Annotated in this window: 104 protein-coding genes, 3 tRNA genes and 1 pseudogene (1 of these 108 cut by a window edge); 54 read left to right on the top strand and 54 right to left on the bottom strand. The window is 65.4% G+C overall.

Annotated elements, in window-relative coordinates; all coding sequences use genetic code 11:
• Positions 1-364 carry the 3' end of a DUF418 domain-containing protein gene (locus AC4FIJ_RS06295; protein WP_490335858.1) on the top strand. It extends 926 nt beyond the left edge of the window, so the window shows 364 of its 1,290 coding nt (coding positions 927-1,290); its start codon lies beyond the left edge, outside the window; it ends in the stop codon at positions 362-364.
• A 71-nt stretch (positions 365-435) separates the two neighbouring features.
• Entirely contained in the window at positions 436-2,181 is a 1,746-nt protein-coding gene (locus tag AC4FIJ_RS06290) for a M28 family metallopeptidase (RefSeq protein ID WP_490335857.1), read from the top strand.
• 4 nt (positions 2,182-2,185) lie between these two features.
• On the opposite strand, the gene AC4FIJ_RS06285 is transcribed toward AC4FIJ_RS06290, so the two are convergent.
• Entirely contained in the window at positions 2,186-3,610 is a 1,425-nt protein-coding gene (locus tag AC4FIJ_RS06285; RefSeq protein WP_490335856.1) for a glutamate ligase domain-containing protein, read from the bottom strand.
• Positions 3,611-3,677: 67 nt separating this feature from the next.
• Between AC4FIJ_RS06285 and AC4FIJ_RS06280 the strand changes: the two genes are divergently transcribed.
• The 6 genes from AC4FIJ_RS06280 to AC4FIJ_RS06255 all read left to right on the top strand — a co-directional run bounded on the left by AC4FIJ_RS06280 (position 3,678) and on the right by AC4FIJ_RS06255 (position 9,315).
• On the top strand, positions 3,678-4,547 hold the full coding sequence (locus tag AC4FIJ_RS06280; protein ID WP_490335855.1) for an LD-carboxypeptidase: 870 nt from the start codon (positions 3,678-3,680) through the stop codon (positions 4,545-4,547).
• Positions 4,548-4,589: 42 nt separating this feature from the next.
• Positions 4,590-5,543: an ACP S-malonyltransferase gene (gene fabD / locus AC4FIJ_RS06275; protein WP_490335854.1), complete on the top strand. Its 954-nt coding sequence runs from the start codon at positions 4,590-4,592 to the stop codon at positions 5,541-5,543.
• Between the two features lie 37 nt (positions 5,544-5,580).
• Positions 5,581-6,330, top strand: coding sequence for a 3-oxoacyl-[acyl-carrier-protein] reductase (gene fabG / locus AC4FIJ_RS06270; protein ID WP_490335853.1), 750 nt, complete (start codon positions 5,581-5,583; stop codon positions 6,328-6,330).
• Between the two features lie 218 nt (positions 6,331-6,548).
• On the top strand, positions 6,549-6,986 hold the full coding sequence (locus AC4FIJ_RS06265) for an FKBP-type peptidyl-prolyl cis-trans isomerase (protein ID WP_490335852.1): 438 nt from the start codon (positions 6,549-6,551) through the stop codon (positions 6,984-6,986).
• A 669-nt stretch (positions 6,987-7,655) separates the two neighbouring features.
• On the top strand, positions 7,656-8,792 hold the full coding sequence (gene dnaN, locus AC4FIJ_RS06260) for a DNA polymerase III subunit beta (protein ID WP_490335851.1): 1,137 nt from the start codon (positions 7,656-7,658) through the stop codon (positions 8,790-8,792).
• A gap of 139 nt (positions 8,793-8,931) precedes the next feature.
• Entirely contained in the window at positions 8,932-9,315 is a 384-nt protein-coding gene (locus tag AC4FIJ_RS06255) for a hypothetical protein (protein ID WP_490335850.1), read from the top strand.
• 20 nt (positions 9,316-9,335) lie between these two features.
• Here the strand turns inward: AC4FIJ_RS06255 and AC4FIJ_RS06250 are convergent, their stop codons facing one another.
• Both AC4FIJ_RS06250 and AC4FIJ_RS06245 read right to left on the bottom strand, forming a co-directional pair.
• Positions 9,336-10,655, bottom strand: coding sequence for an FAD-dependent oxidoreductase (locus AC4FIJ_RS06250; RefSeq protein WP_490335849.1), 1,320 nt, complete (start codon positions 10,653-10,655; stop codon positions 9,336-9,338).
• Between the two features lie 118 nt (positions 10,656-10,773).
• Positions 10,774-11,691, bottom strand: coding sequence for an alpha/beta fold hydrolase (locus AC4FIJ_RS06245; RefSeq protein WP_490335848.1), 918 nt, complete (start codon positions 11,689-11,691; stop codon positions 10,774-10,776).
• Positions 11,692-11,742: 51 nt separating this feature from the next.
• Here AC4FIJ_RS06245 and lepA point away from each other — a divergent pair, with 51 nt between their 5' ends.
• Positions 11,743-13,563 (top strand): translation elongation factor 4, encoded by a 1,821-nt coding sequence (gene lepA, locus AC4FIJ_RS06240; RefSeq protein ID WP_490335847.1) that lies wholly within the window; start codon positions 11,743-11,745, stop codon positions 13,561-13,563.
• Between the two features lie 140 nt (positions 13,564-13,703).
• On the opposite strand, the gene AC4FIJ_RS06235 is transcribed toward lepA, so the two are convergent.
• The 5 genes from AC4FIJ_RS06235 to AC4FIJ_RS06215 all read right to left on the bottom strand — a co-directional run bounded on the left by AC4FIJ_RS06235 (position 13,704) and on the right by AC4FIJ_RS06215 (position 18,461).
• Entirely contained in the window at positions 13,704-14,531 is an 828-nt protein-coding gene (locus tag AC4FIJ_RS06235; RefSeq protein WP_490335846.1) for a DUF3800 domain-containing protein, read from the bottom strand.
• Between the two features lie 164 nt (positions 14,532-14,695).
• Positions 14,696-15,307, bottom strand: coding sequence for a hypothetical protein (locus AC4FIJ_RS06230; protein WP_490335845.1), 612 nt, complete (start codon positions 15,305-15,307; stop codon positions 14,696-14,698).
• A 208-nt stretch (positions 15,308-15,515) separates the two neighbouring features.
• The gene (locus AC4FIJ_RS06225) at positions 15,516-16,043 is read right to left on the bottom strand and encodes a hypothetical protein (RefSeq protein WP_490335844.1); all 528 of its coding nucleotides are present in this window, start codon (positions 16,041-16,043) and stop codon (positions 15,516-15,518) included.
• The gene (locus tag AC4FIJ_RS06220) at positions 16,040-17,560 is read right to left on the bottom strand and encodes a PhoX family protein (protein WP_490335843.1); all 1,521 of its coding nucleotides are present in this window, start codon (positions 17,558-17,560) and stop codon (positions 16,040-16,042) included. The genes AC4FIJ_RS06225 and AC4FIJ_RS06220 overlap by 4 nt, the downstream gene beginning before the upstream one ends.
• Positions 17,561-17,750: 190 nt before the next feature.
• Positions 17,751-18,461: a murein L,D-transpeptidase catalytic domain family protein gene (locus AC4FIJ_RS06215; RefSeq protein WP_490335842.1), complete on the bottom strand. Its 711-nt coding sequence runs from the start codon at positions 18,459-18,461 to the stop codon at positions 17,751-17,753.
• A gap of 105 nt (positions 18,462-18,566) precedes the next feature.
• Here AC4FIJ_RS06215 and AC4FIJ_RS06210 point away from each other — a divergent pair, with 105 nt between their 5' ends.
• Entirely contained in the window at positions 18,567-19,058 is a 492-nt protein-coding gene (locus tag AC4FIJ_RS06210; RefSeq protein WP_490335841.1) for a helix-turn-helix domain-containing protein, read from the top strand.
• On the opposite strand, the gene AC4FIJ_RS06205 is transcribed toward AC4FIJ_RS06210, so the two are convergent.
• Entirely contained in the window at positions 19,055-19,360 is a 306-nt protein-coding gene (locus tag AC4FIJ_RS06205; RefSeq protein ID WP_490335840.1) for a hypothetical protein, read from the bottom strand. The two genes, AC4FIJ_RS06210 and AC4FIJ_RS06205, sit on opposite strands and share 4 nt — an antisense overlap.
• 60 nt (positions 19,361-19,420) lie before the next feature.
• Complete coding sequence (locus tag AC4FIJ_RS06200) at positions 19,421-20,275, bottom strand: metallophosphoesterase family protein (RefSeq protein ID WP_490335839.1); 855 nt, start codon at positions 20,273-20,275, stop codon at positions 19,421-19,423.
• Between the two features lie 289 nt (positions 20,276-20,564).
• On the opposite strand from AC4FIJ_RS06200, the gene AC4FIJ_RS06195 reads away from it, so the two are divergent.
• The 3 genes from AC4FIJ_RS06195 (at position 20,565) to AC4FIJ_RS06185 (ending at position 22,499) form a co-directional block, all read left to right on the top strand.
• Complete coding sequence (locus AC4FIJ_RS06195) at positions 20,565-21,356, top strand: outer membrane protein assembly factor BamD (RefSeq protein ID WP_490335877.1); 792 nt, start codon at positions 20,565-20,567, stop codon at positions 21,354-21,356.
• A 171-nt stretch (positions 21,357-21,527) separates the two neighbouring features.
• Entirely contained in the window at positions 21,528-22,007 is a 480-nt protein-coding gene (locus tag AC4FIJ_RS06190; RefSeq protein ID WP_490335838.1) for a glutathione peroxidase, read from the top strand.
• A 60-nt stretch (positions 22,008-22,067) separates the two neighbouring features.
• Positions 22,068-22,499 carry an energy transducer TonB gene (locus AC4FIJ_RS06185; RefSeq protein ID WP_490335837.1) on the top strand — a complete coding sequence of 144 codons (432 nt, stop codon included), beginning with the start codon at positions 22,068-22,070 and terminating at the stop codon, positions 22,497-22,499.
• 7 nt (positions 22,500-22,506) lie between these two features.
• On the opposite strand, the gene AC4FIJ_RS06180 is transcribed toward AC4FIJ_RS06185, so the two are convergent.
• Positions 22,507-24,207, bottom strand: coding sequence for a mechanosensitive ion channel family protein (locus AC4FIJ_RS06180; protein WP_490335836.1), 1,701 nt, complete (start codon positions 24,205-24,207; stop codon positions 22,507-22,509).
• Between the two features lie 750 nt (positions 24,208-24,957).
• Here AC4FIJ_RS06180 and AC4FIJ_RS06175 point away from each other — a divergent pair.
• Positions 24,958-26,943, top strand: coding sequence for a ribonucleoside-diphosphate reductase subunit alpha (locus AC4FIJ_RS06175; RefSeq protein ID WP_490335835.1), 1,986 nt, complete (start codon positions 24,958-24,960; stop codon positions 26,941-26,943).
• Between the two features lie 100 nt (positions 26,944-27,043).
• Here AC4FIJ_RS06175 and AC4FIJ_RS06170 read toward each other — a convergent pair whose 3' ends face one another.
• A complete protein-coding gene (locus tag AC4FIJ_RS06170; RefSeq protein ID WP_490335834.1) occupies positions 27,044-28,006 on the bottom strand; it encodes an AraC family transcriptional regulator in 963 nt (320 codons plus the stop codon).
• A 282-nt stretch (positions 28,007-28,288) separates the two neighbouring features.
• Between AC4FIJ_RS06170 and AC4FIJ_RS06165 the strand changes: the two genes are divergently transcribed.
• Positions 28,289-28,954, top strand: a complete 666-nt coding sequence (locus AC4FIJ_RS06165; protein ID WP_490335833.1) for a response regulator — start codon at positions 28,289-28,291, stop codon at positions 28,952-28,954.
• A 67-nt stretch (positions 28,955-29,021) separates the two neighbouring features.
• On the opposite strand, the gene AC4FIJ_RS06160 is transcribed toward AC4FIJ_RS06165, so the two are convergent.
• From AC4FIJ_RS06160 to AC4FIJ_RS06125, 8 genes are all read right to left on the bottom strand, one after another.
• Positions 29,022-29,312 carry a hypothetical protein gene (locus AC4FIJ_RS06160; protein WP_490335832.1) on the bottom strand — a complete coding sequence of 97 codons (291 nt, stop codon included), beginning with the start codon at positions 29,310-29,312 and terminating at the stop codon, positions 29,022-29,024.
• A gap of 220 nt (positions 29,313-29,532) precedes the next feature.
• Complete coding sequence (locus AC4FIJ_RS06155) at positions 29,533-31,356, bottom strand: hypothetical protein (RefSeq protein ID WP_490335831.1); 1,824 nt, start codon at positions 31,354-31,356, stop codon at positions 29,533-29,535.
• 228 nt (positions 31,357-31,584) lie between these two features.
• Positions 31,585-32,361 carry an anti-sigma factor gene (locus AC4FIJ_RS06150; RefSeq protein WP_490335830.1) on the bottom strand — a complete coding sequence of 259 codons (777 nt, stop codon included), beginning with the start codon at positions 32,359-32,361 and terminating at the stop codon, positions 31,585-31,587.
• Positions 32,354-32,935: a sigma-70 family RNA polymerase sigma factor gene (locus AC4FIJ_RS06145; protein ID WP_490335829.1), complete on the bottom strand. Its 582-nt coding sequence runs from the start codon at positions 32,933-32,935 to the stop codon at positions 32,354-32,356. The genes AC4FIJ_RS06150 and AC4FIJ_RS06145 overlap by 8 nt, the downstream gene beginning before the upstream one ends.
• Before the next feature lie 45 nt (positions 32,936-32,980).
• Positions 32,981-34,123 (bottom strand): HupE/UreJ family protein, encoded by a 1,143-nt coding sequence (locus tag AC4FIJ_RS06140; RefSeq protein ID WP_490335828.1) that lies wholly within the window; start codon positions 34,121-34,123, stop codon positions 32,981-32,983.
• Positions 34,105-35,451 (bottom strand): tetratricopeptide repeat protein, encoded by a 1,347-nt coding sequence (locus AC4FIJ_RS06135; RefSeq protein ID WP_490335827.1) that lies wholly within the window; start codon positions 35,449-35,451, stop codon positions 34,105-34,107. The genes AC4FIJ_RS06140 and AC4FIJ_RS06135 overlap by 19 nt, the downstream gene beginning before the upstream one ends.
• A 94-nt stretch (positions 35,452-35,545) precedes the next feature.
• Positions 35,546-36,268 carry a DUF4331 family protein gene (locus AC4FIJ_RS06130; protein ID WP_490335826.1) on the bottom strand — a complete coding sequence of 241 codons (723 nt, stop codon included), beginning with the start codon at positions 36,266-36,268 and terminating at the stop codon, positions 35,546-35,548.
• Positions 36,268-36,933: a DUF4331 family protein gene (locus AC4FIJ_RS06125; RefSeq protein WP_490335825.1), complete on the bottom strand. Its 666-nt coding sequence runs from the start codon at positions 36,931-36,933 to the stop codon at positions 36,268-36,270. Before AC4FIJ_RS06125 ends, AC4FIJ_RS06130 begins: the two co-directional genes overlap by 1 nt.
• 186 nt (positions 36,934-37,119) lie before the next feature.
• Between AC4FIJ_RS06125 and AC4FIJ_RS06120 the strand changes: the two genes are divergently transcribed.
• From AC4FIJ_RS06120 to AC4FIJ_RS06100, 5 genes are all read left to right on the top strand, one after another.
• Positions 37,120-37,764 (top strand): TetR/AcrR family transcriptional regulator, encoded by a 645-nt coding sequence (locus AC4FIJ_RS06120; protein WP_490335824.1) that lies wholly within the window; start codon positions 37,120-37,122, stop codon positions 37,762-37,764.
• 367 nt (positions 37,765-38,131) lie between these two features.
• Entirely contained in the window at positions 38,132-38,569 is a 438-nt protein-coding gene (locus tag AC4FIJ_RS06115; protein WP_490335823.1) for a hypothetical protein, read from the top strand.
• Positions 38,566-39,846: an efflux RND transporter periplasmic adaptor subunit gene (locus AC4FIJ_RS06110; RefSeq protein ID WP_490335822.1), complete on the top strand. Its 1,281-nt coding sequence runs from the start codon at positions 38,566-38,568 to the stop codon at positions 39,844-39,846. Before AC4FIJ_RS06115 ends, AC4FIJ_RS06110 begins: the two co-directional genes overlap by 4 nt.
• A 71-nt stretch (positions 39,847-39,917) precedes the next feature.
• Entirely contained in the window at positions 39,918-43,142 is a 3,225-nt protein-coding gene (locus AC4FIJ_RS06105; protein ID WP_490335821.1) for an efflux RND transporter permease subunit, read from the top strand.
• Between the two features lie 23 nt (positions 43,143-43,165).
• Complete coding sequence (locus tag AC4FIJ_RS06100; protein WP_490335876.1) at positions 43,166-44,569, top strand: efflux transporter outer membrane subunit; 1,404 nt, start codon at positions 43,166-43,168, stop codon at positions 44,567-44,569.
• A 33-nt stretch (positions 44,570-44,602) separates the two neighbouring features.
• Here AC4FIJ_RS06100 and AC4FIJ_RS06095 read toward each other — a convergent pair whose 3' ends face one another.
• Entirely contained in the window at positions 44,603-45,748 is a 1,146-nt protein-coding gene (locus AC4FIJ_RS06095; protein WP_490335820.1) for a GNAT family N-acetyltransferase, read from the bottom strand.
• A gap of 299 nt (positions 45,749-46,047) precedes the next feature.
• Here AC4FIJ_RS06095 and AC4FIJ_RS06090 point away from each other — a divergent pair, with 299 nt between their 5' ends.
• The 7 genes from AC4FIJ_RS06090 to AC4FIJ_RS06060 all read left to right on the top strand — a co-directional run bounded on the left by AC4FIJ_RS06090 (position 46,048) and on the right by AC4FIJ_RS06060 (position 52,025).
• Positions 46,048-46,650, top strand: coding sequence for a DUF421 domain-containing protein (locus AC4FIJ_RS06090; RefSeq protein ID WP_490335819.1), 603 nt, complete (start codon positions 46,048-46,050; stop codon positions 46,648-46,650).
• A gap of 42 nt (positions 46,651-46,692) precedes the next feature.
• Positions 46,693-47,304, top strand: coding sequence for a DUF1989 domain-containing protein (locus tag AC4FIJ_RS06085; protein WP_490335818.1), 612 nt, complete (start codon positions 46,693-46,695; stop codon positions 47,302-47,304).
• Between the two features lie 27 nt (positions 47,305-47,331).
• Complete coding sequence (locus AC4FIJ_RS06080) at positions 47,332-47,523, top strand: hypothetical protein (RefSeq protein WP_490335817.1); 192 nt, start codon at positions 47,332-47,334, stop codon at positions 47,521-47,523.
• Between the two features lie 22 nt (positions 47,524-47,545).
• On the top strand, positions 47,546-48,637 hold the full coding sequence (locus AC4FIJ_RS06075) for a glycosyltransferase (RefSeq protein WP_490335816.1): 1,092 nt from the start codon (positions 47,546-47,548) through the stop codon (positions 48,635-48,637).
• A complete protein-coding gene (locus tag AC4FIJ_RS06070) occupies positions 48,619-49,488 on the top strand; it encodes a sulfotransferase family protein (RefSeq protein WP_490335815.1) in 870 nt (289 codons plus the stop codon). The genes AC4FIJ_RS06075 and AC4FIJ_RS06070 overlap by 19 nt, the downstream gene beginning before the upstream one ends.
• A gap of 46 nt (positions 49,489-49,534) precedes the next feature.
• The gene (locus AC4FIJ_RS06065) at positions 49,535-51,631 is read left to right on the top strand and encodes a catalase (protein ID WP_490335814.1); all 2,097 of its coding nucleotides are present in this window, start codon (positions 49,535-49,537) and stop codon (positions 51,629-51,631) included.
• 121 nt (positions 51,632-51,752) lie between these two features.
• Positions 51,753-52,025 (top strand): hypothetical protein, encoded by a 273-nt coding sequence (locus AC4FIJ_RS06060; protein ID WP_490335813.1) that lies wholly within the window; start codon positions 51,753-51,755, stop codon positions 52,023-52,025.
• Between the two features lie 44 nt (positions 52,026-52,069).
• Here the strand turns inward: AC4FIJ_RS06060 and AC4FIJ_RS06055 are convergent, their stop codons facing one another.
• From AC4FIJ_RS06055 to AC4FIJ_RS06030, 6 genes are all read right to left on the bottom strand, one after another.
• Positions 52,070-52,825, bottom strand: a complete 756-nt coding sequence (locus tag AC4FIJ_RS06055; RefSeq protein ID WP_490335812.1) for a Crp/Fnr family transcriptional regulator — start codon at positions 52,823-52,825, stop codon at positions 52,070-52,072.
• Positions 52,826-52,929: 104 nt separating this feature from the next.
• Positions 52,930-53,871: a glycosyltransferase family 2 protein gene (locus AC4FIJ_RS06050; RefSeq protein ID WP_490335811.1), complete on the bottom strand. Its 942-nt coding sequence runs from the start codon at positions 53,869-53,871 to the stop codon at positions 52,930-52,932.
• Positions 53,868-55,013, bottom strand: a complete 1,146-nt coding sequence (locus tag AC4FIJ_RS06045; protein WP_490335810.1) for a hypothetical protein — start codon at positions 55,011-55,013, stop codon at positions 53,868-53,870. Before AC4FIJ_RS06045 ends, AC4FIJ_RS06050 begins: the two co-directional genes overlap by 4 nt.
• Complete coding sequence (locus AC4FIJ_RS06040) at positions 55,000-57,093, bottom strand: HAD-IIB family hydrolase (protein ID WP_490335809.1); 2,094 nt, start codon at positions 57,091-57,093, stop codon at positions 55,000-55,002. The genes AC4FIJ_RS06045 and AC4FIJ_RS06040 overlap by 14 nt, the downstream gene beginning before the upstream one ends.
• Positions 57,094-57,212: 119 nt before the next feature.
• Positions 57,213-58,583 carry a PQQ-dependent sugar dehydrogenase gene (locus tag AC4FIJ_RS06035; RefSeq protein ID WP_490335808.1) on the bottom strand — a complete coding sequence of 457 codons (1,371 nt, stop codon included), beginning with the start codon at positions 58,581-58,583 and terminating at the stop codon, positions 57,213-57,215.
• A complete protein-coding gene (locus AC4FIJ_RS06030) occupies positions 58,580-59,062 on the bottom strand; it encodes a DUF2231 domain-containing protein (RefSeq protein ID WP_490335807.1) in 483 nt (160 codons plus the stop codon). The genes AC4FIJ_RS06035 and AC4FIJ_RS06030 overlap by 4 nt, the downstream gene beginning before the upstream one ends.
• Before the next feature lie 184 nt (positions 59,063-59,246).
• On the opposite strand from AC4FIJ_RS06030, the gene AC4FIJ_RS06025 reads away from it, so the two are divergent.
• Complete coding sequence (locus AC4FIJ_RS06025; RefSeq protein WP_490335806.1) at positions 59,247-60,491, top strand: DUF2279 domain-containing protein; 1,245 nt, start codon at positions 59,247-59,249, stop codon at positions 60,489-60,491.
• A gap of 15 nt (positions 60,492-60,506) precedes the next feature.
• On the opposite strand, the gene AC4FIJ_RS06020 is transcribed toward AC4FIJ_RS06025, so the two are convergent.
• The 5 genes from AC4FIJ_RS06020 to AC4FIJ_RS06000 all read right to left on the bottom strand — a co-directional run bounded on the left by AC4FIJ_RS06020 (position 60,507) and on the right by AC4FIJ_RS06000 (position 65,557).
• The gene (locus AC4FIJ_RS06020) at positions 60,507-61,328 is read right to left on the bottom strand and encodes a hypothetical protein (protein WP_490335805.1); all 822 of its coding nucleotides are present in this window, start codon (positions 61,326-61,328) and stop codon (positions 60,507-60,509) included.
• A gap of 147 nt (positions 61,329-61,475) precedes the next feature.
• Positions 61,476-61,835 (bottom strand): MerR family transcriptional regulator, encoded by a 360-nt coding sequence (locus tag AC4FIJ_RS06015; protein WP_490335875.1) that lies wholly within the window; start codon positions 61,833-61,835, stop codon positions 61,476-61,478.
• 214 nt (positions 61,836-62,049) lie between these two features.
• The gene (locus tag AC4FIJ_RS06010; protein ID WP_490335804.1) at positions 62,050-63,732 is read right to left on the bottom strand and encodes a long-chain-fatty-acid--CoA ligase; all 1,683 of its coding nucleotides are present in this window, start codon (positions 63,730-63,732) and stop codon (positions 62,050-62,052) included.
• A 35-nt stretch (positions 63,733-63,767) separates the two neighbouring features.
• Positions 63,768-65,066: an OmpP1/FadL family transporter gene (locus AC4FIJ_RS06005; protein ID WP_490335803.1), complete on the bottom strand. Its 1,299-nt coding sequence runs from the start codon at positions 65,064-65,066 to the stop codon at positions 63,768-63,770.
• Positions 65,067-65,146: 80 nt separating this feature from the next.
• Complete coding sequence (locus AC4FIJ_RS06000) at positions 65,147-65,557, bottom strand: DUF2147 domain-containing protein (RefSeq protein ID WP_490335802.1); 411 nt, start codon at positions 65,555-65,557, stop codon at positions 65,147-65,149.
• 377 nt (positions 65,558-65,934) lie between these two features.
• Here AC4FIJ_RS06000 and AC4FIJ_RS05995 point away from each other — a divergent pair, with 377 nt between their 5' ends.
• The 5 genes from AC4FIJ_RS05995 to AC4FIJ_RS05975 are packed head-to-tail and all read left to right on the top strand — an operon-like array spanning position 65,935 to position 71,951.
• Positions 65,935-67,068: a thiolase family protein gene (locus tag AC4FIJ_RS05995; protein ID WP_490335801.1), complete on the top strand. Its 1,134-nt coding sequence runs from the start codon at positions 65,935-65,937 to the stop codon at positions 67,066-67,068.
• Positions 67,068-69,389 carry a 3-hydroxyacyl-CoA dehydrogenase/enoyl-CoA hydratase family protein gene (locus AC4FIJ_RS05990; RefSeq protein WP_490335800.1) on the top strand — a complete coding sequence of 774 codons (2,322 nt, stop codon included), beginning with the start codon at positions 67,068-67,070 and terminating at the stop codon, positions 69,387-69,389. Before AC4FIJ_RS05995 ends, AC4FIJ_RS05990 begins: the two co-directional genes overlap by 1 nt.
• Positions 69,390-69,402: 13 nt before the next feature.
• Positions 69,403-71,193 carry an acyl-CoA dehydrogenase C-terminal domain-containing protein gene (locus AC4FIJ_RS05985; RefSeq protein ID WP_490335799.1) on the top strand — a complete coding sequence of 597 codons (1,791 nt, stop codon included), beginning with the start codon at positions 69,403-69,405 and terminating at the stop codon, positions 71,191-71,193.
• Positions 71,183-71,647: a PaaI family thioesterase gene (locus tag AC4FIJ_RS05980; protein ID WP_490335798.1), complete on the top strand. Its 465-nt coding sequence runs from the start codon at positions 71,183-71,185 to the stop codon at positions 71,645-71,647. The genes AC4FIJ_RS05985 and AC4FIJ_RS05980 overlap by 11 nt, the downstream gene beginning before the upstream one ends.
• A gap of 4 nt (positions 71,648-71,651) precedes the next feature.
• On the top strand, positions 71,652-71,951 hold the full coding sequence (locus tag AC4FIJ_RS05975; RefSeq protein WP_490335797.1) for a polyhydroxyalkanoic acid system family protein: 300 nt from the start codon (positions 71,652-71,654) through the stop codon (positions 71,949-71,951).
• A gap of 80 nt (positions 71,952-72,031) precedes the next feature.
• On the opposite strand, the gene AC4FIJ_RS05970 is transcribed toward AC4FIJ_RS05975, so the two are convergent.
• Positions 72,032-72,250, bottom strand: a complete 219-nt coding sequence (locus AC4FIJ_RS05970) for a DUF2171 domain-containing protein (RefSeq protein ID WP_490335796.1) — start codon at positions 72,248-72,250, stop codon at positions 72,032-72,034.
• Positions 72,251-72,428: 178 nt separating this feature from the next.
• Between AC4FIJ_RS05970 and AC4FIJ_RS05965 the strand changes: the two genes are divergently transcribed.
• Positions 72,429-72,875 carry a PepSY-associated TM helix domain-containing protein gene (locus tag AC4FIJ_RS05965; RefSeq protein ID WP_490335795.1) on the top strand — a complete coding sequence of 149 codons (447 nt, stop codon included), beginning with the start codon at positions 72,429-72,431 and terminating at the stop codon, positions 72,873-72,875.
• Positions 72,876-73,047: 172 nt separating this feature from the next.
• On the opposite strand, the gene AC4FIJ_RS05960 is transcribed toward AC4FIJ_RS05965, so the two are convergent.
• Entirely contained in the window at positions 73,048-73,317 is a 270-nt protein-coding gene (locus AC4FIJ_RS05960; protein ID WP_490335794.1) for a hypothetical protein, read from the bottom strand.
• A gap of 104 nt (positions 73,318-73,421) precedes the next feature.
• Here AC4FIJ_RS05960 and AC4FIJ_RS05955 point away from each other — a divergent pair, with 104 nt between their 5' ends.
• The 4 genes from AC4FIJ_RS05955 (at position 73,422) to socB (ending at position 76,153) form a co-directional block, all read left to right on the top strand.
• Positions 73,422-73,598 carry a hypothetical protein gene (locus AC4FIJ_RS05955; protein WP_490335793.1) on the top strand — a complete coding sequence of 59 codons (177 nt, stop codon included), beginning with the start codon at positions 73,422-73,424 and terminating at the stop codon, positions 73,596-73,598.
• 242 nt (positions 73,599-73,840) lie between these two features.
• Entirely contained in the window at positions 73,841-74,896 is a 1,056-nt protein-coding gene (locus tag AC4FIJ_RS05950; RefSeq protein WP_490335792.1) for a ribonucleotide-diphosphate reductase subunit beta, read from the top strand.
• A gap of 17 nt (positions 74,897-74,913) precedes the next feature.
• Positions 74,914-75,477: a type VI toxin-antitoxin system SocA family antitoxin gene (gene socA / locus AC4FIJ_RS05945; protein WP_490335791.1), complete on the top strand. Its 564-nt coding sequence runs from the start codon at positions 74,914-74,916 to the stop codon at positions 75,475-75,477.
• Positions 75,437-76,153: a type VI toxin-antitoxin system SocB family DNA replication inhibitor toxin gene (gene socB / locus AC4FIJ_RS05940; RefSeq protein WP_490335790.1), complete on the top strand. Its 717-nt coding sequence runs from the start codon at positions 75,437-75,439 to the stop codon at positions 76,151-76,153. Before socA ends, socB begins: the two co-directional genes overlap by 41 nt.
• Positions 76,154-76,349: 196 nt before the next feature.
• Here the strand turns inward: socB and AC4FIJ_RS05935 are convergent, their stop codons facing one another.
• Complete coding sequence (locus AC4FIJ_RS05935) at positions 76,350-76,760, bottom strand: hypothetical protein (protein ID WP_490335789.1); 411 nt, start codon at positions 76,758-76,760, stop codon at positions 76,350-76,352.
• A 16-nt stretch (positions 76,761-76,776) separates the two neighbouring features.
• The gene (ppk2, locus tag AC4FIJ_RS05930) at positions 76,777-77,559 is read right to left on the bottom strand and encodes a polyphosphate kinase 2 (protein ID WP_490335788.1); all 783 of its coding nucleotides are present in this window, start codon (positions 77,557-77,559) and stop codon (positions 76,777-76,779) included.
• Between the two features lie 397 nt (positions 77,560-77,956).
• Between ppk2 and AC4FIJ_RS05925 the strand changes: the two genes are divergently transcribed.
• Together AC4FIJ_RS05925 and AC4FIJ_RS05920 are read left to right on the top strand one after the other, a co-directional pair.
• Complete coding sequence (locus AC4FIJ_RS05925) at positions 77,957-79,585, top strand: lysine--tRNA ligase (protein WP_490335874.1); 1,629 nt, start codon at positions 77,957-77,959, stop codon at positions 79,583-79,585.
• Complete coding sequence (locus AC4FIJ_RS05920) at positions 79,582-79,992, top strand: metallopeptidase family protein (protein ID WP_490335787.1); 411 nt, start codon at positions 79,582-79,584, stop codon at positions 79,990-79,992. The genes AC4FIJ_RS05925 and AC4FIJ_RS05920 overlap by 4 nt, the downstream gene beginning before the upstream one ends.
• 587 nt (positions 79,993-80,579) lie before the next feature.
• Here AC4FIJ_RS05920 and AC4FIJ_RS05915 read toward each other — a convergent pair.
• Both AC4FIJ_RS05915 and AC4FIJ_RS05910 read right to left on the bottom strand, forming a co-directional pair.
• The gene (locus tag AC4FIJ_RS05915) at positions 80,580-81,254 is read right to left on the bottom strand and encodes a prolyl hydroxylase family protein (RefSeq protein WP_490335786.1); all 675 of its coding nucleotides are present in this window, start codon (positions 81,252-81,254) and stop codon (positions 80,580-80,582) included.
• A gap of 151 nt (positions 81,255-81,405) precedes the next feature.
• Positions 81,406-82,476 (bottom strand): RcnB family protein, encoded by a 1,071-nt coding sequence (locus AC4FIJ_RS05910; protein WP_490335785.1) that lies wholly within the window; start codon positions 82,474-82,476, stop codon positions 81,406-81,408.
• 220 nt (positions 82,477-82,696) lie between these two features.
• Here AC4FIJ_RS05910 and AC4FIJ_RS05905 point away from each other — a divergent pair, with 220 nt between their 5' ends.
• Complete coding sequence (locus AC4FIJ_RS05905; protein WP_490335784.1) at positions 82,697-84,046, top strand: chloride channel protein; 1,350 nt, start codon at positions 82,697-82,699, stop codon at positions 84,044-84,046.
• Here the strand turns inward: AC4FIJ_RS05905 and AC4FIJ_RS05900 are convergent.
• Together AC4FIJ_RS05900 and ettA are read right to left on the bottom strand one after the other, a co-directional pair.
• Positions 84,043-84,309 (bottom strand): acylphosphatase, encoded by a 267-nt coding sequence (locus AC4FIJ_RS05900; RefSeq protein WP_490335783.1) that lies wholly within the window; start codon positions 84,307-84,309, stop codon positions 84,043-84,045. The two genes, AC4FIJ_RS05905 and AC4FIJ_RS05900, sit on opposite strands and share 4 nt — an antisense overlap.
• 7 nt (positions 84,310-84,316) lie before the next feature.
• Positions 84,317-85,990: an energy-dependent translational throttle protein EttA gene (gene ettA, locus AC4FIJ_RS05895; protein ID WP_490335782.1), complete on the bottom strand. Its 1,674-nt coding sequence runs from the start codon at positions 85,988-85,990 to the stop codon at positions 84,317-84,319.
• A 149-nt stretch (positions 85,991-86,139) separates the two neighbouring features.
• Here ettA and AC4FIJ_RS05890 point away from each other — a divergent pair, with 149 nt between their 5' ends.
• Positions 86,140-87,534, top strand: coding sequence for a M28 family peptidase (locus tag AC4FIJ_RS05890; protein WP_490335781.1), 1,395 nt, complete (start codon positions 86,140-86,142; stop codon positions 87,532-87,534).
• A 64-nt stretch (positions 87,535-87,598) separates the two neighbouring features.
• Here AC4FIJ_RS05890 and AC4FIJ_RS05885 read toward each other — a convergent pair whose 3' ends face one another.
• From AC4FIJ_RS05885 to AC4FIJ_RS05875, 3 genes are all read right to left on the bottom strand, one after another.
• Positions 87,599-88,177 carry a superoxide dismutase family protein gene (locus tag AC4FIJ_RS05885; RefSeq protein WP_490335780.1) on the bottom strand — a complete coding sequence of 193 codons (579 nt, stop codon included), beginning with the start codon at positions 88,175-88,177 and terminating at the stop codon, positions 87,599-87,601.
• Positions 88,178-88,320: 143 nt separating this feature from the next.
• On the bottom strand, positions 88,321-89,190 hold the full coding sequence (locus tag AC4FIJ_RS05880) for an NTP transferase domain-containing protein (RefSeq protein WP_490335779.1): 870 nt from the start codon (positions 89,188-89,190) through the stop codon (positions 88,321-88,323).
• Positions 89,187-90,227 (bottom strand): D-alanine--D-alanine ligase family protein, encoded by a 1,041-nt coding sequence (locus tag AC4FIJ_RS05875; protein ID WP_490335778.1) that lies wholly within the window; start codon positions 90,225-90,227, stop codon positions 89,187-89,189. The genes AC4FIJ_RS05880 and AC4FIJ_RS05875 overlap by 4 nt, the downstream gene beginning before the upstream one ends.
• A gap of 167 nt (positions 90,228-90,394) precedes the next feature.
• Between AC4FIJ_RS05875 and AC4FIJ_RS05870 the strand changes: the two genes are divergently transcribed.
• From AC4FIJ_RS05870 to AC4FIJ_RS05860, 3 genes are all read left to right on the top strand, one after another.
• Entirely contained in the window at positions 90,395-91,807 is a 1,413-nt protein-coding gene (locus AC4FIJ_RS05870) for a hypothetical protein (RefSeq protein ID WP_490335777.1), read from the top strand.
• 15 nt (positions 91,808-91,822) lie between these two features.
• Positions 91,823-93,079: a lipopolysaccharide biosynthesis protein gene (locus AC4FIJ_RS05865; protein ID WP_490335776.1), complete on the top strand. Its 1,257-nt coding sequence runs from the start codon at positions 91,823-91,825 to the stop codon at positions 93,077-93,079.
• Between the two features lie 187 nt (positions 93,080-93,266).
• Complete coding sequence (locus tag AC4FIJ_RS05860) at positions 93,267-94,868, top strand: inorganic phosphate transporter (RefSeq protein WP_490335775.1); 1,602 nt, start codon at positions 93,267-93,269, stop codon at positions 94,866-94,868.
• 26 nt (positions 94,869-94,894) lie between these two features.
• On the opposite strand, the gene AC4FIJ_RS05855 is transcribed toward AC4FIJ_RS05860, so the two are convergent.
• From AC4FIJ_RS05855 to AC4FIJ_RS05840, 4 genes are all read right to left on the bottom strand, one after another.
• Positions 94,895-95,749, bottom strand: coding sequence for an oxygenase MpaB family protein (locus AC4FIJ_RS05855; RefSeq protein WP_490335774.1), 855 nt, complete (start codon positions 95,747-95,749; stop codon positions 94,895-94,897).
• A gap of 147 nt (positions 95,750-95,896) precedes the next feature.
• A tRNA-Pro gene (locus AC4FIJ_RS05850) sits at positions 95,897-95,973 on the bottom strand.
• A gap of 26 nt (positions 95,974-95,999) precedes the next feature.
• Positions 96,000-96,075 (bottom strand) — tRNA-Ile (locus tag AC4FIJ_RS05845).
• Between the two features lie 73 nt (positions 96,076-96,148).
• The gene (locus tag AC4FIJ_RS05840; protein WP_490335773.1) at positions 96,149-97,912 is read right to left on the bottom strand and encodes a histidine kinase dimerization/phospho-acceptor domain-containing protein; all 1,764 of its coding nucleotides are present in this window, start codon (positions 97,910-97,912) and stop codon (positions 96,149-96,151) included.
• Positions 97,913-98,212: 300 nt separating this feature from the next.
• Here AC4FIJ_RS05840 and AC4FIJ_RS05835 point away from each other — a divergent pair, with 300 nt between their 5' ends.
• Positions 98,213-98,680, top strand: coding sequence for an Lrp/AsnC family transcriptional regulator (locus AC4FIJ_RS05835; protein WP_490335772.1), 468 nt, complete (start codon positions 98,213-98,215; stop codon positions 98,678-98,680).
• Positions 98,681-98,957: 277 nt separating this feature from the next.
• On the opposite strand, the gene AC4FIJ_RS05830 is transcribed toward AC4FIJ_RS05835, so the two are convergent.
• From AC4FIJ_RS05830 to AC4FIJ_RS05820, 3 genes are read right to left on the bottom strand one after another with little or no spacing between them, the layout of a single operon-like run.
• The gene (locus AC4FIJ_RS05830; protein WP_490335873.1) at positions 98,958-100,514 is read right to left on the bottom strand and encodes an MFS transporter; all 1,557 of its coding nucleotides are present in this window, start codon (positions 100,512-100,514) and stop codon (positions 98,958-98,960) included.
• Between the two features lie 60 nt (positions 100,515-100,574).
• Entirely contained in the window at positions 100,575-101,687 is a 1,113-nt protein-coding gene (gene aroB, locus AC4FIJ_RS05825) for a 3-dehydroquinate synthase (RefSeq protein WP_490335771.1), read from the bottom strand.
• A complete protein-coding gene (locus AC4FIJ_RS05820) occupies positions 101,684-102,379 on the bottom strand; it encodes a shikimate kinase (RefSeq protein ID WP_490335770.1) in 696 nt (231 codons plus the stop codon). The genes aroB and AC4FIJ_RS05820 overlap by 4 nt, the downstream gene beginning before the upstream one ends.
• 100 nt (positions 102,380-102,479) lie before the next feature.
• On the opposite strand from AC4FIJ_RS05820, the gene AC4FIJ_RS05815 reads away from it, so the two are divergent.
• The 5 genes from AC4FIJ_RS05815 to AC4FIJ_RS05795 all read left to right on the top strand — a co-directional run bounded on the left by AC4FIJ_RS05815 (position 102,480) and on the right by AC4FIJ_RS05795 (position 108,204).
• Entirely contained in the window at positions 102,480-102,689 is a 210-nt protein-coding gene (locus AC4FIJ_RS05815; RefSeq protein ID WP_490335769.1) for a hypothetical protein, read from the top strand.
• Complete coding sequence (locus AC4FIJ_RS05810) at positions 102,686-104,569, top strand: hypothetical protein (RefSeq protein WP_490335768.1); 1,884 nt, start codon at positions 102,686-102,688, stop codon at positions 104,567-104,569. Before AC4FIJ_RS05815 ends, AC4FIJ_RS05810 begins: the two co-directional genes overlap by 4 nt.
• 15 nt (positions 104,570-104,584) lie before the next feature.
• Complete coding sequence (locus tag AC4FIJ_RS05805) at positions 104,585-105,490, top strand: tyrosine recombinase (RefSeq protein ID WP_490335767.1); 906 nt, start codon at positions 104,585-104,587, stop codon at positions 105,488-105,490.
• Positions 105,491-105,537: 47 nt separating this feature from the next.
• Positions 105,538-106,494, top strand: coding sequence for an acetyl-CoA carboxylase carboxyltransferase subunit alpha (locus AC4FIJ_RS05800; RefSeq protein ID WP_490335766.1), 957 nt, complete (start codon positions 105,538-105,540; stop codon positions 106,492-106,494).
• Between the two features lie 195 nt (positions 106,495-106,689).
• Positions 106,690-108,204: a M48 family metalloprotease gene (locus AC4FIJ_RS05795; RefSeq protein WP_490335765.1), complete on the top strand. Its 1,515-nt coding sequence runs from the start codon at positions 106,690-106,692 to the stop codon at positions 108,202-108,204.
• 94 nt (positions 108,205-108,298) lie between these two features.
• Here the strand turns inward: AC4FIJ_RS05795 and AC4FIJ_RS05790 are convergent, their stop codons facing one another.
• Both AC4FIJ_RS05790 and AC4FIJ_RS05785 read right to left on the bottom strand, forming a co-directional pair.
• Positions 108,299-108,484 (bottom strand): Flp family type IVb pilin, encoded by a 186-nt coding sequence (locus tag AC4FIJ_RS05790; protein ID WP_490335764.1) that lies wholly within the window; start codon positions 108,482-108,484, stop codon positions 108,299-108,301.
• A 140-nt stretch (positions 108,485-108,624) separates the two neighbouring features.
• A complete protein-coding gene (locus AC4FIJ_RS05785; RefSeq protein ID WP_490335763.1) occupies positions 108,625-108,816 on the bottom strand; it encodes a Flp family type IVb pilin in 192 nt (63 codons plus the stop codon).
• Positions 108,817-108,896: 80 nt separating this feature from the next.
• Between AC4FIJ_RS05785 and AC4FIJ_RS05780 the strand changes: the two genes are divergently transcribed.
• The gene (locus AC4FIJ_RS05780; RefSeq protein WP_490335762.1) at positions 108,897-109,370 is read left to right on the top strand and encodes a (deoxy)nucleoside triphosphate pyrophosphohydrolase; all 474 of its coding nucleotides are present in this window, start codon (positions 108,897-108,899) and stop codon (positions 109,368-109,370) included.
• A gap of 184 nt (positions 109,371-109,554) precedes the next feature.
• On the opposite strand, the gene AC4FIJ_RS05775 is transcribed toward AC4FIJ_RS05780, so the two are convergent.
• Positions 109,555-109,631 (bottom strand) — tRNA-Arg (locus AC4FIJ_RS05775).
• 175 nt (positions 109,632-109,806) lie between these two features.
• On the opposite strand from AC4FIJ_RS05775, the gene AC4FIJ_RS05770 reads away from it, so the two are divergent.
• Positions 109,807-110,526: a cytochrome b/b6 domain-containing protein gene (locus tag AC4FIJ_RS05770; protein ID WP_490335761.1), complete on the top strand. Its 720-nt coding sequence runs from the start codon at positions 109,807-109,809 to the stop codon at positions 110,524-110,526.
• Positions 110,523-111,308 (top strand): molybdopterin-dependent oxidoreductase, encoded by a 786-nt coding sequence (locus tag AC4FIJ_RS05765; RefSeq protein ID WP_490335760.1) that lies wholly within the window; start codon positions 110,523-110,525, stop codon positions 111,306-111,308. Before AC4FIJ_RS05770 ends, AC4FIJ_RS05765 begins: the two co-directional genes overlap by 4 nt.
• Before the next feature lie 15 nt (positions 111,309-111,323).
• Here AC4FIJ_RS05765 and AC4FIJ_RS05760 read toward each other — a convergent pair.
• A pseudogene (locus AC4FIJ_RS05760) lies at positions 111,324-111,607 on the bottom strand (L-aspartate oxidase); the annotation flags it as partial.

Here is a 111,607-nt window from a genome sequence, read left to right as displayed (position 1 = left end):
TTGGGTGCAGTTCGGCCCGACCTCGCTGCTGCGCCTGCCGATGATTGTGGGCTATGCGGCGCTGCTGATCGCGTTCACGCCCATGCTCGCGCGCAGCGGGTTCGGGCAGAGGCTGGCCGCGGCGGGGCGCATGGCGTTCAGCAATTACATCCTCAGCTCGGTCATGATGGGGATCGTGTTTCTCGGCTGGGGGCTGGGTCTTTACGGCGACTGGCACCGGCTGTCGCTGTGGGCATGGTCGGCGGGCGGCATGGGCCTGATGCTGCTGTGGTCGCGCCCGTGGCTGGACCGGTTCCGCTTCGGCCCGCTCGAATGGCTGTGGCGCTGCCTGACCTATATGCGGCTGTTCCCGATCCGCCGGTAAGTTCATTTGCCAGCCACGGTTCGCCTGCTAAATGGTGCGGATAGTCTCATCCGAAAGGAAATTCCGTCCCGATGCGCAAGCTGATCCTTGCCGCCGCCCTTGCCGGCTGTGCCATCCATGTCGTTCCAGCCAGCGCCCAGGAAGGGGCGGCCCAGGAGGGCGCCGCCCAGACGCGCGTCCTGTCGCCCGCCGAACGCGCCGATCCCGCCGCCGCGGCGATCGACGCCGACCAGATCGCCGCCACCGTCACCTTCCTCGCCGACGATCTGCTGCAGGGCCGCGACACGGGCAGCGAATATTACGACATCGCCGCCGCCTATGTCGCCTCGCGCTACATGGCCATGGGACTACAGCCTGCGAACGACGGCAGCTTCATGCAGGACATCACTTTCCGCACCGCCAGCAACGAAACGGCCGCGCTGTCCTTTATCGCGCCCGATGGCGTGGTCACGCTGGAACCGGGCACGGATTTCGTCGCGGGCGGCAGCTTTACCGAGCAGCAGGTGGAGCTGACCGCGCCGATGGTGTTCGTGGGGCAGGGCATCCATAGCCCCGAAAACGGCATCGACGATTACGCGGGCGTCGATATCGCGGGCAAGATCGTGGTCGCCGTGTCGGGGACGCCCAAGACAGTTCCGGGCGAGATCGCCTCGACCCTCGCCAATACCAAGACGAAATATGCCAGCGAAAACGGCGCGGTCGGATTGATCTCGATCCGCAGCCGCGAATCGCTCAAGAGCATGTCGTTCGACAAGCTCGTCACCTATCTGAAGGAGCCGAGCGAGACCTGGGTCGGCCCTGACGGCAAGGCGAATGTGCAGGACCCCAATCTGCGGTTCCAGGCCTATATATCGCCCGAAACCGCTAAGCGCCTGCTGGCGGCGTCCGGCAAGGATCTGGACGAATTGCTGGCGGTCTATGACGATCCCAAGGCGAAAAGCCGCCCCGCCGCCTTCGACATGACGGGCGAGGCGACCGCCAGGGTCACGACCAAATGGGACGACAAGACCAGCGCCAATGTCGTCGCCATGCTGCCCGGATCGGATCCCGATCTGGCGGACGAATATGTGGTGATGAGCGCGCATCTGGACCATGTCGGCAACCATCTGACCGATGCGCCCGGCGAAGGGGGCGAGGGCGAAGACACCGACACGATCTATAATGGCGCGATGGACAATGCGACCGGCGTCGCCACCATGCTGGAGGTCGCCCGCGTCATCGCGATGGGCCCGAACCGTCCCCGCCGACCGATCCTGTTCGCCGCGGTCACCGCGGAGGAAAAGGGCCTGCTGGGTTCCGAATATCTCGCCCGCAATTTCGTGCGCGATGACGGCAAGCCGGTCGGCGTCGTCAATTTCGACATGCCGGTGCTGCTATACGATCTAGCCGATGTGGTCGGGTTCGGAGCGGAGAATTCGACGATGGGGCAGACGCTGATCCGGGCGGGCGCGGCGACCGGCATCGGCGTATCGCCCGATTTCCTGCCGGAAGAGAACCTGTTCGTCCGCTCGGACCATTACAGCTTCGTCAAGGAAGGCGTGCCCGCGTTGTTCCTGATGACGGGTGTGCAGAACGGCGGCAAGCAGGCCTTCACCGACTTCCTCGGCACCCATTACCACAAGCCGAGCGACGATCTGAACCTGCCGCTCAACTGGGAATCGGCGCGCAAGTTCGCGCTGCTCAATTACGAGATCGTGAAGATGACCGCCAATGCCGACCAGCCGCCGATGTGGTACGAGGGCAATTATTTCGGCGAAACCTTCGCGCCGGACGCGCCCCGCGCACCGGCGCTGGCTGCATCCGAACCGGCGGAGTGATCATCTAGTCCAGCCGGTCCAGAATGGCGCGCGCGAAAGTGCTGAGCGTATCGTCGCGCGCGCCCATCACCACGATGCGGTCGCCGGCCTGCGCGATCTCGACAATGCGGTCGCCGCAATCCTCGCGCGATGCGAAATGCTCCGCATCCTTGCCCGCGTCGCAGATCCATTGCGCAAGATCGGCCCCGCCGATGCTGCGGTCCACGGTGCCGCCGAAATAGGCCGGGTCGCACAGGATCACCCGGTCGTCGCCGTCCAGTTCCTCGGCAAAGACCTCTGCCAGTTCGCGCCCCATCTGTCGGATCGGACCGAAGCCGTGCGGCTGGAAAAAGGCGATCACGCGGCCCGGATGCGCCCTTAAAGTGCGCAAGGTTGCGCGCACCTTGTCGGGGTTATGACCGAAATCGTCGATCACGGTGATACCCGATGCGCTCGTCCCGACGATGTCGAACCGCCGCGCCAGACCGGTGAAGCCGCCCAGCGCCTTCACCGCGACATCGAAATCGACCCCCACCGCCATCGCCGCCCCCAGGGCCGCCAGCGCATTGGACAGATTGTGCCGTCCGGGCACCTGCAACGACAGTTCCGCCTCGCGCCCCTCGGCGCGGTCGAGCACAATAGCGCCGATCCCGCGCGCTTCCTCGCGGATCGAACCCGCCGCCACGCCGATCCGCGCATCCGCCGCGTCGATCCCATAGGTGATCGCCGATCTCGCCCGTCCGGCCAACGCCAATGCTTCCGCATCGTCGGCGTTGATCACGGCCATGTCCGACACGGCAAGGTAATCACCAAACAGCACGCGCAATTCGTCCATGCCCTTGTGGTCCAGCGTCACGTTCAGCAGCACCGCCACGCTGGGCCGGTAGAGCGCGATCGACCCGTCGCTTTCGTCCACCTCGGACACGAAGGAGCGCCCGTCGCCGACCCGCGCACTGGCGAACAGCGCGTCATCCGACCGGAAGTTCTTCATCACCGCGCCGTTCATGATGGTCGGATCGCGGCCCGCCTGCGTCAGCACCCAGCCGGTCATGCCCGTCACGGTCGACTTGCCGCTGGTCCCGCCGATGGCGATGCTGCGCTCCGCACCGTTGAACAGGGCGGACAGCAATTCGGCGCGGCTCATCCGGTCGCAGCCCAGTTCAATGGCGCGGCGTACTTCGGGCACGGTGTCCTCGATCGCGGCACTGGCGACAAGGATCTGGTCGCCGCTGGTGATGCCGCTGCCGTCCTGCGGGTACAGGTCGATGCCCTGATTCGCGATCCATGCGAATTTCTCGGGGCTTCGACCCTGGTCGAAACTGCGGTCCGATCCGGCAATCGCAGCGCCGCGCCCGCGCAGGATGCAGGCCAGCGGCAACATCCCCGACCCGCCGATGCCACAGAAGAAGAACGGGCGCTTCAGCAGCGCGGAAAGATCGCTATCGCTCATGCCGTTCGTCGCTATTGAAGCAGGCCGCGCTTGGCAATGCGCGCCGGCCGCCCTAGCACTGCTTTTCATGATCCGCGTCGCCATCTGTGCACCGTCCGCCTCGCTTCCACGCGAACTCGCAACGCAGGTCACGGCGGTCGCCGCGGGCTTCGGCGACGTCGAACTCCATTTTCACGAGCAATGCTTTGCCGAACAAGGGCATTTCGCCGGACCGGACGAGCAGCGACTGGCCGCGCTGGTCGAATGCGCGAACGATCCGAACTATGACGCGGTCTGGTTCGCGCGCGGCGGTTACGGATCGAATCGCATCGCGGGCGATGCCATCGCGCGCATGGGGCCCGTCGCCAACGGCAAGATCTGGCTGGGCAGTTCGGACGGCGGTTACCTGCTGGGCGCGCTCTACCGGGCGGGGATCGGCAGGCCGGTCCATGCGCCCATGCCGCTCGACATCAAGCGCGAGCACGGCGCGGATGCCATCGGTTCGGTGCTGTCGTGGCTGTCGGGCGATCTGGGCGGGCTGGAGCCGCATCTGGACGGCAGGCCGACGGCGGCCTTCAACCTTATGACGCTGGCCATGCTGTCGGGCACGCCGCTGATGCCGGACCTGTCGGGCCATGTCGTAATGGTCGAGGAGGTGAGCGAATATCTCTATTCGGTCGACCGCCTGTTCTTCCACGTGACCGAGGCGCTGCCGAAATCGGTGCTCGGCCTGCGGCTGGGGCGGGTCAGCGACGTGCCCGAAAACGACCGCGAATTTGGCATGACGGCGGAAGAGATCGCCCGTCACTGGTGCGCGCGTTCGGGCATCGCCTTTCTGGGCGAGGCCGATATCGGCCATGACGCGGCCAATCGCATCGTCCCCTTTGGCATCACCGACCGCGAGGCGCCGCTGGGTCTTTCCGGTTTCTCCCTTGGCAAGCCGCGCTCTTGGCAATAACGCGCCCCTTTCGATAAGCCCGCTCGAGAGGAGAAACAAAATATGCGCGCATTCGTGTTCCCGGGACAGGGCAGCCAGAAAATCGGCATGGGCATGGAACTCGCCGCCGCCAGCAGCGCCGCGCGCGAAGTGTTCGAGGAAGTGGACGACGCGCTGGGCCAGAAACTGGCCGCGATCATGGCCGAAGGGCCCGAAGAAACGCTGACCCTGACCGAAAACGCCCAGCCCGCGATCATGGCGAACGCCATCGCCACGCTGCGCGTGCTGGAACGGGATTTCGGCATCGTGCTGGCGGACAAGGCCGATTATGTCGCGGGCCACAGCCTTGGCGAATATACCGCCCTGTGCGCGGTCGGCGCGTTCTCGCTCTCCGACACGGCGCGGCTGCTGAAGCTGCGCGGACGCGCGATGCAGGCGGCGGTGCCGGTCGGCATGGGCGCGATGTGCGCCCTGCTGGGCGGCAGCGTCGCAGATGCCGAGAAACTGGCCGAGGAAGCCGCGACCGATCCCGCCACCGGCGTGAAGGAAGTCTGCACGCTGGCGAACGACAACGATCCCACGCAGGTCGTGCTGTCGGGCCATGCGGGCGCGATCGAGCGGGCGATCGTGCTGGCCAAGGAGCTTGGCTTTCGCCGCGCGGTGCCGCTGCCCGTATCGGCCCCGTTCCACTGCCCGCTGATGGAACCCGCCGCGGCCGAGATGGACAAGGCGTTCGAGACGACCATGCCCCATCCCCCGCGCCTGCCGGTATTCGCCAATGTCACCGCAAAGCCGGTCGCCGACCCGGAAGAGATCCGCAAGCTGCTGGTCGCGCAGGTCATGGACCGCGTCCGCTGGCGCGAAAGCATGGGCGCGATGGCCGATGTCGGCGTCATCCGCTTTGTCGAGCTGGGCGGCAAGGTGCTGGCCCCGATGATCAAGCGCTCGACCACCGATACCGACGTCGTCAGCGTCGTCACCATGGAAGATTGCGAGGCGCTGGCGAAGACCCTGTAAGGGCCGCCGCGCTTTCCCGAAACGAGAGGATACCAAGATGTTCGACCTTACCGGCATGACCGCCCTTGTCACCGGCGCCAGCGGCGGCATCGGTTCCGCCATCGCGCGCAGCCTTGCCAGCCAGGGCGCGCGGCTGGCGCTGTCGGGCACCAACGCGGCCAAGCTGCGCAGCTTTCGCGAGCAGCTGAACGACGAAATTGGCGGCGATCACGTCGAAATCACCTGCGACCTGTCGAACCCGACGCAGGTCGAGGAACTCGTTCCCGCCGCCATCGACACGCTGGGCAAGCTCGACATCCTCGTCAACAATGCCGGCATCACCCGCGACGGGCTGATGATGCGCATGAAGGACGAGGACTGGGATCAGGTCATGCAGGTGAACCTCAATTCCGCGTTCCGCCTGATGCGCGCCGCGACCCGCCCGATGATGAAGGCGCGGTTCGGGCGCATGATCTCGATCACCAGCGTCGTCGGTACCACCGGCAATCCGGGCCAGATGAACTATTCCGCGGCCAAGGCGGGCCTGACCGGCCTGACCAAGAGCCTTGCGCAGGAACTGGCCAGCCGCAACATCACGGTGAATTGCGTCGCCCCCGGCTTCATCCGCACCGCGATGACCGACGTGCTGCCCGACGACCAGAAGGCCGCATTGAACGGCCGCATCCCGATGGGCCGCATGGGCGAGGGCGACGATATCGGCGCGGCGGTCGCCTATCTGGCGTCGAAGGAGGCAGGCTATGTCACCGGCCAGACGCTGCACGTGAATGGCGGCATGGTCATGATCTGAGCCTTATCGGGGACCTGTCGTTCTTACGGGGCGTTTGTCCTCCCTTCGGGGCGTTTGTCTTCCCTGCGGGGCAGGGTAGCCGACTTGGTTTGACTTCGCGGCTCTTGCTTGCGACGATAGAGGTCAAAGCGGTGCGTGCGCTGGCCCGATGGCCGCGCGGCGCCTGTCGAGCGGCGCTTCCCTCAGCGCCGGAACCCTGAAGATCCAAGGAAGACCTCATGGCCACTCCCAAGACCGGCGACATCGTCGTCATCGATTTTTCCGTAAAGACCGCAGACGGCAGCGTCGTCGGCGGCACCGACCAGAACGGCCCGCAGACCGTCACCATGGGCAAGGGCGAGATCATGCCCCAGATCGAGGCCGCTCTTGAAAACATGGAAGAAGGCGCGCAGCAGGACGTCACCATCGTGTCCGAGCAGGCCTTCGGCCCGCGCCGCGAAGAGCTGATCATAGAGATCCCGCGCTCCACCCTGCCGCCCGAACCCGCGCCGCAGCCCGGCATGACGCTGGCCGCCAAGCAGCAGGACGGCAGCGAAATGAATCTCACCATCACCAAGGTCGGCGATGAGACGGTGACCGCCGACGGCAACCACCCGCTGGCAGGCGAAGACCTGACCTTCGGCCTCAAGCTGGTCGAGATCAAGCAGGCCGCCTGACCCGGCCTCGTCCTGCAACAGGATGCCTGGCGAAAAGATACTGGCGAAAAGCTATTGGCGCCCCGCAAGGTCACGGCCTTGCGGGGCGTTTTCGTGACTGCTGCGCATCGGGGCATTCCGGACGCGCGGCACCCGTTCCGCGTGGGCATTTTCGATCTTCGCCCGGTAACCGGAGTTGAGTCCGATCCCGCCCCGATCCGGTTTCAGAACCGGAATGTCGCGCCGATGATCGGTCCGGTTCGCGCGATATTCCGCCCGGCGGGCCGCGACCATCGGGGTTATGCTGATGTGCCGGTACAGGCAGCGTGCGCTGTCCTACACCGGGCGGGGGCGCTACGACGGCGTCATGCAAGGCCGTCATCCCGCAGCACACGAAGATTTTCCCCGGCACCCCATGGTGTCACCTTTGGCCGCCAGGCCCAGCGATTGTGCGGTGCGAAGCCGGGTTACAGCACCTGTAGGATGTGTCACCTTTGTCACTTTTCGCGGGGCTTATCGGGAAGCGCCCGCGCAGCGCACCGCCGCTATCACCGGCTTTTATCCCCAGAATCGACTTGTTCGCGTTCCGTTCGCCTTGTTCGCAAATGCCCATCCGCTAGGAAAGTTCGACCGAAATTCTCGTCCGGTCGGGTTTCCATTCGCCGCCGGGCTTAGGGGGATCTGATTGAAATGAAGGCGACGATCGAACGGGCAACCCTGCTGCACAGCCTGTCCCACGTGCAGTCGGTGGTGGAACGCCGCAACACGATCCCCATTCTCTCGAACGTGCTGATCGAGGCTTCGGCCGACGGCAATGTCCGGCTGATGGCGACCGACCTCGACCTGCAGGTGGTAGAGGTGATGCCCGCCGCCTCGGTTGAAGGCGCGGGCGCAATCACCGTATCGGCGCATCTGCTGTTCGACATCGCGCGCAAGCTGCCCGACGGCTCACAGGTCAGCCTTGAGACGAGCGAGAACCGCATGATCGTCAAGGCGGGGCGAAGCCGGTTCCAGCTGCCGACCCTGCCGCGCGACGATTTCCCCGTCATTGTCGAGGGCGACCTGCCGACCAGCTTCGAGCTTCCCGCCGCCACGCTGGCGCAGATGATCGACCGCACGCGCTTTGCCATCAGCACCGAGGAAACGCGTTATTACCTCAACGGCATCTTCCTGCATGTCGCGGATGACGGCCCGAACGGCTCGGCGCAGCTGAAGGCGGCGGCCACCGATGGCCACCGCCTCGCGCGCTTTACCATCGTGCGCCCCGACGGGGCAGAGGGCATGCCCGACGTGATCGTGCCGCGCAAATGCGTCGCCGAACTGCGCAAGCTGCTGGAGGAATCGCTCGACACCAATGTCGCGATCGACTTGTCGGCATCGAAGATCCGCTTCACGCTGGGCGGCGAGAGCGGCATCGTGCTGACCAGCAAGCTGATCGACGGCACCTTCCCCGACTACAGCCGCGTGATCCCGACCGGCAACGACAAGCTGCTGAAGGTCGATCCCAAGAGCTTTTTCGCAGGCGTCGACCGCGTGGCGACCATCGCCACCGAAAAGACCCGCGCGGTGAAGATGGCGCTCGACACCGACCGGGTGACGCTGTCGGTCACCAGCCCCGACAACGGCACCGCGGCCGAGGAACTGGCCGCCGATTACGGGGCCGAGGGTCTGGAGATCGGCTTCAACGCCAACTATCTGAAAGACATCCTCGCACAGATAGAGGGCGACAATGTCGAACTGCACCTCGCCGATGCGGGCGCGCCCACGCTGATCCGCCAGAACGCGCAGAGCCCGGCGCTTTACGTGCTGATGCCGATGCGGGTGTAGCCTTCGCGGCTTTCTTCATCCCGGAGAAAGCCCGCTTCGTCCAGATGACGATCCCGCAGAACTTGCGCGCCCCGTGCCCGACCGGCATGGGCCGGCAAATGGACGGAGACACCGAATGAAACGCCCAATGAAGCGCCCCATGAAGCGCCCAATAAAGCACGGGGCCATGGCCGCGGCCATGACCGCCAGCGTCGCCCTTGCCGCCCCCGCGGCCCACGCACAGGGCGCGACCAATCCCGATCTTCGTTGCGCGGCATGGGCCATGCTGGCCAGCGCGCAGGAGCAGGACGAGGGGCGCAAGAACGCGCTTGGCTTCATGATGGCCTATTTCATCGGCCGCTATGAACAGGCGTCCGGCGGCAAGATCGAGGCGCAGATCACGCCGCAGACGATGGAAGACCTGCTGGGCGACGTGGACGAGGCGAACAAGGTCTGCGCGCCGCGCGCGACCGATTTTGGCCAGCGCCTGCAAAGGACGCTGCAAGGCATGCAGGCCCCCAACGAGGCAGCGCAGGGCCGATAGGGCAATGATGATCGCGCCGGTCAGCGGCCGGCGCGGATCATTTCCTCGATCAGCGTGAACTTCTCGCGCGGAGCGCCCGAACGGGCGGCGGCAATCTCGGCTTCCTCGATCTTCTGCCAGTCGCGGAAGGTCACAATATCCAGCTGCCGCTCTGCCGCCAATGCATCAAAGCCGGGCCGACCGGCCTTGCTCTCGGGTCCGATCGCCCCGCTGTCAATATCCTCCGCCAGCTTGGCGATGATCGCGAAACCGTCGGGCTTGTTGGTGCCGATGGTCCCCGTCGGTCCGCGCCGCGCCCAGCCGACGCAATACAGCCCGCCGGTTTCGGGCGAGACCGATATGCGCCCCTCGTCACTGGCGAAGCGGCCAGCTTTCTCGTCGAAGGGAACGCCGGGGATCGCCGCGCTGCGATAGCCGATCGCCGAAATGACAAGGTGGCACGGCACCATATAGGTCTGGCCCGTGCCCGACAGCGTGCCGTCGATGATCTGGGTGCGCTCGACCTCCACTCCTTCGACCCGTTCGCTGCCGATGATGCGGACGGGGCGGGCATAGAAGTCGAAAGTGATCCGCAGCGGCTTGTCAGACGGTTTCGCCGCAAATTGCCGCAACCATTGAACCGATTTGCGCTGCCCCGGCTCCAGCGGCTCGTCCTCGGATAGCGGGGGCAAATCGTCCGGATCGACATAAGGCGCCGCCCGATCAAGCTCTGCCAGTTCGCCCAGTTCCTTGGGCGTCATGGCGATCTGGTGCGGGCCGCGACGGCCCAGGATGACGATCTCGTCCAGCCTCGAAGCCGCGATGGCGTCGAGCGCGTGGGCGACGATGTCCGATCCCTCGAACTCGCGCCGCGTCTTTGACAGGATGCGCGCGATGTCGAGCGCCACATTGCCATTGCCGATCACCACGGCGCGGCGTCCCGACAGATCGGGGTGAAGTTCGGTGAAATTCGGGTGACCATTGTACCACCCCACGAAGGCCGCGCTGCCGATGACGCCCGGCAAATCCGCCCCCGGAATGCCAAGATCGCGGTCATGCGGCGCGCCGGTGGCGATGATTACGGCATCATACAACGCCTGCAGTTCGGCCAGCGAAATATCGTCGCCGATCGCGATATTGCCGACGAAGCGCACATTCTCGGTCAGCGCGGTCTTCTCATAGCGGAGCGACACGGCCTTGATCGTCTGGTGATCAGGGGCGACGCCGGTGCGGATCAGGCCATAGGGCACGGGCAGGCGGTCGAACACGTCGACTCGTATGTCATCGCCCCACTGCTTGGTCGCCGCCTCGGCCGTATAATAGCCGGCGGGGCCAGATCCTATTATCGCGATATGGCGCATATGTGCACTCTCCCATCCGGCTGCCCTTGTAAATAGGGGTGCCACTCGGCCGTGTCAGCCCTTTCGCCGACGCTATCGCATGGGCGGCAAATGAAAAAGGGCTTGCGACAAACCGTCGCTATCCAGCCAGAAAGGCGCGCAGGGCAGGCGACACATTCGCAGGCCGCGCCAGCGACGCCAGATGACCGCCCGAGGCAAGTTCAATCTTGGTCGCCTGCGGCAACAGGCAGCCGAGCATCTTGTGATGCAAGTAAGGCACGATCGCATCGTCGGCGACCCCGACAAGCGCCACGGGGACCCGCACGAAAGGCAGCAGAGGCGCCGCAGTCCATCCGGTCAGCGCCAGAAGCTGGCTGCCCAGACCCTGCGGCGATGGCGTGCGGAAACGCCGCAGCAGGGTAGCGTTCGCGCCCCCTTCGGCCAAGAGGGCATGGAAGTTCGAGGACAGGCGCAGCGGATCGACATATTCCTTGGGATCGATCAGCCGCCGGAGCACGTTGGGATTGGCAGGCGCCAGCGGCATGCCCGATGTCGTCGAGATCAGCGCCAGCCGCGTCAGCCGCCGCGCCGACTGAACCGCGATCTGCTGCGCCAGCGCGCCGCCCCATGAAAAGCCGACGCAATCGAAAGCGCGGCCCGGATGCAGCGCCTCCATCAATTCTGTCACTACACTCGACAGACTGCACATGAGCAGGGTTTGCTCAGGGTCGGGCGATCCGCCGCAGCCCGGCATCTCGGGTATCACGACCGCGCGGCCCTTGGGCGCGTCCGGCCCCGGCTCGGCCAGTGCCATCGCGAGCGGCTCCATCAGCTCGGCATTGAATCCGATGCCGTTCAGCATCAGCAGCGGCGGGCCATCCGGTTCCTGTTCCCGGCAATCGAGGACTGCCGCGCGCATGATCATCCCGCCGGCCCGGATTTCACGATAGTCGAATTGCATGGCCGTTACGCTAGCACGCAGCCGCAGCGCAGGACAGCATCCATTCGGGTGCGGCGGGTTCCATTCCGGCGCATCGCCCATTCCGGTGCGCGCCATGCCCGTCAATGCCTGCTGACAGGGGCGTAACACGCTGCTAACGGCGCTGGCATGAGCACCGATCTCTCCACCATTCGCAATTTCAGCATTATCGCCCACATCGACCATGGCAAATCGACCCTGGCCGACCGGCTGATCCAGGTCACCGGCGGGCTGACCGACCGTGAGATGAGCGAGCAAGTCCTTGATAACATGGACATTGAGCGCGAACGCGGCATCACCATCAAAGCGCAGACCGTGCGCCTGAACTACACCGCGCAGGACGGCGTCACCTATCAGCTCAACCTGATGGACACGCCCGGCCACGTCGACTTTGCCTATGAGGTCAGCCGCAGCCTTGCCGCGTGCGAGGGCGCGCTGCTGGTCGTGGATGCGGCGCAGGGCGTGGAAGCGCAGACGCTGGCCAATGTCTATCAGTCGATCGAGCATGACCATGAAATCGTGCCCGTCATCAACAAGATAGACCTTCCCGCCGCCGAGCCGGAGAAGGTCAAGACCGAGATCGAGGACATCATCGGCATCGATGCGCAGGACGCGGTGCTGACCAGCGCCAAGTCCGGCATCGGGATCGAGGAAGTGCTGGAAGCCGTGGTCAGGCGCATCCCCGCGCCCACCGGCGACCGCACCAAGCCGCTGCAGGCGCTGCTGGTCGACAGCTGGTATGACCCTTACCTTGGCGTCGTCATCCTTGTCCGCGTCATGGACGGCGTCATGAAGAAGGGCGACCAGATCCGCTTCATGCAGGGCGGCACGCAGCATCTGATCGACCGCGTCGGTTGCATGCGGCCCAAGATCGAGCAGCTGCCCGAGCTTGGCCCCGGCGAGATCGGCTTCATCACCGCGCAGATCAAGGAAGTCGAGCAGGCCAAGGTCGGCGACACCATCACCACGGTGAAGGGCGGGGCGGACAAGGCGCTGCCCGGATACAAGGAAGTGCAGCCGGTGGTGTTCTGCGGGCTGTTCCCCGTCGACGCCGCCGATTTCGAGAAATTGCGCGAAAGCATCGGCAAGCTGCGTTTGAACGATGCCAGCTTCTCGTTCGAGATGGAATCGAGCGCGGCGCTGGGCTTCGGTTTCCGCTGCGGGTTTTTGGGCCTGCTGCACCTGGAGATCATTCAGGAACGGCTGAGCCGCGAATACGACCTCGACCTCATCACCACGGCGCCGTCGGTGGTGTACCGGTTGCAGCTATCCGCCTCGCGCACCGACGATGCGCGCGAGCTTTATCTACATAATCCGGCGGATTATCCCGACGTCAACCGGATCGAGAGCATCGAGGAGCCGTGGATCAAGGCGGTGATCTACACGCCCGACGAATATCTGGGGCCGATCCTGAAACTGTGCCAGGACCGGCGCGGCATCCAGCGCGACCTGACCTATGTCGGCGGGCGGGCGCAGGTGACCTATGAACTGCCGCTCAACGAGGTGGTGTTCGATTTCTACGACCGGCTGAAGAGCATCAGCCGCGGCTATGCCAGCTTTGACTATGAGCAGATCGGCCTGCGCGAGGGCGATCTCGTCAAGATGAACATCCTCGTCAACAACGAGCCGGTCGATGCGCTGTCGCTGATCGTCCACCGCAGCGTCGCCGAGGCCCGCGGCCGCGGCATGTGCGAGCGGCTGAAGGATCTGATCCCGCGCCATCTGTTCAAGATCCCGATCCAGGCGGCCATCGGCGGCAAGGTGATCGCCCGCGAAACCATCGCCGCGCTGCGCAAGGACGTGACCGCCAAGTGCTATGGCGGCGACATCACGCGCAAGAAGAAGCTGCTGGAGAAGCAGAAGAAGGGCAAGGCGCGGATGCGGGAATACGGCAATGTCAGCATTCCGCAGGAAGCTTTCATCGCCGCGCTGCGGATGGGTGAGGAGTGACGGCCCGCGCCTAGCGCGAAGCGCTAGAAGCGAGAGCCGGTAACTCCGGCCGGCGGCCGCGCGGGCGAAACGCCCGCCGCGAGCCGTTCGACGTCATGGCCGCGGCTTTGCCGCGGCTGAATCAAGGCCGTCTGAAAACTTCATGTTGCAGAAGGCTTGCTTTGAGATGAAAAACTTGCAGCAGACATCTTAATCAGTTCAGCTTCGACATCGGCATCCAGTTGCACATCACGCAACGAATGGACGCAATGCAAGCCAGCTCCTACAATAAGACCAGTCTCCGGATGCCCAAAGAAATGTGACGATAGTTCCCGTAAATATCGCGGTTCAGGTATTCCGAAATTTTTGTCAGTTTTGTCTACGCACTTATATAGTGCGTGCGCTACAAGATCCGCGATTTGAATAATTGGCTCTTCGTTTTTCGTCATGATCTTGATATTATCAACATCAATAAATCGGAGCTTTCTTGTTAATTGATGTTTTGGGTTTTTCTGACAAGCTCTCAAGAGATTTTTCATCTTATCGTAATCGACATTTGCTTTTTCAAAAATAATTTGGACGTTGCTGCTAGAAATTTTTCGACTCTCGAGGAACCATCCGATGCGTTCGAGAAGATACTGAGCGCATTTATTATAATACATGCTACTATTATCAGATATTTTTTGTTTATAAGAGCCAAGGGTGTTTTTATGAGAAATAACGCCAAAAATACGAGTATCTAATTCTTTGATTTTGCGTATATAATATAAAATTTGATAATGTTTTAATTGCGAGCAATGAAGATATTTTTTTGAAATTCTATTTTGTATTTCATTAAGATTATCTTCTACTAATTTACGGTCTTTGTTCCTTATTAAACACGCGCCCAATGTCATATATGGGGAAGCGCCACCTCCCTCCTGCGACCGGACCTTCTCAATGCCCGCCTCTCCACTCTCGTCAATAAATACTGTGAACTGCTCTTGCATAAAGGTTGGACTGCGCAATCTAGGTGGATTACGCAAGTGACTATAGATTTTAATGCATAGTTAGGCTTCAGGGAGCGGGCTAATTTTGATCGCCCACTGACAAGACCTATTTCTTGCCGCACACTCACCCGCCCGCTTCGCCAGCACGATGCCGCCCCCGCATATCATTCAGCTTCCGGTTGATGCTCGCATAAATCTCTGCCTCGCTGCGCTCTTCCGTCTCCGCCCGTTCGGCTTCCCATTCGGCTCCATTCGCGTTTCAGCCGTGCCAGCAGGGCCTGATCCACCGCCGACAGAGCTTTCGCGCCATCCGCCGCGAAGCGTTCGGGGGCTCGGTTGCGCAACAGGAACATCAGCAGCCGGTCGTTGTAGACGCGGCGCGTGCCGACGATCTGGCCGAAGTGGTAGACGGGCACTTCGACGCCGTGGATGGCGCGTTCCATGGCGACATCCTCTAGCCGCTGGACGCCCAGCGCCAGCGCGGCTTCCCATGCGGCGCGAAATTCGTGGCCCTTGGGGTGGCGGCGCAGGAGATAGGCGCCCTCGGGCGTCATGTTGACCGCGTGGGCGGCGCGCTTGACGCTGCCGCTGTCGGCCAGCGCCTCGATAAAGCGGCGCTGGCGGTCGGGGGTCCAGCCGTCGTGGCGGTTGTACTTGCGCGGCACGGGGGTGAAGTCGGGCAGGGTGCCGCTCGGGTTGCCGGGCGGATCGCCTGCCAGAACGGCGGGAAGGGCCGGGGAGGCGGCCGGGTGGCGGCGGGATTTGTCGATGGTCATCGCGAACGCTCCGGAAGAAGGGCGCGATGGCATGGGGCATGACGAGGAAGTAGGACAATAAAATTGACCCCGCCGCGCCCAAGGCTCCGCCTTGGAAGCGAGTCGTGGTCAATCCGGCCGGCGGCACGCGCGGGCCGAAGTCCGCGCGGAGCCGTTCGACGTCACAGCCGCGGCTTTGCCGTGGCTGCGCGCACCGACCGGAGCCCCATCAACGTTCGAAAACCAGCAATTCGCTGCGCATCTGGCCATCGCGCATGAAGCTGATCTCGACCGCGTCGAGCAGGCCAAGCTCGCCGCCCAGAGCCTCAATGCGCTGCGGGGTCAGCGGCTGCTGGTCCATGTCGAGGATGACGTCGCCCACGCGAAGATCATGCTGCGCGAGCATGTCGGCATCGCTGTCAGGCATGATCGCATAGCCCTGCGCCGCGGGGCCGATCCTGGCGGGCGCAAGCGCCAGCCCCTCGGCCAGCAGCAGGCCCGAGGTCATCATGTTGGGATCGGTGGTGGCGGCGCCGGGCAGCGTGCCCTCTGCCGTCGCCGTCTGGCCGGTGGAGCGCACCAGCACGTAATCATCGGATCCGGCCAGCGAATGGTCCGAACCCACCGCGCCGATCAGCCGGTAGGCGGCGAACAGCGCCAGCGCGATCAGCAGGGCCAGCCCGGCCAGGAGCAGGGGGGATACCCCCTGTCCCGACCGGACCGGTTTGCTTTGCTGGTGAGAGCGGGACGCGGTCAAAGGTTGCCCTTTGCCCACGGTCCGCGGATCGCGAAGGTGATGCCGGGCGACTGCACGTTCACGAACAGCGTGTCGCCAGCGGGATCGAAGCACGCGCCGCAGAACTCGGACCCGCGATAGTCGTCGGCCGGGAACTGGCCGGTGCGGCCCATGCGGGCAATGTCCGAATTCTCGATGATGACATTGCTTTTGGCGAGGATATAGGCGGCGCCGTCGGCATTATAGCCCATCAGGCGCTGGCCCGCGCCATAGGCGTCCTCGACATCGTCGCCGTCGTCGCAGGTCACGATACCGCCGCGGGGCGAGATCGTGATGTTGTCGGGGTTGTTGCCCGCAACGCGCGCCGCCGCCGCATAGAGCAGCGTCATCGTGCCGCGTTCGGGGTTCGACTTGCTAGGCGTATAGACCCACACCGCGCCCAGGCCGCGACCGTCCGAACCGTTGCTGTCGCGTCCGAAGCTGGTGTCGACCACCGCGATGCTGTCGCCGTGATGCCAGATACCTTCGCCGCGGCTCATGGTCAGGCAGCCCTTGCTCAGCGCTTCGGCGAACGGGCCCGAGCCCACGCCGCCGACGGGCGCCGCATCGGGTTCGTCGAGGTCGATCCATTCGATGTCGAGCGTCTGGCCCACGTGGTCGACCGCGTTCGCGCCGCCCAGTGCGAGCAGCTTGGCACCCGCGACGCCGGTGACCTTGGCCGCCTGCAGCTGACCGCCCTGCGCCAGCGAGCCATAGCGGCCGGAGGTGTTGGTCGGCTTGTAGCGGTAGAAGCCCGAACGATTGCGCGAATCCTCGGTCTCGTAGACATAGCCCGTCACCGGATCGACCGCGACGGCTTCATGCGCAAAGCGGCCCATGCCGACGATCGGCTGGCCCGTCGTCTCGTTCGGGTTCACCGAACATTCGAACGCATAGCCATGCTTCTTGCCGCCGGCCGAGGTACCGTCATAGGTGGTTTCCTCGCAGGTGATCCACGTGCCCCACGGGGTCACGCCGCCCGCGCAGTTCGTGCTGGTGCCGCCCAGCGTCTGGTAATGCTCGACCAGCTTGCCGTTGCGCACGCGCAGCACGTCGCAGCCGCCGCCGACATAGCCGCCCGATTGCAGATTGCCGTCGTAGATGCCCTTTGCAGGCAGAAGTTCGGCCGCGATGCCGCGCAGTTCGTGGTTGCGGATCAGGAACGCGTCCTGTCCGCCCTTGCCGCCGGCCATCACGACGCCCATGCCGTCATGCACGCCGCGCACGCGGCTGCCGTCGGTCATCAGGTCGCCCTGCCAGCTATAGCTGCGATAGGTGAAGCCGCGCGGCAGCTTCAGCAGTTCGAGGCCGGTTTCCTGGTCCTTTGCCGCGAATAGCGGGCCATAGGGGCTGGCCGCCGGTTCCAGCTGACCCATCGAGCTTGCCGCCATCGCCTGACGCGACATCAGCCCGCCCAGCACGCCGCCAAGGGCCGTGATTGCGCCCACTTGCGCGCCGCCGCGCAGGATCGCGCGCCTGTTGATCGATTCGATAGCCACTTAATTCCTCCATCCATCGGGACCGGAACCGGGACCCGATCCCGATTCGCCGAGGCGGAAGCTAGGTTAGAAAGATGACAGCTTCCGATGAGACGGATGATCGTCTTGTGACTGTTAAATGATCATTCAGCATGTTCCGGTCGCAAAGCAGGCAGCCGCTTGGCCCAACAGCTTGTCCAAGCCGATCCGGTCAGCCGATGAGGTTCGATCCCGCGTTCGCATCGACCTTGCAGGCATAGATCAGGCGGCCTTCGCCCAGATGGTCGAACACCTGGTCCAGCCCGCGGCGCGAGAAGGCGAAGCAGCCCTGGCTGCGGCCCAGCTTGCCGTGCTGCTGAACCATTTCGGGTTCGGCATACCATGCGCTGTGCACCACGATGGCGCGCTGCATCGCATTGTCGTTGGTGGGGTCCAGCCCGACAAGGCGCTGCGAACTGCCGTGCTTGCCGGTGTAATAATTCGCGGTCAGATAGGCGCCTTCGGAGGTGGCGTTGGAGCCGGGACGATTGGAAAAGCGCTGCAACCAGCCGCTATAGGCCGGGTCCGATCCGCTGCCGTGCGAGACCAGCAGCGACCGGCTCTCCCCCTTGTCGAGATCGACGAGGTGAAAGCGGGGCTGCGCGGAATGGGCAGCGAAATCGATGATGGCGATGCGGTCGCGCCGGACTTTCGCACCGTGCCGGTTCAGCGCTTCCATCGCGGACATGAACAGGTCCGGCCGGATGCCGGTCGCGCGGATCAGGTCGAGCGAGGCGTCGGTCGGCGCGGCGGCGGGGATGGCCGCACCCAGCGGCTGCACCACCGGGCGCGCGACGACCGGCGGCGCTGCCCTTGCGGCGGCGGCGGAGGTTGCGAGCAGGGTCGAGGCAGAAGCGATAAAGTTGCGGCGGCTGAATTTCATGGGTTTTGCAGATAGGCCAGGAATGCAATCAAGGTCTTGGGGAATTATTGTCGGAAACAAACATCATCTTGCGTCATGCAGGATAAGTCAAAGGCGAGATATTGCATGGCCACCGCCCGTGAAAAGCCGGTTACGACCGAAAGGTATCGCGCTGCGGTAGAACGGATCATCGCGGCGCTGCGCAAGGCACATGGCCTGTCTGACCGGCAGCTTGCGGCGCGGCTCGACTGCTCGCCCGGCACGATTCGCAATGCGCGCACGGGGGCGACCTCGCTCGATCCGGCAGTGCTGATGCGGATCGAACAGGCGTTCGGTCCGGGCGCGATCGATCCGCTGCTGGCGATGGCGCAGGTGCGCTGCCTGCCGGTGCACAGGCCGAAAGCGGGCAGCGGCGAGAACCCGACGCTTGCCATCGTCGAGGCGCTGCACGGCATCGTCGAGATGCAGTCCGCGCGCAGCGAGGGCGGGCGGCGCATCACCGATCACGAATTGCGCCACATCCTGCCCGAATTGCGCGCGGGGCGGGCGGCGCTCGACGTGCTGATCGCGCGTGCTGGACAGGAAGCGGGGGCCGGCGGCGGGTCGGGAGAAACCTAGAACCCCAAAATGTTGGCCAGCGTGCCGAAATCCTCGGCCAGCGAACCGTCGCGCAGGATCAGCGACAGCGCCAGCACCACCTGCAGCACGATGATCGCCAGCAGGTAATATTTCAGATCGTCGCGCCAGCTGGGCGGGGGCTGCCAGATATGCTCGACCTCGGGCCGGTGCCACCAGTCGTTCAGCCATTGCAGCGGAGAGGAAGGTTCGTCGCGGTCGAGCAGGATCGAGGCGAGATCGGCGTCGAGCGAATCGTCGCCGAACGCCTCTATCGGGCGTCGCCGCATCGGCGTCAGTTCCATCGCGTCGCGTCCATCACATCGCGTCCATCGCGGACCCGGGGCCGCGGTCGCTGCCGGTTTCTAGTCCCCGACTTTCGCGAGATCGACCGCCGGGTCGTAATCGTTCGCCCGCCCCGGTGCATGGTCGGGGTCGCTGGTGGAAAACACCCACCCTTCGCCCTGTTCCAGCCCCACGGCGGTCAACTGTCCCGTGTAATAGGCGCCGGTATCGATGCCGATACGGTTTCCGGTGATCCCCGGCTTGCCTTCGAACACGGTATGTCCGTGTACCACGATCAGCCCGCCGAAGTCCTCCTTCCAATCGAGGAATTCGTCGCGGATCCAAAGCAGGTCGTCTTCTTCCTGATCTTTCAGGGCGATGCCGGGGCGGATTCCGGCGTGCACGAACAGATAATCCATCGCGCGCAGCGAAACCGGCAGCGAATCGATCCAGTCCAGCATGTCCTCGCCGATGCGGCGGCGCGCGTCGGCGGCCATGTCGAACGGCTCGGGCTCGTCGATCTCGGCATCGGTCATGCCGAAACTGTGCAGCGTCTCGCGCCCGCCATAGCGCAGCCACGGGCCGAGGAAGCTGTAATCGTGGCGCAGCGCGGTGATCATCATCGCCTCGTGATTGCCCTTCAGCATGACGAAGCGATTGGAACTGCGCGTCAGTTCGCGGCAGGCGCGCAGCAATTCGGCCGATTGCGGCCCGCGGTCGATGACGTCGCCCAGCAGGACGATGCCCGTCAGCTTGGGATCGCGCAGCCGGTTGTCGATCGCCACGTCCGAGATCAGCCGCCGGAACAGGTCGAGCCGCCCGTGGATGTCGCCGATCGCATAGACCCGTTCGAAACGGGGCGATTCGGCCCTGTGCCCACCCGTCGGCCGCGCGCCTGTCAGCGAGGCGGGAAAGAGGTTCTTCATCAGGACCATGGCGCCATCTTTGCACGCGGCGGGATGAACGCAAATAGACCGGGGGGATTAGGTATCCTGCCCCAAGGTCCAAGTACGGGCCGGGCGGTGGGTCATTCGGGCGGCGCATCATTACGGGACGGAAACGGGTGGAGGCAGCGCTGGGCGATCGGCACGAAGCCGGGGGATGGAGGGCGCAACTTCACTTGGCGTTCAGCAGCGGCAGGGTTATAGGCCTCGCATGACTGCCCTCGACCGCGATGCAGCGCCCTTTGGCGCGTCTGTCCCTTCCCGCCGCCCCCGCCGCCTGATGCGCGCGTTGCGCCCGTTGCGCCTTGCCGCACTGGCGCTTCCGGCCCTTGCGGTCACGGCCTGCGGCGGCAACGGCGGCGGCGCGGACACGCCCGACACCGCCTATGTCGCGCGCGATGTGGAAACGCTGTATTTCGCGGCCAAGGACCGGCTGGACCGCGGACAGGTGCAGGCCGCCGCCGCGCTGTTCGACGAGGTGGAGCGCCAGCACCCCTATTCCGAATGGGCCCGCCGCGCCCAGCTGATGAGCGCGTTTTCCTATTATGTCGCACGCGATTACACCTCGGCGATCCGGGCGGCGCAGCGCTTCCTGTCGATCCACCCGGGCAACAAGGACGCGCCCTATGCGCAGTACCTGATCGCGCTGTGCTATTACGAGCAGATCAGCGACGTGCAGCGCGACCAGGCGATCACGCTGCAGGCCAAGCAGGCGCTGACCGAAGTGATCCGCCGCTATCCCAGCAGCGGCTATGCCGCCGATGCGCAGCTCAAGCTCGACCTTGTCAACGATCACCTTGCGGGCAAGGAAATGACGATCGGGCGCTTTTACCAGAAGAGCGGGCGCTGGCTCGCCTCGACCCTGCGCTTCCGCGAGGTGGTCGACGAATACCAGACCACCAGCCACACGGCCGAGGCGCTCTACCGGCTGACCGAAAGCTATCTCGCCATCGGCCTGCCCGAGGAAGCGAAGAAGAGCGCCGCCGTGCTGGGCGCGAACTATCCGGGCAGCGAATGGTACGAAAAGGCCTATGAGCTGATGGAAGACAAGGCCGGCGATTACGTGAGCTGATCGGGCGCGCGCTTTTTAGGCGCTTGCATCGGGCTGCCGCCGAGGCCAGTCGTTTATCGGTAACGGACATTCGGTTCGGCCTGACGGCCCGAGGATGTGCATGTGCCCGAGGCGCAGATGGGCATGCATGCCGCAGCCGCCGGTCTTGAACGGGCAGGGAAGGGGCCAGCCATGACCAGCATCTACGACTTCAGCGCCGCAAGGCCCGACGGCAGCGCGGTGCCGCTCTCCGACTATCGCGGCAAGGTCATGCTGATCGTCAATACCGCCAGCCGGTGCGGTTTCACCCCGCAATATGAAGGGCTGGAGCGGCTTTATCGCGACTTGCAGGATCGCGGACTGGTGGTGCTGGGATTTCCCTGCAACCAGTTCGGCAAGCAGGAGCCGGGCTCGGCGGACGAGATCGCCAGCTTCTGTTCGCTGAACTATGGCGTCACCTTTCCGCTGTTCGCGAAGATCGACGTCAACGGGCCCGGTGCCGCGCCGCTCTACGAATGGCTCAAGGCCGAGGCGCCCGGCCTGCTGGGGAGCGAGGCGATCAAGTGGAACTTCACCAAGTTCCTGGTCGGGCGCGACGGGCAGGTGGCCGACCGCTTTGCCCCCACGACCAAGCCCGAGGCCTTGCGCGGCGCGATCGAGGCGCTGCTTTGATTTAAATCGTTCTGGCGCAAATCATATTGTGCTTTGCCGATTTGGCGGCATGTTCGGCCCATGGGTTCGCAGGAAAAATTCCTGATCGCGCTTGCGCTGATCGGCGTGGCGGGCGGCGTGCTGCTGGCCGGTGAGATGAACGGATCGGGCTTCGGCGGCGCGCAGGCCGCGCTTTCGGTCGATCCCGCCGAGCTGAACAGGCATCCGCGCGGACCGCTCCCCAAGACGAAACCGGCGAGCTGGATCACCGAATATCCCAGCGGCGCGCTGCAGGCGGAATTGCAGGGCAGGCTGGTCACTCGGCTGGAGGTGGACGCGTTCGGCGAAGTCTCCACCTGCGAGGTGGTGGAGTCGAGCGGCGTGAAGGCGTTCGACCGGCGCAGCTGCGCCGCGCTGGTCAATAATGCGCGCTTCTACCCGGCGCTGAACGAGGACCAGCAGCCAGTGAAGTCGGACTATGTCCAGACGGTCCGCTACGTGATTCCGGAATGACGCGTTTTCACCCCTCGTTCCCGGCTAGATCCATGCGCACTTCGCGCTCGCGCGGCAGATAGGCGGGCGCCGGTTCGTTGCCGGCCGCGGCATCGCGCGCGGCGGCGGCCTTCAGCATATATTCGCGCATCCGGCAGTGCATCGCCCATCCGCGTTTCGGATCGGGTGAGTTCGCCACCATGCGCAGCACCATGGCCGAGGCATTGTGGTCGACGACCTGCAGCTTTGCCTCGTCCTTGTCGATCACGTCCTCGTCACCCTCGACGAATTCGCCGAAATCCTCGCGCAGCGCGTCGATGTCGGCGCGGTGGTCGAGGTGGAGATGCGCGATCATGGTGAGGCTGGCATCCTCCTTGGTCCAGTTCTCGAAGCTCGACTGCACGAATTCGCCCACGGGGACCATGATGCGCCGCCCGTCCCATGTGCGCAGGCGCAGATGGGTGAAGCCGATCTTCTCGACATAGCACCAGCGGCCTTCGAACTCGACGGCGTCGCCGATCCGCGCGGTCTTGGCAAAGGCGATCTGGAGCGAGGCCATGATGTCGCTGAGCAGCGTGCGCGCGGCAAAGGCGAGGACGAGGGTGAACAGCCCCGCCGATGCCAGCAGCGAGAAGCCCAGCGTCTCGGTCAGGTCGGTCTGGACCAGCACGATGCCGATGCCCAGCAGCAGCACGATGACGATCGCCATGCGCCGCACCGCCGAGAGCGTGGTGTAGTAATTGCGGTCGCGTTCGTGGTCGGGCTGCGAGATATCGTCGATCTGGCTGTCGGCCACCCGGTCGAGGATCGCTTCGAGCACGGAAAGCACCACCGCCGCGATGGCTGCGACGATCAGCAGGGTCTGCAGCGGATCGAGGATGGTGTTCACAAGCCCTGAGAAGGTGAACACCATGCCGCGCACCAGCGCGAAGGTCCCGGCAAAGGCGAACAGCGCCGCCGGGGTGCGGATCGCGTTCAATATGCGCGCCGCGATGGTGCCGCTGTAATGCGAGCGGAAATCGCCGATCGCCCGCCACGTCAACGCCGCCGCGCCGAATGCGATCAGCATCACCAGCGGCAGCGCGATCACTTCCCACCACGCCAGCGTCCAGAACGCCTGTTCGCGCAGCGCGGGCGGCAGCGCGCGTTCAAGCTGCGTCGGCCCGTATTGCCGGTAGAGCGCGGGCACGTTCTGCACCGTCTGGCTGGCGAACAGCCACACCGGGTCCTGCCCGTCCTGCTGCAGCCGCGCGATGCGGATCGATGTGCCGCGATCGTTGGTCTCGATCCGGCCAAGGCGGATATTGCGCCGCGCGGTGCCCGCCATCGGGTCCTTGTCGCTGCTGGTCGTGTCGACCGCGTCGGGACGGTCGGGCAGGGCGGCCCAGTTCACCATCACCGATCCGCGCACCACGTCGTACAACATGGCGGCGAGCTTTGGCCCCTGCTCGCGCTGCTGCGCCGGGGTCAGATGCGTCATGTCGAGCGCATAGCCGGCGCGCACCCAGTCTCCCTCGGCCCCGGCATCCATGAAGCTTTCCATCAGCGCCTGCGGGGTGTCGCGGTAGAAATCGTCGGGAGGGGGCGCGATGCCGCCGTTCAGCGTGTCGATCTTGTAGACATAGGGATCGCTGGAGATCGCCGCATTGCCCTGCGCCTGCGCGCTGCCTGCGAACGCGATCAGGGCGAGCGCCGCGAGGAGCAGCGCCACAAGTCGCGCGAAAGCCATATGCGCGGCAGGCTGGGCCCTATGCGCGCCAGGCCGGCGGGGGGCACTGCGCCCAGCGGAAAGATCGGTCACAAGTTCACCCATGCGGTTTCAGGCCTCCCCCGAACCCGGCCGCAGACAGGCTGCTTGCGAAAAAAGCGCCGGCGTTCTGTCCTTTCAATCGGCTCGCCGCCATTTTGTGCCCGTATCCGCCACGCTGCCCGCCACGCTGTCCCGCCGTGGGCCGAGGATGCGGCCGGGGATGAGGCAGGCGCGATGCGGCTGGGGGGCAGGCGCGGGCGGTTGCCATGGCCGCGCTCGATTCGCGCGTGGCGGGGCGGCGCGGCGTGCGGTGCGCCTATGGAAATCGGTCCCGCCGCACCCCATATTTCGGAAGCGGCCGGGCGATCACATAGCGGTGGAAAAGTTTTTTTAACGCCCACGCGGCTCTTGCAACGCTCTTGCCGCAAGGCGCTGCGCTTTGGGGCAAGCCCCTGCGGCTCGCTTCGGTGGAAAACTTGCGCTTGCTTGGCCGGGCGGTTGAGGCACTATCCCTAGCGGTCGGCTGATGAAGCGACCCGCAAGACCTTGTGCAGCGCGATGCTGCCGATTTTCCCGGCAAAAGCGGGAAATGACCGGGATGGCGGGGCTTTGGCGTGAAAGCGCACGGCCGGATGGGGCTCAATTGGATGGAACCGGTCGCTTACGAAAACCGGGCCCGACATGCGCCCTTTTATGAATTGCGATGATGACAGGACCGGGGCGGCGACAATGGATTTCAGAAACGGTGATGCAGGCCATGATGCGGAAGTTCCGACTGGAGATGTTCAGGTGAGCAGCAGCGACCTCGACACGGCAACCGCACCCGATGGCGCGCTGGAAAAGGCGGGCGAGGTGCTGGCGAAAGCCATGGCGGACGCGTCCTCCAAAAAGGCGCTGTCGTCCAAGGACGTGGCCGAGCGCCGCTTCACCATCGTCACCGATCCCGCCCGCGATGCCAAGCTGACCGAGTTCGGCAAGGAAACGCTGCAGGACCGTTACCTGCTGCCCGGCGAATCCTATCAGGACCTGTTCGCCCGCGTCGCCGATGCCTATGCCGACGACCAGGAGCATGCGCAGCGGCTTTACGACTATATCTCGAAATTGTGGTTCATGCCCGCGACCCCCGTGCTGTCGAACGGCGGCACCGGGCGCGGCCTGCCGATCTCGTGCTATCTGAACAGCGTCGACGACAGCCTCGAGGGCATCGTCTCGACCTGGAACGAGAATGTGTGGCTCGCCTCGCGCGGGGGCGGCATCGGCACATACTGGGGCAATGTGCGCGGGATCGGCGAGCCGGTCGGCCTCAACGGCAAGACCAGCGGCATCATTCCCTTCGTGCGGGTGATGGACAGCCTGACGCTGGCGATCAGCCAGGGTTCGTTGCGGCGCGGCTCGGCGGCCTGCTATATCGACGTGCACCACCCGGAGATCGAGGAATTCCTCGAGATCCGCACCACTACGGGCGATTTCAACCGCAAGGCGCTGAACCTGCATCACGGCGTGCTCTTGACCGACGAGTTCATGGAAGCGGTGCGCGACGGAGCCGATTTCGACCTCAAGAGCCCCAAGGACGGCTCGGTGCGCTCGACCGTCAGCGCCCGCGCCCTGTTCCAGAAGCTGGTCGAGGTGCGGCTGCGCACCGGCGAGCCCTATTTCGTGTTCTCGGACACGGTGAACCGCATGATGCCCAAGCATCACCGCGATCTGGGGCTGAAGGTTTCGACCTCGAACCTGTGTTCGGAAATCACCCTGCCCACCGGCAAGGACCATCACGGCAAAGACCGCACCGCGGTGTGCTGCCTGTCTTCGCTCAACCTGGAAACCTGGGACGAGTGGAACGGCGACAAGCGCTTCATCGAGGACGTGCTGCGCTTCCTCGACAACGTGCTGCAGGACTATATCGACCGCGCGCCGGAGGAGATGGAGAACGCCAAATATGCCGCCGCGCGCGAGCGTTCGGTCGGCATGGGCGTGATGGGTTTCCATTCGTTCCTGCAGTCCAAGGGCATCGGGTTCGAGAGCGCGATGGCGAAGGCGATGAACCTCAAGATGTTCAAGCACATCAACGCCAAGGCGAACGAGGCGTCGATGATGCTGGCCAAGGAGCGCGGACCGTGCCCCGACGCCGAGGAAATGGGCGCGATGGAGCGCTTCAGCTGCAAGATGGCGATCGCGCCGACCGCGTCGATCAGCATCATTTGCGGCGGCACCAGCGCCTGCATCGAACCGATCCCGGCGAATATCTACACGCACAAGACGCTGTCGGGCAGCTTCGTGGTCAAGAACCCCTATCTCCAGAAGATGCTGGCGGAAAAGTCCAAGGATTCGGCCAATGTCTGGAACTCGATCCTCGAACGCGGCGGGTCGGTCCAGCATCTCGACTTCCTGACGCCCGAAGAAAAGGCGGTCTTCAAGACCAGCTTCGAGATCGACCAGCGCTGGCTGCTCGAATTCGCGGCGGACCGCACGCCCTTCATCGACCAGGCGCAGAGCCTCAACCTCTTCATCCCGGCCGATGTCGACAAGTGGGACCTCCTCATGCTGCATTTCCGCGCGTGGGAGATGGGGATCAAGTCGCTCTATTACCTGCGGTCGAAATCGGTGCAGCGCGCCGGTTTCGCAGGCGGGGTCGAGGCGGACAACACCATCGACGCAGCCAAGTACGAGCTGAACACCGGCGAGACCGATTACGAGGAATGCCTCGCCTGCCAGTAGACGGACCCGGCGCGAAAACGCGGGCTTTAATCGAGACAGGGCAAGGCGCTGTAGTGCCTTGCCCTTTTTCGTGTTGGCGAAGAACGCCGCGCCAAGTGACCTATCGGTGATGTCGCAGGGTGTCGGAAGGGTTCTCGCCAAAAGCCTGACGGTATTTCTGCGCGAATGTGCCGAGGTTCGAAAAGCCGCAGTGAATGCCGATCCCGGTCACGGTCATGCCCGGTGCCGGGCACATCAGCATGTCGCGCGCGTGCCGAAGCCGTACCCGGTTCACATAGACCATCGGTGAATAGCCATAGGTGCGCCTGAACAGGTGAAACAGGCTGCGGGCGCTGGTCTGCGACGCGACCGACAATGCCTCTATCGTGAGCGGTTCGTTCCAATGCGCTTCGATGAAATCCACCGCGCGCTTCACCTGCCAGGGCGCAGCCGCGCGGGGCCTGCCGCGCAGCAGATGGCTGTAGTTATGCTCATAGGCTTCGAGATAGGAGACGAGGATCGCCTGCTCGAGTTCGGCAAGCATCAGCGGTGCGAAGTCCGCCATGCGATTGTCCAGTTCGCCGATCAGCAGGCGGACAAGCCTTGCCTGCGCGGCCAGCAGGTCTTGATTGCCGCTGGGCCCCGCCATCATGACGGGCGGATCGACCGGCTGGCCGATCATGGCGGCAAGCTTGGCCGAAAGCACATTGGGGGCGATCCGGAGCGCGAGGTGGCGGAAGCCGTCGCCATATTCGAGTTTCATTTCGGTGCCCGGGCCTGCCGCCGTGCCGTAATCCTTGCCGACGATGACATCCTTGCCCAGCGCGGAGACATTGCCGCTGCCCGACAAGGGGATGCCTTGAACGAAGCAGTCGAACTGGTCCATGACGACGCTGACGGGTGCGCCATAGTCGAGATATGTCAGGCCGATCGACGACAATTGGCAGCTGTTGATCACGCCGCTGAACTGGCGGCTGGAATCCGGCAGATCGAAATGCCGCACGGCGAAGCTTGCGCCCAGCCACTGGCTCACCTCATCCGGGTCGCGCGTTTTCAGCACGCCGTGTCCCCCAAGAAAATTCAACGACAGCCCCCTTGCCACGCTGGTGATCGCAATCGTGTCGTCGGCCCACTCCGACGACGGTTTTTGCAGTATCCGGACAATTGCTTCCTGTAACCTTATATCGTGCTGTCCACTTCGCCACTATTGAATGCGCGTCCGCCACAGAATTGATGCGGATAGCGAAACGCATCCGCTGTATTCCTTTACGAATATGCGGTGGCGGCGACGCTGAATGCTGGCGTGCAACCTGATCTTCCCGGTGAAGTCTATGCGACACGAAGCGCCGGCGAAGTTTGTTCGGAAATGGGATCGCGGGTTGTGGGTAGTCCAATCAGGCGGATCGTCCTGGCAGACGGTCATGAGATGATACGGCTTGGCGTCCGTTCGATCCTTTCGGCCCATCCTCACTGGCAAATCGTGGGGGAGGCTTCGAACGGGCGCGACGCGCTCGACCTCATCAGGTCCGCAAGGCCCGATATCGTCATCGTGGATTATTCGCTGTCTGCCATGAACGGGCTGGAGCTGACCCGCACGGTCAAGAAGGAACTGCCGCGGACCGAGATCCTGATCTTCACCATGCACGACCGCGACGATATCTTGGCCGAGGTTCTGCTGGCGGGGGCGCGCGGATATCTTTTCAAATCGGACACCAGCAAGCAGCTCGTGAACGCGGTCGAGGCGCTTGCGGTCAATCGGCCCTATTTTTCGGGCAAGGTATCCCAGACACTGCTCGACCGGTTCGTCCAGATGGCGTCGCGCGATGGAACGGCGGGGACACTGACGCCGCGTGAGCGGGAGATCGTGCAACTGATCGCAGAGGGCCAGCTGAACAAGCAGATCGGCGCTATCCTGGGTATCTCAGTCAAGACCGTCGAGACGCATCGAGCGGCTGTCATGCAAAAGCTCGAGCTCAAGAATTCGACCGAGCTTATTCGTTACGCGGTGCGCAATCACATCATCGAACCGTGATGCCGCCGGGTTCCCGGCCATCCGAGAAACCCAGCCTTTGAGTAGTGCGGTGCCGCCTTTCAGGACGTCATCGCCTCCGCAGCTCCGCTTCGCGCCGCACGCTCGCGCTGCGTTTCCAGCCGCCGAGAAGCAGGAAAAACCCCGCAAAGGCCGAGAAGGCGAGCCAGCTGCCGACGATCTTGTGTGCTGGCCAGGCAAACTGGGTGCCGTGCTCCATTGCCTGCTGGATCCGCATGAAAACACGGCAGGCAATGTCCAATGCCGCCACGAGCAGTATGGCTGCGACGCTTTTCAGGTTTAGCCGTTCGATGCTGGCGCCGATGACATAGAAGCCAATCATCCAGATCAGGGAAATCATGCTGTTTCGCATTCAGCCAGGCGGGAATCGCACAATCATCGCAGTTCGGGCTTAAGGAAAGATGATGGCCGAGGCCGCGTGCCTGCCCTTTGATGAGCCACCGGGTCGGCGATTCCTGCCGTGTCGTGCCTCTCGGTCCGGCCACGACTGAGGCCGAGGCAATATGCCCCGGCCTCCTTCCTGGTCCGCAGGAAGAACCCGTGAACCCGCGTTGCCGCCGTTACCAGCCGAACTGGAAACCGGCACGCGCGCCGACTTCTCCGCTGTCGAAGCCGACGCCCACCCCGGCGGACACGGATGCGGCCGATCCGACGCGCGCCGCGAAAGCGGCGGTCCCGGCGGTGCGCTCTCCGTAATAGCCGAAGCCGCCCGACACGCCGTAGCTCTGACCCGGCATGATGACGGGCGAATCCATCGCCAGCGCCATCGCCACGCCTTCATTCGCCTTGCGAATATCGCGCCGGTTCTCGTCGGCGAGATCGTAAAGCTCCGCCGTCTGTCCCTGCAGCTGGGTGATCGCCATGGAGTTCATGCCGATGGCGCTCGAATTCGCGGAAATGGCGGCCGAGTTCATCTGCACATCGTTGAAGCTGGCGAGCCCCGTCAGGCCGGGCGTGGTGCTAAGCCCGATGGTGCCATTGCTGTCCGCCGTCACGACCGAGATCGGCCCCGTCTGCGACGCCGTGCTGGCATCGAGCGAGGCGATGACGACCTGCCCGTCGTTCGCGGCGGTCGCGCCATTGCCGATCGCGACCGAATTGGTCCCGCTGGCCGAGGCGAGATTGCCGATGGCAACCGATGTCTCGCCCGAAGCCGAAGCCGCTTCGCCCACAGCGGTCGAGCGGGTGCCCGATGCATTGGCAAGATGGCCCAGCGCGGTTGCGCGTTCGGTGGCGGCCTGCGCGCGCCAGCCATAGGCGGTTGCGCCCGGACCCATCGCCTGCGCCTGTCCGCCGACCGCCGTGGTCGAAGGACCGGTGGCGATGGTCTGCATCCCCATGTCGCCGTCGCGATTGCCGCCGATGGCGATGGAATCGCCGCCTTCGGCCAATGCGGTGTTGCCGATGGCGATGGCATTGCTGCCCGAGGCGACCGCGTCTTCCGCGCCTGCAAAGGACTGGTCGCCCGAAGCCGTGGTCTGGTGGCCGACCGCCGTGCCCATCGCGCCCGTCGCCTGCGCCTGCCAGCCCAGCGCGGTCGCGCCCGGCGTGGTCGCCACGGATTCGCCGCCGACCGCGGTGGTGGAATTGCCCATGGCCAAGGCCGTGTCGCCGACCGCGAGGGCATCGATGCCGTTGGCGATCGCTTCATTGCCGATGGCGGTGGCGTTGTCGGTCTGCGCGTCGGCATTCTCGCCCACCGCGACGGACCTCACGCCCTGCGCCGTCGCCAGATGGCCCAGCGATGTGGCGCGTTCCGCCGTCGCCTCCGCGCGCCAGCCATAGGCGGTCGCGCCCGGCCCCATGGCCTGCGCCTGCCCGCCGACGACCGTAGTGGAGGGACCCGAAGCCACCGTCGGCGCGCCCATCGCGCCGTCGCGATTGCCACCAATGGCGATGGCGTCGTCCCCCTCGGCCAATGCGGTGTTGCCGATGGCGATGGCGTTGCTGCCCGAGGCGACCGCGTCTTCCGCGCCTGCAAAGGACTGGTCACCCGAAGCCGTGGTCTGGTGGCCGACCGCCGTGCCCATCGCGCCGGTGGCCTGCGACTGCCAGCCCAGCGCGGTCGCGCCCGGGGTGGTCGCCACGGACTCGCCGCCCAGCGCCACGGTGGAATTGCCGGTGGCCACGGCTTCATATCCGATTGCTGTCGCATCGACGCCGTCGGCGCTTGCCTCGCTGCCCAGTGCCAGGCTGCCCTCGCCATTGGCGGCGGCATCGGTGCCGCAGGCCAGCGCGCCTGTCCCGGTGCCGGTCGCGCCCTGCGCGGTCGCATCGTCCAGCAGGCATTCCTCTGCCGCTGCGGGCAGTGCCAGCATGGCGATCATTGCGCCGGCGCTGACGGTGATGAAGCGGGCTGCGCGCCCGTTAAGATGGCTTGCCATGTCGATTGTTCCTCTTCCTTGTTTCGGACCAGTTGGCGCGCGCGTGCGGTCCGCGATCAGGAAGTGGGCAATATGAAACCGGCATGCCCGAACCCTTCGCTGTCCCCGGCGGCAACGCCGCGTCGATGGCGCGGAATTGCGCGATCGGGCGCAGTTACGAAGGCAAACCCGTCATGGATGCAGGAAAAGGGGAAAAAATATTGCGTGAAAGCCGGCGGGCCAGCGGCGTCAGACGCGGTCGAGCGTTCCGGCCAGCACGATCGGCGGCGTCGGCGCCTGATGCGGCGCGGTCGTCTCATCCTCGAAGGTGACGGCCAGCGTCGCGCCCGGGACCAGCAGACCGGCCTGCTCTGCCGAGAGGCTGCGTTCGGTGCTGCCCGCCTGCGGGATCAAGCCGAGCGAAACGGGCGCGCCATCCTGCGGCACGACCCAAAGCTCGGGCGCGGTGCCCGGCTGCGCATCCAGACCCTCGATCGAAAGCGACAGGCGGCCCGATGCGGGATCGACCACGCTGGCAAGGCGCATCACGCCGTCCTCGCCCTCAAGCTGCGCGATCAGCACCGGTTGCGGAGCCGGAGCCTCGGCAGGCGGTGCGACCGGCGCGGGTCCCGGTGTCGAGACGTAGAGTGCGATGGCCGCCGCTGCCGCGCCCAGCCCGGCGAGCGCCGTGGCAATGCTCCAGCGCGAAGGTCCGCGGTTTTCGCGCGGCGGCGGCAGGCGGTGGATGTCGGCGCCCTGATGACCGTCGGCATTCAGCCGAAGATCGATGGCGCGCCATACGCCGTCCGACGGTTCGACACTGCCGACCTGTTCGGACAATACGCCAAGCCGATGCCGCCACCATGCGACCTCGTCCGCGAAGGCGCGGTCCGCCATGCGGCGCTGCGCTTCGGCCAGCGCCTCGCCCTCCAGCACGCCCAGCGCCATCTCGCCCGCCAGCATGTCGGGATCGCCGCCTTCGGGGCCGGGGCCTTCGGGGCCGGTAGGGGGCATGTCGTCACTCACCGCCCAGGCACCCCTTCAGGCTGGCAAGGCCGCGGCGGATCCAGCTTTTGACGGTGCCCAGCGGAGCGCCGATCCGTTCGGCCAGCTGCGAATGGCTGAGGCCGTCGAAGAACGCGAGGCGGATGGTGCGGCGATGTTCGTTCTGCAATTGCTCGATACACAGGCGGACGCGTTCGTGATCTTCCATGTCGCACAGGAAATCGTCGGCGGCGATGGCGTCGTCCTCGATCTCTTCCATCGCCTCGGCAGGGCGGGACACGACGGGGTCGCCGCGGCTTTCGCGGCGGGCACAATCGATGGCCGCATTGCGCGCGATCACGCACAGCCATGTCACGGGGCTGGCGACGGCAGGATCGAAGCGGCCCGCGCGGCGCCAGACCTTGACATACACGTCCTGCAGAACGTCTTCCGACGTTTCCCGGTCGCGCACGATGCGAAGGATCACGCCGAGCAGCTTGGCCGAGGTCATGTCATAGACGGTCTTGAGCGCGGCGCGGTCGCCATGGGCGACCTGTTCGACCGCCGCGGCCAATGCCTGGCGTCGCTGCGCCGACCCGTCATCCCCCCGGTTCATGCGCCGAACCTATACGCATTGCGCGCCGTGGCAAGCCGCATTCGATCAGGCGAGGGTGAGGGCGAGGGCGAGGGCGAGGGCGGGGGGCACGCGCTGGACCAGCCACCAGCTTCCGCATAGCGCGATGCCGACCGCCGCGGCGGTGCGATATTGCGAAAAGCGGGGCCTGCGGGCCAGCAGCATCAGCGGCGGAACCGCGACCGCGAGCACGGCCAGCTGGACCAGTTCGATGCCCAGATTGAAGCCCAGTAGCGACGGCAGGTTCTGCGCCATTTGCGCATCGGTCTCGGCCAGCAGCGTCGCGAAGGCGAGGCCGTGTATCAGGCCGAAGCCTATCGAAACCCATGCCTCGCGCCCTGGAAAGATCGGGCGGATCGCGTGCACGGCGGTCAGTATGACCGAAAAGGCAATGGCCGCCTCGACCGGCGCGGAGGGCAGTTCGATGGCGGTCAGCCCGGCCAGCACCAGCGTAGCCGAATGGCCCAGCGTGAAACCGAGGGTGATCCGGACAAGCCGCGAAAAAGTGCCGCGCATCGTCCGGATCCCGTCCCAGCGCGAACCCCGCGCGATCAGCGGAGCCGCCAGCAGCAAGGCCAGCAGGAACAGCAGATGATCGTATCCCTCGGCAATATGGATCGCGCCCAGCGAAACCGCGCTGGTAAAGGCGGCCCATGAGGAGGGCACGGGATCGACCGCGATTTCCTGCCGGTCATGCCGCAGCGCGCCGATGACGCGGCTGTCGCCTGCCGATTTCACGACGACCAGCGCGAAATGGTCGGGCACTTCGTCGATCACGGCGGACCAGCGCAGGACGAAGCGGCCCGGTTTCGGCGGCGTCGGCGTGAAGCGGACGCGCGCCAGCAGATCGGGCGGACCCTGCACCTGCGCGAAACGCAGGCTCTCGATCTGCCGCGGCCATGGATCGCTGTCCGCGCCGGACAAGGCGAACCGGTCCGACAGATAGGCGCGCGCGGCCCGCAGAGACGCCGCATCGCCGGATACGCCATTGCCGCTGGCATAGGCATATTCGGAACGCGGAATGATGATGTCGGCGACCACCTCGTCCGATTGGACGGTCAGGGTGATCTCGCTATTGGGCGTCAGATGCGCGAGGGCGGGCTGGGCGAACAACGCCAACAGCATGGCCGCGATCAGGCACCACGCGGTTCTTATCCGTGACCCAGCCATGCAAGCCTCGCTTCCGGTGTGAATATACGGGGGTTTATCGCCAGCGCCTGTTCGCGCGCCTTGGCAGCAGCCTCGGCATCGCCCGCCATCGCGGCGGCATTGGCCATCGCGGCATAGAGCGTCGCGCTGCGCCACCCTCCGCGCTCGGCGGCGGCCAGTTCGGCGCGGGCGGCCTCGATCTCGCCCACGGCCATAAGGGTGTTGGCATAGAGCAGCCGCGCCTCGCCATAGGGACGCGCGTCCAGATTGCGGCGCGCGAGCACCCTTGCGCGCTCGGGCGATCCGAAGACGAGTTCGTGTTCCGCCGCATGCGCTGCCGCTGCGTCCGGGGCCTGCTGCATGCGTTGCTGCCAGATCGCCCCCGCCCGCTGCGCCCATGCCCGGCTTTGCGCGCGCTCGCCCCGGCTGCGATACATCATCGCGAGTGCGTCCATCGCTTCGGGCGCATCGGACAGTTCGGCCGCCTCGGTCATCAAGGGCAGCGCGCGCGCCATGTCGCCGTTCAACGCATGGGCTTCGGCCAGATGGGCCTTGGTCAGCCAGTATCCGGGAAACAACCCATCGGCCGCCCTGTAGAAGGCGAGCGCCCGCCCCCAGTTGCCCCGCGCGCTTTCCGCCGCGCCGATGCGCAGCGCGAGGCGGGCGCGGGTGAAGGGCGTGGCCCGCGGCCCTGCCATTTGCGCGAAAGACATGATGGCGTGATCGTACTCGGCTCGGGACAGCGCCAGCACCGCCTGCCGCCATGACTGGTCTGCAGCGGGATCGCTTTCGCGGGCGCGGCGGTAGAGCTGGTCGGCCAGCGCCTGATCGCCGCGATAGAACGCGATATCGCCGCGCATCGCCATCACTTCGGCGCGGTCGGACCGTGATGGCGGCACCGCCTGACCCATGAACACCGCCAGTTGCCGCTCTGCCAGCGCAAGATCGTGCGCCTTCATCGCGGCGGATGCGCGGCGCAGGCTGGGACCCGATCCCTCGGGCGCGAGCGCTTGTGCATCGGCCAGTATTTGCTGCGCCCGTGCAAGGTCTGCATAATCGGCGGCCAGATCGAACCGCGCCAGCAGACCCGCCGCCAGCGTCTCGGCGCGCAGCCATTCGCCTTGGCCGTTGGACACACGCTCTTCCCCCAGCGCGATGCGTCTCTCGGCATCCTCGATCATGGCCGGATAATCCGCCGGGCCGAGCATGGGGCCGGACAGGACCGATGGCTGGATGTCGATGTTCGTCGGCGCGGCTTCGCCCGGCACGCCGGTCCTGCCTTCCAGCAGGACGGCGGCCCCGACCACCGCGATCGGGGCAAGAAGCAGGACGGCCGCGCGCGGGAACATCACGGACCGCCTGCCCCTTGCCCCCGATGCCGTCATGACCGATGCCTGCTGATGGGTAGCAGTCAATGCATCGCCTCCGGCATCAACTCTCCGATCAGCTTTCGGGCATCGCGCATGGCGTCAGGCCAAGGTCGATCAGATCGTCGGCCAGCGCGTTGGTAAGCCCGGTCAGCTGCTCGGTGAGCTCGGGTACGAAATCGCCTGCCGCATCGTCGGCGGGATCGGCGTCGTTATAGGCGGTCTTCACGTCCGAACCGATCAGCGCGGTGGCGACGGCGGGCATGCCCATGCGGTCGACACGGACATAATCGCCCGGTGCATCGGTGCGGAAGTCAAAGCCGCTTCCCCCCGATGCCAGCGGCGGATTGCCTTGCGGTGCGGCCAGATAGGGGAAGGCGGGATTATACTGGACGTCGTTGCCCGGCGGATTGACCGGAACCTCGGCCAGCGTGGTCGGGCTGTGCGTTCCAAGGTCGAGGAAGATCACCGCCAGCGTCACGTCGATGACCGGATCGGGAAGGCGGCGACCGTTCGGAAAGCCCGAGGGCGCGGACAGGTCGAGCGTCAGCGTATCCGGCACGATCAGATCGGCCACCGATACGCCGGGCGCGACTTCCTGCGTCAGGCAGGCGGTCACGTCATAGGTCGTGGTCGGTGCCGGCGTCGGCGCCGGGGTGGGTGCGGGCATGGGCGAGGGGGCCATGACCGGGTCGTCGTCCATGCGGTCATTGTCGCTGCATCCGGCCAGCGCCATCGCAATCGCAACGGGGGCAGCCATGGCCAGCTTTAACGTCGGGCGGGTAAAATCGGTGTTCATCACAGCTGTCCTCCGAAACGTGCGGTCGTGGCCCAGACATCGATCGGGTTTGCGCCATTGGCGATGCGATCGCGGGGAATTTCGATGACCACCGCCGTCAGGTTCTGGCCGGCAAAGAAATCGCGCGTGCTGTCGAACATCAGCGTGCCGGTCGCCGCCGTGTCCTTGAAGCCCTGCAGGTCGAAGAAGAACGGATCGTCGAACAGCCCCGCCTCGACGCGGACGCCGTCCTGCGAAAGCACCTGTTCGACCGGTCCGCTCAGCGCGCCGGTGACGCCGGGCAGATTTTCGACCTGCACGCCATAGGTTCCGTCCGCATCTCCGGGTGCGAAACGGATGCGCAGCGGAATTTCCGCATCGGTCCGCTCGCCCGCGTTCGAGATATTGATGGTGTAGAGCACGTCGCGGTCGTAGGTCGCCGGCTCGCTGGTGGCCTGCGGCCCCGCGAAGGTCAGCGCCAGAACGACCGAGCTGTCGGTGTGAAACGCATAAAGATCGGCGATGTCGGCGGCCCTGTCGGGCGTCGAATCCACGCTGGGATCGGTTCGCGCGGGCGGGTCGAGGTGGTCGGCCGCCATGCCGCCCAGCCCGGGTAGGACCAGCGCCGCGCCGGCGGCCATCGCCAGCCCCGCGCCCGCTATCGTGACTTTCTTCCAGTTCTGCACCGCATTGCTCCCTCTGCTGCTTTGGCGATGCATCGCGGGCCGTCCGGATTGGCGCCCATGGATGTGTCGCGGGGGAAGCTACGAAGCCGGGGCGCGAGTGGATGCAGTCTGCCGAGAATAAATTTTCGCGGCGTCGGAATGTTCGGGGCGCCGCGCTGCACTGGCACTGGCACAGGCACTGGACGAATGGCGCCAAACACCTATATACCGGCCGGTATGGAATGCTCCGATCTCAACACGAAGACCAAGGGCCGCCCGCGCGAGTTCGATCCCGACGTGGCGCTGGCAGCGGCGCTGCGCGTGTTCTGGCAGCAGGGCTACGAAGGCGCGTCGCTCGCCATGCTGACCGATGCGATGGGCATCGCAAAGCCCAGCCTGTATTCGTGCTTCGGCAACAAGGAAGCGCTCTTCAAGCAGGCGCTCGACCTCTATGAGCGTGAGAAGCTGGCCTATATCGGTGCCGCGATCGAGGCACCGACCGCGCGCGGCGTGGCCGAACGGCTCTTGCGCGGCGCGGTGGACACCCATGCCAATGCGCAGGATCCGCAGGGCTGCATGGGGGTGATGAGCATGATCGGTTGCAAGGCCGAGGATGCCTCGATCCGCGACCATGTGATCGAACGGCGCAAGTCTTCCGAAACCGCGCTGATCGAACGGTTCGAGCGTGCGAAGGCGGAAGGCGACCTGTCCCCCTCCGTCGATCCGGCGACGCTGGCCCGCTATATCATCACGGTCATTCAGGGCATGCAGGTCCGCGCACAGGCGGGCGCGCCGCGCGAGGAGCTGGAAGGCATCGTGGACATGTTCCTGGCCGTCTGGTCCGACCGCTAGGGCCGGTCGCGGCGCAGAAAATCCCGCCCGATTTCAATCGCCCGAAAAATAAATTACCGCCTGGTACAGAAAGCGCATTGACTTTCTGCTGCGCCGCAATAGATACCGTCTGGTACATAAACCTGCCATTCATGTCTGCGGCCAGCCGGAGAACGCGATGCACACTGCCCCTGCGCCGGCGATGACCGGCTAAACCCCCGGCCCGGTCCAGCGCCGGGCCGCCTTTCAAAATCGAGCATGCTTCGTGTCCGGAAAACCGTTTTCCGGGCCGGGAGACATGCGTCCCGTTTCATGCCGCCCGGGCGCAGACCGCGCTTTCGGGAACCGTCAGCCGCGTGCCCGGCCCACGCGCAAGAGGTAAGCCATCATGTTCCTTCCCGAAGAACATTCCCTGTCGCTCATGGCCCCGGCCAAGGCTGCGACCGCCAATCCGGCGGCTGATCCCGCCGCTCCCGTCCTGAGCGCGCTGGAACGCCGGGTGGTCGAAATCGCGCGCACCGACGCGCTCGACACGCTGAAACCGCGGCGCAAGCACGGATGGCTCGTCCGGCTTTTCATGGGGCGGGAACGGGCCTCGCCCGCGCTCGCCAACGAGACGCTGGAGGCGGTCCGCCGACTGGCCGTGACCGCCTGGCACCGCGAAGCGAACCCGCCCGCCCGCGCCATCGGCGAAGCCAGGGCCATCAGCGAAGCCAGGGCCATCAGCGAAGCCAGGGCCGCCGGGCTCAGCCGCGACCAGATCGACGAAATCCTCACCATCATCCGCCGTTCGTTCGGCGCCCGCATTGAAAAGACTGCCCCATGACCATCCAGACACCCCTCGACACGTTCCAGACCCGGATCGGCGAAGCCCGCGATAATCGGCCCGCCCGCCGCCCGCGAAAGCGCGCTCTGGCTTTCGCCGGACTGGGCGCCGCCCTGCTCGCCGGGCTCGGCTGGCATTTTCTTGGCGGCAATTCCGCCGAGGCCGCGCCGCCGCCCGTACCGGTCGTCACCATCGCCAGCCCCATCGTCCGCGAGGTGACCGAATGGGACGACTATATCGGCCGTTTCGCGCCCAGCGAGATGGTGGAGGTCCGTCCCCGCGTGTCGGGCGCGATCACGGCGATCCATTTCCGCGACGGCGAGTTCGTCCGCAAAGGGCAGCCGCTGTTCACCGTGGACCCGCGCCCCTATCGCGCCGCGCTGGCCGAGGCGCGCGCCGATGTCGCCGCCGCGCAAAGCGCGCTGGCACTGGCGCAATCGGACTATGACCGCGTGGCCGGGCTGACCGGCGACGAAGCCATGGCCGAAAGCGAGGTCGAGCAATTGCAGACAAGCGTGAGTTCCGCCCGCGCCGCGCTGGCGGCGGCGAGGGCACGCGCCGACCAGCGCGCGCTCGACGTCGAATTTGCCACGGTGCGCGCGCCGATCTCGGGCCAGATCTCGGACCGGCGCGTCGATGTCGGCAATCTCGTCTCGGGCGAGAACGGCGCGGGGGCGAGCCTGCTGACCACGATCAACGCGCTCGACCCGATCTATTTCACCTTCGACGCGTCCGAGGCGCTTTACCTCAAGACCCGGCGGCAATCGGATGACGGCGACGAGGCAGGCCGCGTACAGGTGCGCCTGCAGGACGAGGCCGATTACCGCTGGGAGGGCAGGCTTGACTTCACGGACAACACGCTGGACCCGAATTCGGGCACCATCCGTGCCCGTGCGGTCTTCCGCAATCCCGACGGGTTCCTGCGGCCCGGCCTGTTCGGCGACATGCGTCTGGCCGAAGCCGGGACTGCCAGGGCGCTGCTGGTCCCCGACGCCGCCGTCCAGTCGGATCAGGCGCGCAAAATGGTTTTGATTGTCGGCAAGGACGATGTCGTCACGGCGAAGCCCGTCGAACCGGGACCGCTGGTGCGGGGCCTGCGGGTCATTCGCTCGGGCCTTTCGCCAAATGACAGGGTGGTGATCTCGAACTTCGCGGCGGCCGCCGCCGGTTCGAAGGTCGACAGCAAGCGCGGCCGAATCGCCTTCGCGGCGCAAGACACGTCCGCAACGCCTTCGCCCAGCGAACCCGCCGCGGCGCAGGCGACCATCGCCGAATAGGCGCGCGCGCCTCGCATAAAGACAATTACACCCAGCCATTGGCCGGGTCACATATTTCACGGACGAAACCCATGCGATTTTCCCGGTTCTTCATCGACCGGCCGATTTTCGCGGGCGTCATCGCGGTGCTGATCACCGTGGTGGGTGCGCTCGCCTTCATCGGCCTGCCCGTTACGCAATATCCCGACGTGGTGCCGCCGACGGTCACCGTCACGGCCACCTATCCGGGCGCTTCGGCCGAAACCGTGGCCGACACCGTCGCCGCGCCGATCGAGCAGGAGATCAACGGCGTCGACGACATGCTCTACATGGATTCGCAATCGACCGGCGATGGCAGGGTGACGATCACCGTCACCTTCAGGATCGGCACCGACCTCGACGAGGCGCAGGTGCTGGTCCAGAACCGCGTCGCCATTGCCGAGCCGCGCCTGCCGGAATCGGTGCGCGCGATGGGGGTGGTGACCAAGAAGTCCTCGCCCGACTTCCTGATGATCGTGAACCTTCAGTCGCCCGATGGCACCTATGACCGCGAATATCTGTCGAACTATGCGCTGACGCGGGTGAAGGACCGGCTTGCGCGGCTGGACGGGGTGGGCGACGTGCAGATGTTCGGCGCGCGCGATTACGGCATGCGCATCTGGATCGATCCGGACAAGGCCGCCGCGCGCAATCTGACGGCGGACGAGATCGTCTCGGCCCTGCGCGCGCAGAACGTGCAGGTCTCGGCAGGCGCACTGGGACAGCCGCCCTATGACGGCGGCTCAGGCAGTGCGGGAGCCTATCAGCTCGGCGTCGAGTTGCAGGGCCGGCTGACCACGCCGGAGGAGTTCGGCAATGTCATCGTGCGCAGCGATGCAGGCGGCGGACAGATCCGCGTGAAGGATGTCGCGCGGATCGAACTGGGCGCGCAGGACTATTCGCTCAACACCTACCTGTCGGGCAATCCGACCGTGGTGATCGCGGTGCTGCAGCGCCCCGGTTCGAACGCGCTGGACGCGGCCGAGACGGTGCGGGAGGAAATGGACGCGCTGGCCGCGGATTTCCCGCAAGGCCTGGAATATTCGGTCATCTACAACCCGACCGAGTTCATCGGCCAGTCGATCGACGCGGTCTATCACACATTGTTCGAGGCGGCGGTGCTGGTCGTGCTCGTCATACTGGTCTTTTTGCAGAACTGGCGGGCGGCGGTGATCCCCATCGTCGCGATCCCGGTGTCGCTGGTCGGCACCGCGATCATGCTGGCGGCGACGGGCTATTCGCTCAACAATCTGTCGCTGTTCGGGTTGGTGCTGGCCATCGGCATCGTGGTCGACGACGCCATCGTGGTGGTCGAGAATGTCGAGCGCTATATCGAGGAAGGCGTCAAACCGCTTGAGGCCGCGCGCCGGTCGATGGACGAGGTGTCGGGCGCGCTGGTCGCCATCGTGCTGGTGCTGTGCGCGGTGTTCATCCCGACATTGTTCATCGACGGCATCTCGGGCCAGTTCTACAAGCAGTTCGCCGTCACCATCGCGACCGCGACGGTCATCTCGCTGATCGTGTCGCTCACCCTATCGCCCGCGCTGGCGGCGATCCTGCTGCGCGAGAAGCACCGCGTGGCGGACGATGCCCCGCGCTGGCGGCGCGTGCTGCAGGGTGCAGGCGACCGGTTCAACCATGGGTTCGAGCGGATGAGCGAGGCCTATGCAAGGCTGACGCTGCGGCTGGTGAAGCGTCCGGCACGGATGATGGCGGGCTATGCCGCGCTGATCGTCGCGACGGGCGGTCTGTTCTGGGCGACGCCCGCGGGCTTCATCCCGCAGCAGGATCAGGGCTATTTCCTCGCCGCGATCTTCCTGCTGCCGGGTTCGTCCCTGTCGCGCACCGACGAGGTGACGCGCGAGGTGGCGGAGAAGATCCTGCCCGGCAAGGGGATACGCGGCGCGGTGATGTTCGCGGGCTTCAACGGCCCGTCGCGCACCGCCTCGCCCGATTCCGGGGCGATCTATTTCCCGTTCGAAAGTTTCGAAAAGCGCGCCGAACTGGGCGTGACCGAGGAAAGCATCATGGCCAAGGCGCAGGAAGCGCTGGCGGGTTACGACAAGGCCAGCATCATCCTCCTCCCGCCGCCCACGATCAACGGCATCGTCCCGCCCGGCGGCTACCGTATGATCGTCGAGGACCGGTCGGGGCAGGGCTATGCCGAGCTTGAGAAGGCGGCGCAGGCCTTGCTGGCGCAGGCGAACACGCAGCCCGAGCTTCAGCAGGTCTATACCTTGTTCAACCGGGGGTCGCCGCGCGTCCATGCCGATATCGACCGGCGCAAGGCCGACATGCTGGGCGTGCCGCCGCAGAATATCTTCTCGACGCTGCAGACCTATCTGGGGTCAACCTTCATCAATGACTTCAACCTGCTGGGCCGGACATATCGCGTGACCGCGCAGGCCGATGCCGGATCGCGCAATTCGGTCGCGGATATCGCGAACCTGCAGACGCGGTCGAGCAACGGATCGATGGTGCCGATCGGCTCGGTCGCGACCTTCGAGAACAGGACCGGCCCCTACCGCGTGGTGCGATACAACCTCCAGCGCGCGATCGAGGTGGATGGCAGCGTCGCGCCGGGATATTCCACCGGACAGGCGCTGGCGACGATGGAAAAGGTCGCCGCCGAAACGCTGCCGGCGGGCTATGGCGCCGAATGGACCGGCATCGCCTATCAGCAGTCGATCGCGGGCAATACCGCGGGCGTGGTGTTCGGCATGGCGGTGCTGTTCGTCTTCCTCGTGCTGGCGGCGCAATATGAAAGCCTGACGCTGCCGCTGGCGATCATCCTGATCGTGCCGATGTGCCTGTTCGCGGCCATGCTGGGCGTGAACCTGCGGGGGATGGACAATAATATCCTGACCCAGATCGGCCTTGTGGTGCTGATCGCGCTGGCGGCCAAAAACGCGATCCTCGTGGTCGAATTCGCAAAGCAGGCGGAGGAAGAGCAGGGCCTTTCGCCGGTTCAGGCCGCGGTGCAGGCCGCGCGCACCCGGCTGCGCCCGATCCTGATGACGTCCTTCGCCTTCATTCTCGGCGCGGTTCCGCTGGTCATCGCCAGCGGTGCCGGGTCGGAGCTGCGGCAGGCTTTGGGCACGGCGGTGTTCTTCGGCATGGCGGGCGTCACCGGCTTTGGCCTGCTGTTCACCCCCACCTTCTATGTCGTGTGCCGCAATTTGGCCGAGGCGCTGCGGTGCGGCCCCCGTCCGAATGCGGAGACGCCCCGCCCGAAACAGCCGCGCGATTACGATCCGCTGGCGATCCCGGCGGAATGAAAGGAGCCAGAGAGATGTTCCGCATGAACAAGACCATTGCCGCGCTGCTGTCGGCGAGCGCGCTGACCGCCTGCACCGTGGGGCCCGATCATATCGCACCGGCGATACCGCCCACCGCCTCTGCGCCGTTCGTCGGGGTGCAGACGGCGGATGTCACCGCCGATGCGCCCGCCGATGACTGGTGGACGCTTTATGACGATCCGGTCCTCGACGCGCTGGTCGAGGATGCGCTGGCCGCCAATACCGACATTCGCGTCGCCCTTGCGCGGATCGAACGGGCGCGCGCCTCTTTGCGCGGATCGTGGGGAGAGGCGCTGCCGCAGACGAAGGTCTCGGCTTCGGGCAGCTATGGCCGCGTCTCGGAAAGCGAGACACTGCCGGGCATCGACCGCGAGGGACGCCGCATCGCGGGCGAATTCGCGGCGGGTTACGAGCTGGACCTGTTCGGCCGCGTCGCGCGCGGGATCGAGGCATCGCGCGCCGATGAGGGTGCCGCGCGTCAGGACGCCGATGCGGTGCGCGTCATGGTCGTCGCCGATACGGTGCAGGCCTATGTCGACGCGGCGGCCAGCGCGCAGCAGATCGCGGTGGCGCAGTCGATGGTGGATTTGCTGGCCCGATCCGAACGCATCACCCATGCGCGTTTCGAGCGCGGCCTGAACCAGAAGCTCGACGTGCTGCGCCTGACCCAGCTGCGCGAGGCGCGGGCCGCGACAATCCCGCCCTTGATGGCGCGCCGCGATGCCGCGCTGTTCCGGCTGGCGACGCTGACCGGGCGCACGCCGCAGGAGCTGCCCGCCGATGCGCTGCGGCGCCGGACGACGCCCGATGTCTCGCAGCCGATCCCCGTGGGCGACGGGCGGATGCTGCTGGCCCGGCGTCCCGACGTGAAGGCGGCGGAGCGCAGGCTGGCGGCCGATACGGCGCGCATCGGCGTGGCGACGGCGGATCTCTACCCGCGCATCAGCCTGGGCGCGGCGGTATCGACCACTTCGCTGGGCGACATGCCCGTCTTGGGGTCCGGGCCGCTGGGCTGGCTGGTCGGCCCGCTGATCCAGTGGGCATTCCCGAACCAGGAGGCCGTGCGCGCCCGCATCGAAGCCGCGCGGGCGGATGCGGACGCCGATCTCGCGCGTTTCGACGGCACCGTGCTGCGCGCGCTGGAAGAGACGGAAACCGCGCTATCCGCCTATCGCAACGCGTTGGTGAGCGAAGAGCGGCTGGCCGCCTCGCGCGATGCGGCGGACCGCGCGGCGAAGGTCAGCCTTGCGCGCCAGAGCCGCGGCCAGATCGACGCGCTGGCCTCTCTGGATGCGCAACGCACCTTGGCCGAAACCGAAGCCGATTTTGCCGCCGCGCGCCGCGCCGTCGCCTTGGCGCAGATCGATCTGTTCCGCGCGCTTGGCGGCGGCTGGACGGGCGGGTGAAAAAGAGGATCGATCCGCGAACTGCCCGCTATGTCACGAGAGCCTTAGCGCCGGCAGATAGCCCGCATATTCCAGACGCATCATGGACAGGATCGCAAACCTTGCCATCAGTCCGCGCATGGTGGGCCTGAACATCAGGTTCCAGCGATATTCCTGTTCCCGGGGAGACCAGCGGGTCTTGGAAACGTCGCGGCCTACCGACAGGTTGACGGCTTTCTTGCCGGATTCGATCGACTGTTTGATGACCTCGTAGACCAGGGTCGTCATCACGCTGTATTTCCCGAATTCGGCTTCGTAACCCGAGTAATAGAGATACAGCCCATCCTCGGTCTCGAAACCGAGCCTGGCTGCGACAACCCTGTCGTGATGCTGCATCAGGAAAAGGCGCAAGCCCGAGCTGTCGGGATCGCTCGCGAGGGTCGCGATGAACTGCCGCGCATAGTCTTCCTCGAAGACATTGCGGTGGCGGGTTCCATGCGTCTGGTTCGCGCGCAGGGCGTGAAGGCGATAGAAGTCGGGAAGAAAAGCACCGATCGAGCCGGAATCGCGCAGGCATCGGAACTGCAGGTCGACGCCGTCCCGCTTGGCGCTGTTATAGCATTTGCGGATCGATTCCCTGATGTTGCGCTTCATCGCCGAGCGGAATGACGCAAGGTCGGGTTCGAGCATCACCACGAAACTCTCGACCAGCGGGCGCGTCGGGTGCGGGATCGAAACCGCGTCGTAAAGATCCGCAACTTCAGGCGGACCCGCCGGCAGCGAGATGACGTCCCAATGGGTATAATGCGTCTGCACATAGGAAACGAACGCCGAATAGGCGGCGTGTGCATGGCCCTCTTTGACGAGGCCCGTCCTCAATTCGGTCAATATGTTGTCGGCGCCCAGCGGCTGCAGATAGCTGAGGACGGGCACGCCCTTGACCACCAGATTTTGCCGAAGCATCGGGAAGACGCCGATGATTTCGCGCCCGTCCTCGACCAGGAAAATCTGCAATTTCCGGTTGGCGCCGCCCATGCGGCCGAATTGCTCCCACCAGCTCTCGTTATAGAACAGCGACTGGAACGGCTCGGCAATGCCCGGCTGCCTCTCCAGGCGGTTCCAGCCAGCACGCTCGGCATCGGTCAGTTTCGCGAAATCGTCGACAATACGTACCATCGATCCGGCAACAGCTTTTTCCATCAGAATCGGACCGCTCTACCGCCGGGCACTTAAGGGTTCATTGCCGGTGCCTCAGCTTGGACATGCTTCGTCGGCGCAGGCATCCGATATGACGCATCCCTGTCCCGGCGAGCTGTTTCCCGGCAGGCTGCTTCCCGGCAGGGGAGGGCGATGGCGATATTGCAAAGCCTTGTAAATATGGTTTCGCCCTATGCGCCCGGCCGCTGCATGCCGCCATGACGCGACTGCCGCCGGATCGACCGCCAGCCTAACGCGTTGCAAAGAAAGGAAACAGACACGAGATTTTTGCGAGGGCCCGAATGACCGACGACCCGGACATGCTTTACAATTCCATCGAACGCCTCGCCAGCGCGGGGATATCGGCGGCCATATTATTCGTCGTCATCGTCGTGTTGATCCGCCTGCTGGGCAAGCGCGCGACCGGGCAGATGAGCAATTTCGACTGGATGATCTCGATCACCGTGGGCAGCCTTGCCGCCAGCGGGATCTTGCTCAAGAACGTCAGCCTTGCCGATGTGATCCTTGCCATCGCGGTCATCGGATTCCTGCAATGGGCCACCGCGTGGCTTGCCTGCCGCAGCGAATGGTTCGAAAAAATGGTGCGCGCCCGGCCCCGGCTGCTGGTCCACAAGGGGCGGCTGCTGGAAGAGGACATGCGGCGCGAGCGGATCTCGCGGCACGAGATATTCTCGTATCTGCGAGGGCGGGGCTATGTCCGTCCGGACGAGGCGAACTGGGTCGTGCTGGAGAACGACGGCACCATGACCGTGATCCCCCGGCAGGAGGCAGGCTTCGACGATGCGGGGCTGCTGGACGATGTCGTGTGGTCGTCGTCTCCGGCGGCGGACGCGAAGGAACGGCCGGGCGAAAAGCGCGGCGAAAAGGCGGAACCATCGCGCTGACCTTAGGTTGAGACGGAAACCCGCGACGCCATGGAGACCCGGATGACCGCCGACACGAAGACCCTCGACCGGCAGGCCGCAACCCGGATCGCGCCCCGCAGCGGTGTGGCCTTTGAATTGGCAGAAGGCCAGCGGCTGACGGTGATCGACCCCGAAGGACAGCAGGTGTCCGACCTGCTCGCCTTTGTGCGCGGAGACGTGGGCGAGGTGATCTCGAACGGGCGGACCTTCGATTATGAAGAGACGATCGCGCTGACCACCGGCAACCGGCTGTGGTCGAACCGCTCGAACGTGCTGCTCTCGATCGAGGAGGACACGGTCGGTCGGCACGATTTCCTGCTGACCCCGTGCAGCGAGGCGACGTTCCGGCATTTCTATCCGGGCAAGCCCGTGCACCGCGGCTGTTTTGGCAATCTGGCTGAGGCGCTGGCCCCCTATGGAATCGGGGAAGACCAGATCCCGGTCGCCTTCAACTGTTTCATGAATGTGCCGATCGCGGCGGATGGCGGCGTGTCCGTCGTGCCGCCGTCGAGCCGGGCGGGCGACCGCATCACCCTGCTGGCGCACCGCGACCTGGTGATCGGGCTGACGGCATGTTCGGCCTATGACAGCAATGGCGGCAGTTTCAAACCGATCGATTACCGCATCGACTGACCGCACAGACCGAAAAGGGAAAGACCCATGAGCGACAAGCAGGACAAGATCGAAAAGCAGGCGATGCCCGACAAGGACCCGTCGGACATGCCCACGACCGACCGGCCCGAACGCAACAGCAAGCTGTATAACGAGCTGCGCAAGGAGGATTCGGTCGACCCCGAGCAATATCCCAAGAAGGACCGCGATGCCGCGGATCTGACCGGCAAGGACCAGTGAAACGCCAAGGGTCGAAGCGCGCGTGAAGATCGCCGTCGTCGGGCATATCCGTTTCGCCATAGCGGAACCCTTCGCAGGCGGGATGGAGGCGCATTGCGCGGCGCTGTGCAAGGCGCTGTCGGACGCGGGCCACGACATCGTGCTGTTCGCCGCGGATGGCAGCGAAACCGCCGCGCCGCTCAACGCGATCTGCGACGATCCTTACGAGGATGTGCTGCCATGGGCGCGCTGGCGCGGGACCGAGGAACTGGCGCGCTATCAGCACGATTCCTTTGCGCGCGGCTGGGAGGCGATCCTCTCGGGCGGCTTCGACGTCGTCCACAATAATGCGCTGTTCCCCGATCTGATCGACTGGGCCGCGCGCGACAGCATGCCCATGCTGACATCGCAGCATGTGCCGCCCTTCGGCATCATGCGCGACGCGGTAATGCGCGCCATCGGCGACGAGCGGCTGCAGTTCAGCGTTACCTCCGCCAGCCAGCTGCCTCTGTGGCTGCAGCGTCCGGCGAGCAATCTCGGCGTGGTGCACAACGGGATCGACACGGCGTTCTGGCAGCCGGGCGAGAAGGGCGGCCGTTTCCTGTGGTCGGGCCGGATCACGCCGAACAAGGGCACCGCCGATGCGCTTGCCGCTGCGCATGCGGCAGGCGCCGAGCTCGACATCGCGGGGACGGTGGAGGACGAGATCTATTTCGCACAGCATGTCGCCCCGCTGCTGGACGGCCGCCGCCGCTATATCGGCCATCTGGACCGCGCGGCGCTGCAGGCGAAGGTCGCGGCGGCGCGTGCGGTGGTGGTGACGCCCGCATGGGACGAACCCTTCGGCCTTGTCGCGGCGGAGGCCTTGTCCTGCGACATTCCTGTGATCGCCTTTGACCGCGGCGCGCTGTCCGAAGTGGTGCGCGATTGCGGTGTCATCGTGCCCGCAGGCGATGTCGCCGCGCTGGCGCGGGCCATGCAACATCCACCCCGGCTTGCCCCCGGCATGGCGCGGGCGCGGGCGGAGGCATGTTTTTCGCTGCAGGCGATGGTCGCGGGCTATGAACGCCTGTACCGCGCCGCCATCGCGGCCGTTTCCCATGGTGCCGATACCGAATGCCGGGCGGTCGCGTGAAGCCGCGCGGGCCCGCGCATGGCCCCGCGCATCGCTATATATTCGTGGGCGGGCTGCACCGGTCGGGCACCAGCCTTGTCGCCAGCCTGCTGGCCGAACACCCCGACATCGCCGCGATCGAAGGCGCGCCGGTTCCGGAGAACGAGGGCTGCTATCTGCAGGGCGCAATCCCGCATACGGCGCGGCACGGCATCCCCGGCCATTTCGCGACCGATCCCGCGCAGCATCATGTCGAGGGCTGCGCGCTCGACCGGATGGACACGCGCGAGCGGCTGGAGGCCGACTGGGCGCCGTGGTTCGATCCGGGCAAACCGTGGCGGGTCGAAAAGTCGCCCGTCAATTTCACCCGCATGCGGCTGCTGCAGGCGCTGTTCCCGCTGGCGCAATTCATCGTCGTCACCCGCCACCCGGCGTTCACGACCGAGGCGATGCGCAAATGGATCGATGTCGAGGAGCGCCGCTTTCCGCGCCACTGGTGCGACGCGCATGACATCGTGTTCGCGGATATCGAGCATCTCCATGGCGTGATGATCGTGCGCTATGAAGATCTGGTCGGTTCGCCTGCCGCCGTGCGCGATGCGATGTTCGCGTTCCTCGGCCTCGGCCCGTGCGACACGCGGATAGAGGTGGCGAACGGCAATCGCCGCTATTCGGCGAGCGCGCAGCACAGCGCGCTGTGCTATCCCGCGCTTGGCTATGCGCCGGGGGGCGTGCATGTGCCCTTCGCCCCCGTCGTGCGCCATCCGCTGCGCGCGGTTCGTGACATGGTGACCGCGATCATGGCCGCGCAGCACGGCAAAGCGTCAGTCCGGGCAGGCAATGCGGCGGAAGCCCCGATTTCCCGAAACTAAAGCCGCGCCCATCCATTGCGGGAGTCTTGATTTAGGAGATTGCCCGATGGCTGAGGATATCAATTTCGACGACGGCGGCGCCAACCACCAAAAGCCCCGCAACGAAGACGAGGTGATGACCACGGCGCAGGGATCGCCCGTCGCCGACGACCAGAACTGGCTGACCGCCGGACGGCGCGGTCCGCAATTGCTGGAAGATCATATCGCGCGCGAAAAGATCTTCCATTTCGACCACGAGCGCATTCCCGAACGCGTGGTGCATGCGCGCGGCTATGGCATCCACGGCCATTTCGAACTGAAGAAGGCGATCCCCGAATTCTCGCGCGCCGCGATCTTCAACGAGGTCGGCGTCAAGACGCCCACCTTCACCCGTTTCTCGACCGTGGCGGGCAGCGCCGGATCGCCCGATCTGGCGCGCGACGTGCGCGGTTTCGCCACCAAGTTCTACACCAGCGAGGGCAACTGGGACCTTGTCGGCAACAATATCCCGGTGTTCTTCATTCAGGACGCGATCAAGTTCCCCGACCTGATCCACGCGGCCAAGCCCGCGCCCGACCGCGGCTTTCCGCAGGCGCAGACCGCGCATGACAATTTCTGGGACTTCATCTCGCTGACGCCCGAGGCGATGCACATGGTGATGTGGATCATGTCCGATCGGACGATCCCGCGCAGCCTGCGCTTCATGGAAGGGTTCGGCGTCCACACCTTCCGGCTGGTCAATGCCGAGGGCAAGTCGCATTTCGTCAAGTTCCACTGGAAGCCGCATCAGGGCATGCAATCGGTGGTCTGGAACGAGGCGGTGAAGATCAATGGCGCGGACCCCGATTTCCATCGCCGCGACATGTGGGATTCGATCGAGGCGGGCGATTTCCCCGCGTGGGATCTTGGCATCCAGGTCTTCGACGAGGCGTTTGCCGAGACCTTCGAGTTCGACGTGCTGGACGCGACCAAGATCATCCCCGAGGAACAGGTCCCGGTCGAGATCATCGGCACGCTGACGCTGGACGCCAATGTCGACAATTTCTTCGCCGAGACCGAGCAGGTGGCGTTCTGCACGCAGAACATCGTCCCCGGCATCGATTTCAGCGACGATCCGCTGCTGCAGGGACGCAATTTCTCCTATCTCGATACGCAGCTGAAGCGTCTGGGCGGGCCGAATTTCACCCATATCCCGATCAATGCGCCCAAGTGCCCGGTGCGGCATTTCCAGCAGGACGGGCACATGGCGATGACCAATCCCAAGGGCCGCGCCAATTACGAGCCCAATAGCTGGACCGGCCCCGCCGACGACAACCGCGAACCGCGCGGCCCGCGCGGCTGCCCGATGAACGGGTTCACCAGCTATGAAGCGCCGGTCGAAAGTCCCAAGATCCGGGCGCGCAGCGAAACCTTTGCCGATCACTACAGCCAGGCGCGGCAGTTCTATGTCTCGCAGACCGAGATCGAACAGGGTCACATGGCCAATGCGCTGACGTTCGAGCTCAGCAAGGTCGAGCATGTCCATATCCGCGAGCGGATGGTCGGCCATCTGCGCAATATCGACGAGGATCTGGCGAAGGAAGTCGCCGACGGGCTGGGCATGGCCGACATGCCGGACAAGATGCCCGCCGCGCGCGAACCGATCACCGATCTGCCCGCCAGCAAGCCGCTGTCGATCCTTGCCAACAGCCCCAAGACCTTCAAGGGCCGCAAGCTGGGCCTGTATATCGCGGAAGGCGCGGATGCCGGCATGGTGTCGGCGCTGATGGAGGCAGTGAAGTCCGAGGGCGGCATGGTCGAGGTGGTCGCTCCGCACGTGACCGGCGCGAAACTTTCCGACGGCAAGATGCAGGCCGCCGACCAGAAGATCGACGGAGCGCCGTCGGTGCTCTATGACGCGGTCGCGGTGGTGATGGGCGAGAAGGCGGGCAAGAACTATGCCGACGACAAGCCCAGCATCGACTTCGTCAATGACGCGTTCGCGCATGCCAAGTTCATCGGATACGCACCCGGCGCCATGCCATTGCTGAAGGGTGCGGGCGTCGCCGGAAAGATGGACCAGGGCTTTGTCGAACTGGCCGATGCGAATGGCGCAGCCGCGAAATTCATCGACCAGTGCAAGCAATTGCGGTTCTGGGACCGCGCGGCGGTCAAGCAGGACTGACGTGAATTCCCTGCGACCGGATGCGCCATATGTGCGTCCGGTCGCGGGAACCTTTTGGCGGGTCAGCAATTGGGCGGACTGACTGCAGCGGAAATTGCAGCCTCATTTCGCAGAGAACATCATGTCCGCCATCGTCCCCGGCCCTTTCGTGCCTGCCGAGCTTGTCCTGCCGGATGGCAGCATGGTGCCGCTTTGCCTCCACGGCCTGTCCTGCGAGGATTGCATCGTGTCGGGCGCCGTGCCCGAGGGCAGCCACGAATTATGGGTCGGCGCGGTCGGCCCGTTCCATTTCGCGCGCGATCCGCAGCGGGATGACAGGCTGCGGTTCACCGGCCCGATCCATCCCGCGATCGTGCGGCATTTCAACAGCGTTCTGGCGATGGACAAGGCCTGAGCGGCCCGTCCCTGACGGCCCGACCCTGACAGCGCGTTCAGCGCTCAGCCCTTCGACAATTCCTCGCCCAGCTTCAGGCTTCCCTCGCCGTAGAGATAGGCCGGGTCGAACTTGCCCGCCTGCTCCAGCCGCGCGCGGTCGAGGATGGTGACCCGCCCGCGCGTCAGCTCCATGATCCCGGCCTCGCGCAGGCTGCGCACCACGCGGTTAAGGTGGATCGGCGTGGTACCGCAGGCGTCCGCGATCTCCACCTGCGTCAGCGGCAGGTTGAAACCGTCCTCGTCGCCCAGGTCCACGAAGGACAGCCGGTGCCACAGCTCGGCCATCAGATGGGCGAGGCGGCCCTCGATCGGCAAGTGCTCCATCGTCAGGATCCATTCGCGGTGGATCGCGGCGTCGAGCAGGGTGGAGAACCACAACATCCGCCCCAGATGCGGGTGGGTGGCGATCAGCCGTTCAAGCTTTTCATGGGTGACATAGCCCACCTTGGCCGGACCGATCGCGACGACCGTGTGGTCGAGCCGTTTGAGCGCGAAGGCATGCAGGTCGACGAAATCGCCCGGCACATGGATCGACACAATATGCCGCCGCCCGTCACGCTCAATCGTGCGGGCCATATAGCCCTCGACAAGAAAGGTGCTGCGGTCGACGAGCTGCCCCGCCTCCAGGATGATCTTGTCGTGCGACAAGCGTTCGAACGGGCCCATCATCTCTTCGATCAGCTGCCGTTCGTTCGGCGTCAGCGCGTGACGCGCACGCCCCCGCAGGAAGCGCCAGCTGTTGGGATAATCCTCTTGCATGGTCGCTTCACCGATCCCGTATCGAATTGCGCGTAAAGCCGCGTGGCAAGAGAGACGTATAACCCATTATCAAATGATAATCGCTGATCATCGCTTTACAAGCCTCAGCCCGCCGCAGTCACGGCAGGCTGCGCGGCGGCTGCGTCCGCCTCCAGCTGGCGCAACACCGACGCGCTGCTGGCATAGGGATGATGCGCCTGCTGGCGGGTGAGTTCGAGGTCCTCCTCGCGCGTGTCGCGGCACCGGGTCCAGCCGGTCTCGCGCGGTTCGGCGAGCCCCATCAGGCGAAAGGCGCGCAGCCAGTGCTGCATCGTCGGTTCGCCCCATTTGCGGCGGAAATATTCGGCATTGCGCAGCACGCTGTCGAGGTGGTGGACCGGCGGCATGTGATGCGGATGATACTGGTGATAGGCCTTCGCCCCGCGCACCCACCAGATATCCATGCCCGCCGCCGCGCAGCTTCGCCCGAAATCGGTATCCTCGCCGCCATAGCCGACATAGCCCTCGTCGAAGCCGCCGACGCTGCGGAACGCCTCGGCGCGCATGGCGAAATTGAGCGACCAGAAGCAGCGATAGTCGCGGCAGGGTCCGACGGCCTGCTCGGGCGGGCCGGGGCGTTCGGAATGGCGCACGGCGACGGCGTCGAGCGCGGCGAAATCCAGCGTTTCGACCGGCGCGCCCCTTGGCAGATAGCCGACCTCGCCCATGAACAGCCCGTCGGCCCCGTTCGCTGCGTCAGACCGGTCCATCGCGGCGGCGTAATCGCCCAGCAGTTCGGGATGCGCCATGCAATCCACGTCGAGGAACACCAGCCGGTCCCCGCGCGCCGCCCATGCCGCCGCATTGCGCGCGGCGGAAAGCGCAAGGCCGCCTTGGCCCGCGACGATCTGGCGAACGGGGAAGTCGCAATCTGGCAGGTCGTAGGGATCGTCCTGCAGCACCGCGATCACCAGCTCGCCGGGGCGGGTGCGGCTTGCGCGCAGGCTGCGCACCAGATTGCGCAAGTGACCGGCGCGCCCATGCGCCAGCGTGCAGACCGAGATCATGGCATCGCTTCCTTTTCCAGCGGGACCGGCGAGCCTGCGCCTTCCCACAAATCGCGCGCCAGATCGTCGAGCCAGCGCGCCGCCTTGCGGTCCGCCTGCGAGTCGATCCAAGGCTCTGCATCGCCGGTGCGCGCGGCCCGGGCCTCGTCCCACAGCGTTGCCCAGCTGGCGGCATCGGACGGCCACGTCGGTCGCGAGGCGCAGACCCCGGCGCGGGCCAGCGCCTCGGCCTTGCGTTCCTGCTCTGCGAAATAGCGCCATTCGGGGATGGCGATCCACGGCTTGCCGGTCTGGATGATCTGATGGACAATGGTGTTGCCGCAGCTTGATACGATGCGGTCGGCGGCGGCGATGTGATCCGACGCATTGTCGACCCAGCCGCGCAGTTCCAGATTGCCGGGCGGCGTCTCGTGCCATTCGCTGAAGGTCTCGCCAATGACGATCCAGTGGGTATCCGGCTCGGCCCGCGCGCCCAGCGTCAGCGGCGCGGTGGGCGTGCCCTGTCCGCCGCCGCCCGCGATGACGAGCATCAGTTCGCGGTCCCTCGGCGCGCGAATGCGCTCGCGCGCGCCGTCGCTCGTCTGCAAGGGCGCGATCCCCAGACCGGGGGCGTGGAAGATCTTGCTCAGCAAATGGTCGGGGCGGCCCGGCTGCTCCAGCCTTGCGTCATAGGGGGCGAGCAGGCCGACAGCGCCGTCATAGCTGGCGCGGTGCGCGGGGTCGTCGCGGTCGCCATGCTGCAGCACTGCGACATGCGGGACCGAGGCGATGCGGCACAATTGCCCGATCTCTGCCGAGACGTCGGTGACGAACAGGGCAGGGCGCGCGCTGGCAAACCAGCCGGTGATTTCGGCCACTGCCTCGGTAATGCCGTGCCACCCCAAGGGCGCGCAATGCAGCGTATCGGGCACCGGCATGCCCGCCAGCCGCGGCGCTTCGCTACCCTGCGCCTCGAACAGCGACGGGATGGTGCGAATCTCGATTCCCGGATTTAGCGGCGGGAAGATATCGTCCCTTGTGCAGAACATCGTGACGGGCCGCCACTCCACCACCGCATTGGCGAGATGCGCGCAGCGTTCGGCATGCCCGCGCCCCTGGTGATGCACGAAGATCCCGACGGGACGCGTGTCAGGCTGCGGCATCCTCGGCCTCCTTGGCGGGTGTCGTTGCAGAAGCGGGGCGGCGGCGGTCGCGGCGCGCGTGCCACAGCATGCCTTCCAGCACGCCCGCCGCATGCGAGCGGCGCGCGGTATAGACATGGGTCAGCCCCGCGATGCCTCGCACTTCCTCGTGATGGTTGGCGACCAGCACCGCGCGCTTGCATTCGGCCAGCATGTCGGCGTCATTGCCGCTGTCGCCTGCCGCGATCACGCGGTCGGGCGGCAGATGCAGCACCTTCGCCACATGGGCCAGCGCGGCATGCTTGCCCGCCCGTTCGGGCAGCACGTCGAGCAGCCGGTCGTGGCTGAGGATCGCGCGCGCGGTCAGGCCTGACGCGTCCAGCCTGCCCCGCACCGCCGCCAGCACGGCGGGATTATCGGCAAGGAAACTGCACTTGAAGCGGCGCTGCTCGATCGCGGTCTGCCGCGAAAGGCCGCTCACGCCGTCCAGCGCTGCGAACACGCCTTCCCGGTCCCAGCCTTGCGCAATCGACGCAGCATAGTCCTCGTCCAGCCGAAAGCCGCCGTCCCGCCGCCAGTAGATTTCCGAGCCCACCGACGAAATCAGCACATCGGGCGAGGGCATGTCCCATTCGCGCAGCAGCCGCCGCGCCTCGACGAACGAGCGCCCCGTCGCCACGCCGAAACCGACGCTGGCGCGGCGGCGCGAGAGAAAGGCCGACAGGCGGCGCGCGCCCGAACGGCAGCCGGTCAGCGTGTTGTCGATGTCGCTGACCAGCAGGCTGCCCGGCGCGGCGGGGGCATTAACGGCCTGCGAACCGGCCACATCCTGCGCGATCGACAGGAAACCGCGCGCGTAATCGTCCCAGTTCATCGCCCGCACATTGGCCCGCGCATTGTTCGAGCAGCGCTGCCACAGCATCTCGTCCTGCAGCAGCCGGGCCATCGCGCGGCCCATGTCGGCGATGTCGAGCGGATCGACCAGCAGCCCGTGCTCCAGCTCAGCCAATATGTCGCTGGGGCCGCCGTTGCGCGTCGCGACCACCGGAAGCCCGTGCGATGCCGCCTCGATCAGCGTCAGGCCATAGGGTTCGGTCAGCGCCGGATTGACGAAAATCCCGCGCGTTCGCCGCGCCAGCTCGTACATGCCCGCCACGTGCCGCGTGTCATGGCGCGAAGGCCATGCGACCGATCCGTGCAGGGCGTTGCGGTCGATGGCGTCGACAAGGTCGAGCAGCACTTCGCGGTGTTCCTTCTCCCCCTGCTTGAACCCGCTGCGCAGCCCGGGAAGGATCACCAGATTGGCTTGGGCGCGCAGCATGTCATGCGCGGCAAAGGCCTCGACCAGCCGGACGAGGTTCTTCTTGTGCACCGGCCGCGCGATGGCGAGGATCATCGGCCGGTCCATGTCCTTGAGGAAAGGCTCGATCAGGCCGCGCGCGCGTTTGACGTCGCCGTCGGCGGGATCGGCGGTCTCGACACCGGGACGCAGCCGGTGGATCCGGTCGAACCGGGCGGAGGGATAGGCGACCAGCTGCCGCTCGCACTCGTCGCGCGAGGAGGCGACGATGGCATCCGCGCTGCCGATGGCGCGGTCTTCCTCGCGCAGGCGCGCGGCGAGGTCGGCGTTGCAATCCAGCATGGCGGCCTTGTCGCGGCCCAGCGAATGCGCGGTGTAGATAAAGGGAATGCCCAGCGCGTCGCGCACGCGGCGCGCGACATCGGCGGCATCGGCGAAATGCGCATGGATGATGTCGGGCAGATGGTCGGCGCCGCGCAGATGCGCGATCAGCGCGCGGGTGAATGCGTCGCGGTCGCGGGCCAGATCCTCCTTCGCCAGATAGCGCCGGTCGCCGCTGTCGATGCGGACGATCTCGGATTTGGGGCCGATGCTCTCGCGCGTAGCGGCGTGGATGCGGCCAAGCGCGGGTTCGTCGAACAGCCGCGTCGCGATATCGGCGCGGGTCACGCGCGGATCGCGTGCAAGCGCCGCCATGGCCCCGAGGATATAGGCTATGTGACCTCCGGTATCCTCGGTCATGCCGTAGGGTACGGGAGGCGCGCGCAGGCAACCGCCCAGCGCAATGGCCAGAACACGCATCGGCCCTGTCTCCGAATGAAATGGTTAACGCAGGGTCAATGTCTGTCGAAGCCAATCGGTTCCGAAAGCAATATTATTAATCTTCACGCAATTATCATATGTGAAGAACCGGGTGCTTGTCAGTCCGCCATGGCCGCGGTGCGGGCAGGGACGGTCGCCGGCGTTGGCACGGCGGCGCCATAGGTTACCCGCCACACCGTGTTCGACACATCGTCCGCGATCAGCAGCGCGCTGCGCTGCGCGTCCCACGCAACGCCCACCGGGCGTCCGCGCGCATGGCCGTCATCGCCGATGAAGCCGGTGACCACATCGACCGGCTTGCCCGATGGCGATGCGCCGGTGAACGGCACCCACACCACCTTGTATCCGGCCAGATCCTCGCGGTTCCAGCTGCCATGTTCACCGATGAAGGCGCCGCTGGCAAAGCGCTGGCCCCATGCGCCGCCGTCGGCGAAGGCAAGGCCCAGGGGCGCGCGATGCGAACCCAGCGAGTAATCGGGCACCACCGCCTGCTCGACAAGGTCGGGGCGGCGCGGGCGGACGCGCGGATCGACGTGCTGGCCCCAATAGCTGTAGGGCCAGCCATAGAACGCGCCATCGCGGATGCGGGTGAGGTAATCGGGCACCAGCTGCGCGCCCAGCTCGTCCCGCTCGTTCACGACGGCCCACAGCGCATCGTCGGCGGGGTTGATCGCCAGCGCGGTGGGGTTGCGGATGCCAGACACCAGCTGCCGGTGCATGCCGGTCTGCGGGTCGATTTCCCAGATCACCGCGCGGTCCTCCTCCACCTCCATGCCGCGCTCGCCGACATTGGAGTTGGAGCCGATCCCGACATAGAGCCGCGACCCGTCCGCGCTGGCGGTCATCGCCTTGGTCCAGTGATGGTTGATGCGCGAGGGGAGCTTCGCCACGATCTCGCCCGGCGCGGCGATGCGCGTCTGCCCCTCCTGATAGGGAAAGCGCATCAGATTGTCCTGGTTGGCGACATAGATCGCGCCATCGGCATAAGCGAGGCCATAGGGCGCATCGAGGCCGGTGATGAACTCGCTGACCAGCTCGGCCTGTCCGTCGCCGTCGGCATCGCGCAGCAGCGACACGCGGTCGCCGCCCTTGACCGACGTCTTGCCCTTGCCCTTGATATAGCCCGCGATGACATCCTTGGGCCGCAGCGCGGGCGCATGGCCGCCCGCACCCTCGGCTACGAGAATGTCGCCATTGGGCAGCACCAGCATCTGGCGCGGAATCTTCAGCCCGGTGGCCAGCGGGGTGATCGCAAAGCCCTGCGGCACGGTCGGCAGATCGCCGTCCCAGCCTGCGGGCGTCGCGATATTCATCGCGGGCAGCAGCGCGTCGCTCTGCGGCGGGAGGACCGGGTCGGGGCCGGTCTGGTCGACATCGGGACCGGCATTGCCGCAAGCGGACAACAGCAGGGACAGGGCGGCAACGGGCACGACGGCGGCGGTTCGGGACAGCATGGCGCGCAAGTTCATCGTGCGATCTCCCGGTCATGAACGACTTCATGGGCGGCGCGCGCGGAATAGCCGATGAAGCCCGCGACCAGCGCCAGCAGCGCGCCCGCGACCGACAGCACCAGCCCCAGCGTCTCGACCGACCACCACGCGTCGCGGCTGTGCTGGAACGAATTGACCAGCCCGACCGCGAACAGCAGCAGCACGACCAGGAAATAGATCAGCGCCCGCCCGCCATATCCCGACCGCCCGGACCGCACCAGGGTCACGAAGGCCCCGATCAGCAGCAGCCCCGTAAACAGCTCGCCGCCCGCCAGCAGCCATGCGGAGAAATTGCTCCACTGCATCTCGGCGGTGTTCAGATAGGTGATGTCGCTTACCAGCGCGGCAGGGAACAGCGCGACGGGAAAGGCCAGCAGCAGTGCCTGCAGCGAACCGATCATCGGACCGGAGGCAGTGCGGACATGATGAGCGGAAGGGGGGCGTCGATCGCGGATCATCGGGTACTCCGGTCGTGTCGGGAGGCGCCACGCCTCGTCGCACTTTCATCTCGTTCAATCCCCACATGCGCGCGACGTTCCCCGGAAATGCTGTTCCGCGCGCAACAGGTCTTGTGGCGTTCTTGTGACCGGCGGGGCTTTCGGATGGCAATTCACAAATCTGTAACTAAGTAACTGTCCCGTCATGTCCGATTCCCTCCCCGCGCCGTTGCCGACCCGCCGCCATCTACGCCGCTTTCGCGCCCTGCTGTGCGGCGGCGCGCTGATGGCCGGCGCGTTTTGCGCAGGCAGCGCCGCCGCGCGCGAGATCGAGGGCGGCGACGGGCGGATCGACTTCGATTTCTCGGACGACGCCTTCGATGCAGAGGTCCAGCCCTATGAACGTCCGGCCGCGCCGGGCACGCGCTGGCTGTCGGCGTCGGATGCGGAGCAGTGGGATCTTGCCGTCATTGCCGACCAGCAGGATGGCAGCGGCAGCCGCCCGCACGCGCTGAGCCATTTCGCACAGGTCAGTTCGGAACAGGCTGGCTTGGGACAGGCGGAGCCCGTGACCGCCGCCCTGCCGCCGCCGGCGTTTTCCGAGGAGAACTACGTCCCCGGCATGGTGCCGACGCGCTGGGCCGACCATGTGCCGCGCGAATATGCGACCCATCCGACCTTTGGATCGCAGGTCGGCGCCATCAAGACCGAGGCGCTGCTCATGTTCGGCTATTTCACGATCCGCGCCGGGTCCAAGCTGTTCGGCGAAACCGACGGCTTCAAATTCAAGGACGAGGGCTGGTTCGGCAAGGATACCCAATATGTCGGCGTCGACAAGTTCGCCCATGCGTGGAACACCTATCTCGCCGCCGAAATCCTCCACAACCGGCTGCACCGCAATGCCAATGCTTCCGAAGGCGACGCATTGACCGCAGCGACGCTGGCCTTCGGCTTCATGGCCTATAACGAGATTTCGGACGCGATCGAACCGGACAGCGGCTGGTCATGGCAGGACATCACCATGAATGGCCTGGGCGCGGGCTTCTCGGTGCTGCGCAACACGGTGCCGGGCTTGAAGGAAAAGATCGCCTTCAAGATCGAGATCGTCCCGAACGAGGAATTCTGGACCTACAGCGGCCCGCGCCGGTTCGAACAGCAACGCTTCATGTTCTCGCTGAAGGGATCGGGTTTCCCCGAATTGCACGACACGCCGCTGCGCTTCCTCGACCTGCAGCTGGGCTATGGCGCGGACAAGTTCGAGCCTGCGGACCGCGCGGCCGGGATCGAGCCGGAGCGTCACGTGTTCGTGGGCGTGGGCCTCAACGTCGGGGAATTGCTGTTCGGCGGGTCGAAATCGAAATTCGGCAAGGCGGGCTGGTCGGCGCTCGACTATTTCCAGGTGCCCTATACCTCGGTGCGGGTGGATCAGGGCGGCGATCTGTACTTCTGACCGCTTTGCGGCCCTTCAGTTGCTGCGCCGCTGGCGCATGTTGTAATCGATCCGGATCCGCACCCAGCCGCCCACAAGGGACTTGCCGCCCAGCCGCGGCGGGCGCACCTGGAACTGCCATGCGGCGGCCAGCAGCGCGCGATTGATGTTCGAACCGCGCGGCCATTCGTCCACCGCGACGCAATCCTCGACGCGGTAATCGGGCGCGGTCTTGCAGGCGATCATGCCCCATCCCGGCCCCTGCGCGGTCGACAGATAGCCGTCCAGCTCTCCGTCGCGCGGGCGGCGATACCATTCCGCGCCATAGAGAGGCTCGCCATTGGGCGCAGTGCCCACGCGCGGGCTGTCGGGAAGCGCGGATCGCCTCGGCGGTGCGACCGGGCCATAGACCTCCTGCGGCGGCGCAGGCTCAGGCGGGCGCGGCGGCGCGGGCGGAGCGGGCGGCGCCTTGGGCGCGGGCGCGGGATTGGGCGTCTTCACCACCGGCGGCGGCAGCACGGGTTCGGGCCGCGGCGTCTCGACTGCGGGCGGAGCGGGTTCGGGGGGAGGTTCGGGCGGGGTCTCTTCGACGGGCGGTTCGGGCTGGTCGGGTTCCGGCTCTGGCTCGGGTTCGGGTTCGGGTTCCGGTTCGGGCTCTGGCGCGGGGGGCGGGCTGGCCTGGATGTCGACGCTGGTCAGGTTCTCGCTCGGCTCTGGCGTGCCGACGATCGAACTGCCCAATGTCAGCAGCATCAGGATCAGCAGCACTTCCAGCACGATGGCGAGCGCAATGCTCAGCCCGCGCGGGCCGAACCGGTCGATCAGGCGCTGGAAAGCAGAAACGTCGCGCGAAGACATGGACCCTCGATCATCTCGTCAAGCAGTCGATGTCCCCCTCATCCGCCGCTGCGGGCTGCGATAGGCGGGTGCGGGATGCATCACAAGGGGGGTGAGGGACAGGGCGGGCCAGCGAAGCGGCGGATTCCGCCCGCATCCTTGTCGGCCTCAGCGCTTCAGCCTTGCGGCGGCTTCCTGTTCGATGACGGTCAGCTCCTCGATCGTCAGTTCCAGCGCCACGCGCTGTTCCTCAAGCTCGGACAGCCGTTCGCGCACCTTGTCGATCAGGCGCTGCATCTGTTCCTGATGCTCGGGGTCGGCGTCGTACAGGTCGAGGAATTCGCCGATCTCGCGGATCGAGAAGCCCAGCCGCTTGCCGCGCAGGATCAGCTGCATGCGCGCGATCTCGCGCCGTGTATAGACGCGGGTGGTGCCCACGCGCTCGGGCTTTATCAGCCCTTCCTTTTCATAGAAGCGCAAGGTGCGCAGCGTGACGCCCAGCTTTCGCGCGACGTCCTGAATGCCCATCAGCGCATTATCCCCGTCCGCGCCCCCGTCCGCGCCGTTCGCCAATGGCGTATCCGCCGCGCCGCTTCCTTCCGCGCTGCTCGGGTTGCTGGCCCGCAAGTCGTGCATGTTCACCGTGTCGTCCGCCCCCGACCGGCCCTTTCGCGATCCCATCACGAAATCCCCCGGCCCATGTGCCTGACGCCACTATGGCAGACTGGAACGCGCCGCGCCATCAGGCGTGCTTTTTCCGCTCTTCCTCGACCAGCTCCTTCTTGGACAGCTTGCCGATCATGGTCTTGGGAAGGCTGTCGCGGAACTCGAACTCGCGCGGCAGCTCGATCTTGCTCAGCCGCTCGGCAAGGAAGGCGCGCAGCTCGTCCTCGCTCAGCGTCTCGCCCTCGCGCAGCGCGACGAACAGCTTGGGCGACTGGCCGCGATATTCGTCGGGGATGCCGATCGCGACCGCCTCCAGAATGGCGGGGTGGTGATAGGCGGCATCCTCGATCACGCGGGGATAGACGTTATATCCGCCGCACAGGATCACGTCCTTGATGCGGTCGACGATGAACAGATAGCCTTCCTCGTCCAGATAGCCGATGTCACCGGTGCGCAATGCGCCGTCGGTGAACACTTCGGCGGTCGCATCGGGGCGGTTCCAGTATCCCTTCATCACCTGCGGTCCGCGTGCGCAGATCTCGCCGCGCTCGCCCTGCGGCATCAGGGTCTCGGGGTGTTCGGGGTCGCGGATCTCGATGATCGTGCCGGGGAAGGCGGGGCCGCAGCTGTTCGCCTTGACCGGCCCCTGCAACGGGTTGCAGGTGATGATCGGCGCGGTTTCCGACAATCCGTATCCCTCGACCACGCTGGCGCCGGTGCGCTTCTCGAACATCTCGCGCACTTCCAGCGGCAGCGGCGCGCCGCCCGAAATGCAGCAGCGCACGTTCGACAGGTCGGGAATGCGGCTTTCCTCCAGCGCGTTCATCGCGACATAGATGGTCGGCACGCCGAAGAACTGGGTGGGGGGCTTGCGTTTGATGGTCGCCAGCACCTGGTCCATCTCGAACCGGGGCAGCAGCACCATCTCGGTCCCCGTCTCGACCGAGTAATTGAGCACGCTGGTCAGCGCGAAGACATGGAACATCGGCAATACGCCCAGCGTGCGTTCCTGCCGTTCCTGCCAGCCCGGCTCGTCCGGCCATGCGGCGGCGACATGGTCCACCATCTGCCCGCTGTTGGCGGTGAGGTTGCCGTGGGTCAGCATCGCGCCCTTGGGCACGCCGGTCGTGCCGCCGGTATATTGCAGCACCGCGACGTCGCCGGGCTTTACATCGACGGGATCGGGCGCGGCATCGTTGGCGAGCAGCGTCTTCAGCCGCAGGTGCAGCCCCTCGTCGCGGATATTGGCGTGGTCCTTGCGCTTGAACAGGTTGAAGCCCACGCCCTGCAGCCACGGCAGCATCTCGCTCATCGGGCACAGCACGATGCGGTCGATGCCCGAAGCCTTCGCGACGGTCTCCACCTTGTCGTGGATCATGGCGAGGTCGGGCACCGCGATGAAGCGCGTGCCCGAATCCTTGATCTGGTGGGTCAGCTCACTCTCGGTATAGAGCGGGTTGAAGTTCACCACGACCGCGCCCGCGCGCAGCGCCGCGAAATACAGCACCACGAAATAGGGACAATTGGGCAGGCACAGGCCGAACCGGTCGCCCGGTTTCAGCCCGGCATCCTGCAGGCCGCGGGCGGCGCGGCGGACAAGCTCGCCGATCTCGCCATATGTCCAGCAGCGGCCCATGAAGTCGATCGCCGTCCGTTCGGGAAAACGCGCCACCGTGCGGTCCAGCAGGTCGGGGACGATCCGGTCGCCATAGACCGTCTTGTCCGCCTGCATCGCCTTCATGTTCGCCGCTGCCGTCATTGCCCTTGTCCCTCCGTCTCGTCCGCTCCTTCGGTTCAGAACGCCACGCGCCCGCCGACCGAGAAGATCAGCGCATTGGCGTCGTTCGCGCTGCCGTTCACGATGATCGGCGTCTGCACCGGCGATCCGGCATAGGCGGCCGTCGTGCGGTCGATGCTGGCTTTCTCGATGGCGAGATAGTTGAACGCCGCGTCGATGGAGAAACCGGGGCTGACGGCATAGCTGGTGCCCAGCGCAAAGTTCCAGCGGTCGCCGTCAGGCACGCGCGCATCGCGGTCGCCGTCCTGCGTCGGGGTCTCGTCATACTGGATGCCGCCGCGCACGGTCCATTGCGGCGACACCGCGTAGTCGATGCCGGTCGCATAGCTCCAGGTGTTGCGATAGTTCTCGGGGATCGCCGAATTGATCGGATCGCCCAGGCGGATCGCGTCGAATTCGCCCCAGCCGATGCGGTTGAGCTGCGCGTTGAGGGTAAGCTGCGGCGTCATCGCATAGCGCGCGCCGACCATCGCATGCCACGGCGTGCGGAAGGTCGCGCCGGTCTCGATCACGCCGTTCTGTCCCGCCAGCGGGCCAAGCAGGCCCGACTGCGTCAGCTCTCCGCTCAGCTTGTGCTTCACGCTGGACTTGTAGGCCGCGCCCAGCATCAGCGGGCCGCTGCGATATTGCACGCCTGCCGACCAGCCGAGATCCCAGCCGTCGCCTTCCAGTTCCTGCAGGCCGTCGGGCAGCTGCGCCGACAGGTTGGGCAGCGCATTCGTCAGCGTCGCATCCGAATATTCGATGTTCAGCGCCGCGCCGACGCTAAGTTCGGGGGTGACCATGTAGGCGACCGAGGGCTGGATGTCATAGGTGCGCAGCTTGCTCTTGAGCGCGGTATAGCGCACCCAGCTGGTGTCGTCGTAATCGGTGGTGAAGCTGTAGGGCGAGGATACAGCGACGCCGACCGACAGGCGATCGCCGATGGGCACCGCGATGGCGCCGGCGGGAAGGATGCCGGTCTCGATCGGGTCCTTCGACAGCTGGTCGCCGCCGACGGGGGCGGGGGCCTGCTGCGGGCGCACGATCAGCGTGTTGTCATTCTCGATATCGGCGCTGGGCACGATGATGCTGAGCGCGAAGTGGCCCTCGATCTCGTCGATGCCGCCGATGGCCGCGGGGTTCCACCACAGCGACGCTGCGCCGGTGTCGGCGACTTCGCCCGAAAAGGCGCGGCCCGCACCGCGGACCGACTGTTCCTGCAGATAGAAACCGCCCGCGCTGGCGATCTGCGGAACGGCAAGCCCGCCCAGTACGGTCGAGGCGGCAATCAGTTGTTTCAGGCGTTTTTGCACGGGGGATACTCCTGGAAAATTCTGTCGGTGTGCGGCGGCGGAATGCGTGGGGGGCTGCTCCGCCGCCGATCGAACGGGGTTCAGCGGATGCGGGTCCACGTCTGCGTCTTGCACAGCGGCCACACGATGCAGCCCTTCAGCTTGAGGTGGTTGGCATCCTGCATGGTGATGGTGGCCTTGTACGTGCCGCCATCCTCGGCATTATAGATCGAGCCGCCGGACCATTCGTCCTTCTTGCGCTCGAAGCCCTTGAGGATGGTCAGGTTCTTCAGCGGACGGCTGCGCAGGCTCTCGTCCTTGTTGTTCACGTCCTTGAGCGAAGGGTTTTCCTTCAGCCCGTCGGACGAGACGAGCCTGCCGCAGATCGACTGGCCGCATTCGGTGATTTCGATCACGCCGCCGCGGCTTTCCGCCTTCCAGCGGCCGATGACGTCGGCGGGGGTTGCGGCGGCGGCCGATCCTGCTGCCAGCAGGGCGAGTATCATGGACATGCAATTCTCTCCACTTGCGCGCCGGTCTTGGTGCGGCGTCGCATCAGGGTCCCTTCGCCATCAATCACGGCGAATCGGGGTTCTCCCCATTACATCTAGGTGACGTATAGGTTAGTCAAGGCGTCAAAGCGTCACGACGATCACTAATGCGACGGCCTGCTGCCCCAAATCCTCACATGCGTCCGGAACGACCAGGGGGCGAGCGCGGTTCCGGCCCCCATAACGAAAGCGTAACGAAAGCGTGACGAAAGCGTGGTGACGGCGCGGCGAAAGACTTGATCGCACGCGGCTACTTGACGTATAGGTAAATCAAGCCACCTTAAGGTCACTCCCGACTCGAATTCCGAGTCACGAAACATCCGGAGAGGTTTCGATCCATGCGTAACACCGTCATCGCGGGCTATGTCCGCTCCCCCTTCCACCTTGCAGGCAAGGGCGCTCTCGCCCGCGTACGGCCCGACGATCTGGCCGCGCAGACCATTCGCGGACTGGTCGAAAAGACCGGCGTGAAGGCCGAAGATATCGAGGATATCGTGATGGGCTGCGCTTTCCCCGAGGGCGAGCAGGGCTTCAACATCGCGCGCCTCGTCGGCCTGCTGGCGGATCTGCCGATCTCGGTCGGCGGAATGACGGTGAACCGGTTCTGCGGCTCCTCGATGAGCGCGATCCATATCGCGGCGGGCCAGATCGCCATCGGCGCGGGCGAGGCGTTCATCTGCGCAGGCATCGAATCGATGAGCCGCGTGCCAATGACCGGCTTCAACCCGATGCCCAATCCCGAACTGGCGAAGAAAAGTGCTGCCTACATGTCGATGGGCGAGACCGCCGAGAACGTAGCGCAGAACTATAATCTGACCCGCGAGGAGCAGGACCAGTTTGCCGCGCGCAGCCAGGCCAAGGCCGAGGCCGCGATAAAGGCGGGCCATTTCACCGACGAGATTATCCCGATCGCCACCAGGAACGGCACCGTCGACACCGACGGCACCCCGCGCCCCGGCACCACCGCAGAGGCGCTGGGCGGGCTGAAGCCGGCGTTCGACCAGAACGGCACCGTCACGGCGGGCACGTCCTCGCCGCTGACCGATGGCGCCAGCGCGGTGCTGGTCACCAGCGAGGATTATGCGAAGGAGCACGGCCTGCCGATCCTTGCGCGCATCAAGTCGGTCGCGATCTCGGGTTGCAACCCTGAGACCATGGGCCTCGGCCCCATCGAATCGAGCCGTAAGGCGCTGGAACGCGCGGGCATTAGTGCCGACCAGCTCGACGTGATCGAACTGAACGAAGCCTTTGCCAGCCAGTCGCTCGCGGTGATCCGTGACCTCGGTCTGGACGAGAGCAAGGTGAACCCCGACGGCGGCGCGATCGCCATCGGCCACCCGCTGGGCGCGACCGGTGCGCGCATCGTGGGCAAGGCGGCGGCGCTGCTGAAGCGCGACGGCGGCAAATACGCGCTCGCCACCCAGTGCATCGGCGGCGGGCAGGGCATCGCCACCGTGCTGGAGGCGGTGTGATGTCAGCTAGCACTATCGAAAAAGTCTGCGTCATCGGCGCGGGCACCATGGGTGCGGGCATCGCGGCGCAGGTCGCCAATGCAGGCGTGCCGGTGCTGCTGCTCGACATCGTGCCCAAAGACGGCGACGACAGGGACGCGGTCGCCAAGGGTGCGGTCGCCAAGATGCTCAAGACCGATCCCGCCCCCTTCATGTCGAAGGCCGCGGCGAAGCTGGTCGAGACCGGCAATATCGAGGATCATCTCGAACGCGTCGCCGAATGCGACTGGATCGTCGAGGCCATCGTCGAGCGGCTCGACATCAAGCAGAACCTATACGCCAAGCTGGAGAAACTGAAGAAGCCCGGCGCGGCTGTCTCCTCCAACACCTCCACGATCCCGCTGGAGAAGCTGATCGACGGGCGCGGCGAGGAATTCCGCAGCAGCTTCCTCATCACCCATTTCTTCAATCCGCCGCGCTACATGCGGCTGATCGAGATCGTGCGCGGGCCGCATACCGATGCCGCCGTGGCCGACCGTGTGGTCGATTTCGTCGACCGCAAGCTGGGCAAGCGCGTGGTGCCGACCAAGGACACCCCCGGCTTCATCGCCAACCGCATCGGCACATACTGGCTGGCGGTCGCGGTCAATGCGGCGATGGATCAGGGCCTCACCATCGAGGAAGCCGACCAGATCGGCGGCAAGCCGATGGGCGTACCCAAGACCGGCATCTTCGGCCTGATCGACCTTGTCGGCATCGACCTGATGCCGCTGCTGACCGAGAGCCTGACCGCCAATCTGCCCAAGGGCGATCCCTATTTCGACACCGTGCGCGACCAGCCGCTGATCGAGCGCATGATTGCGGAAGGGCGCACGGGCCGCAAGGCGGGTTCGGGCTTCTACAGCTTCGAAAAGAAGACCCGCACTAAGCGCGCGCTGGACTTCGCAACCGGCGAATATCGCGATCCGGTGAAGCCGCAGCGCCTGCCCCCGCGCGCCGAGGGCGATCTGCACGCGCTGACCAATGCGCCGGGCAAGACCGGTCCCTATGCGTGGGAGATCCTGGGCAAGGTGCTGGCCTATTCCGCCTCGCTGGTGGGCGAGGCCGCCGACGACATCACCGCCATCGATGACGCGATGAAGCTGGGCTACAACTGGAAATACGGCCCGTTCGAGCTGATCGACCGCCTCGGCCCCGGCAGGCTGGCCGAGCGGCTCGAGAAGGAGGGCCGCGAGGTTCCGGCGATTCTGAAGACCGCGGGCGAGCGCCCGTTCTACCGCGTGGAAGACGGCCAGCGGCAATATCTCGGCCTCGACGGCACCTACCACGACGTCGTCCGCGCCGAGGGCGTGCTGATGCTGGAAGACATCAAGCGCAAGTCGAAACCGCTGATCAGGAACGGCTCCGCCGCCTTGTGGGATGCGGGCGACGGCGTCGCGGTCCTCGAATTCACCGCCAAGATGAACGCGCTGGACGGCGAGGTCATGAAGCTGATCGGCAAGGCGGTCCCGCTGGTGGCCGAGAAGTTCAAGGCGCTGGTCGTCTATAACGAGGGCAGCAATTTCTCTGCCGGTGCCAATCTGGGCCTCGCGATGTTCGCGGTGAATATCGCGGCGTGGAGCGAGATCGAGAAGCTGATCGCGGGCGGGCAGGATGCCTACAAGGCGCTGAAATACGCGCCGTTTCCGGTCGTCAGCGCGCCCGCGGGCCTTGCGCTGGGCGGGGGGTGCGAGATCCTGCTCCATTCCGACGCGGTGCAGGCGCATGCCGAAAGCTATATCGGCCTGGTCGAATGCGGCGTGGGCCTCGTCCCCGGCTGGGGCGGCTGCGGCGAGATGCTGGATCGCTGGCGCAATATGCCGAAGCAGCCCAAGGGCCCGATGCCGCCCGTGACCAAGGTGTTCGAGATCGTCTCGACCGCCACGGTCGCGAAATCGGCGGCGGAGGCCAAGGGCTACGGCTTCCTGCGCGAAAGCGACGGCGTCACCATGAACCGCGACCGCTTGCTGGCCGATGCCAAGGCCAAGGCGCTCTCGCTGGTCGACGGCTATACCCCGCCCGAAGCGCCCGAGTTCAAGCTGCCCGGCGCGGGCGGCAAGGCGGCGCTGATGCTGGCGGTCGACGGCTTCCGCAAGCGCGGCATGGCGACCCCGTATGACGCGGTGGTGGCGGACGCGCTGGCAGAGGTGCTGACCGGAGGCAACGCCGATCTGACCGACACCGTGACCGAAAAGAACATGCTGGCGCTGGAACGCGAGCATTTCATGAAACTGGTGCGCGATCCCCGCACGCAGGCCCGGGTCGAGTCGATGCTCGAAACCGGCAAGCCGCTGCGGAACTGAAGGAACCCACGCGATGCAAGTCTATAACGCTCCACTGCGCGACATGCGCTTCGTATTGAACGAGCTTCACAATGACGACGGGTTCGGCGACCTGCCGGGCATGGAGGAGTTCGACACCGATCTCACCGATGCGGTACTGGAGGAAGCGGCCAAGTTCTGCCGCGACATCTTGCTCCCCCTCAACCGCTCTGGCGACGAGGAAGGCTGCACCCATGAAAACGGTGTGGTCCGCACGCCCAAGGGCTTCAAGGACGCCTACGACCAGTTCACCGCCGCCGGCTGGGCCGCGCTCGCCAGCGATCCCGAATATGGCGGGCAGGGCCTGCCCGAGGCGCTGAACAAGCTGGTCGAGGAGATGATCTGTTCGGCGAACCTGTCGTTCAGCCTCTATCCCGGCCTGACCCACGGCGGCACCACCGCGATCAAGGGGCACGGCAGCGACGAGCTGAAGGCGAAATGGCTGCCCAAGATGATCAGCGGCGAATGGTCGGGCACCATGTGCCTGACCGAACCGCATTGCGGCACCGATCTCGGCATGCTGCGCACCAAGGCGGAGCCGCAGGAGGACGGCAGCTTCAAGGTTACCGGCAACAAGATCTTCATCTCGGCGGGCGACCATGATCTGGCCGAGAACATCGTCCACCTCGTGCTCGCGCGGCTTCCCGATGCGCCCGAGGGGGTGAAGGGGATCAGCCTGTTCCTCGTGCCCAAGTATCTGCCGAAGGACGACTTCTCGGTCGGCCCCGCGAACGGCGTGACCTGCACCGCGATCGAGCACAAGATGGGCCTCAAGGGCTCGGCCACCTGCCAGATGAGTTTCGACGAATCCACCGGCTGGCTGGTCGGCGAACCCAACAAGGGCATGGCCGCGATGTTCACCATGATGAACACCGAACGCGTGTCGGTCGGCATCCAGGGCCTGGGCGTGGGCGAGGCGGCGTATCAGTCCGCCGTGTGGTACGCCAAGGACCGCGTGCAGGGCCGCGCCTTGTCGGGCGCCAAATATCCCGAACAGGCGGCGGACCCGATCATCGTCCACCCCGACGTGCGCCGCATGCTGCTGACGATGCGCGCCTATAACGAGGGCTGCCGTGCGCTCTCCGCATGGGTGTCGCGCGCGTTGGACGCGCAGAAACATTCGGCCGATCCCGAGGTGCGCCAGCGTGCGGAGGAATTCACCGCGCTGATGACGCCGGTGGTGAAGGCCTTGTTCACCGATCTCGCGACCGAGAGCGCCAATCTGGCGGTGCAGGTCTATGGCGGCCACGGCTACATCCGCGAAAGCGGCGTGGAGCAATATGTTCGCGACGCGCGCATCTGCCAGATCTACGAAGGCACCAACGGCATTCAGGCGCTGGATCTGGTCGGCCGCAAGATGGGCGCGAATTTCGGGCGCAACCTGCGCAGCTTCTTCCACCCTGTGTCGAACTTCATTGAGGAATCGAAGGGCGAAGGCCCGATGCAGCCGATGATCGAGGCGCTGGAAAAGGCGTTCGGCGCGCTGCAATTGTCCACCGCGACCATCGCGCAAAAGGGCATGGCCGACCCTGAGGAAGCGGGCGCGGCGGCGACCGAATATCTGCGGCTGATGGGTCTGGTGGCGATGGGCTATTGCTTTGCCAAGGCGACCAAGATCGCCGGTCTGCAGATCTTCTTCGGGTCCGAAGACAAGGCATTCTACGAGACCAAGATCAAGACCGCGACCTTCTTCTTCGAACGCATCTTGCCGCAGGCGACCGCGAACTTCCTCGCGATCCGGTCGGGCAAGAAATCGATGATGGCGTTCACCGAAGATGAATTCTGAGGCTCCGGTGAAGCCCGCAACCGGTCTCGACGAGATCAGGCTGATGATCGAGCGGGGGATCAAGCCCCCGATGATGGACCTGCTCGATATCGACCTGACCGCCGCGGAGGAGGGGCGCGTGGTGTTCACCGCCACCCCTTCGCGGCGTGTCTATAACCCGCTGGGCATTGCGCATGGCGGCTTTGCGGCCACGCTGCTCGATTCGGCCTGCGGGCTGGCGGCGAAATCGGCGACCAAGGATCTGACCGATTGCGTGACGCTGGAACTCAAGATCTCGTATCACGCCGCGCTCGACGAAAATGTCGGCGAGGTGCGCGCGATCGGCACGGTGGTCAGTATGGGCCGCCGCGTCGCGCACACTACGGCGAAGATCGTCGATTCGGACGACCGCCTCTATGCCACCGCAACCTCCACGCTGCTGCTGGCCGCGCGGCGGACCCGTGACGAAGGATGATTCAATGCAGGTAACAGTTCCCCACGGCCTCGGCCGCGCCGAGGCGAAACGCCGCCTGGAGGCGGGCCTTCCCAAGCTGGAACAGCATATTCCGGGCGGCGGATCGCTGACCTCCGATTTCGCGTCCGACAGCCAGCTTCTGCTGGTCATCAGCGCGATGGGCCAGAAAATCCCCGTCGATATCGCGATAGAGGACGACCGCCTCGAGGCCGATGTCACCGTGCCCCCGTTCCTCAAGATGATGCAGGGCCAGATCGGAGACTTCGTGAAGACCAGTGCCGAAAAGATGCTGCAAAAGCCCTGAGGCTATTCACACGACCCTAAACGCAAACGACCCCGACGCCGGTAAGGGCATCGGGGTCGTTTAGCGGTTCGCGCTGTCTATCAGACGCCGGCGGGGATCCGCGCAGTGTCCTTCAGATACACCCTGTTGTCATCGATCTTGTCGACATCGTCGAGCGCGATGAAATGGTGCATGTTGTCGCCCGCGTCGGACTTCGTCAACTTGATGCGGTCGTTCTCGACCTCGTCCACCGTACCGACATGCTGTCCGGCCGAATTGGCGACTTCCATATGTTCCTTGATGCGTAGCTTCTCAAACATGAATTTTGCCTTTCCGGGTCTGTCGCTGCGTCGTCACCGCTGCGTTGTAAACCATTGATTTAACGTTCATATATAGAACGGATGAAAGGCCGATTCCGTTCCTCGGTCCATCGACGGTCAGGCACGGCTCACGCGGATCGGCGCTACATTCCGCGACATTCCGGCACTTGATCGCCGCTTGCCCCCTCTTCACAGCGGCCATCTCGATCTGTCCGCTCGAAAGGAGTCGCCCCAAATGCGCAAATGGCACCGCTGGATCTCGGTATTTTTCGGCATATTCATGCTCTGGATCGCAGCGACGGGGTTTCTCAGCCAGGTCGCGGTTCTGTGGCCTGCAGGTGCCCCCTCTGCCGAGCTTGCCGCCGCCAGCACTCCGCCGGAAGGATTTGCCTGTCCCGAAGGATGGCGATGCATGCCGCCGCGCGGGGACACCGGCATTCGTTCGATGGTCGGCACTTTTCACCATTTGCATTCGGGCGAAACATTCGGGCCGATCGGCACGGCGATCTCGGTACTGTCCGCACTGGCGCTGATTTTCTTCAGCATCTCGGGCATCTGGCTCTATGCGCAGATGTGGCTGAACCGGGGGAAGCGCAGGATGAAACCGCGCTGGTTCTGGAAATAGCCTCACCGGCCCGTTCCTGACTCAAAGAAACCCCTCCCCGCACGCAGTGGTGGGGGAGGGGAAGGTCATGGCCCCGAACCGCCAGAAGGGCCATGCACTATCTGCATGATCGTCGGTCCTGTCTTGGGTCGACCTCGGCGGACCGAGCGTCCGGGTCGATATTGTCAAACTCTTACCGGTCGCGGCGGCAGCGCTCTGTGTCCTTGGCGCGAATGACCGTATCGTCGCTCCGCGTTCCCCAGCCGCCGCGCGACAATTCGAAACGCGCGCCTGCGGGCGGGGCCGCACCCAAATAATGACCGCCATGCCAGTGCACGGCAGCATCGGCGGGGGCGGGCGTGACCGGCGCTGCGCTGCGAAGCGTCAGCACCTTTCTGCCATTCGCCCTAGCTTCTGATCTGCCATCGGGCTGCGGATCCATGGTGACCCTGTCGTGGGCCATCTGCTCTCTCCCATGACCCCCTCCTGCGACCATCCCGCATGCCCCTGACGGGGAATGTCGGGTGCCGCCCGACGCGAAGGGGATGCACGACCGGGCGGCTTGCAATGAGAACGACCGATGCGCCCGACACGTTCCTTGAATCGGATGCGAATCCCGCCATATTCACCATGTTATGCGGCAGGATGCCGAGCATGCGCGACGAACGGCCGGTCGCAGCGTTAACCACCTTGCCGGACAGCCATCGCCGCCATCAAACCGCCATGTTTCCGCCGCGCCGATGACCGATTTGACGCCGCCTGCGATACGGACTTCGCCCGAACGCCATCCCGCAACCAACACGCCGGGACATGCACCGCGCAGTTGGGGATAAGCGATTTTTCCGCGCGTCGGCGGGGCGCATGGCGGGGGATTTGATGCTAGATATTGTGGTTCGTTCAGGGGGCTGGGCACATATTGCGGCGTTTGACTCGCCGGAAATCGCGCCCTCCACCCCGCCTACAGGCCGACTCGATAAGGAAAGCCCATGCCGCTGCTCGAAGCCCGCAAGACCTACAAGCCGTTCGAATATCCGTGGGCCTATGACTTCTGGAAACGCCAGCAGCAATTGCACTGGCTGCCCGAGGAAGTGCCGCTGGGCGAGGATTGCCGCGACTGGGCGCAGAAACTGTCCGACCACGAACGCAACCTGTTGACGCAGATCTTTCGCTTCTTCACCCAGGCGGATGTCGAGGTGCAGGACTGCTATCACGAGAAATACGGCCGCGTCTTCAAACCGACCGAGGTGAAGATGATGCTCACGGCCTTCTCCAACATGGAGACGGTGCATATCGCGGCCTATTCGCACCTGCTCGACACCATCGGCATGCCCGAGAGCGAGTACGGCATGTTCCTCGAATATTCCGAGCTGAAGGACAAGCACGACTATCTTCAGATGTTCGGCGTCGACACGGACGAGGATATCGCCCGCACGCTCGCCATGTTCGGCGGCTTTACCGAAGGGCTGCAGCTGTTCGGCAGCTTTGCGATGCTGATGAACTTCCCGCGCTTCAACAAGATGAAGGGCATGGGCCAGATCGTCGCATGGTCCGTGCGTGACGAGACCTTGCACTGCGAAGGCATCATGCGCCTGTTCCACGCCTTCTGCGCCGAACGCGGCTGCCTGACCAAGGCGGTGAAGGAAGACATCGTCGACATCTGTCAAAAGACGGTGCGGCTGGAAGACGCGTTCATCGACCTTGCGTTCGAGCAAGGGCCGGTTCCGGGGATGAGCGCCAAGGAGATCAAGAAATACATCCGCTATATCGCGGACTGGCGCCTGGGCCAGCTGGGCCTGCCCGCGGTCTACATGCAGGAAGAGCACCCGCTGCCGTGGCTCTCCCCGCTGCTCAACGGCGTCGAGCACGCCAATTTCTTCGAGACCCGCGCGACGGAGTATTCGAAGGGCGCAACCAAGGGCGACTGGAACACCGTCTGGGCCAACTTCGACAACCGCCGGAAAGCGGCGAAGGGCGACGGCGCCAACGATCTGATCGAGAGCGACGGTCCGGGGCTGTTCGGGGATTCTGAAGCGGCGGAGTGATGTAGAGGGCCAAATACATGCCCATAGGTAATTATGATCCGCGAGTTGTCGCAAACTACATTGTAAAAAAAGCTGGAAGGCCGGTTAGGCAAATTGCTCTGCAGAAGCTCCTATACTTCTCTCATGGTCTCTTTTTGGTGAGGCATAAAGAGCCCTTAGTAAAAGGAAGCTTTGAAGCATGGCATTATGGGCCAGTCCATCCAGCGATATACCAGTCTTTCAAAAAGTACGGCAGTAATCCTATTAGTGAATTTGCCCAGTCTAAGGATCTGCGAACAGGTGAGATGAAGCCTCTGCCGGAGTTAGAAGACCCCGAAGTCATGCGAGTTGTCGATACGGTACTGCATGCATTTGGAGATTTGACAGATGGACAGTTGGTAGACCTCTCTCATGCGCCAGCCGGTCCTTGGGATGTGATTAAGCAACGAGCCAAGAACGAGCGAATGGTTGGTCTGCGAATAAGTAACGAATTGATCGCTCAACGGTTTGGGAAACACAAATTATCGACGTGCACACTCACTAGTTCTGGAGATGTTTACGATGGCAAAGATGCGCCAATTGCCTATCACGGATTTGGCTAGGGTATCTGTTCTCGAAAGGTCGCTACGTCGGCCTGCTCTTGAGCAGGTTAAAGAGGGTGGCGGGCGCGGCAGTTACCGCCCTACGCGAAAGACTCTTGGCGACATCGTTAATCGGCAACCAGGCGTATTCTCGCTTCCACGCCCATCGTGGGTAGTTATCTCTTCCGAAGTTAAGAAGCTTTCAAAGAACGAAGTTGAAGAAAAGATGAATCTCCGCTCTGCGCGAGCCATCTTTGACTACTGCGAAGTTGAAGGTGTCGAAGCTCGTGAGCTTGAAGCCTTTCCGCTTTCCTTCAGCATTGGATTGAAGCTTACCTGTTGGTCACCTGCATTGTTTGTCTATCCGGATCGGATCGCCATTCCGTTCTTTGACATGCGCAGGACATACGCTCTCACTCCTGATGCCGCACGCTTCATGATGAGCGTCATGCATATCGCATTGAGGGAGAGTAACCCGGACTATGAGAACGTAGAACTCGAGATACTCCGGTTGACGAACACCGATGCTCGGACTGTTCACTCGATACAGAAGATTCCCGGCTCGCTCTATTCGTACGAGCAACTGGAGGAGATGGTCTGGGAAACACAGAGCTTGTGGGTCGATATCCAGACGGAACGGCAAGATCGACGCCGCCGTAGCGGTGACAAGTGGGGAGAGGGCGACCTGTTCGCTTAATTATTTTCCTACACCCCCACACCCTGCCATAGCGGACGCTGGCTCCTTCCCATCGTCGTCCCTCGCAGTCACATGCGTTTTTCCCGCACCCCGCGCGTGTCACTTTTCGCCTGAAACCCGCCCATTTCCGCCGCGTGAGGCTGGGTGACAGCCCCTGTAGGACGTGTCACCTTTGTCACTTTTCGCAGGGAATTGATCAGCCCCGCCGCACCAGCAGCGGGATCAGCGCGAAGAGGATCTGGCCCGCAAGCCCCGCCAGACCGGCAGGGGTGGACATCGCGGCCGGCCAGCCTGCCACGCCCTGTCCGGTCAGCAGGAAGCCCAGCGCCGCTTCGGCCAGCATCAGCAGCACGAAGGCGAACCCGCCCATCGCCAGCGCCTGAGCGGCGGTAAGGACCTGCCCCGCCAGCATCCGCCGCCGGATCAGCCAGCGCGCCACCAGCCAGCTTGCCCCCAGCATCACCGGCAGTTCCACCAGCACGGCGGGCAGCGCGCCCAGCGCCCCGGTCAGCCACAGGGCGCGCACTGTCCCCAGCACGAAGCCCAGCGCAAAGATCGCCGCGAAATAGAAAGCGCCCGCCTTGAGCGCGCCCGGCCATCCCCGCAAGGACCAATCCCCCCGATCAATCGTCAATCGGAAACGGCGGGATCGGCTCCAGACGGTCGAATTCCTCGCCGTAAGGTTCGTGGCCCAGTTCGGGCCAGTCGATCGGCTCGGGCGGCACGTCGGTGTCGGGCAGGCGGTCCAGCAGATTGCGGATCAGCGTCAGCCGCCCCCGCTTCTGGTCGTTGAAGTCCACCATCGTCCACGGCGCCCAGCCGCTATGCGTCTCGGCAAAGATCGCCTCGCGCGCCGCGGTATAGTCGCGGTATTTCGAACGCGCCTCGATATCAGTGGGTGACAGCTTCCAGCGTTTCAGCGGGTCTTCCAGCCGTTCCCTGAACCGCTCTTCCTGATGCGCCTGATCGCAGGACAGCCAGTATTTGAACAGGCGGATCCCGTCGTCGACCAGCATCTTCTCGAACACCGGGGCCTCTCGCAGGAACTTGGCCACCTGATCCTCGCTGGCCCAGCCCATGACGCGCTCGACCCCGGCGCGATTGTACCAGCTGCGGTCGAACAGCACGATCTCGCCCGCCGTGGGCAGGTGTTTCACATAGCGCTGGAAATACCACTGGCCCTGCTCGTCCTCCGACGGCTTGGTCAGCGCGGCGATCCGGCACTGCCGCGGGTCGAGGCAGCCCGCAATCGCCTTGATCGCACCGCCCTTGCCCGCGGTGTCGCGCCCCTCGAAGATCACCACGATCCGCTCGCCCTTGGCCCGCGCCCATCGCGCCATGCCGACAAGCTCGTGCTCAAGCTCTTCCAGAGCGTCGTAATAATCGGATTTCTTGATGTCGCCCATGGTCGCCGCCCGTCATCGCCAAAACACGCAGTCTAGGCGACCGCCGCAAAGGCTCAACCGGGATTATCATGGAAGGAGAAAGCGAAATCGGCCGGACGGCGCCGCACTGGGGGGAGGGGGAATGCGTGCGGGCCATCCGGCCTTTCATCGTCCGGCTTTGGCTGCGTAGGCCTCTGCCGGGTCGCTTTCGAATATGGCGGCCTTTTTGTCGGAGAAAAGGCTGAAAGCGGCCAATGGTTGCGCTCTATCGCCGGTTTGAGAGTGTTCATCCGGGGTTTATCGCAGGTTCACCTGGCAGCAACACGCCAGACATGTTCGGGGCGCAAACACGGTGGGGCGGGGCGCTCGGCCCTTGCGATTCGCCCCGCTTTCCCGCAAGTGCCGCGGCATGGATACCATGATCGCCGACACGCTGCGCGAGGCAGCCGCAAGCTCCAAGGCCTGGCCCTTTCAAGAGGCGCAGAGGCTGGCCAAACGCTATCCCGGCGGGAAGCGCGATGCCGATGGCAATCTGGTGCCGGTGCTGTTCGAAACCGGCTATGGCCCCAGCGGCCTGCCGCATATCGGCACGTTTCAGGAAGTGCTGCGCACCACTTTCGTGCGCCGCGCCTATGAAGTGCTGACCGGCGGCCACCCGACAAGGCTGGTCGCGTTCAGCGACGACATGGACGGCCTGCGCAAGGTGCCCGACAACGTGCCGAACAAGGAGATGCTGACCAAGCATCTGGGCATGCCGCTGAGCCGTATACCCGATCCGTTCGGCAGCAATGACAGTTTTGGCGGGCGCAACAATGCGATGCTGCGCGAATTTCTGGACCGCTTCGGCTTCGACTACGAATTCGTGGCGGCGAGCGAGCGGTACAACAGCGGCGGGTTCGACGAAGCGCTGAAGAACGTGCTGCGCAACTTCGACGCGATCATGGCGGTGATGCTGCCCACCCTGCGCGAGGAACGCCGCGCGACTTATTCGCCGGTGCTGCCGGTCAGCCCCACCACGGGCGAGGTACTGCAGGTCCCGGTCGAGGTGGTGGATGCCGAAGCAGGCACGATCCGCTTCACCGACAGCGACGGCCAGCAAGTCACGCAGTCGATCCTTGGCGGCAAGTCCAAGCTGCAGTGGAAGGTCGACTGGGCAATGCGCTGGGTCGCGCTGGGCGTGGATTACGAGATGTGCGGCAAGGATCTGACCGACAGCGTCACCCAGTCGGGCAAGATCGCGAAGATCCTGGGCGGGCGGAAGCCCGAGGGGATGATCTACGAGCTGTTCCTGGATGCGAATGGCGAGAAGATCTCCAAGTCCAAGGGCAACGGGCTGACGATCGAGGAATGGCTGCAATACGGCACGGAGGAGAGCCTCGGCCACTACCTCTACGCCAATCCCAAGAGCGCCAAGCAATTGCACGCAGGCGTCATCCCGCGCGCGGTCGACGAATACTGGCAGTTCCGCGAAAAGCTGCCCGAACAGCCGGTGGAGCAGCAGCTGGGCAATCCGGCATGGCACCTGCTGGGCGCGAATGGCGGGCATGGTCAGGACGGCCTGCCGCCGGGTGCGGGGGACAGCCTGCCGGTCACCTATGGCTTGCTGCTGAACCTAGTCGGTCTGCCGGGCATCGGTACGAAAGAAATCATCTGGAGTTACCTTCGTCAGTATCAACCGGGTCTTACGCCAGAGACGCATCCAGAACTTGACAGGTTGGTAACCTCGGCTGTGAACTATGGCTGTCAGTTTGTTGTCCCCACACTGCAACGCCGCGGGCCCGAGGCGAACGAAGCGGCGGCGCTGAAAGCTCTGGACGAGACGCTGGCCGGTTTCGCCGACGACATACCGGCAGAGGACCTGCAGACCGCGGTGTACGAGATCGGCAAGCGCGAGGAATTTGGTTTCGGCAATCTGCGCGACTGGTTCAAGGCGCTTTACGAGACGCTGCTGGGATCGTCGCAGGGGCCGCGCATGGGCAGCTTCATCGCGCTTTACGGCGTCGCCAACACCCGCCGCCTGATCGCCGAGGCGCTGGAGCGCGCGTGACCGGCACGCGCATCACCGGCGAACCGCCCAGCGCCTCCGATCTGGAGGCGCTGGCGATGGCCGCGATGGCGCGCCTGCCCGATGCGTTCAAGCCCCATGTCGAAGGCGTGGTCGTCCAGATCGCCGACTTCGCCGAGGACGAGGTCCTGCGCGAATTGGGGATCGAGAATCCGTGGGAGCTGACCGGCCTCTATCACGGCCGCCCGCTGGACCAGCAATCCATCTGGGACAGCGGTGACATGCCGCCCGTCGTCACGCTGTTCCGCCTGCCGCTGCTGGCGGAATGGGTGGAATCGGGCGGCAGGCTGGATGCGCTGATCTTTCATGTCGTGGTGCATGAGATTGGGCATCATTTCGGGCTGTCAGACGACGACATGCATGCGCTGGAGGATGGGGCGGGGGATTGAGGCGGGATGTCAGCAGACGACCGATAACGGACATTCAGTTAGCCTCGACCCCTTATGTCTCGCCAATATTCAGCTTCGACATCGGCATCGATTTCGACTGGTATCGAGCTGTTATGCAGCCTGTCCGCACCGTCTTTCCGAGGACCTGAAATCCAGAAGTGATCACCGTTGTCGTCAGCAACATGATTGTATTTGTAGCCGCTACCCACCTTACTGAAGGTTCGGCCGTCATAGTGCACCGACCGACCTGACTTAGAAAACGTCACACGACCAATCCGAGCAGGTCCGTCCAGACCTTCAGACTTGTTTTCAATATACATGATGCGAGTTTTCGGGATAGGCATGCTCACAACTTTAGCGAAAGTGGCGGCACGAGCAACGTCAGCTTTCCTCCCCATTCCGGTCATAAGCCCACGAAGTCCCAACGCCCGATAGCCGCAGCAGGCGCGCCAGAGCCGCGGCTGTCACGTCGAACGACTTGCGGCGGGCCTGATTGCCCTTGCAGCCGCCGACCGAGGCGCCGCCTCAGGCGCATTAGCGCTGCGCTCGCTGCGCGATGCTCGCGCTACTGCGCGGGCGGCCGCCCCTCAATACCAACGCCGCCCGCGATACCAGCGGGTCACGACATATTTCACGCCCTTCACCACGGGCGTTCCGGCGTGCAGCGTGTCCATGTTGGGCTTGCCGTTCGCCAGCACATTGCTCCACATAATCAGCGTGCCCGGCTGCGGGGGGACAGAGATGTCGACCTTGGGGAAGTCGGTGTTCCCGCCTTCCTCGACCTCGTTCAGATAGACCATGAGCGTCCAGGCGCGCTGGCCGCCGCTGGCGACGTCGCCTTTCCAGTATTCCTGGCTGGTGTCGAACCAGTCGTGATGCGGCTTGAATTCCTGCCCCACCTCATAGCGCTGGCCCTGCAAGGTCTCGCCAAACTGCTCGTCGACGCCCAGCAGGTCGTCCATGCGGCGGTGCAGGCTGCGCACGAAGGGATCGTTATGGTTGAGATCGCCCGAAAAGCTGGTGCGCGCCTGCCGTCCATAATCCACCTCGAAGACCGGCGAAGGACGCGCGCACATGTCGATCATGCCCATCAGCCGTTCGCATTCCTCTGCCGAGAAGAATTCGGGAATGCCGAACAATTGCAGCCCGTCGTCGCACAGCACCTGCACGCTGTCATCCGCGCGGACGCGGGCCAGCGTCGCGGCGTTCATGTCCTGCAATTGCTTGCGATTGGTCTCGTCGATCCGTGCGACTTTCGCCATGGTCCTGTCCTGCGGGCGCGATAAGATATTATGCGCTGCTAAAGCACAGGCGCGGCGGCGCGATCAATGCAAAAGCAAAGGCCCCCGCCGCCAGACGGGGGCCTCGCTTCCGGCTGGCCCCACCTTACGGTAGAGGTCTGCCACCCTGGGCCTACCAGAAGAAATCGTAGATCACGTCCACGACCTGTCCGCTGTACATATCGACCAGCAATACGTCGTCGTAGTACCGCACCCAGCGATAGGGTCCGTATACTTCGGGCAAGCGATAGCGCCACGGATCGTTGATCCAGTACCGCGAGCCGTAGAACAGCGATCCCAGTGTGAAGCCGACGCTTATCCGGCGATAGCTCCAGTTACGGTAAGGGACGTAATACGCACCGGCGCGATATAGGTTCCGGTTGTGGGACCGGTAACGATACCAGTCATAGCGGTTGTTGCCGCGCCAGCCACGATCCCAGCGACGGTGGTCGCGGCGCTGGTCGCGATAGTCGTGACGCCAGCGATTGTCGCCGTAACGCCGACCATCATTGCGCCAGCGGTCGCCGTCCCGCCTGTAGTCGCGATAACGGTCCCGGTCCCTGTCGCGATGCCTGTCGCGATCGCCGTCCCAATGGCGTCCATCGCGCTGGTCGCGGTTCCAGTTGCGTCCGTCGCGCTGATCGCGGTCGCGGTTCCAGTCGCGCTGATCCCGGTCGCGGTCCCGATCGCGGTCGCGGTTTCCATTCCGGTCGCCGCGGTCGGCATAGCTGCGGTTGCGCTCACGGTCGGCATAGCTGCGGTTGCGGTCGCCATCGCCCCGCGCGGGTGCATTCACCGCCGGATTATTGGCTTGGGGTGCACGCCACGGACTAGCTTGCGAGCGGTTGGCCGAAGGGTTGGATCGCATGGCCGTCCGATCGGGGCGTTCGCTGCGTGAAGCGCGCGGCGTATCGGCGCGGCGTGTAGGACGCGGCTGCGACCGCGGTTCGCTTCGGCGGCTGGCCGAAGGGTTCTGCGCCTTGCGCTGGGCACGGGCCCACGGGCCGTTACCGCGTACTTGCGGATCGGCCAGGCTGGCCGAGGGCGTCATCGGGGGCGCCGTCAACGGGACAGATGTCTGTGTGGCAGCGGCGGCCTGCAGCGCGGTGCGGGTATCCGCGGCCTGCGCGACCGGCGCACCGGCAAGCATGGTCGTCGCCAGTGCCAGACCGGTCAGCCTCTTTAAGCTCTCAACCCTAATCATGGCATTCTCCGATATTGTGAACGCGGAGGGTTTTGGCTGTGACAAGACCTCGCGCCGTTGCGTCATGAATGCTGTCCTACATGTAACCGTCTGTCGCAAATCTGAACCGGTCCGCAGTCATTCATTAATATTGCCATTTTTCTGAACGTCGGTGCTGCCTTGGTTGTTGGCCCTGTTTTCGGGGGTGGACGACTCGCGATGCGGCCCATAGGTGGCCCCAATGTTGCGCAATCGGCCATCCGGTCGCCTCCTGCCGGACCATGTTTCAGAACTGCTGATCGGCCGCCGCGAATGGGGGCGCCGTGTCGCGACGCTGATCGGCGCGGTGATGGTCGGCATTATCGCCATCCTGTTTGCGCGCGCGGCGGATGCGGCGCATCTGCTGTTCCTGCAGGTGCGTGGGATCAACCCCTATATTCCGCTGGTGATGACACCGGCGATCTTCGTCGGGATCACGCTGCTGCAATCCCGGCTTGCCCCCGAAGCGCGCGGATCGGGTATTCCGCAGGTCATCGCCGCAAGCCGGCAGCCGCGCGGGCGGGCGGCGCGGGCGCTGGTGTCGATGCGGTCGGCGGTTGGCAAGATTGTCCTGACGCTGGGCGCACTGGCGGGCGGCGGCGCGGTGGGACGCGAGGGGCCCACGGTGCAGCTGGGCGCGGCGATCATGGTCGCGGTGCACCGCATGTTGCGCGTGCCGATGACGCCGGGCGTGCTGATCGCGGGCGGCGCCGCGGGCGTTGCGGCGGCCTTCAACACGCCGCTGGCAGGGATCGCCTTTGCTATCGAGGAACTGGCCGTCGCCTATGAACAGCGGGTTGCGGTGCTGGTGATGGGCGCGGTGATGATCGCGGGCCTGACTGCGCAGGGGCTGGCGGGCAATTACGTCTATTTCGGCCAGATGGGCGGCGGGCTTTCGATCGGCACGGTTCTGATCGCAGCGCCGCTGGCGGGTATTGTTGGCGGCGTGCTGGGCGGATTGTTCACCCGCGCCATGCTGGCCATGCGCGGTCCGGGTTCGGCGCTGGCCGCAAGGCTGAAGGCGCGGCCCGTGCTGACGGCGCTGATCTGTGGGATTGTCGTGGCGCTGCTGGGTCTGGCGAGCGGAGGTCTGACGGCAGGCACCGGATATGAACCGACCCGCGCCATGCTGGAGGGTGAGGGCGGTCCATTATGGTATGGCCCCGCCAAGTTCGCGGCGACGCTTGCCACCAGCGCCAGCGGGATCGCGGGCGGCATCTTCGCGCCTTCGCTGGCGGTGGGTGCGGGCTTTGGCGAATTGATGACCCCGCTGTTCCCGACCGAGCGGGCGGGGCTGATCGTGCTGCTGGGGATGGCAGGCTATTTCACCGGCGTGGTGCGCGCGCCGCTGACCGCGGTGATCATCCTGAGCGAGGCGACCGGCAGCAGCCATGCGATCCTACCGCTGTTCGCGACCGCGCTGATCGGAGACTGGGCAGGTTCGATGGTATGCCGCAAGCGGCTCTACCACGAGCTGGCGCGCGATTTCCTGCCGCGTTCGGTTCTGTCCAAGGCCGAGGGCAAGACGAAGCGGGGCGAGCCCGCCGCCTAGCGCCTTTCGAAGCTGGCGAAGCCTTCGGATTCGACGTCCTCGCGCTCGATGCGGTCGACCCGGGCGCGGGGCGGGCCGTCCTGCATGGCCGCGATCATGCGGTCGATGACGGCGTCCTCACCCTCCAGCCATGCCTCGACCGTGTCGTCGGGCAGGTTGCGGACCCAGCCGGTCAGGCCGAAATCGCGCGCGGCGGAAACGGTCCAGTCGCGATAGAACACGCCCTGAACCTTTCCGTGGAGGATGAGCCGAACCGCCGCCAAGCCGCCCTCAGCGCGTCAGCTTCTTGTATTGCAGCTTGGTCGGACGGTCTGCCGCGTCGCCCAGGCGGCGGCGTTTGTCCTCTTCATAGGCCTCGAAGTTGCCTTCGAACCATTCGACGTGCGAATTGCCCTCGAATGCAAGGATATGGGTCGCCAGTCGGTCGAGGAAGAAACGGTCGTGCGAGATGACCACCGCGCAGCCCGCGAAATTCTCGATCGCGTCTTCCAGCGCGCCCAAGGTTTCAACGTCGAGGTCGTTGGTCGGCTCGTCGAGCAGGAGCACGTTGCCGCCCTCCTTCAGCATCTTGGCCATGTGGACGCGGTTGCGTTCGCCGCCCGACAGCTTGCCGACGTTCTTCTGTTGGTCCTGGCCCTTGAAGTTGAACGCGCCGACATAGGCGCGCGTCGACATGTCGTGGCCATTGACCTTCATGTAGTCGAGCCCGTCCGAGATCTCCTGCCAGACATTGTTCTTGTCGTTGAGGTGATCGCGGCTCTGGTCGACGAAGCCGAGGTGGACGGTCTCGCCGATGGCGACCTCGCCGCTGTCGGGCGTTTCCTTGCCCGTCAGGATCTTGAACAAGGTCGATTTACCCGCGCCGTTCGGGCCGATCACGCCAACGATGCCGCCGGGCGGCAGGGTGAAGGACAGATCCTCGAACAGCAGCTTGTCGCCATAGGCCTTGGAGATGTTCTTCGCCTCGATCACCTTGCTGCCAAGGCGTTCGGGCACCTGGATGACGATCTGGGCCTTGCCGGGACGGCGATCGGCCTGTGCTTCCTGCAACTGCTCGAACTTGCGGATACGCGCCTTGGACTTGGTCTGGCGCGCGGCGGGGGTCTGCCGGATCCACTCCAGCTCTTCCTTGAGAGCCTTGGAGCGGCCGCTTTCCTCGCGCTCTTCCTGCGACAGGCGCTTGGCCTTCTTTTCGAGATAGGTGGAGTAGTTGCCCTCGTAGGGGAAATATTTCCCGCGATCGAGCTCGAGGATCCAGCCCACCACATTGTCGAGGAAGTAGCGGTCGTGGGTGATCATCAGCACCGCGCCCGCATATTCCTTGAGGTGGTTTTCCAGCCATTCGACGCTTTCGGCATCGAGGTGGTTGGTCGGTTCGTCCAGCAGCAGGATCGACGGCTTCTGGATCAGCAGGCGGGTCAGCGCCACGCGGCGCTTTTCACCGCCCGACAGATCGGTCACCGGCCAGTCGCCGGGCGGGCAGCGCAGCGCCTCCATCGCGATTTCCAGCTGGTTGTCCAACGTCCAGCCATCGACCGCGTCGATCTTGTCCTGAAGCTCGGCCATTTCGGCGCCCAGCGCGTCGAAATCGGCGTCTTCCTCGGCCATTTCCATGCCGATTGCGTTGAATCGTTCGACCATGTCCGCGGTCTCGCGCGCGCCGTCCTTGACGTTTTCCAGCACGGTCTTGGTCGGATCCAGCTCGGGCTCCTGCTCAAGATAGCCGACCGTGATGTTCTCACCCGCCCATGCTTCGCCGGTGAAATCCTTGTCCACGCCGGCCATGATCTTGATCAGCGTGGACTTACCCGCGCCGTTGGGTCCGACGATGCCGATCTTGGCGCCCTGATAGAACTGCAGGTTGATGTCGGAAAGCACCGGCTTCTGCGCGCCGGGGAAGGTTTTTGTCATGTTCTTCATGACATATGCGTATTGGGCGGCCATCGGACGTCCTTCGTGACAAATTGGGTGTTCGGAAGAGTTGACCGGGCAGATAGGGGCTGCGGCGGTTTCGGGCAAGCGGTTAGCGCGTTGTGGGGAACCGGCGACGCGCCGTCTCGACAGGCGGCGGCGGGCGCATTAGCAAACTGGCCATGCACAAACCTCTTCTCGCGCTTGCCGCGCTTTCCGCCAGTGTTTCAACTCTCGCCGCCGCGCCCGCCATGGCGCAGCAGATGCCCGATGCGGACATCGCCGCCGCGCGCGACCAGGCGCTGGAGGATGACAGCGTCGCATGGGATTTCGTCGAGGGTATCACGACCGAGATCGGCCCCCGCATGGCCGGGACCGAGGACGAGGCGCGCGGGCGCGAATGGGCGATGCGCTGGCTGAGGGCGCAAGGCTTCTCGAACGTGCGGGACGAGCCTTTCACCATGCGGACATGGGTGCGCGGCGAGGAAGAGGCCGAGATCGTCTCGCCTTTCCCGCAGCCGATGCATGTGACCGCGCTGGGCAATAGCGCGTCGACCGGGACGCAGGGGCTGATCGGTGAAGTCGCGGTCTTCCCCTCGCGCGCCGCGCTGGAAGCGGTGCCGGACGGCAGCCTTGGCGGAAAGATCGCCTATGTCTCGCACGGGATGAAGCCGACGCAGGACGGATCGGGATACGGCCTTGCCGGACCGGCGCGCTGGACGGGCGCTTCGCTGGCGGAAAAGAAGGGCGCGTCGGCCATCGTGATCAAGTCGATCGGCACCGACCACCACCGCAACCCCCATGCCGGCGGCACGACGTTCGACGAGGGGCAGGACGCGATCCCCGCAGGCGCGCTGTCGATCCCCGATGCCGAAAACCTTGAGCGCATGGCGGAACGCGCCGCCGCTGCGGGCAAGCCGCTGATGCTGAAGCTGACGCTGACGCCGCGCGACATGGGCCAGACGACCAGCGGAAATGTGATCGCCGAAATCCCGGGCAGCGATCCCGAAGCGGGCGTGGCGCTGCTGGCCTGCCATCTCGACAGCTGGGACCTCGCGACGGGTGCGTTCGACGACGGGGCGGGCTGCGGCATCATCGCCGCGGCGGCCAAGCGCGTGGCCGCGATGGGTCAACCGCGCCGCACGATCCGCCTGCTGTTCGCCGGGGCCGAGGAAGTCGGCGTGTTCGGCGGCAAGGCCTATGGCGCAGCGCACAAGGACGAGGCGCATGCCTTCGCGATGGAAAGCGATTTCGGCGCGGACAAGGTATGGCGGCTCGATACGACGCGCCTAGCCATGCCGCTGGCCGACCGGCTGGCCGCGCTGCTCGCGCCGATGGGCGTGGTGCGCGGCACGCAGCCTGCGACCGGCGGTGCCGACACCGGCGCGATCGTCGAAGCGGTAGAGCCGGTCGTCATCGACCTGCAGCAGGACGGGACGCGCTATTTCGACCTGCACCACACCCCCGACGACACGCTGGACAAGATCGATCCAGCTCAGCTTCGCCAGAATGTCGCGGCGTGGACGGCGACGGTCGCATTGCTCGCCAATGCGCCGGGTGATCTGCAGGCCGAATAGGAACCAACAGGAAAGGGACGGCCACATGGACCGCCCCTTCCTACCATTTATTAGCTGAATGCCGTCAGCTGGCGGTGAAGACGCCGCAGGCGATGCGCGCACCGGCGTCGCCGCTGGGCTGGCTTTCGTAATCGTCGGGATCGGCGTGGATCACGAAGGCCGACCCGTCGGCATCCATCAGCCCTTCGAACGTACCGGTGGAGGTCCCCTCCATCGAACCGGTGCCGTCGGCCGCGATCGTCAGATTCGGCAGATCGCCCGCATGCGGATTGGGCTCGGCGCTTTCGGTGCCGTGATTGACATCGGTCGGGTTCCAGTGACCGCCCGCGCTGGTGAAATCGCTGGCCGAGCAATCGCCCGTCGTATGGATATGCGCGCCGTGCTCGCCTTCGGGCATGCCCATCGCATTGATCGAGAGCATCAGCGTCTCGCCGCTGCCTGTCGCGGTTACGGTGCCGACTTCATTGCCGTTCGTGTCGTTCAGTACGGCCGTGGCGGTCTGAGTCATCGTATCGTCCGTCGCCATGTCCATGTCCTCGGCGGCCATGTCGGTTTCTGTGGACGTCGGGTCCGGACCGCAAGCGGCCAGCGCCAGCGCGCTGATGCCTGCAAGGACCGTGGTCGCGGCAAATCGGATCGTCATGGGATGCTCCTTGGGTTTCGGCCATCGGCCTTACGGAATCGCTTGTGGCAGCGCACCGGATGCCGCTGCGTCTGATTAAAGCAATGCCCTTCGCCGCACGGTGTTCCCGCGCGGCGCTTTGCGTCCCGCCCGACGCCGCCGCGTCAGGCGGCGCGGCGGGGTGGGTGCATGGCGTGCAGGGGGGCGTGCTGGCGGGCGTGCAGGCGCGGCTCCAGCAATTCCGCCACAACGTCATATGTGCGGTCATTGTCGACGTCGATGGCCTGGCTGCCGTCGGGCAGAACGACCGGCACGATACGATGGCCGATGCGGCGGGAAATCCGCTGCAGCCCGCCGTCCAGCGATACCAGCCTTGCGCGCAGCATCAGCAGGTTGACCAGACCGAAGGCATCGACGATGCGGCGCGCCTTCTTGGCGAATTGCCCGCCGCCGCGAAAGATCTCCGCCGCGGACAACGCCTTGCGGCTGCCGATGCCGTAAAGGTTGCAATTGGAATAGCCGCCATCGCGGAAGCCGTAGAAGCGGCGCTGCCCTTCGGGATGCGCGGCGCGCACCGATTCTTCCTGCGCGAGGGCCATGGCGGCATCGCACCGGTCCAGCGCCTTGGCCATCGCCGCGATCGATCGCTCGGTCAGCAGGGCATTGTCGGCGGTGGTGATAAGGAACGGCCCGTCATGATCCTCTGCCGCCGCAATCACGCTGTCGGCGATGTTAGACTGCGCGGCAATAGGCCGGACCCGCCCCGCAAGGCCGAGATGCGCCGCGATCGCCGCGATCTCGGAGAACTGATCTTTCTCGACCGACACGACGATCTCGCCGACATGCGCGCTGGATCCCAGCGTTTCGAGCACATAGGCGATAAGCGGGCGGCCGTGCAGCGGAATCAGGCACTTGTGCGTGGTGCCGAAACGCGCGGCCAGCGGGTCGAGCGCGCCCTGACGCTGTGCGGCAAGGACGATGGCGCGAAGCCGTGCGCTGGGCGCGGGGCGGGCGTTGAACGAATGGCTGTTCATGCTGCAAGACTCTCCGAGATTTCGAGCAGCCCGTGGCGGGTCAGGCTTTCGCAAAGGATCGTTTCGATGAGGTCGCCATGGCTCCAGCCCAGAAGCGCCGCCGCGACGCCGAACACTTTCTGCGACCACAGATTGCAGTTCAGATTGACCTCGAGGAACCGGGCCTGTCCCGTTGCCGGGTCATAGCGGAATTCGAACCGGCCATAATCGAACGGGAAAAAGGTGCCTGCCATGCGCCTTGTATAGTCGGCAATCTGCGCGGCGGCGGCTTCGTCCCCGAACGGGACCAGCCGGTATTTCTGTTCGCGCTCCACCAGATCGCGCTTTTCCTGATAGGTGCGCAGATGGGTGGGATCGGCCTGTTCGAACAGCATCATCGGCAGGATCGCGGGGTGACCGCCGCTGGTGATGACGGGCACCTCGACATCGCTGCCGTCAAGGAAAGGCTCGACGATGGCGTCATGGCCCTCGTCGTGGATTTCCTCGATCGCGCGGCGGGCTTCGCTCCAGCTTCCCGCATCGCGCACGCCCCAGCTGGCCGAAGAGGCATTGGGCTTGATGACCAGCCTCTCGCCCTCGGGACAATGGGCCGGATCGACGGGCGCGCCGCGGCGGAAGATGCCCCAGGGCGCGGTGGGAATGCCGCGGGCGGCGGCCTCGAGCTTTGACAGGTGCTTGTCGTCGGAATGGCCGCGCAGGATCGGGCTGGCGCCTAGGAACGGAATGCCCAGCCGGGTGGCGAGCAGGGGCAGCATCATTTCGGAATTGAGGAAGCCGCCGCGATTGAGCAGCGGGAAGATGAAGTCGCAGCCCGGATCGGCGAACAGAGCCTCGTAACCGTCGGCAAGCGAGACGCTGATACCCATGTCCTCGAGGCATCGCCGTATCTCGCCATGATAGACGGCGTGATTGCCGTCCTCATGGTGCAGGCCGCCTTGCCAGAAGACGTGCTTGGCGATGAACAGGACATGGAGGCGCGATTTCGCCTCCGCCGGAATGCGGGCAATCTGGGCCGCGCCGAAGGTCAGGTTCTGCATGACGCCAAGGATGAGGGCGCTATGTTACAGGCCCGAGTGGTTTGCGTCAGCGCGGTTACAGCGGGCGCGCTTTTTGCCTCGTCACGAAATTCAGGGCGTCACGAAACCGTCGCCGTTGCCGGTTAGGGCACGGCTGCAACATTGCCATTCAATCGCGGAGCTTGCGCGTGGCTGCAGCCCAATTCCTGTCCCGCTTGCTGACCCTTGGCGGTGACGACCGGATCACCGTGCCCGGCGGGCAGAATACCAACCGCTATGGCGCGTCGCCCTTTCCGCGCTCGACGCTGGGTTATGCGTCCTCGACCGCCAACGACATCTCTCTGCCCGCGTTCCGGCATCTGGCCGGGCTGATGGAACAATGGCCCGAAGATGCGCTGTCGGACGACGGGTTTTACGCCGCCGCGCTGGAAGGGATGCGCGGACGGATCAGGCAAGGCTGGGGGCTGGACGACGGCACCGCCATCGTGTTCGCGCCTTCGGGCACCGATCTGGAATATGTGCCGCTGGCGCTTGCGGGCGGGCCTGTCGTCAACGTGCTGATCGGTGCGGACGAGGTGGGAAGCGGCTGCGTGCTTTCGGCGGCGGGCCGGTATTTCGCGGACCGGACCGCGGTGGCCGAACGGACCCAAAGAGGCGCGGTGGTCGAAGGGCTGGAAGGGACCGGGCTGGTCGATATCGCGGTGCGCGAGACCTGCGGCAGGCCGCGGTCCAGTGCCGACATCACGCGCCGGATCGAGGACATCGCGCTTGCCGCGCATCAAGAGGGCCGCGATTGCCTGGTCCATGTCGTGTATGGATCGAAGACCGGGCTGGTGCTGCCCGATCTCGCCGATCTCGACCGGTTGCGCGCGCGGCATCCCGGCATGCGTTTCGTGGTCGATGCCTGTCAGTCGCGGCTGTCGCCCGGCGATCTGGGCGCGCTGATCGAACGGGGCTGCATGGTGCTGCTGACCGGATCGAAATTCATGGGCGGCCCTCCGTTTTCGGGCATGGCGCTGGTGCCTGCAGAGTGGACGCCGCCGGCCAGCCTTGCGCAAGGGCTGGCGGCCATCTTCCGCCGGGGTGAATGGCCGGCAGACTGGAGAGCCTGCGATCATCTGCCGCGCGGTGCCAATCCCGGCCAGCTGTTGCGGCTGGAAGCGGCGCTGTTCGAACTGGAGCGATTCAGGGCGCTGGACGAAGCGAATGTCCGCGAAGTGATCGCCGCCTTCGCCAGACATGTCGCACTGCTGTCCGACGCGCTCGGCACCGCGCTGGTCGCCCCGTGTCTTACGGGGGACGGGCTTCACACATCGACGCTCGCCACCCTCGATCTCAGCGTCCTGCCGTCGGCGCCCGATATCGCCGTGGCGCAGCGCTGGCACCGGGTGCTGGCGGCGCGCGGTCTGCGGCTGGGCCAGCCGGTCAAGTGCATTCCTTTGCCCGGCGGAGGCTGGGGCGGCACGCTGCGGATCAGCCTGTCGATGCCGCTGATCGCAGAGCTGTCGTGCCTTTCGCCGGGCGCGCTGGATGCGCGGCTTGCAGGCGACATGGGCATGATCCGTTCGGTGCTGTCCGCCGCGCAGAAAGGCGTTGCCTGACGCGGCCATGCACGCATGAGCAATATCTTTCGCAATATCGGATGGCTGCTGGGCAGTCGCGGCATCAATGCGGCTTTCAGCCTGGTCTATCTCGGCCTAGCCACCCGCACGCTGGGTATCGAGGGGTTCGGCGCGTTCGCGATGATCCTTGTGCTGGCGCAGGCCGTTGCGGGCATTGCCAGTTTCAACACGTGGCAGATGCTGGTCAAATGGGGGCATTTCGATGGCGATGCGGCGCCCGCGACCGGCTTTGCCATGGCGCTCGACCTTGCCAGCATGGCGGGCGGTATTCTCCTTGCGCTGGCTGCCGGTTTTACCGCCCCGCTCTGGTTGCCATTGCCGCTGGGCAGCGGAGCGCTGATCGTCGCACTGTCCGCCGCGGCGCTGCTGGCGCTTCGGTCGACGCCGACCGGTATATTGCGGCTGCACGACCGCTATGACTTGTCCACCGCCGCCGAGGCGAGCCTGCCGCTGACCCGTGCGGCAGGCGCCGTGGCCGCCGCGATCTGGGTCCCGACACTGGCAGGATTTGTCGCCGCATGGGCGCTGGCGGAACTGATCTGCGCCGCGGCCTACTGGCTGCTGGCCGCGCGATTTGTTTCCGTCCGCTTATCGGATGTGTCGCTGGCCCGATTTCCTTCCCGCTATCCCGGTATCTGGCCTTTCGTCGTCGCTACCAGCCTGTCGCGAACGCTGGCGGTCGTATCGAAACAGGTCCTGCTGCTGGGCGTGGGCGCATTCGGCGGGGCGGCGCTGGCAGGCGGTTACCGCGTCGCATCGCAGCTGGGTCAGGCGCTGGTGCAGCTGGGCGAGGCGGTGTCGCGCGCGATCTATCCCGAATTCGTGCGCAGCGCGGACAGTTCCGCCGCGGTCACACGCCGCATGGTCGCGCTCGCCGCATTGACGGGCGCCCTGTCCGTCGCCGCCGCGGTGATGGGCGGGCGGTTCGCGATTGAGTGGATAGCTGGCGCAGCATTTGCCTTTGCCTATCCGGCGCTGGTGATCCTGTCCTTCGCCGGCGCGATAGAGCTTGCAGCATCGAGCTGGGAAGCGCTTCTCGTGGCGCGGCAGCGGGCGGGCAGGGCGCTGGCCATGCGGCTGGGGCCGCTGGTGCTGGCGTTGTCCGCCATGCCCTGGGCCATCGCCGCCTATGGGCTGATCGGTGTCGCGGCCTGCATTCTTGCCGCCAGCGTGCTGACCTTCGCGGGGCTGGCGCATGCCGTTTCCGCGACGCGCGGCCAGTCAGGCGCCGCTATCGGCTCCATCGCCTGACCGCCGGGTCAGAGATCGGGAACGGACAAGCGAGGCGCGGCCAAGTCATATTCGTGGCACCCGCGGCGCTTGTCACCTGCGTGTAGCATTCGTTGCCTAGCGCCCTCTCTTCGCCCGGTCTGTTTCCAGCCGATGTCGCGTGCGCGGTGCAGGGCCTGAAGATCGTGGGCGAGTTTGGGGGCAGACGATGGCATCGCAACTGAATCTGGGGACGCAAAGGACGGGCGGTTTCGCCTTCAGCCTGACCGATGTGGCGTTTGCGCTGCTGCTTGCCGCCGCCAGCGTCGGCTTCATGGTCTGGGGCCTCGATTATACGGGTGGCGGCAATGTCGCCATCTTTCTGCTCGCGACCGCATTCGGCCTGTTCATGGCCTTCAACATCGGCGGCAACGACGTCGCCAACAGCTTTGGCACCAGCGTCGGCGCGGGCACGATCACGGTCAAGCAGGCGCTGGCTATCGCGGCCGTCTTCGAAGTCAGCGGCGCGGTGATCGCGGGCGGCGAGGTCACCGACACGATCCGCAGCGGCATCGTCGACCTTGGCGCCATGCAGGTGCAGCCGATGCAGTTCGTCTTCATCATGATGGCGGCGCTGCTGGCGGCCGCGCTGTGGCTGTTGTTCGCGACGAAAAAGGGCTGGCCGGTATCGACCACCCATTCGATCGTGGGCGGCATCGTCGGCAGTTCGGTGATGCTGGGCTTCTCGCTTGGCGGGGGCGATGCGGCGCTGGCGCTGGTGCAATGGGACAAGATCGGCACCATCGCGGTGTCATGGGTGCTGTCGCCGGTGCTGGGCGGGCTGGTGTCCTATGGCCTCTTCTGGATGATCAAGCGGCATATCCTGGCGTTCAACGACATGATGAAGGCGCATCTTGCGCGGCTGCACGAGGAACGCCGCAGGCTGCGCGACGAGCACAAGACGCGGTTCGAGCGGCTCTCCGACATCCAGAAGATCAGCTATACCCATATGATGATCCGCGATGCCGAGGCGCTGGACGAGGACGGGTTCACGCCCGACGACCTTGAAACCGATTATTATCGCGGCCTGCACCAGCTGCGCACGCAAAAGGCGGATCTGGCCGCGCACAAGGCGCTGCAGAACTGGGTGCCCGTCGTCGCGGCGTTCGGGGCCGCGGTCATATCGGCGATGCTGCTGTTCAAGGGCCTCAAGCACATGGAGCTGGGGCTTTCCACGCTGCACAACTATCTGATCATGGCGATGATCGGGGCGGCGGCATGGATGGCGACCTATATCTTCGCCCGTACGCTCAAGGGCCGTTCGCTCGACACCTCGACCTTCCTGATCTTCAGCTGGCTGCAGGTGTTCACCGCCAGCGGCTTTGCCTTCAGCCACGGCGCCAACGACATCGCCAATGCGATCGGCCCGTTCGCCGCCATTCTGGACGTCCTGCGCAATGGCAGCGTGGGGCCCAGTGCGGCGGTTCCGCCGCCTGCGATGATCGCGTTCGGCATCGCGCTGGTCGTCGGCCTTTGGTTCATCGGCAAGGAAGTGATCGCGACCGTCGGCCATCACCTGACCACCATGCATCCCGCATCGGGCTTTGCCGCCGAACTTGCCGCTGCCACGGTGGTCATGCTGGCCTCGACGCTGGGCCTGCCGGTGTCGAGCACGCATATATTGATCGGCGCGGTACTGGGGATCGGCCTTGCGAACCGGCAGACCAACTGGCGACTGATGAAGCCGATCGCGCTGGCATGGGTCATCACCCTGCCGGCTGCGGCATCGATGGCGGCGCTCTCCTTCGCGGCTTTGGATGCGCTGTTCTAAAGGCGGGACAGCGGGTTCGCGCGGCTTTATTTCCGCTGCTGGCTTCCGAATGCCCAGCGCAGCGTCCTGCCCATTGCGAATGTGCCGGCCCTGACGGGTAGCGCCGAAAGCAGGGGCCGCCGCAGGCCCAGCATGGATATCGCGAAGTTCGGCAGCAGATCGACCGCTGCGGCGGCAAGCAGCGGCTGAACGGCCAGCGCAGCGCCGCTCTGCCCGCGGGGCGACAGGATCTCGGCGGCCACCTTCCGGGCGTCGGCGCTCCCTTCCAGATCGCCGCGCATCTCTCGCATCATATCCCGCGCCTCGTCCTCGGTGGTCGGCACCGGATCGGCATGCAGGCGGCGCGCGATCTCGGCGAACTGGGCGAAATAGATGTCGCGATCGCGCCGCGGCATCGCAGGCCGGACATAGCGCAGATGCGCGTCGAGAAAGCAGGTCGCCTCGGCCAGATGGACCCAAGCCAGTACCGATGGCTCGGTGGCCGAATAGGGCGTTCCGTCTGGCAGATGTCCCGTCACCGTGCGGTGAATGGCATTGACGCGCGCGATGGATTTTTCGGCATCGTCGCGGTGGCCATAGGTCGTGACCGCAATAAAGCGCGCGGTGCGGCGCAAGCGGCCATGCAGATCGCTGCGAAACGTCGAATGATCGAGCACGCCGCGCAGCGCGTGCGGATGAAGCATTTGCAGCAGCAACGCCGAAATGCCGCCCACCATCATCGCCGTCACATCGGCATGCACCATGCGGATCGGGGTATCCGGCGCAAACAGCGCTTCGTCCGAAGGCGCCACCGGCTGTTCGCCCGCCGCGGGATCGTTGAACACCGCGCGCACATTGCGCACGATGGCGCGGCGTAACGGGTGCGGGGGATCAGACGGCACAGCGCATGGCCCCGGCAATCGCTATCCAATGCTGGCGAGGTGATTCCGACATACTCTACGCTTACCACCCGGCCGAGGGTATTCCCATGCCGATTGGATCGCAGGCCCGGTCCGGGGGCGTCCAGATCTGGCCGGATGTCGAGGAAATGGTCGGGGAGACAGGATTCGAACCTGCGACATCCTGCTCCCAAAGCAGGCGCGCTACCGGACTGCGCCACTCCCCGACGCTTTGCTGCCTGCTAGAGGCGGATGGTGGGCCCGGCAGGATTCGAACCCGCGACCTAGCCGTTATGAGCGGCCAGCTCTAACCGCTGAGCTACAGGCCCATCGCGCAGTGCGGTTAGCCGCCGAGCCCGGGATTGGCAAGCGGGCGGTTGGGTTGGCGCGCAGAATTCGCCTTCAGGCCGCGTTCGCGCTTTGCGGGGCGCCCTCCTGCCGGGCGAGGGGAAGCCGCACGAGGACGCATTCGTCGTCATGGCTGAAGCTGCCGCCCGCCGCCCGGACCTCTGCCGCGACCAGCCGCATGGTGAAACCTGCGCCCAGCATGCCGAGCATCGGCTCGCCGCGTTCGCTGATGCCGATTTCGGCGTCGAACAGGGCTTTATCGTGCAGCGCGCGGGGCAGAGTGATCGAAAGCTGCGCCTGTCCGCCGTCGTGCAGCACGACATCCAGCCTTTCGCCCGGATCGGCGGCGGCGGACAGCGTGGCGAGCAGGCGCCACAGCATTGTCTCCGCTTCGCCTTCCGCGACGGGCACGACCACGTCGGCGCCGGGCGCGTCCAGCACGAATTTCGCGCCATTGCCCTGTTCGATGGAGGCGAACTGGTCGACCAGCTGGCCCAGCATGGCCGCCAGCGCGGTTTCTCCCTCTTTCAGCGCGGTGCGGCCCTTGCGCATGCGGACGAGGCGTTCGATTTCCTCCAGCCCGGCAAGCAGGCGCGCGCTTTCGGCTGCGATGTCGGCTGCCTGCGCGCGGTAGCGGTTGGGGACTTCGCCGAACAATTGCTGCTGGATGATCTCGGCAAAGCCCTGGATCGCGCCAAGCGGCGTGCGCAATTCGTGAAGCGCCTGCCGGATCTCGTCACCGCGCGTGTCGCTTTCCTCCTTTTTCTCAGGCTGGCGCGTCAGGCGGGCGTGATGGCCGAGGAAGCGTCCCCCTTCGTCGAAGCGCGGCACCGCATCGAGCCGCCAGCGTCCCTGCATCGCGGGTGCGCCCTCTATCAGCGCTTCGCCCGAACGGACCACTTGCTGCCGCCTGAGGGCGACGGCCGTGCGCCGGTCGATGCGAGCCTCGGCCTCTTCCGCAGCCGAGAACGCGAGGCCGGTGAACAGCGAAGGCAGGCTGCCCGCCCAGCCGATCCGGCAGTCGGGCCCGATGCGGCAGTCGACGGTCGCGGGGCGGATCTCGCCGACCGTTTGCGCGACTTCGTCCGATGCGGGTGCCGCGCGGTTGGCGCGCTGCTCGCGGTAATCCTCGATCCGCTGGACGAGGCTGGCGATGTCCGCGGTGCCGGTCTTGCCGTCGCCGCGGCGGCGCCATTGTGCCGAAGGCGCGCGCTGTGGTTCCGGGCGCTTTTGCGCCTTTGGGCGCGCCTGCTGCGGAGCGGGCGCGGGTTCGGGCTTTTCCTCGGGCCGGGCGGCGGGCTTCTCGCTCGCTTCCGGGTCGGGGATGGCCGCATCGGGTTCCAGCACCAGCACGCCCTCGTCGCCAGTCCGTTCATCCTCGCCAGACTTGGCTTCAACCGATGCCTCGACCGGCGCTTCGACCGGCGTTTCGACCGACAGGGCCGCGCGCCTTGCCTGTGCCCGGTCGCTGAGGCCGTTGCGCAGCATCGGAATCACCGCATCCCAATCCGCAGCATTCAGCGCGGCCGCATCGATCGCGGCTTCTCCCACCGTGACATCGCCTTCGCATAATTGCGCCACCAGCGATGCGGTGCGCAGCCGCAGACCCGGTTCGCGCAGGATCGCCACCCGTTCCGCCGCGGGAAGCCGCCGCGACAGGACCGACAGGCGAAGGAAGGCGGAAGCGACAAGCTGGCCGTCCGCCACGGTTCCCCCCGAACCGAGCAGGTCGACAAGCTGGCGATACTGGGCAAGCGCGGCACGTTCGCCGTCAACGGCGACCCCCAGAACCGTGCGCAAGCGATCGTCCAGTGTCATCAAGCCCCCATGCTGTCCGAACCCCGAACGGGGCCGTCGCGGCAAGACCAGCGGGGGCGAGGAATCGCGCACCCGTGCTGCCGCAGTGCCACAGGTAAACAATATCTTAACATTGCAAAACTGCGTTCGCGGGCACGTTGCAATCTGGAACAACCGTCACGCAGTTTGCGTTGATGTTAAAAAATTGCGGAGAAAGACGCCGAAAACTTTGTTATGTGTTTTGGCATCCGTCCCGCCCGGACCCGGCTTCGCACCGGGATGCGCCGCCGGGCCTAGAAGACGGCGAAGGAAGAACGCTTTATGATTCTGGATGAAATTGACCGTCATCTGCTGGCCGAACTGCAATCCGAAGGCCGGATCACCAATGTCGAACTGGCCAGCCGAGTCGGGCTGACCGCGCCTCCCTGCCTGCGCCGCGTGCGCGCGCTGGAGGAGGCGGGGATCATTCGCGGTTACCACGCCGAGCTCGATGCCGCGGCGCTCAGCTATACCATCACCGTGTTCGCCATGGTCAGCCTGAAGAGCCAGGCCGAGGAATCGCTCAAAGCGTTCGAGGAGCACATGAACACGCTGCCCGAAGTGCGCGAGTGTCACATGCTCAACGGCGAAATCGACTTCATGCTCAAGATCGTAAGCCACGACCTGCAGAGCTTTCAGGAATTCCTGACCAGCAAGCTGACGCCCGCGCCCAATGTCGCCAGCGTCAAGACATCGCTGGTCATCCGCACCGCCAAGAACAAGCCGGGCGTTCCGATCAAGGGGCGCTGATCCGGGCGGCGCCGAACACGCGCCGCCTGCGAAGCCAATCGCGATACGAATCCGACCGCGAAAAGTGACAAAGGTGACACGTCCTACAGGCGTGTCATCCTTGCGTCGTGCCCGAATTCCTGCAGGTTTCGGGCCAAAGGTGACACAGGGCACCCCGCGGAAAAAATCGCTGCGCAAACACCATCTCAAAGAGCCGTAGCGCCGCGCGGGTCTGGCGGGGATATGCGCTGGATGCCTGAAAAGGTGCGTGTAGGACAGCACCTTGCGAGGGGGCGCGTCAGACCTCCGCCTCGATCTCGCGCAGGCTGCGGCCGCGGGTTTCGCGTCCGCATAGGCCGATCGCGGCAGCCGACAGGCCGAAGGGCACGATCAGCGCCGCCGCGACGCCGCCCATCGTGGGGATCAGCCCCGCCAGCGCCGTGACCTGCACGACGACTCCGCCCGCCTTGCTGCTGGCCGCGATCAGGCCGGTCGCGCGGCCCCTGATGCCCAGCGGGTAATTTTCCGCCGCATAGGGCAGCAGCACCGCGATCAGCCCGTTCGAGCCTGTCACCAGCATCGCGATCACCGCGATCAATATAGGCGGATGCGCCAAAATCGCGGGCGGCAGCAGGGCGCCCGCCAGTCCCACCATCGTCAGCAGCACCGTTCCGACCAGCGTGCGCACGCTGCTCCACCGGCTGTAAAGCAGCGCGGCGAGCGCGATGGTGGGCAGCGCGAGGAGGGTCGAACTGGCGATGATGCCGCTGGCCAGTTCGGCGTCGAAACCGCGGTCCTGCAGATCCGACGGCAACCACAGCAGCAGGCCGAAGGTGACGAAGCTCCACGACAGGGCGGCCAGCACGAGGGCCGGGGTCAGGAAGCGGTGGCGGCCGATTACGACCGCCTCTGGGATTTGTGTCGCGGAAGCGGGCAGGCGCGGACGGGGCACGATGCCGAAGCGGCGCGCCATGTCGGCCAGCTCCGCGTCCATCCCGCGCTCTGCCAGAAAGCGCGGCGATTCGGGGATCCAGCGCGCGAGCAGCAGCAGCAAGATGCCCGTCGGAAAGCCCTGAAGCCACAGGCTGCGCCAGCCATAGACCGGTTCGAACAGATGCGCGGCTCCGCTGGCGGCGAGATAGCCGCCGACGAGGCCCGTCCCCCCGACCAGCACCAGCACCCAGTTGCGATGGCGCGGGGGCATGATCTCTGCCAGCAGCGTATAGACGACGGGCAGCATGCCGCCTGCCGAACTGCCCATCAGGAAGCACATCACGAGGTTCCATTCGAACGAGGGCATCGCCCCGCAGATCGAGGTGGAAACAAACAAGATGGTCGACAGCAGGATCGACACGCGCCGCCCATAGATATCGGCGAGCCAGCCCCAGACGAAGGATCCGACCACGGTGCCGGTCAAGGCAACCAGCGGCAGCAGCGCGGCGGTGGAGCGGGCGATCCCGTATTCGTCCCGCATGCCGGGGATTACGAAGCCCAAAGTGGCGGGCTTCATCGTATCGATCACCAGCGCCAGCACCAGCACCGCCAGCACCGCCGCGTGCGAGCGGGTGAGCGGCGTATCGTCCGCCGCTTCATAGGATGTGCCCGCGCTGGAATCGTGCTGGGGCCGCCGTTTGGGCAGGGCGCCGAAGGTCGCGGCGGGAACGCCGACGCCGATCAGCGCCATGCCCAGATACATCCACCCGTCCATGGCCATGCCCGACAGGTGGCCTCCCATGCGGTGCTCCATCGCCAGCATCGGCAGATGAAGCAGCACGCCCGCCGCGATCGCGATGCAGCCTGCACAGAACAGGGGCCAACGCGGGCCGATGATCGAATGCTGCGAAAACGAATACACGGCCAAGCACGCTCTCCCTTCGGAACCTTGTGCTACTTCGCGCCGTATCGGGCGCAAAGATTAGTGCGCGAGTTGTTCGTCCATAAACGCGGCCACGTCGTCCAGCGCGACATCCTTTGCCAGATATGTCCGCCCGATCCCGCGCATCAGCAGGAAGGGCAGGTTGCCCGCGTCCATCTTCTTGTCGTGCAGCATGTGGTCGACCAGCCGGCGGCCGTCGCAGGTCAGGTCCAGTTCGGTGATGTCGGCGCGCATGTCCATCGCGCGAAAATGGGCGGCGATCCGCTCCGCGTCCTGCCCGTCCATCTCGCCCCGCCGCACCGAGTAGCGCGCGGCCAGCACCATGCCCATCGCCACGGCCTCGCCGTGGAGAAGGCGGCCCGAATAGCCGCATTCCGCTTCCAGCGCGTGTCCGAATGTGTGGCCGAGATTGAGCAGCGCGCGTGTGCCGGTCGTCTCACGCTCATCCGCGGCGACGACGCGCGCCTTCGCCTCGACCGAGCGTCGGACGGCCTCGGCGCGCAAGGTTTCGTCGCCGGCCAGCAGGGCCGCGCCATTCGCCTCGCACCATTCGAAGAAGGCGGGATCGTCGATCAGCCCGTATTTCACCACCTCGGCATAGCCTGCGCGCAGCTCGCGCGGGGGCAGGGTGGCAAGCGCGCCGATATCGGCCAGCACCAGCGCGGGCTGGTGGAACGCGCCGATCAGGTTCTTGCCTGCGCGCGTGTTGATCGCGGTCTTGCCGCCGACGCTGGAATCGACCTGCGCCAGCAGCGTGGTGGGAAGCTGGATGAAGCCGCAGCCGCGCTTGAGCACCGAGGCGGCGAAACCGGTCAGATCGCCGATCACCCCGCCGCCAAGGGCCAGTATGTGATCGCCCCGGTCGACCCCTTCGGCCAGCAGGAAGTCGCACAGCTGTTCCAAATGCGCCCAGTCCTTGGTCGATTCGCCCGCGGGCAGCACCAGCCAGCGCGCCTCTTTCCCGTCAGCCGCCAGCGAGGCGTCGATCGCGTCGCGCCACAGCGGCGCGACATGGGAATCGGTGACGATGGGCACGGCTTGCTTGCGCAGCAGCGGGCCGCACTGTGCGGCGATGTCGGCCAGCAGGCCGCTGCCCACGCGCACATCATAGCTGCGGCCCGCCAGCGCGACGGGCACGGTTTCAGTGGTCATGCAAGATAGTCCCCCAGCGCGGCGATGATGCGCGCGACGCCATTCGATTGCGGTCCGGTGTCGCTGGTGACGCGGATCGGCGCCTGCGCATAGGCGGGATTGCGCCGTTCCATCAGCTCGCCCAGCACCTTGCGCGGGTCCTTGCCGGTCAGCAAGGGCCGCGTGTTCTTGCGCGCGACGCGCGCGACCAGCGTGTCGAGTTCGGCATCCAGCCAGACCGCGATGGCGCGCTCGAGGATCAGCGCGCGCGTCTCGTCATCCGCGAAGGCGCCGCCGCCCGTCGCGATCACGGCGGGGCGGCCCGCGTTATCCTCTATCAGCCGGGCGATCACGCGGCGCTCGCCGTCGCGGAAATAATCCTCGCCAAAACGGTCGAATATTTCGGGAATGCTCATCTGCGCGGCCTTCACCACCTCGTCGTCCGCATCGACGAAGGGGGTGCCGAGGCATTGCGACAGGCGGCGTCCGACGGTGGACTTGCCCACGCCCATCAACCCCACCAGCACCACCGGCCGGTCGAGCCGCTGCGTCAGATCCGCCAGCGCCGCCGCGTCGGGCAGGGCGGGGGCGCCATCCCGATCGGCGGGATCCGGGGTGTCCGGATCCGGAATGCCTGACTCCGGCGTGCCTGAATCCGGGGCGCCTGAATCCGGCGTGTGCGCATCGCGCGGTGAATTGCGGGGCTTGGACATTGAGCAATGCCTATAGTTGGGCTAACCGGTCATGCAAGCGCGCGCCGCCGCTTCCCCTGATACCGCGATTGAGCAATAGGGGGTTCAGCGGCGATCCCGCATGTCGCGCGCAAAGCAGGTGATGGTGAGTACGATTTCGCGCAAGTCCCCGAACAAAGCAGCGCTGCCGAGATGGGTCTGGATCGCAGGCGCCGTCGCGCTGGCGGTGATCGTCTATGCCTGGATCGATGGCGGCTACCGCGACGTGCGGCCCATAGAGCAGCCGCTGGATCCCGTGACCGCAACCGATGCAGCAGGTGAAGACGCATGAGGCTGCGCGCGCGGCTGATGCCCGCGGCGCTGCTGGCGGCGACGCCCGCGGCGGTGCTGATGGCGCAGGAATCGCCCGAATCGCTGTTGCCGCCGGGCTTCGACGATCCCGCGCCCGCTCCGGCGCCTGCGCCCGCTCCGCGCCCTGCGCCCCGGCCTTCGCCCGCACCGACCGCCGCGCCGCGCCCGTCGCCTGCGCCATCGGGCGACGGATCGGTGTCGCAGCCCGTCGTGCAGGATGCCACCGGCACTTCGGGTGAGGCGGAAAGGCCGCGTTCGCGGGCCGAGCAGGCGCGCGAGATGCTCGACCGACTGCCTTCGCTGGAAGAGCTGGAGGCGATGGACACGGACGAGTTGGACGAGTTGCTCGGCCTGAAGCCCACTTTCGACATTCCGCCCGCCGCGCGCCGGTCGACCGACCGGGTCGGGCTGCTCAGCCGCGAAGAAGGCGGCATGGGCGCGACCGCGCTGACCAATACGCGCGCCGCTTTCGTGCGGCGGGTGCTGGCGGGTACGCGCGGGCCGCTGGTGTCGCGCTGGGGGCATATCGTGCTGCGCCGCGCATTGGCGACGCGGATGGCCGCGCCTGCCGGAATGACCGGGGTCAGCTTTGCCGCCTTGCGCGCCAACCTGCTGAACCGGCTGGGCGAGCCGGTGGTGGCGCGCGCGCTGGTGCAGGAAATCGATACCGCCGAATACAGCCAGCCGCTGATTTCGGCGGCCTATGCATCCTATCTGGGCACCGGCGATTTCACCGGGGCGTGCCCGATGATGCGGCTCCACGGCGCGTCGCGCGAAGACGAGCAGTGGGAATTGTGGCGCGCGATTTGTTCGACCTATTCGGGCGAGAGCGGCGGCATGGACCGGATCGAACGCGTAGTGCGGCGCGGCGGCGAGGGGCGCTTCGACGCCTTGCTGGCGCAGAAATATGCAGGCGCGGTCGGGCGGCAGCGCCGCGCGGTCACGCTGGAATGGGATACGGTCGATGCACTGTCGCCGTGGCGCTATGCGCTGGCGACCGCGACCGGGGCCGAGGTGCCCGAAGGGCTGCGCGCGGCGGGTGGGCAGCGATATCTGCTGATGGCGGCGCATTCGCCGGCGGTCGATATCGTAACGCGCGCCGATGCGTCTGATCTGGCCGGGCGGCGCGGCATCTATTCCAGCACCGCGATGGTCGATCTCTATTCGCAGATCTACGACGACACCGAATTGTCGGGTGACGAGGCGGCGCGCGCCTCTCTGCTGCGCGAGGCCTATGTCGGGACCCCGGCGGAGCGGCTGGAAGCGATGCGCGACATCTGGGGCGGGGACGGCGAGAGCCGCTATGCGCGTCAGGTGCTGACCGCCTATGCCGCCGCGCGCATGCCGGTGAACGAGGAGATGGCCGATGCGGCGGGCGATCTGATCGCATCCATGCTGTCGGCGGGGCTGGACCGCAATGCGATCCGCTGGTTCAGCGTGGTACCGGTTGGGAGCCATGGCTGGGCGCAGCTGGTGTTGGCGGTGCCGACACGCAACGCGCCGGTCGAGGAAGGTTCGATCCGCAGCTTCATGGAAAACGACGGCGAGGGACTGCGCTCGCGGTTCCTCGTCGCGGGCCTTGCGGGGCTTGGCCGGATGACGCCTGCCAACGTAGACGAATTGTCGGGCGATCTGGGCTTCGACCTGTCGCGCCAGACGGCGTGGACGCGCGCGATCGCGCGAGCGGGCGAGCGGGGCAATCCGGTGCTGGTGACGATGCTGGCAGGCCTTGGCATGCAGGGGTCCAGCTGGTCGAAGATGACGCCGCTTCATCTTTACCACATCGTGTCGGCGATGAAGGCCGCGGGGCTTGAGGCCGAGGCGCGCATGATCGCGGCCGAAGCCGTCGCGAGGGCGTAAGGGACGCGTGCGCGCATGAGCCGCGCCGAAATCCGCGAATTCCTCGCCCATCTGGCGGCGGAGCGCGGGGCGGCGACCAATACGCTGGCGGCCTATGCCCGCGAACTCGATGCGGCGCGCGAACTTGTGCCCGATCTCGTGCATGCGGACGGCGAGGCGCTGTCGGGGCTGGGCGGCGAATGGGCGCATCTGGCGCCTTCCAGCTTGGCGCGGCGCTGTTCGGCCTTGCGGCAATTCTACGGTTTTCTGGTCGACGAGGGCGTGCGCGAGGACGATCCGTCGGACGCTCTGCCGCGCCCGCAAACCCGCCGTCCGCTGCCGCGCCTGCTGACGCATGACCAGATCACCGCGCTGTTCGCCGCCGCCGAGGACGAGGCGCGGACCGAAAAGCCCGAGGCGGTTCGCATGCTGGCGCTGCTGGAACTGCTGTATGGATCGGGACTGCGCGCGACCGAGCTGGTGTCGCTGCCTTTGAACAGCGTGCCGCGCGATGCGCCGCTGCTGACGCTGACGGGCAAGGGCGGCAAGCAGCGCATGGTGCCGGTCTCGACCCGCGCGCGCCATGCGCTGTCGGCATGGCTGGCAAAGCGCGTCGTTCCGGCCACGAACGACAAGGCGGCGCGTTTCCTGTTCCCTTCGCGCACCGGGCATATCAGCCGGGTGCGCCTGTTCCAGTTGCTGCGCGCGCTGGCGGGGCGGGCGGGGATCGATCCGCAAGCGATCAGCCCGCATGTGCTGCGCCATGCATTCGCGACCCATCTGCTGGAGGGCGGGGCGGATCTGCGCGTGCTGCAGACCCTGCTGGGCCATGCCGACATCTCGACCACGCAGATCTATACCCATGTCGATTCGGCGCGGTTGGTCGAACTGGTGAACCAGCGCCATCCGCTTGCGCGCGGGGTGGGCGGCGGTGCACGCTGAACGGCAGCCTCTTGCCGTTTCCCCCGACTGCGGTTAGCGCACCGGCCATGATTTCCTATCTCGAATTCGAAAAGCCGCTGGCCGAGCTGGAAGCGCAGATCAAGGCGCTGCGCGACACGTCGGACAAGGACGAAGTCGTCGACATCAGTTCCGAGGTGTCGAAGCTGGAGGCCAAGGCCGCCAACCAGCGCGCGCAGATCTATCGCAACCTGTCGCCCTGGCAGAAGACGCAGGTCGCCCGCCATCCGCAGCGCCCGCATTTCAAGGATTACGTCGCGCATATCGCCGACGATTTCATGGCGCTGGGCGGCGACCGCAGCTTTGCCGACGATCAGGCGATCCTGGGCGGTTTCGCCACGCTGAAGACCGGGCAGAAGGTCATGCTGATCGGCCATGAAAAGGGCCATGACGTGCAGTCGCGGCTCCGGCACAATTTCGGCATGGGCAAGCCCGAAGGCTATCGCAAGGCGGTGCGGCTGATGGAGATGGCGGGTCGTTTCGGCCTGCCGGTCGTCACGTTGGTCGATACCTCGGGCGCGTTTCCGGGGATCGAGGCCGAGGAACGCGGTCAGGCCGAGGCGATCGCCCGCGCGACGCAGGCCTGCCTCGACCTGCCGGTGCCGATGGTCGCGACCATCGTGGGCGAGGGCGGATCGGGCGGCGCGGTCGCGCTGGCCTCTGCCGAGCGCGTGATGATGATGGAACACGCGGTCTATTCGGTGATCAGCCCCGAGGGCTGCGCATCGATCCTGTGGCGCACGGCGGAAAAGGCGCCCGATGCGGCCGAGGCGATGAAGGTCACCGCGCAGAACCTGAAGGAACTGGGCGTGATCGACCGGATCGTGCCCGAACCTCTGGGCGGCGCGCACCGCGATCCGGCCGCGGCGGCAGAGGCGCTGGGCGCGGCGATCGACGAGGAGCTGACCGGTCTGGCCGGGCTGGACGCGGGCGAGTTGCAGGCGCGGCGGGCGGATCGGTTCCTGAAGATCGGATCGTCCTTCTAGCGACAGGTTCGGCGGGTGCGTCCAGCACAGGCGTCCGGCACCGGCGACCTTTCCATCCCGTTCAGGCTGCGGGAACAATTGCTGTCATATCTTGGTTTTACCGGACATGGGGACTTCAGCGCCGCTCGGTCAGGGGCGGCGCTGATTGCTTTCCCGACCAATGAATCCGCCCGTGAGAGCAGGGAGCCGATGCCGATGAACCGCCCTAAGTTTTTTCATAAGAATATCCGTCGCCGCACCGGTCTGGCGCTGGCCTCTGCCGGTGCGCTGGCGATGGCGCTGACAGGCTGTGTCGGCGCGACCACCGCGCCGGTGACGCCGGGGCAGGCCGGCGCGATCACGGCGCAGGAAAAGCAGTACGGCGCCGAGGCGCATCCGCAATTGCTGCAACAGTTCGGCGGCGCATATAACGCGCCGGTGTCCAATTACGTCGAGCGCGTGGGCAAGAATATCGCCGCGCAGTCCGGCCTCGCCAGCGCGCGCGATGCCTATACGGTGACGCTGCTCAACAGCCCGGTGAACAACGCCTTCGCGATCCCGGGCGGCTATATCTACACCACGCGCCAGCTTGTCGGGCTGATGGATAACGAGGCCGAGCTGGCCGCCGTGCTTGGGCACGAGGTCGGCCATGTCGCCGCCCGCCATTCGCAGCAGCGCCAGCAGGCGGCGCAGCAAAACTCTCTGCTGGGCGTGCTGGGCGCGGTGGTGTCGGGCGTGCTGCTCGGCAATTCGCAGCTGGGCCAGCTGGGGCAGGAACTGGCGATGCAGGGCTCGCAGCTCCTTACCCTCAAATACTCGCGCAGTCAGGAAATGCAGGCCGACGACCTGGGCGTCGCCTATCTGTCGAGCGCGGGTTACGAGCCGATGGCCATGGCGTCGGTTCTGGAAAGCCTTGCGCAGCAGAACAATCTCGACGCGCAGCTGATGGGTTCGTCCGCGTCGAATCAGGTGCCCGAATGGGCCAGCACCCACCCCGATCCCGCCAGCCGGGTGCGCGATGCGGCGCAGGATGCGCAGGGCAAGCCGGGTTCGGTGACGAATCGCGACGCGTTCCTTACTGCGATCAACGGCATGCTGTACGGCGACGATCCCAAGCAGGGCATCGTCGACGGGGCGAGCTTCGTCCACCCGGACCTGCGTTTCGCGTTCCAGGCGCCGAGCGGCTTTTTCCTCGTGAACGGCACGCAGGCGGTGTCGATCAGCGGCCAGTCGGGTCGCGGGCAGCTGTCGTCGGGTCCCTATTCGGGCAATTTGAACAACTACATCAACAGCGTGTTCGGCGCGCTGACGGGTGACGGGCAGGCGCAGGTGCAGCCCGCGCAGATCCAGCGCACGACGGTGAACGGCATTCCGGCGGCCTATGGCACCGCGCGCGCCAATACCGGAAATGGATCGGTGGACGTGACGGTGTTCGCCTATGAATTCTCGAACAGTCAGGCGTTCCATTTCGTCACGATCACGCAGGCCGGGCAGGCGGGCGTGTTCAACCCGATGTACCAGTCGATGCGCCGCATTTCGGCAAGCGAGGCGGCGAATGTGAAGCCGCGCAAGATCTCGGTCGTGACCGTCAAGTCAGGCGACACGATGCAGGGTCTGGCGAGCCGGATGGCCTATGACAACGGAAAGCTGGAGCGCTTCATGGTGCTCAATTCGCTGTCGCAGAACTCGACGTTACAGCCGGGGCAGAAGGTGAAGCTGGTCACCTATTGATCGGCTTTTCCGGCGAACCCCTTTTCCGGGTAACCAACGACAAAGGGGCGGCAGTTTCCTGCCGCCCCTCCGCTCAGTAACGGTTGCCCGTAAATTAGGGAGCGGTCGAGGCGTTGGCGCCCTTGAGGCCAGTGTCGACCGTGCCGAAGGTGTTCGAGAGCGAACCGCCCAGCGAGGTCAGCGCGGTGATGCAAGCCACGGCGATCAGAGCGGCGATCAGGCCGTATTCGATCGCGGTCGCGCCGGATTCGTCGTTCAGGATTTCGTTGAAAAGCTTCATGGGTATTCTCCTGGTCAAATAAAGTACTTCAATTCACCAGCTCTTTCCCGATTTGGCAGAAGTCATTTCTGAATTCCGGTGCCCCCAAAGTCTGGATCAAGCCCTCTCTTCCTAGTTTAAGATCCTGAATTATTCGTAAATTACGGTGCCGCAGCGTTGTTTTGTGCGTCCAGGCTCTTGCTAGAAACGTTCATCCACATGGTGATGGTCGATCCGGCAAAGGCTTGCATCGCGCTCATCGCTGCGATGGCCAGCAATGCGCAGATCAGGCCATATTCGATGGCTGTCGCGCCTTGCTCGTCTTGCAGCAGCTTTTGAACGATGCTCGTCATTGCTAATCGGGCCTCCTCGTGTGGTCCGATCATCAAAATCGCTCGCAGGAATTAAGATTTGGTTGATGCGGAGGCATGAGTTGAAAACTGCACCGACAGATGGAGGCGCGAACAGCTCCGAAAGCGCCGTGTTGCCGCCGCTGCTGGTGGTGGCGGGTGCGCTGATCGATGATCACCGCCGCGTGCTGATGCATCGGCGTCCGCCGGGTAAGCATCTGGAAGGATTATGGGAATTTCCCGGCGGCAAGGTCGATCCGGGCGAGACGCCGCCTGCCGCTTTGGCCCGCGAACTGCGCGAGGAGCTGGGTGTCCTGATTTCGGACAGCCATTTTCGCCCCTGCGGATTCGCGTTCGAGACACGCGATTTTTCACCGCCGAAGCCGCCGCGCGGGATTGTATTGCTTCTTTACACCTGCCGAATCTGGGACGGCGAACCCGCGCCGCTGGAGGGAGGCGGGCTGGGCTGGTTCAGGGTTGGCGAGATCGATTCGCTGGATCTGGCGCCGCTGGACCGGGTTTTGCTGGGGCAGCTGAGGGCCGGGTTTGTGGGGTGAGCGGGGGGATGTGTCGGCGGGGGTCTGAAGAGTTGGTGTGTGCCGTGGGGCGCCCGGAAGGATTGGCCGCCGCTTCGCTCTGGCCGTCTCCGGCGCTCACGCGCCTCCGACTCCGAACGGTTCGTATCTGCCGTGACCCGACAACAAAACACCCGGCCCCTCTGTGAGGAGCCGGGTGTTTTGTTGGCGCGCCCGGAAGGATTCGAACCTCCGGCCACCTGATTCGTAGTCAGGTACTCTATCCAGCTGAGCTACGGGCGCGCTCTGGAGGGCGCCCAATACGGCGGGGTTTACACCTTGGCAACCCCTTGCGTCGGTGTTTTCGGCAAACGGGCTAAAAAAGAATGGCACATCGCCGATGACGGATCGCGGCGTCGCGGCTATTCTGCGGGCCGACGGTGATGCATGCATGCGGCAATGCAGAGGGAGACGGTTTTTGGCCGATAGCGACAGCCCTGCCGAATCGCGGCGGGCGATATTCCGGCACCGGCTTGCGACGCGGCTGTGGCACTGGACCAATGTGCTGGCCGTGGTGGTGATGATCGGCAGCGGGCTGATGATCTCGAACGCGCATCCGCATCTCTACTGGGGGCAGTTCGGGGCGAATTTCGATCCGGCCTGGCTCGATCCGCCGCGTTTTCCGGGGTGGATCACCATACCCACCGATTATAACCTCGCCATGGCGCGGCGCTGGCACCTGACATTTGCGCTGCTGTTCGCCTTTGCGCTGCTGGTGTTCATGCTGGTCAGCCTGATCAATGGCCATGTCCGCCGCGACCTGCGCATTCGGGCGGGCGAGGTCGCGCCGTCGCATCTGTGGGCCGATATCAAGGCGCATCTGCGGCTGCGCTTTCACGATCCCGACAAGCCCGATGCCTATAATATCCTGCAGAAGCTGTCCTATGTGGCGGTGATCTTCGTGCTGCTGCCGCTGCTGGTGTTCACCGGGCTGGCACTGTCGCCCGCGATGGATGCGGCGTGGCCGTGGCTGCTGGATGTGTTTGGCGGGCGGCAGTCGGCGCGGTCGATCCATTTCATCGCCTGTTGGCTGCTGATAGGCTTTATCATCGTGCATCTGGCGCTGGTGCTGCTGGCCGGGCCGGTGAACGAGATCCGGTCGATGATCACCGGACGCTGGAAGGTGCCCCACCGATGAGCCGAAAGACCGACACGATCCGCCCCACCCCACTCACCCGACTCACCCGCCGCGCCGTCATCGGCGGCATCGCGGGCAGCGCGCTGGCCGGATGCGACGCGTTTCAGGAAAGCGAGGCGGGCCGCGCGATCCTGTTCAGCGGCGAAAAGGCGCATATGGCTTTGCAGCGCACGATCATGGACCGGAACGCGCTGGCCCGCGAGTTTACCGAGGCGGAGATGTCGCCGGTGTTCCGCGCCAATGGCACGCGCGATCCCGATACGCCCAGCTATAACGCGTTTGCCGCGCAGGATTTCGCAGGCTGGACGGTGCCGATCACCGGGCTGGTCGACCGGCCGATGACGCTGACGCTGGCCGAGATCCGCAACATGCCCGCGCGCACCCAGATCACGCGCCACGACTGCGTCGAGGGGTGGAGCGCCATCGGCAAGTGGCACGGGCCGCAATTGTCGCTTCTGCTCAAGGCGGCGGGGCTGAAGACCAATGCGCGTTACGCGGTGTTCCGCTGTGCCGATCTGTACAATGGCACGGCCTATTACGAATCGATCGATCTGATCGACGCGTTTCATCCGCAGACCATATTGGCCTGGGCGATGAACGATGCGCTGTTGCCGGTGGCGAACGGCGCGCCGCTGCGCCTGCGGGTGGAGCGGCAGCTGGGATACAAGCACGCCAAATATGTGCAGGGGATCGAGATCGTCGAATCGCTGGCCCCGATCGGCGGCGGCAAGGGCGGTTACTGGGAGGACCGGACCGGATACGAATGGTATGCGGGGATCTAGCCTTCTGCGCGCCCGCTAGGGCACCAGCACCGTGTCGCGCGGTTCTGGCAGCGCCTCGGGATAGTCCAGCGTGTAGTGCAGGCCTCGGCTTTCGTGGCGTTTCAGCGCCGCATCGACGATCAGCTCTGCGCACTGGTGCAGGTTCCTGAGCTCGATCAGGTCGGTGGTGACGCGGAAACTGCCGTAGTAATCCTCGATCTCCTGCCCCAGAAGCGCGATGCGGTGCGAGGCGCGTTCCAGCCTTTTGGTCGTGCGCACGATGCCGACATAGTTCCACATGAAGCGGCGGATCTCGGTCC

The organism is Croceicoccus sp., assembly GCF_983967925.1.
The sequence above is the reverse complement of the archived record's forward strand: the minus strand, read 5'-3'. Positions and strand labels throughout refer to the sequence as shown.

Excerpts from the sequence above, each read along its gene's own strand:
- AC4FIJ_RS06290 (WP_490335857.1), top strand. The coding sequence starts at position 436 with ATGCGCAAGCTGATCCTTGCCGCCGCCCTTGCCGGCTGTGCCATCCAT.
- AC4FIJ_RS06285 (WP_490335856.1), bottom strand. The coding sequence starts at position 3,610 with ATGAGCGATAGCGATCTTTCCGCGCTGCTGAAGCGCCCGTTCTTCTTC.
- AC4FIJ_RS06280 (WP_490335855.1), top strand. The coding sequence starts at position 3,678 with ATGATCCGCGTCGCCATCTGTGCACCGTCCGCCTCGCTTCCACGCGAA.
- fabD (WP_490335854.1), top strand. The coding sequence starts at position 4,590 with ATGCGCGCATTCGTGTTCCCGGGACAGGGCAGCCAGAAAATCGGCATG.
- fabG (WP_490335853.1), top strand. The coding sequence starts at position 5,581 with ATGTTCGACCTTACCGGCATGACCGCCCTTGTCACCGGCGCCAGCGGC.
- AC4FIJ_RS06265 (WP_490335852.1), top strand. The coding sequence starts at position 6,549 with ATGGCCACTCCCAAGACCGGCGACATCGTCGTCATCGATTTTTCCGTA.
- dnaN (WP_490335851.1), top strand. The coding sequence starts at position 7,656 with ATGAAGGCGACGATCGAACGGGCAACCCTGCTGCACAGCCTGTCCCAC.
- AC4FIJ_RS06255 (WP_490335850.1), top strand. The coding sequence starts at position 8,932 with ATGAAGCGCCCAATAAAGCACGGGGCCATGGCCGCGGCCATGACCGCC.
- AC4FIJ_RS06250 (WP_490335849.1), bottom strand. The coding sequence starts at position 10,655 with ATGCGCCATATCGCGATAATAGGATCTGGCCCCGCCGGCTATTATACG.
- AC4FIJ_RS06245 (WP_490335848.1), bottom strand. The coding sequence starts at position 11,691 with ATGGCGCGCACCGGAATGGGCGATGCGCCGGAATGGAACCCGCCGCAC.
- lepA (WP_490335847.1), top strand. The coding sequence starts at position 11,743 with ATGAGCACCGATCTCTCCACCATTCGCAATTTCAGCATTATCGCCCAC.
- AC4FIJ_RS06235 (WP_490335846.1), bottom strand. The coding sequence starts at position 14,531 with ATGCAAGAGCAGTTCACAGTATTTATTGACGAGAGTGGAGAGGCGGGC.
- AC4FIJ_RS06230 (WP_490335845.1), bottom strand. The coding sequence starts at position 15,307 with ATGACCATCGACAAATCCCGCCGCCACCCGGCCGCCTCCCCGGCCCTT.
- AC4FIJ_RS06215 (WP_490335842.1), bottom strand. The coding sequence starts at position 18,461 with ATGAAATTCAGCCGCCGCAACTTTATCGCTTCTGCCTCGACCCTGCTC.
- AC4FIJ_RS06210 (WP_490335841.1), top strand. The coding sequence starts at position 18,567 with ATGGCCACCGCCCGTGAAAAGCCGGTTACGACCGAAAGGTATCGCGCT.
- AC4FIJ_RS06205 (WP_490335840.1), bottom strand. The coding sequence starts at position 19,360 with ATGGAACTGACGCCGATGCGGCGACGCCCGATAGAGGCGTTCGGCGAC.
- AC4FIJ_RS06200 (WP_490335839.1), bottom strand. The coding sequence starts at position 20,275 with ATGGTCCTGATGAAGAACCTCTTTCCCGCCTCGCTGACAGGCGCGCGG.
- AC4FIJ_RS06195 (WP_490335877.1), top strand. The coding sequence starts at position 20,565 with ATGCGCGCGTTGCGCCCGTTGCGCCTTGCCGCACTGGCGCTTCCGGCC.
- AC4FIJ_RS06190 (WP_490335838.1), top strand. The coding sequence starts at position 21,528 with ATGACCAGCATCTACGACTTCAGCGCCGCAAGGCCCGACGGCAGCGCG.
- AC4FIJ_RS06185 (WP_490335837.1), top strand. The coding sequence starts at position 22,068 with ATGGGTTCGCAGGAAAAATTCCTGATCGCGCTTGCGCTGATCGGCGTG.
- AC4FIJ_RS06180 (WP_490335836.1), bottom strand. The coding sequence starts at position 24,207 with ATGGCTTTCGCGCGACTTGTGGCGCTGCTCCTCGCGGCGCTCGCCCTG.
- AC4FIJ_RS06175 (WP_490335835.1), top strand. The coding sequence starts at position 24,958 with ATGGATTTCAGAAACGGTGATGCAGGCCATGATGCGGAAGTTCCGACT.
- AC4FIJ_RS06165 (WP_490335833.1), top strand. The coding sequence starts at position 28,289 with ATGGGATCGCGGGTTGTGGGTAGTCCAATCAGGCGGATCGTCCTGGCA.
- AC4FIJ_RS06160 (WP_490335832.1), bottom strand. The coding sequence starts at position 29,312 with ATGATTTCCCTGATCTGGATGATTGGCTTCTATGTCATCGGCGCCAGC.
- AC4FIJ_RS06155 (WP_490335831.1), bottom strand. The coding sequence starts at position 31,356 with ATGGCAAGCCATCTTAACGGGCGCGCAGCCCGCTTCATCACCGTCAGC.
- AC4FIJ_RS06145 (WP_490335829.1), bottom strand. The coding sequence starts at position 32,935 with ATGAACCGGGGGGATGACGGGTCGGCGCAGCGACGCCAGGCATTGGCC.
- AC4FIJ_RS06140 (WP_490335828.1), bottom strand. The coding sequence starts at position 34,123 with ATGGCTGGGTCACGGATAAGAACCGCGTGGTGCCTGATCGCGGCCATG.
- AC4FIJ_RS06135 (WP_490335827.1), bottom strand. The coding sequence starts at position 35,451 with ATGTTCCCGCGCGCGGCCGTCCTGCTTCTTGCCCCGATCGCGGTGGTC.
- AC4FIJ_RS06130 (WP_490335826.1), bottom strand. The coding sequence starts at position 36,268 with ATGAACACCGATTTTACCCGCCCGACGTTAAAGCTGGCCATGGCTGCC.
- AC4FIJ_RS06120 (WP_490335824.1), top strand. The coding sequence starts at position 37,120 with ATGGCGCCAAACACCTATATACCGGCCGGTATGGAATGCTCCGATCTC.
- AC4FIJ_RS06115 (WP_490335823.1), top strand. The coding sequence starts at position 38,132 with ATGTTCCTTCCCGAAGAACATTCCCTGTCGCTCATGGCCCCGGCCAAG.
- AC4FIJ_RS06110 (WP_490335822.1), top strand. The coding sequence starts at position 38,566 with ATGACCATCCAGACACCCCTCGACACGTTCCAGACCCGGATCGGCGAA.
- AC4FIJ_RS06105 (WP_490335821.1), top strand. The coding sequence starts at position 39,918 with ATGCGATTTTCCCGGTTCTTCATCGACCGGCCGATTTTCGCGGGCGTC.
- AC4FIJ_RS06100 (WP_490335876.1), top strand. The coding sequence starts at position 43,166 with ATGAACAAGACCATTGCCGCGCTGCTGTCGGCGAGCGCGCTGACCGCC.
- AC4FIJ_RS06095 (WP_490335820.1), bottom strand. The coding sequence starts at position 45,748 with ATGGAAAAAGCTGTTGCCGGATCGATGGTACGTATTGTCGACGATTTC.
- AC4FIJ_RS06090 (WP_490335819.1), top strand. The coding sequence starts at position 46,048 with ATGACCGACGACCCGGACATGCTTTACAATTCCATCGAACGCCTCGCC.
- AC4FIJ_RS06085 (WP_490335818.1), top strand. The coding sequence starts at position 46,693 with ATGACCGCCGACACGAAGACCCTCGACCGGCAGGCCGCAACCCGGATC.
- AC4FIJ_RS06080 (WP_490335817.1), top strand. The coding sequence starts at position 47,332 with ATGAGCGACAAGCAGGACAAGATCGAAAAGCAGGCGATGCCCGACAAG.
- AC4FIJ_RS06070 (WP_490335815.1), top strand. The coding sequence starts at position 48,619 with ATGCCGGGCGGTCGCGTGAAGCCGCGCGGGCCCGCGCATGGCCCCGCG.
- AC4FIJ_RS06065 (WP_490335814.1), top strand. The coding sequence starts at position 49,535 with ATGGCTGAGGATATCAATTTCGACGACGGCGGCGCCAACCACCAAAAG.
- AC4FIJ_RS06060 (WP_490335813.1), top strand. The coding sequence starts at position 51,753 with ATGTCCGCCATCGTCCCCGGCCCTTTCGTGCCTGCCGAGCTTGTCCTG.
- AC4FIJ_RS06055 (WP_490335812.1), bottom strand. The coding sequence starts at position 52,825 with ATGCAAGAGGATTATCCCAACAGCTGGCGCTTCCTGCGGGGGCGTGCG.
- AC4FIJ_RS06050 (WP_490335811.1), bottom strand. The coding sequence starts at position 53,871 with ATGATCTCGGTCTGCACGCTGGCGCATGGGCGCGCCGGTCACTTGCGC.
- AC4FIJ_RS06045 (WP_490335810.1), bottom strand. The coding sequence starts at position 55,013 with ATGCCGCAGCCTGACACGCGTCCCGTCGGGATCTTCGTGCATCACCAG.
- AC4FIJ_RS06040 (WP_490335809.1), bottom strand. The coding sequence starts at position 57,093 with ATGCGTGTTCTGGCCATTGCGCTGGGCGGTTGCCTGCGCGCGCCTCCC.
- AC4FIJ_RS06035 (WP_490335808.1), bottom strand. The coding sequence starts at position 58,583 with ATGAACTTGCGCGCCATGCTGTCCCGAACCGCCGCCGTCGTGCCCGTT.
- AC4FIJ_RS06030 (WP_490335807.1), bottom strand. The coding sequence starts at position 59,062 with ATGATCCGCGATCGACGCCCCCCTTCCGCTCATCATGTCCGCACTGCC.
- AC4FIJ_RS06025 (WP_490335806.1), top strand. The coding sequence starts at position 59,247 with ATGTCCGATTCCCTCCCCGCGCCGTTGCCGACCCGCCGCCATCTACGC.
- AC4FIJ_RS06020 (WP_490335805.1), bottom strand. The coding sequence starts at position 61,328 with ATGTCTTCGCGCGACGTTTCTGCTTTCCAGCGCCTGATCGACCGGTTC.
- AC4FIJ_RS06015 (WP_490335875.1), bottom strand. The coding sequence starts at position 61,835 with ATGGGCATTCAGGACGTCGCGCGAAAGCTGGGCGTCACGCTGCGCACC.
- AC4FIJ_RS06010 (WP_490335804.1), bottom strand. The coding sequence starts at position 63,732 with ATGACGGCAGCGGCGAACATGAAGGCGATGCAGGCGGACAAGACGGTC.
- AC4FIJ_RS06000 (WP_490335802.1), bottom strand. The coding sequence starts at position 65,557 with ATGTCCATGATACTCGCCCTGCTGGCAGCAGGATCGGCCGCCGCCGCA.
- AC4FIJ_RS05995 (WP_490335801.1), top strand. The coding sequence starts at position 65,935 with ATGCGTAACACCGTCATCGCGGGCTATGTCCGCTCCCCCTTCCACCTT.
- AC4FIJ_RS05990 (WP_490335800.1), top strand. The coding sequence starts at position 67,068 with ATGTCAGCTAGCACTATCGAAAAAGTCTGCGTCATCGGCGCGGGCACC.
- AC4FIJ_RS05985 (WP_490335799.1), top strand. The coding sequence starts at position 69,403 with ATGCAAGTCTATAACGCTCCACTGCGCGACATGCGCTTCGTATTGAAC.
- AC4FIJ_RS05980 (WP_490335798.1), top strand. The coding sequence starts at position 71,183 with ATGAATTCTGAGGCTCCGGTGAAGCCCGCAACCGGTCTCGACGAGATC.
- AC4FIJ_RS05975 (WP_490335797.1), top strand. The coding sequence starts at position 71,652 with ATGCAGGTAACAGTTCCCCACGGCCTCGGCCGCGCCGAGGCGAAACGC.
- AC4FIJ_RS05970 (WP_490335796.1), bottom strand. The coding sequence starts at position 72,250 with ATGTTTGAGAAGCTACGCATCAAGGAACATATGGAAGTCGCCAATTCG.
- AC4FIJ_RS05960 (WP_490335794.1), bottom strand. The coding sequence starts at position 73,317 with ATGGCCCACGACAGGGTCACCATGGATCCGCAGCCCGATGGCAGATCA.
- AC4FIJ_RS05955 (WP_490335793.1), top strand. The coding sequence starts at position 73,422 with ATGAGAACGACCGATGCGCCCGACACGTTCCTTGAATCGGATGCGAAT.
- AC4FIJ_RS05950 (WP_490335792.1), top strand. The coding sequence starts at position 73,841 with ATGCCGCTGCTCGAAGCCCGCAAGACCTACAAGCCGTTCGAATATCCG.
- socA (WP_490335791.1), top strand. The coding sequence starts at position 74,914 with ATGCCCATAGGTAATTATGATCCGCGAGTTGTCGCAAACTACATTGTA.
- socB (WP_490335790.1), top strand. The coding sequence starts at position 75,437 with ATGGCAAAGATGCGCCAATTGCCTATCACGGATTTGGCTAGGGTATCT.
- ppk2 (WP_490335788.1), bottom strand. The coding sequence starts at position 77,559 with ATGGGCGACATCAAGAAATCCGATTATTACGACGCTCTGGAAGAGCTT.
- AC4FIJ_RS05925 (WP_490335874.1), top strand. The coding sequence starts at position 77,957 with ATGATCGCCGACACGCTGCGCGAGGCAGCCGCAAGCTCCAAGGCCTGG.
- AC4FIJ_RS05915 (WP_490335786.1), bottom strand. The coding sequence starts at position 81,254 with ATGGCGAAAGTCGCACGGATCGACGAGACCAATCGCAAGCAATTGCAG.
- AC4FIJ_RS05910 (WP_490335785.1), bottom strand. The coding sequence starts at position 82,476 with ATGATTAGGGTTGAGAGCTTAAAGAGGCTGACCGGTCTGGCACTGGCG.
- AC4FIJ_RS05905 (WP_490335784.1), top strand. The coding sequence starts at position 82,697 with ATGTTGCGCAATCGGCCATCCGGTCGCCTCCTGCCGGACCATGTTTCA.
- ettA (WP_490335782.1), bottom strand. The coding sequence starts at position 85,990 with ATGGCCGCCCAATACGCATATGTCATGAAGAACATGACAAAAACCTTC.
- AC4FIJ_RS05890 (WP_490335781.1), top strand. The coding sequence starts at position 86,140 with ATGCACAAACCTCTTCTCGCGCTTGCCGCGCTTTCCGCCAGTGTTTCA.
- AC4FIJ_RS05885 (WP_490335780.1), bottom strand. The coding sequence starts at position 88,177 with ATGACGATCCGATTTGCCGCGACCACGGTCCTTGCAGGCATCAGCGCG.
- AC4FIJ_RS05880 (WP_490335779.1), bottom strand. The coding sequence starts at position 89,190 with ATGAACAGCCATTCGTTCAACGCCCGCCCCGCGCCCAGCGCACGGCTT.
- AC4FIJ_RS05875 (WP_490335778.1), bottom strand. The coding sequence starts at position 90,227 with ATGCAGAACCTGACCTTCGGCGCGGCCCAGATTGCCCGCATTCCGGCG.
- AC4FIJ_RS05865 (WP_490335776.1), top strand. The coding sequence starts at position 91,823 with ATGAGCAATATCTTTCGCAATATCGGATGGCTGCTGGGCAGTCGCGGC.
- AC4FIJ_RS05860 (WP_490335775.1), top strand. The coding sequence starts at position 93,267 with ATGGCATCGCAACTGAATCTGGGGACGCAAAGGACGGGCGGTTTCGCC.
- AC4FIJ_RS05840 (WP_490335773.1), bottom strand. The coding sequence starts at position 97,912 with ATGACACTGGACGATCGCTTGCGCACGGTTCTGGGGGTCGCCGTTGAC.
- AC4FIJ_RS05835 (WP_490335772.1), top strand. The coding sequence starts at position 98,213 with ATGATTCTGGATGAAATTGACCGTCATCTGCTGGCCGAACTGCAATCC.
- aroB (WP_490335771.1), bottom strand. The coding sequence starts at position 101,687 with ATGACCACTGAAACCGTGCCCGTCGCGCTGGCGGGCCGCAGCTATGAT.
- AC4FIJ_RS05820 (WP_490335770.1), bottom strand. The coding sequence starts at position 102,379 with ATGTCCAAGCCCCGCAATTCACCGCGCGATGCGCACACGCCGGATTCA.
- AC4FIJ_RS05815 (WP_490335769.1), top strand. The coding sequence starts at position 102,480 with ATGTCGCGCGCAAAGCAGGTGATGGTGAGTACGATTTCGCGCAAGTCC.
- AC4FIJ_RS05810 (WP_490335768.1), top strand. The coding sequence starts at position 102,686 with ATGAGGCTGCGCGCGCGGCTGATGCCCGCGGCGCTGCTGGCGGCGACG.
- AC4FIJ_RS05805 (WP_490335767.1), top strand. The coding sequence starts at position 104,585 with ATGAGCCGCGCCGAAATCCGCGAATTCCTCGCCCATCTGGCGGCGGAG.
- AC4FIJ_RS05800 (WP_490335766.1), top strand. The coding sequence starts at position 105,538 with ATGATTTCCTATCTCGAATTCGAAAAGCCGCTGGCCGAGCTGGAAGCG.
- AC4FIJ_RS05795 (WP_490335765.1), top strand. The coding sequence starts at position 106,690 with ATGAACCGCCCTAAGTTTTTTCATAAGAATATCCGTCGCCGCACCGGT.
- AC4FIJ_RS05790 (WP_490335764.1), bottom strand. The coding sequence starts at position 108,484 with ATGAAGCTTTTCAACGAAATCCTGAACGACGAATCCGGCGCGACCGCG.
- AC4FIJ_RS05785 (WP_490335763.1), bottom strand. The coding sequence starts at position 108,816 with ATGACGAGCATCGTTCAAAAGCTGCTGCAAGACGAGCAAGGCGCGACA.
- AC4FIJ_RS05765 (WP_490335760.1), top strand. The coding sequence starts at position 110,523 with ATGAGCCGAAAGACCGACACGATCCGCCCCACCCCACTCACCCGACTC.